We start from the raw sequence: 115,343 nt of genomic DNA, 5'->3' as shown, positions 1-115,343 counted from the left end.
AGGGCGCCGTAAGGGTCCTGAAAGATCATCTGGATGGCAGGACGGATCTTCTTTTGTATGGCGCGGGAAGCTGTTGCGAGATCCTGTCCCTGATACAGGATCTGTCCTTCATGGGGGAGGGTGAGGCCGCTGAGGAGGCGACAGAGCGTTGATTTTCCGCTGCCGGACGCGCCGATGATTCCGAGCGTCTGGCCCGGCAGGACATCGAGGCTGACAGTATGCAGGATTTGCCTTCCGGACACTCTGAACGTCACATTCCGGGCCTGAAGGATCGGGGTCATGCCGGTACCGTATAAACGGGCAGGCGGCTCAGGGGCGTATGGGCCGCGCCATGCAGGGACATGGCGAGCAGGGCCTGTGTATAGGGATGGGCGGGTGCGTCGAATATGGAGGCAGTCGGCCCCTGTTCCACGCAGATCCCATCTTTCAGGACCAGAACGTGATCCGCATGATGGCGGACCAGACCGAGATCGTGGGAAATCATCAGGACGGCCATACGGTGCGTTTTTGTGTGTTGATGGACGAGTGCCATCATGTCTGCACGGGTGCGAGCATCGAGAGCTGTGGTGAATTCATCAGCGATCAGAAGGGCGGGTTTGCAGGCCAATGCCATGGCCAGAAGCGCGCGCTGTCGCTGTCCTCCCGAAAGCTGATGGGGATAGGCGCGTTCGCTCACGCCCGCTTTCAAAAGGCCGACCTGCTTCATGAGAACAAGGGTTTGATCGCGGATCTCAGAACGGGTGAGTGTTGTATGAAGCCGAAGCGTGTCGGCGATCTGTGCGCCAATCCTTCGCGTGGGGTTGAGCGCTGACATGGGTTCCTGAAAGACCATGCCGAGCGTTTTTCCACGGATCTGACACCATTGAGGTTCCGTAAGCGTCAGAAGGTTTTCATCGTTCAGACGGATTTCTCCGTGAGGCTGGAATCCGGCTGGCAGTAGCCCCATGAGGCTCAGGGCCAGTGTGGATTTCCCCGAACCTGACTCGCCGATGACGGCAAGGATTTGTCCTGCTTCAAGGGTAAAAGAGAGAGAGTGAAGGATGGGACGGGCTAGGCTGTGAACACTCAGATCCCGGACCTGAAGAAGGGGAGTCATGGCGCGCGCTCCTGTAGCGGGGCATCCAGAGCATCGCGCAAGCCGTCACCGGCCATGTTGAACCCCAGTACGAGCAGCATGATTGTCAGGCCCGGCACGGCGACCAGAAGTGGATGATCGAAAATATGGATCTGGTAAGCAGCTAGCGCCCGGCCCAGATCCGGTCGGGGTGGCGGCGCGCCCAGCTCCAGATAGGACAGTCCCGCATCAGAAAGGACAGCGAGGGCGAGCGAGGATGTTGCCTGAACCGTCAGAAGCGGGAGGATGTTTGGAAGGACGTGCCGTCGTAAAATGGAAACGGTGCTGCGTCCGGCTAGACGGGAGGCCGCGATATAGTCCTGAATCAGAATGGCGCTTGCAGCCTGCCGGGTGATGCGGATCTGGGCGGGAAGGCCGAACAGGGCGATGGCGAGGATTTCACCCGTGGCCGAAGCTCCGAGCGCCGTGACTAGAAGAGCGGCGGTCAGAACGGGCGGAAACGCCAGCCCCAGATCGGCCAGCCCCATGATGACTTTGGGTGGTCTCCCAGCTGCCATCAGCCCCAGCGCCGTCCCCGCAACTGTCGAGAGGCACACGGCCATCGCCGCGATTAGGACGCTGTTGAACGCTCCGGAAAGCACGAAGGTCAGAAGATCCCGGCCAAAAGGATCGGTTCCAAGCGGGTGTGATAGGGAGAGAGGGGCGTAGCGATGCATGACGTCGATTGCCGGAGCACGGGCGCCCGTGAGCAGGGCCGTGACGAATGCAGGAAGCAGAACGATGCCGAGCAACGCGCTGCCGGTCCAGAGTGTCGGGTTGGCGCGCGTGTTCATGGGCGTTCTTCCCCAAGGCGCGGGTCTAGAAAGCGCACCAGTGTGGCGAGCAGAAAACCGAGGATCATGACGGCGGTGACGATCAGCATGACGAGGTTTTGCACGACGGGCAGGTCGCGCTGGTTGACGGCCTCCAGCAGAAGTTTTCCGCAGCCGGGCAGGCTGAACACGCTTTCGACGATGATGCTCCCTGTGATGAGAACAGGAAGCTGAATCCCGGCCAGCGTCAGAACCGGAAGCAGGGCATTGGGCAACGCAACGCTCCACAGGACGCCAGAGCGGCTGTAGCCTTGGGCGCGGGCCGTGCGGATGAAATCCCGGGACAGGGTTTCGATCAGGGAAGAGCGCATGAAGCGTGCGGTGATGGCGGCCTGCGGGACGGCGAGTGCGACGGCCGGAAGAATGAGCGCTCTCAGGCCGGTGAAAAATCCATGACCCCAACCCGGAAAACCGCTGGCTGGCAGCCAGTGAAGGGTCAGGGAAAACAGGAACGTCATCATCATCGCCAGCCAGAAATCAGGAATGGACTTCAAAAGCTGAAGCATCGCCATAAGGCCCATATCGGGCATTTTCCCCCGGTTTGCAGCGGCGGTCATGCCAAGCGGGATGCCTGCGCCGAGCGAGAGCATCATGGCCAGCAGGATCAGGGGCAGAGTGCTTTGCAGGCGCTCACCGATCAGGTTGCCGACGGGGACATCGTAAATATAGCTGCGGCCCAGATTGCCGCGCATCAAATTGCCGACCCAGTGTGCGTATCGTGCGGGCAGGGCGGTATCCAGCCCGAGCTGATGATGCAGGGCGGCGAGGCTTTCAGGACTTGCGTCCAGTCCGAGCATGACGGAGGCGGGGTCGCCGGGAAGGAGGTTCATGGCCGCGAAAATTACAAGACTTGCAACGATCAGCAGCAGAAGCCGCTGAAAGGCCAGAGACAGGACGTTCATTCCCGTCATGGCTCCCAGAAGACGCCACCCAGCGGGCAGCCTGCGATGGGTTGGTTGGTCCACAGACCCTTGAGGTGGCGGTTCAGGACGGTCTCACGGGGGATCGAGAACAGGAAGACGTTCGGCTCGTCGAGCGCGAGCTGAGCCTGCATCCGGGTGGAAAGCTCATGCCGCAAAGCAGAGTCTGCCGTGGCCTCGTACCGTTGAAGAAGGTCGTGAAAGACGGGGCTGTGATAGTGAAAATAGACCGGTGTGCGGTCATAGATTGTGATGTCGTGTGGCTCCGTATGGGCGATGACGGTCATGTCGAAGGCGCCCTGTCCGTAAATCTGGCTGAGCCATGCGGGCCATTCCACAGGCTGCAGCGTGACGTTCAGTCCGATCTGTTCCAGATAGGCGGCGATGAGTTCGCTGCTGTCGCGTGCATAGCCGATGGGCGGAAACGCCAGCGTCAGATGCAGGCCGGGCGCAATGCCTGCGTCCTTCAGAAGCGCGCGGGCGTGGTCGGGGTCGTAAGGATAACGGTCGGGCAGGGCGACGTAATCGGGATCATCCGGCGCCATGTGTGATTGCAGGAGCGTCGCGTCACCCTCCGCCACAGCCTGAATCAGCGCCCTGCGGTCAATGGCCTGCGCGATGGCCTGTCGGACGCGCAGGTCGTTGAACGGGCGGCGGGCATTGTTGAGGGCGAGAATGGCCTTGAAGGGAAAACTTCCCCGGACGACTTCAAGCTGCGGGTTGCTGGCAAAACGGCTCAGGATTTCACGGGATGGGAAGGACGGATAGGCATCCAGTTCCCCGGCCAGAAGCGCGTTGCTGGCCGAAAGCGGGTCGGGCATGAAGCGGAAGGTGACGGAACGCAGAGCGGGTCTGACACCCCAATATTCCGGATTGCGGTTCAGCGTCAGGTGATCACCGCGTTGCCATTCGCCAAAGATGAAAGGCCCGGTGCCGACGGGGTGACTGATGTTCTGCGCTACGGAGGCTGGCGAAAGGATGGCGGCGTCGTTCCATGCCAACTGGTACAGGAAACTGCCATAGGGGCGCTGAAGACGAACCTGGACGTGCAGGCTGTCGGGGCACGAAATATCGGCAATCTGGCTGAAAGTGCTTCTGTCCGGGTTGGTACTGCCTGAGGCTCCGGCGCGGAGAAGTGAAAATTTTACAGCCTCACAGGTCAAAAGCGTTCCGTCATGAAAATGCACATTTTCATGGAGTGCGAAATCGTAGGTCAAGCCGTCCGGCGAAACGCTCCAGTCCCGAGCGAGGAGGGGTTTGATGGTTCCCTGTTCATCCAGACGAACTAGTCCTTCATAGATATTGTTGTAGGTCACCATTCCGATGGCTTCGCTGGAACCGCGTGTAGGGTCGAGACCCGGTGGTTCAATGGCCAGACCGATTGAGAGCGTATCCCGCTCCTCGGCAGCCTTGGCACCTCCCGTAAGGCTCATTGCCAGAAGTGGCAGAATGGTCAGCAGGGTCTTTTTCAATCAGGCGCTCCGCGAACTTGCAGCCTCAGGGCGCAGGGACACGGAAAATAGGGCGTTCGCCGTCTGAGTGAAAGGGGGGCTTTCAGGGATGAGGAATTGTGCTGTCGATCCGGGAGGCAAGCTGCTCCACGAGCTCACGCGTCAGGGCGACTTTGCCTGCATCTGTCGTTACGGAGCCCTGTGCCGTGAAAGAGCCCCGGTTGCGCAGGATGGCGCGATGAGTGTCCGAGGGGACCAGCGCCCAATCGGCCTGTAGGGCTCCTTGGCCGCTGCTGTCGAGATCAAGCCGGTTGATGTTAACGGCAAGCCGGAGTGCTGGGGTTTCGGTCAATGGTTGTGTGGTCACGATATAATGGGGCCAGTCCTGCCCCAGACGGGCCGCCAGAAGGTCCGTCACGCCTTGCGACAGGCGGCTTCCCCAGCGTCCGTTAGGGCTGCGGTCAAGCTGATCCCCATGGCGGGTCATGATGTCCTGATTGTCCAGATAATCCGGCAGGGCAACGCGCGCGACGTTCAGGACCGGGGCTGTGGCAGGAAGGGCCGTGTTGCCGGTCTGAGCAATGGCTGGGGCGCCAAGCGTATAGAACTGCACCGGCGGAGCGGCACAGCCCGACAACAGAGCCAGCGTCAAAAGGGCGAACGGTGCCGCAGATCGTGTCATGAGCCGTATCACGGGGGTGTTCTCCGGAAAAATCGGGGGAAGGCGGGTGGTGCGGCTCACTGCCGACGTCCCGTGAGCAGGAGTTGCGGGTTATGTTCGACGTCTGTCGCGAACCCGCGCAGGGCCGAGGCGGCCGCTGCGATATCGCGCAGACTGGCTTCGAGATTGGTCCGGTCTGCGGAGCGCGGGGAGGTCATATTTTCCAGATTGGCGAGACTTTTTGTGGCCTGCTGCACTGCTTCATTGCTGCTCTGGAGGACCGCGCGCAGTTCACGTCCGCGCGCATCAAGCTGCGTCGTTCCCTCATTGGCCAGACGATCCACGCTCAGAAGGGTGCGTGTTATGGCAGGCTCGAACTCTGTTATGGCCTTGCGGGTCGCATCGACCATGTCGCGGCTGTGGTCCGAGGTTTCGTGGATGCTCTGGATCAGGGCAGGCAGATCCTTGTCGAGCTTGTCCGAAAGCTGACGGACCGAGGCCAGAGTGGCGTCGGCATTCTCGCCGATCTGTTTCAGGGGCAGGTCCTGAAGGCTCTGTGTCATGGCAGCGATGGTGGACTGTTTGGTCGGGATTTCCGTGATGCGGGCGATGTCGGGATGAAAAACCGCAGGCGTTGACGGAGAGAAATCCAGATCGATTTCGGATGTGCCCGTCACGAAGCTCTTGAGGTTCATCTCGCCGCGCAGCCCCTGCTTGATCAGCTCTTGCAGGTTGGGAAGATGGCGGGTGCTGTTGGTCAGGATGATGTCGTCTGGTCGCATCGTGACATAGACCGGGATGTAGGCGTCTTTCGTGGCGGGGTTGTATTCAATGACGACGCGGTCCACTGCGCCCACCTGAACGCCACGGAACGTGACGGGAGAGCCTACGGCCAGACCCGACGAGGCGCCGTGGAACACCAGAACGGCTTTCGTCGTTCGGGCGAAAGGATGGAAATTGCCGAACAGGACGAACGCTGCAACAAGCAGACCTGTCCCGCCAAGGACGAAAGCACCGACAAGAGCCTGCCTGTTCATCACGTATTTCCTTCTTCGTCGTCGCGTTCGCGGTGCATGAAGGCATGCACCTGTGGGTCCGTACAGGTGTCGCGCAGATCTCTTGGGGAGCCGTGTGCGATGGGAATTTTGGTTTTGGCATCGAGAAAGATGCCGTCATCGGCGATATGGAACAGGCTCGACAGCTCATGACTGACGATGACGATCGTAGCACCGAGGCCGTCCCGCAGGTTCAGGATCAGGTCGTCGAGGCGGGCAGATGTGATCGGATCGAGACCGGCGGAGGGTTCGTCGAAAAACAGGATGTCCGGATCGAGGGCGAGGGCACGGGCCAGACCGGCGCGCTTGCGCATGCCGCCGCTGATTTCCGACGGATAAAGATCAATCGCCTGCAACATGCCGACAAAACCCAGCTTGAGTTCCACGAGGCGACGGATGACGGGGGGCTTGAGGTCCGTGAACATCTGTAAAGGCAATGCGATGTTCTCGCCGATGGTCATGGAGCTCCACAATGCGCCGCTTTGGAACAGGACGCCGAAACGATGGTTCAGATCGGTGCGATGAGCGTCGGTGCCCGCCCAGTAGTTCTCGTTGCCGACATGGTATTCGCCGACAGAAGGGCGCAGAAGGCCGATCATGCTTTTGAGCAGCGTGCTTTTGCCACAACCTGAACCGCCCATGACCGCGAAGATGCTGCCTTTGCGCACATCAAGTGAGATGTTCTTCTGAATGATCTTCGGACCAAAGGAGAGTGTGACGTCACGCAGGGACAGGACGGTCTGGTCAGGCATGTCGGTCAGATCCCCAGAACATCTGCAATGACGGCGAAGATTGCATCAATGGCGATGACGCCGACAATGCCGACGACAACCGCGCGTGTGGCAGCAATACCGACATCCGCAGCCGAACGCCCGGCTTTGAGGCCGATGCGGCAGCTGGTCAGGCCGATGAAGGCACCGAAAACGATGCTTTTGACGAAACCGAAAATGAACTGGCCGATTCCGAAAGATGTGACTGTTTGATGGAAGTAGCCTGCTGCCGTGATGTCGAGCATCGAAATGGAGACGACGAAGCCCCCTAGCATTCCGATGAGACATCCGTATAGATAGAGGAAAGGCATCGTGATGATGAGGGACAGGACAGCGGGCAGAATGAGGTAGGTCGAGGGTTGAATGCCAAAGACATTCAACGCGTCGATTTCTTCGTTACCCTGCATGGTGGAAATGCGCGCGGCATAGGCGCCGCCCGTGCGCCCGGCCATGATGATAGCGGTCATGACTGCGGCCATTTCACGCACCATCGCAATTCCGACCAGACTGGCTACGTAAACTCCGGCCGCGAATTTCTGCAGTTCGACAGCTCCAACAAATGCCAGAATTGCGCCAATCAGGAAATTGACGATACCGACGATCAGCAGGGCATAGGGGCCGGCATCGCTGGTGTTGGCCAGAAGATCGCTCAGGCGCATCCGGCTTCGGCCGAGAATGGTCTGAACGGCACCTTTGGCTGTCAGTGCCGCGAGTTCGGAGACAACACCCACTTCCGTCATCGAGGCGATGGCATGGCCACCAACGGCTTCCAGAAGGGGCGTGTGGGGTTGCTTGTGGTGGACAGGCTCGTCCGGGGCTTCGGGCAGAAGTTCCAGAAGCTGACGCATCGGGCCCGGCAGTGTCTGCATGTCCAGACTGATGCCAGCATTATGGGCAACGCGTTTAAGATCCCATAGGAACGCGATCAGTCCCGTGTCCCACGCCTGAATGTCAGAGGTCTGGAAAGACAGATATCCATCGGGAGTTTTGGGGAGGCCATCTTTTGGAAAGACCGGAATCGCGCCGGTTCTGGCCTGCCACGTTCCGCTCAGCACCATGAGGAGGGTGTTCTGTTCGTTTTCAAGACGCCATTGCGGGGCATTGTCCTGTGCGTGGGAACGCGGCCCTGTATCGGTGTTGTCTGTCATGGACTTTGCATTTCCGGTCCTGACATTCCCTAGCTTTGCATAAAGAATGGAAAATCTGGTGAGAGATAAACTTGAACGATGTGGACGGATCAAAATTTGCGATGTGGCAGAGAACGATCTCGGGTAAGACCTTATCGATTGCAGGAGAAAGATCAATGCTCCTGTTAAGCGACAATGGGTAAGTGTTTTTTTCTGGTTATTTCTGTGGTTTGACTGGAATGAAACCTGCGTGTTGTCAGGGTATTTCTGATAGAATCACCTGCTAGCGACTTGGAATTTGAAGACCTGTATGGCCAGCCAGCTTTCCCTGATTGTTCCTTTCTACAATGAAGAGGCCGCGATCGGTCACTTTGTTAAGAGTATCCTGCCGGTTATCGACGGCATTGCCGAAACGGACTGGGAGATCGTCTGTGTGGATGACGGCAGTAGTGACGCGACCTTGCGGGAACTGGTTCGTCTTTCGGAAACCGACCGGCGTTTTCGGGTGCTTGAACTCTCCCGTAATTTCGGCAAGGAAGCCGCGCTGACGGCTGGCCTTGATGCGGCGACAGGGGATGCTGTCATTATCATCGATGCGGATCTTCAGGATCCGCCTGACGTCATTCCCCGGATGGTGCAGGCCTGGCGGGAAGGGGCGGAAGTCGTGCTGGGCAAGCGGGTTGATCGGTCCAGCGACAGCATGCTCAAACGCAAAACCGCCGCATGGTTTTATTCGTTGCACAATCGGCTTGCTCACATCCGGATTCCGGAAAATGTGGGTGATTTTCGTCTGATGGACCGGTGTGTGGTTGAAGCCTTGGGGCGGCTTCCCGAGCGCCAGCGGTTCATGAAAGGACTGTTTGCGTGGGTTGGCTTTCGGACAGTCACTCTTGATTATGTCCGCGCACCCCGAGCCGCGGGAACGACGAAATTTTCAGGTTATTCGCTTTGGAATTTTGCCCTTGAAGGCTTCACCAGCTTTTCTTCCGCTCCAATTCGACTATGGACGTATCTGGGAACAATCGGTGCTTTTCTGGCCATTCTTTATGCAATTTTCATTGTGTTTCGCACGATATTCTGGGGAAATTCCGTGCCGGGTTATGCGTCCCTGTTCGTAGCCATCATTTTTTTCAGCAGCGTTCAGATCATCAGTATCGGTATGTTGGGAGAATATATCGGCCGCATCTATATGGAGACGAAGCAGCGGCCGATTTACGTTCTGCGCCGGAAATACTAAGCAGGCAGGCCGGGCATGATGATGCCCGGTTTTTGAGAGGTTCAATTCAGTCTGTTGAGTTTGAGGCTGAGGAGAGCAAGCCCGAGATGACGGGGGTCCTGTCCGATCTGCACCGGATTACTGATCTGTAATTGCAGGCTTGCGGAATGTTTTTCAGGAGGGAGCGCGAAGTCGGCTGTATAGTCGGCATCGTGAGGTTGTACGTCCCATTCAGCAATCTGCGTCCCGTTCAGGAGTACCCGGACGTGCTGCGGTGTACCGGGCGAGGAGTGCATTCGTAATACAAGATTTGCTGTATGGACATCTGCAGGCAGATTAAAATGAAGGCGGGCTTCAGGCGCCTCACTCCACACGCCCCAGTCTTCAGGATTGGACCATCCATTCTCAAGAATTTCTTCATGCTTAAATTGCCGACCTGCCGTGACGATCTCCTGATCGATTGGCAAAACAGGGGGCAGCGGCGGAGGGGACAGACCTGCTGGAAGCGGCACATCCGCTGCAACGCAGAACGTGGCCTTGTCCCAGACGCCACATTTTGCGTGTTGCAGGCTGCTCCAGCGTAGCGCGTGCAGACGCTGTGAGGCGCCGGTCAGGATCACCAGTGTCCGCGGATCCAGAGGATGAGGCTGTTCGGCTGAAGGGTGGCAGGCAGATTGCGGCGTTGTTCTGGCTGTGTACATGGTGTTGACCGACGCATTTTTTAGCGCTGCGGCATACAGAAACTGCATGACATAAATTGCATCAATGCCGTCACATTCCAGGCGAGGATGAATCTCGATCCTGTCAAAAGGCTGCATTATCGAAGAAAGCTGACTGTCTTTGGCGGAGGGAGGCTCAAGGAATGAGAGTTCAATCTGATGAACATCAGAACGGATATTGCGAGTGTCCTGCCATTGAAGTGCAATTCCTGCCAGCAGGACGAAAGGCCACACTCTCGGCCAGGCCCGGCGGAGGCCGTAAATTGCTCCGAGCATGATCAGATAACCAACCGGCCAGAACATCCGTCCTGACGATCGCATCTGTTCTGCGCCCGGAACCCTGAAATGTGTGAGTAGAACCGGAATATGTAAAAAGTAGATGCGATTTGAAAGAGCAATGAGCGTTAGCGCCAGACATGCCAGAAGCAGACCGGCATGCTGTTTTGGAAGTTGTGCAAGAAGCTTAATGCCTCGACGACTCAGAAGGGCAAGCCCAAGGGTCAGCAAGACACCGGCGCCAAGATATTGATATCCTTCGTACTGACCACCGGTTGCTTCTACGAGGCTGGAGGAGACAGACGGAAAAAGACTGGAATGAACCGGCCAGAAAGGGGAGGCGAGGTTCATGGAATAGAGCCCGTAACCACCGCCACTCGCGCTGCCCCAGTATCCCAAAACCGATCCGATGCCGATGATCCCCAGTCCGGATGCGGCTGTAGCCATTACCGCGGGTGCACAGGCTTTCCAGTTTCTCTTTCGTAGCAGAAGAGTCAGGGGTACGGCGCCAAGAATGGCACCGGCCATGACCATCAGATAGGGATGAATCAGAAGCGTCAGAACTGTTATGAGAGCCAGCAGCCAAACCGGTCTGGAACCTGCACCAGTTCGTGTGGCCCTGAAATAAAGACCGATCGCCAGCAGCAGGATCCATTGCCCGCACAGAGCCGCATGGCCAATTCTGAAGATGAAAGTCGGAAAACAGGAGGCAAAAACCGCGGCTGCAAACGCAGGAAGAAGGCGCTTTTCTCCTAGAGACCGCAATGCGAAAACTGCGCAGACCGGTTGCAGTGTCCAGCACAGGGCAAGATAGAGAATGATCCCCTGAAGCATGTCCGGAAAGAGCGGATGAATGACTTTCAGAAGGAGAGCTTCCAGCGGAATACTGTCCGTCAAACCGATATTGGTACCAGCAGGTGCTCCCAGTCGCTGATCCAGTAGAAGCGGCCAGTGCCATCCCTGCCGCAGGAAATAAATCTGGCCAATGATGTGTTGGACGAGATCACCTGAAGCATGACCGGGCAGTTTTCCGCGGATCAAGGCAAGCGGAAAGCATTGCAGCGCCTGAAAGAGACCGAATACCAGCGAGAGCGTGTAAACCGCAAACCTGTTTGTGGATGGCTTCAGAACTGGGCGTTTTTCAGACAAATGACAACACTCGTATTGAACTGTTATTTCAAGGTTGAGTGGCGTCATACAGGAGAATTGTGGCCAAAACCACGCCTGATGGTGTCTAACGGGCCACTCTGTTGCGCATTCGAAAAAAACGGCTAGTCTTTTGGCTCGGGATCAGGAACGGGGGAAACAGGGATATGTCAGACGGACGTGCCGAAATGAAATATGCTTCTCTGAAACGACGGCACGTTCTGCTGGGTGGTGCGGCTGTCTGTGTCAGTCAGATGGTGGCCTGTGCACGTCCGACATCGTCTTTCGACGCGGTGGATGTTCTGGTTCGTAATACCGTCAGACAAGGGGAAACGCCGGGCGCTGTTGTTGTCATCGGACATGACGGAAAAATCGTACACCGTTTCACATACGGGAAGCGGGCAATTGTTCCAGCCTCTGAACCGCTGAGCTGGGACACGCATTTCGATATGGCGTCCCTGACCAAACCGACCATGACGGCACTGTCGGTGATGCAGCTTGTCGAGCAGGGCAGGGTGGGTCTCGATGACCGGGTCAGCCAGTATTTTCCGGACTTTGCATCTAACGGCAAACGCGACATCACGATCCGGTTGCTGCTGACCCATTATTCCGGTCTGCCGCCTGATGTCCCTCTGAATGATCCGTGGACTGGCAAGGCCGAAGGCGTCAGGCGGGCCATGACGTCACCGTTGATCAATCCGCCCGGCGAAAAATTTGTTTACAGTGACATCAACTACATCATGCTGGGGCTGCTGGTGGAAAAGCTGAGCGGGATGCCGCTCAATCAGTATGTAAAGGTCAATATTCTTGATCCGTTGGGGATGAAGGAATCCGGCTATCTTCCATCCTCCAGTCTGAGGCCGATCATTGCTCCGACCCAGTATGACGATCAGGGTGTCATGTTGCGGGGGGTGGTTCATGATCCGACAGCACGCAGGATGGGCGGTGTGGCAGGCCATGCCGGCTTGTTCTCAGATGCGCAGGATATGTCGCTATACGCGCAGGCGCTTCTGGATCGGCTGAAAGGACGGCCGAGCAGTTTCCCGCTGAAACAGGAAACGCTCGTCCTCATGACCACGCCGCAGCAGCCAGCCGGGAAAACGGATCTGCGGGGGCTGGGATGGGATATCGACACCCATTATTCATCTCCGCGTGGAGATGTGTTTTCCCGGAGTTCCTTTGGTCATACCGGTTTTGCCGGTACATCCTTATGGATTGATCCCGACAGTGACAGCTATGTGCTGATCCTGACGAACCGGGTTCATCCTTCAGGAGGTCATAGTGTTGTAAAACTGCGGCACGATGTGGCCACAGCTGCGGGAAAGGCGCTTGGCCTCTCCGCACCCGTTTGAAAATATCCGCAAGATCGAATTGCTCTTTATACGCCTCGCGCTTCTGCCAGAAGCGCGTCGAACGTTTCCCCGTTTGGCGATGTGCCGGGAATGGAGAGCCAGTTCTGGCGCGACAACAGACCGTAGGCTTCGTCGGCGATCTTTGTGAACGTGTCCCACGGCATGAAGGTCCGTGTCCCCCATGTGTTGAAGAAAAGCCCTTCAGGGTCGTAGCCAACAAGCGCAATGGCATGCCCCCCCACTGGCGTTCTGTCTGAAATGGCGTTCCAGTCCCATGTTGCTCCCAAGGGCAGATCCATAAAGCCCTGAGGAACCTGAACCCCTGCCAGCACACCACCCAGATAGCAGATGGCGCGACGGATACCGTCACAGTCTTGCGGGTTGATCGTGCCATAGGCCGTCAGATAGTCCAGTGTCTGACCAGGGCGGTGGAGGCCCTCGCGGAGCCAGAAATTCAGCTCGTCCAGCAGTACTGTTCCGTTGTCCCGGGCGCCTGTCTGCGGATCAAAACCGGTGACGGCTGCGTAATTGTTCAGCACCATGCTTGTTGGCAGTAAGACCAACGCCTGTGCGGCATGGGTCCATGTCGCTGTCAGCGCCGCCTGCGCTGCGAAGGCGCAGCAGCCATACCGGTCATTGCCCCACATCTGGTAGGGAACCCCGGCGGACCAGTCCTTCTGCGCGGGAATGTCCGGGAGGCGTGAGGCCAGCATGGGGGCCAGACGATAGGTGCGGGGATCATGTCTGGGCGCACGTTTGCCAAGGCATCGGGGCATGGGGAAACTCCGGCAAGGGAAACTGGAATATCGGAGCGGTTCAGGCAAACCGCTCCAATGTTGAGGTTGTTGGATTGCGGCTCAGACGCCCTGATAGATCCGGGCGCGGATTAGTTCCGGCGTTTCTACAGGCGCCGCGAGGGGAGCAGCCGTCACGCCGGCAAGGGCTTCGACCAGCGGGATCATGGCGGCGACCGTGGACATGTAGCCAGCGGTCGACGGCGAGTAAGCCTTCACGATCGGCGTTGCGATGGCCAGCAGGGTTTGAAGATCCGTTCCAAGGCTTTTGGCCCAGTCTTTGCCGGTGGCAATCGTGATCGTGCCGTTTGAATTGGCCGCGACCTGAGCCGAGACGCTCTTGATCTGGGCGATCAGGTTGTCGAACTGCGCTTTGTCTTTCTCGGACAGATGGCTTTCGAGTTCGGGAATGCTTTCGATCGCCTGAACCGCGTAGGCAATGGCCGCCGCATCATTGCTCAGGGCGGTTGTGTTGAACGAGGCCGTGTTGGCGGTCGTGGTGCAGGCGCTCATGGAAACGAGAAGAATGGTGCCAAGGCTCAGGGCGAGAATACGATTACGCATTAAATGCTCCACACATAAAAAAAAGCCACCCGAAAGGCGGCTGAGATCAATGAAAATAGCTGACGGAAAAATTCGGTTATTATTCGACGCGTCTGGGAACTTCACCGGCCTTCGGATGCGTCGAGGCCATGTCCAATCCCAGTTTTGCAGCGTCATCCACCCGCGAGGAGCCCACGGGCACCATGATGGCTTTTGCGCCCGGCTGATACGCGCTTGTGTTCCAGCCTTTTGCCTGCGCTACGGCGCTGACGATCTGAAAAAGCGGCAACAGTTTTGACGTGCTGGCAGGGGGTTTCCAGAAGCGAAGAGCCAGAGCGGCCGAAGCGATCAGGAAAGTTATGATTGAAACGATATCGCCAGCATATTTAGCGGGCAGATAGGGCAGGATTGTCTGGAACAGCGATGTCCAGTCCATTGTTGTCTCCGGCTATAAAAATACCGCCCCGAAGGCGGCTGTGCCAACACACCCTCCCGGTCTAGGGAGGGGCGTTCGCGCGCACCAAGGAGAAAATGACGTCAAGTGCCAACTGACTGGTTTTGCGCCCTTTCCAGAAGCAGCAGCTTGTGTTTGACGATCCATCGTGAAGGCCATACGGTTCGCCATCATCACGACTGTCACAGGCGATTTCATGGCTTTCAATTTCAGGCTTGCCGCAGTTGCTGCGGTTTCGGCTTTCTCTCTTTCTGCTGAAGCCCATGCGGCTGCGACAAACCCGTTTTTCTCGGCAAGTACGCTGCCTTTTCAGGCGCCCCGTTTCGATCAGATCAAGGACAGCGACTACGCCCCGGCTTTCGAGCGCGGCATGGCCGAGCACCTGCGTGAGATCAATGCGATTGCCAATAATCGCGCGGCCCCGACTTTCGACAACACGATTGTTGCAATGGAGCGGGCCGGGCAGACGCTCAACCGCGTGCAGATGACGTTCTATGGCGTCTATCAGGCCAATACGAACGACGCGCTGGACAAGGTGCAAAGCGCGGAAGCCCCGCGCCTGACGGCTCATGAAGATGAAGTCTATCTGAACGCAAAGCTCTTTGCGCGCGTGAAATCGCTTTATGATCGTCGGGAGAAGCTGGCACTGACGCCTGAACAGGCGCAGCTCCTCGATATTTATTATCAGCAGTTCGTCCATGCTGGAGCGCAGCTTTCTGCGGCAGACAAAACAAAGCTGCGGGCAATCAACACGCGGCTGTCCAATCTCGAAACTCAGTATGAGCAGAAGCTGATTGCGAGCGCCAAGGCCGGTGCGCTTGTCGTGGATAACGAGAAAGCGCTGGCGGGTATGGACGCGAATGCGATCGCCTCCGCCGCCAAGGCTGCGCAGGAGCGTAAACTGACTGGCAAGTGGGTGATCCCGCTCCAGAACACGACACAGCAGCCTGATCTCTCATCCCTGACCGACCGCGATACCCGAAAGGCCCTGTTCGACCAGAGCTGGACGCGCGCGGAAAAAGGAGATGAGAACGACACCCGCGCCACGATTGCTGAACTGGCACAACTGCGCGCGCAGAAAGCCGCACTTTTCGGTTATCCGAACTTCGCCGCCTATACCCTGTATGACCAGATGGCCAAGACGCCGGAGGCTGCTGAGAACTTCATGCAGCAGCTTGTCCCGGCCACGGCTGCGGAACAGAAGCGTGAAGCTGCGGTTCTTCAGGAGACTATTCGCAAAGACGGTGGCAAGTTCGAGTTGAAGCCATGGGACTGGGAATATTATTCCGGTCAGGTGCGTCGTGCGAAATACAATCTCGATCAGGATGAAATCAAACCGTATTTCGAACTCAAGACGGTCCTGACGGATGGGGTGTTCTTCGCGGCCAATCAGCTCTACGGCATTACGTTCAAGCAGCGGACAGACATTCCTGTCTATCAGCCGGATGTCATGGTGTTCGAAGTCCATGACAAGGATGGATCTCCGCTTGGTCTGATGTATTTCGATTACTTCAAGCGCGACAACAAATCTGGCGGCGCATGGATGTCGAACTTTGTTGGGCAGTCGAAGCTGCTGGGAACGAAGCCGGTCATTTATAACGTTGCCAATTTCACCAAGGCCGCTCCGGGTCAGCCACAACTCATCACGTCCGACGATGTGACGACCATGTTCCACGAATTCGGCCACGCCCTGCATGGACTGTTTGCGGACCAGGCATATCCCTCGCTTTCCGGCACCAGCGTGGCACGGGATTTCGTGGAGTTTCCGTCCCAGTTCAACGAGAACTGGGCGCTGGACCCGAAAGTGCTTTCCCATTACGCCCGTCACTACAAAACTGGCGCTCCGATGCCGGCAGCGCTGGTCGAGAAAATCCGCAAGGCCGCGCATTTCAATCAGGGTTATGCACTGGGCGAGATTGTCGCGGCCGCTGAACTGGACATGAAGTGGCACAGCCTGCCTGCTTCAGCTCCGCGTCAGGACGTGGACAAATTTGAAGGCGCAGCGCTGGACGGTATGGGGCTGGATGTTGCAGTTGTTCCGCCGCGGTATCGTTCCAGTGATTTCCTGCATATCTGGTCCAATGGCTATTCTGCAGGTTACTATGCCTATTTGTGGACGGAAATGCTGGATCAGGACGCATTTGCCTGGTTCCAGGACCATGGAGGATTGACGCGTGAAAACGGACAGCGCTTCCGCGATATGATCCTTTCGAAGGGGCATACGATGGATTACGGTCCGATGTTCAAGGCGTTCTATGGTAAAGATCCTGACATTACGCCAATGCTTGTCCATCGCGGTCTTGTTTCTGATCCGGGCAAGTAATTGTAGTCGGGAAGAAAATCATGGTTTTCTTCCCGATTTTCCACCCATGACGTAGGAACAGGCGATCTTACATGCGCAGAATGAACGCCCTGTCGTCTTGCGGCCCGTTTCTCGCGCTGCTGGGTGTGCTGTATTTTGGCCTGAAGGCTTTCTATGGTTTTGGAACCCCTTCTTTTGGAGATGAATCCGGGCATATTCTGGGTGGTCTGGCCATAGCGAAAGGTGATGTCCTGTATCGGGACTATATTGACGCTCATGGTCCTTTGATCTTCATTCTGTCCTGGAGTGTCAGCCTCTTTTCCGACTTCCATCATGCTTATCTGATGCGTCTTGTTCCTATCGTATGCACGATAGGAACTTCCGTTTCAGTATTCTGCTCTCCGGCACTTCAGAAAAATTCTACGAGGTTTCTTGCTATTGGCATGTGGCTTGCCGCGATGGGCGCTCAGTGGTCAGTTCAGGCCTTCAACATGGACAGTTACTGGACTGTTGGCGGAGATCTGCTTGGGGGCGTGATAGCGCTGGTGATCCTTCCGCTGTTGCTGGGAGCAGATATCGGACGGTGGCAGGCGCGATGCGGAGGCGCCTGTCTCGCGCTTCTGCCTCTGACAGCCTATTCCTTTGCTCCAACTGCTGTTCTGCTGGCTCTGTCTGTGTTGATCGGTCGTCGCCCCGGATCAGGAAGTGCCACTCCCAATCTTCTGGCCGGGGCTGGAGGAGTGCTTGCAGTCTGTCTGGTATGGATGGTGTTCTATGGCGATCTGGGAGGAATGATCGCCTATCATTTCGTTGCAAACCAGTTCTATTACGCGCCCTATATCGATGTTGGTCTGAGGGCGTTGGCGCAAAGCCTCATACCTTCGCTTCGGCCTGATGCCCTCGTTCAGTCTTTGGCTACGATCTGCTTTTATGGCGGTAGCGTTCTTCTGCTTGTAGCCTCCCGGCAGAGGTTGGCCGTTCTGTTGTTGCTGGGGGCCATACTCATGACGCAGGTGCGTGGTGCGCTCGGCTTTCAGGATGGCACATTCGCCATAGGGGCTCTTACGCTTTGTGTGCTGATGCTGATGCGGATGACGCAGCCGCGCGAGATCGTGGCAATTCTGGTTGCTGGGTTGTTCTGCACCCTGTCCGTTCTCGGTCTGCGACAGGCGACGTCCTCGCCGTATGATATGAGTCGTGCGCAGCAAAGACAGGCTGGATTCCACCCCATTCATGAGAATGCGGATGTCGGATTTGTTAAAGTCATTCAGAAATACTCTGAACCGCAGGAACGTATTCTGGTTATTCCTTATAATCCGGACGTTTACATTTACGCCGGTCGTCTTTCCATGAAGAAGTATCATGAATATCTTCCGTGGGAAGCAGACTATGCCCGCCATCCCTGGTTTGGATATGAGCGTGATTTGTGTGTGGATCTCCCTGCTAATCTTCCTCCCGTTATATATTTCGATGATTACCGCGTCTGGGGACGGTGGAGCGCAGCGGATTACATGCCCTGCGTTCTGAAAATTCTCGCACGCGACTATCAGCGCGACCCGGTTGAAAAGAGCGTCTATATCCGTCGTGACCGGCTGGATCGCGACACCACCAAGGCCGGAAATCCGGCCTTAGAGCCTCAAAATACCCACTGAAAGTAATGCCTGTCATGAAGCAGAAAACCTTTTCCCGCCGCATTCTCTTTCTTGCCACAGCGCTGACGGCTGGTCTGCTGAACCCCGTCGCGGGATACGCTGATCCTTCAGCAGATATCAGTCCGTCGCGGATGTCGGAAGCAATGAAGGTTCTGTCTTCGGACCGGTTTGAAGGCCGTGCTCCGGGAACGGAAGGGGAGAAGGTTACGGTTCCCTGGCTGATCGAACAATACAAGGCTCTGGGGCTTGAGCCTGCGGGAGAAAACGGTGGATGGACGCAGGATGTTCCCATGCTTCGGACCAGAACCGGTGCTACGGGATCTGTTGTGGCCCGGACTGGCGGCAAAACGCTTCCGCTGGTTCAGCTGAAGGACATCTATCTCTCAACGCTGCTGCCCGAAGAGCGGCTCAAGGTTAAAAATGCTCCAGTGGTCTTCGTCGGCTATGGTGTCCATGCACCGGAGCGCCACTGGGATGATTTCAAGGGTGTGGATCTTAAGGGCAAGGTCGCGATTTTCCTCGTGAACGACCCTGATTTCGATGCGGCTCCCGGCGAGCCCGTTGCGGGACGTTTCGGCGGAAAAACCATGACGTATTATGGGCGCTGGACCTATAAATACGAGGAAGCCGCCCGTCGTGGCGCCGTTGCGGCCCTGATCGTTCATGATACGGCTGGGGCTTCCTATCCGTGGAGCACCGTGGTCGCGCCGGGCGGTGAAGCCTATGACGTGGAGCATTCGGCGAGCGAAAGCCGCCCCGTACCCGTTCAGGGCTGGCTTGAGGGGAAAGCCGCAGATGCACTCTTCCGGCAGGCGGGGCTGGATCTTGCAGCGCTCCGCATCAAAGCACGCTCGGAGGATTTCCGGCCGGTCACTCTGAAGCACACGACATTCTCGGCCAATCTTCCGGTTACGGTCGACCGCCTCAAGAGTCAGAACGTGCTCGCGAAGATCACGGGTGCGAAATATCCGGATGAGACGGTCATGTTCGGCGCGCACTGGGATGCTTACGGCAAGAGCACGGATGCCCAAGGCAACACGGTCATTCGGCGTGGTGCGATTGACGATGGCTCCGGCATTGCGGCGCTTTTTGAAATTGCCCGGGCTTTCAAGGCAGGTCCGAAACCCGATCGGACGGTCCGTTTTGCAGCCTGGACGGGCGAGGAGCGGGGTCTTCTGGGATCAGGCTGGTATGTGGCGCATCCGCTGGCCCCTCTGGACAAGACGGCAGCCAACCTGACGATGGATGTGCTGCAGATGGCCGGCCCTGCACATAATGCCTTCATTATCGGGGCAGGGCAGAACACGTTGCAGGATCAGTTCGCGGCTGCTGCGGCTCTTCAGGGGCGCACGACACAGCCGGAAGCGATGCCAGAGCGTGGGGCGTTCTATCGCGCCGATCATCTGCCGTTCGCGCGCGCGGGGGTGCCGGTTCTCGCGGTGATGGACATGGCCGGAAAGTTCGATCTTCTAAAAGGCGGGACGGAAGCAGGTGGCAAATGGCTGACGGCTTATATGGCCTGCTACCATCAGGCCTGCGACGCCTGGAGCCCGGACTGGGATGTCAGGGGCGCTGCGCAGGACGTCTGGGCCGTCTGGAAAGTCGGACATGACGTGGCGTTTTCGCATGACTGGCCGCAGTGGAATGCCGGTTCGGAATTCGCTGCGATCCGTCAGAAAACCGCGCCTTCGACCGTTCACTAACCCGTCTTTGCCGGTTCCGTCAGAGTGTCCAGGGCGGAACCGGCCCATACTGTTCCACCAGAAAGTCAATCATCGCCCGGATTTTGAGCGGGACATGGGGTGTGGGGGCATACACTGCGTGTAGTTCCGGCCCTGTCATCGTGGGCACGTCCAGTGACAGGGGCACCAGCCTGCCGGATTTCAGTTCTTCCGAAACGATGAAGAGCGGCTGATAGATGATCCCCTGTCCCGCAACGGCGGCTTCTCGCAGGATATCGCCATTATTGGCGCTCATCGGCCCGCTGACCATGACAGTCCGTTCGCCTTCGGGGCCAAAGCTCCAGCGGGTCGCGCCAATCTCCTGGCCGAGTGTGTAGCCCAGACACTGATGCTCCTGAAGTTCGGCGACGGTATGAGGTGTGCCATGCCGTTCGAGATAAGATGGGGAGGCACAGACCACGAAATCTATCTGAGCCAGCGGACGCGAGCGTAATGCGCTTAACGGCATTCGCCCGATACGGAGGGTCAGGTCCCACCCTTCCGTGATCGGATCAATCCTGCGGTCATCAAGTCCGAGTTCAACCGTAACGAGGGGGTGACGCTGGCTGAATTGCGGCATGATCGGGCCGACATGCCGGATGGCGAAGGAGACCGGGGCATTCAGACGTAGAATGCCCCGCGGCTCCTGATTTTCGGCCGAGACTTCCTGCTCCATCTCTTCAAGATCCGTGAGGATCTTCTGCGCGCGGATCAGCAGCAGACGTCCCGGTTCTGTCAGAGAAAGTCTGCGGGTGCTGCGATGAAACAGCGAGACGCCAAGCCGACTTTCCAGAGCAGCGATGTGTTTCGTGACCATCGTCTGGGACAGACCGAGCGCACGTGCAGCTCCAGAAAAGCTTCCCAGAGCCACAACCTTTGCAAACACCTGCATGCTGGTGAAACGATCGAGCATTTATCTCACACTCCTAGTGTCAGATCATTTTCCAAAACAGGGAATTATTCTTTCCCGGAGAGGGTGGCAACATCCGTTTTGTCGAATGATGAGGAAGGTCGTGAAGATGCCGCAGGAAAATCAGGAGAACCGACAGCCCGTTCTCTTTCTGCCGCATGGCGGCGGCCCATGCTTCTTCATGGAATGGGGAAACACCTGGGACCGCATGGCAGCCTATCTTCGCTCTGTCAGTGGAACGCTTCCCCGTCGGCCAGATGCGATTGTCGTCATGTCCGGGCACTGGGAAACGGATGAAATGCGTGTCGCCTCGGCACCTCATTCGTCACTCATCTACGACTATTACGGTTTTCCTCCTCACACCTATCAGCTTAAGTATCCCGTGCCGGGTGCGCCTGATGTCGCAGCGAAGGTGCTCGGTCTTCTGAGCGCTGCGGGTGTTTCCTGCGCCGCCGATCCAGAGCGCGGATTGGATCATGGGGTGTTCATTCCGTTCATGCTGGCCTTTCCGGATGCCAGTATCCCGGTTGTAGAAATTTCTCTTCCCAGAACGATGAACGCGGCAGATGTCTTGCAGCTTGGGCAGAGTCTGGAGCCTTTGCGGGGCGAAAACATCCTGCTGGTGGGCACGGGCATGACGTATCACAACATGCGTTATCTGATGCGGCCGGATGCTGTGTCAGATGCCCGGTCCGTCGCGTTTGATGCTTGGCTTCAGAGCGCGGTTGAAGCGTCTTCCGACCTTCGCAGAAGTCGTCTTATGGACTGGGAGCGTGCCCCCTTCGCACGGGACTGCCATCCTCAGCCGGAGCACCTCCTGCCGCTGATGTTTGCCGCCGGGGCCGCGGGAACTGATGCAGGGCATCGTGATTATAGCGACGTCATCATGGGAAAAGCCCTGTCCGGTTTCCGTTTCGGCTGACGCCTTTCACCTTCACACATATGAAAGACTGTAAACTCATGAACACATATTTTCTCAAAAGCGTCGGCGCAGTATTCGCCGCGGCACTTCTGTCTTCCAGCGCTTTCGCCGCCACACCAGCAAGCGTGCCGTCGGGCGTCTATTCGGTCGAGACCAGCCATACGCAGATCGGGTTTTCCGTCCTGCATTTTGGTTTCACCTATTATTCCGGCCAGTTCTCCGGCGTTACGGGAACGCTCCAGCTTGATTCGACCCATCCCGATGCCTCGCATCTGAGCGTGACCATTCCGGTTTCAAGCGTCTCGACCACCAGCACGGTTCTGACGGACGAACTCAAAAACAGCGAATGGTTCGATGTTGCAAAATATCCGGAGGCAACGTTCGTCTCGACGCAGGTTCGCCAAACAGCTGCGGATGAAGCGCTGGTTACCGGGAATCTGACGCTGCATGGCGTGACGCACCCGGAAGTTCTGCACGTCCATTTCGTGGGAGCAGGCGTCAATCCGATGGACAAGGCCTATACGGTTGGTTTTCAGGCTCAGGCAACGATTCATCGGAGCGATTTCGGGGTGAAGAAATATGTCCCCTATGTTGGTGATGACGTGACCTTGACCATTGCCGGAGCGTTTGAAAAGACGGCAGCGAAGTAACGCGCAAAAAAAAACGGTCCATTTCCATGGGCCGTTTTTTGTTTCGTCTGTTCGGAATTCTCAGGAAGCCTTGCGGACTTTCCAGCCAGTTTCCTTGAGACAGAACCCCAGAACAATGGCAATTCCGATCCCGATGACCAGCGGCAGGAAAGCCGTATGGAACTGCTCCATCGTCTCCGGTGCAGTCTTGCCCATCAGGGCGGATACGAGCGGGGACATGATCCCGGTCGTCCCGAAAACAAGGAAGTTCATGACGCCTGCGGCCGTTCCCTTGACCTCTGGCGGATTGACTTCCTTCATCGAAGAGAACGGGATCATGGCGGCGCCCGATGCGATCCCCATGATCAGCGCCACAGAATAGTGCGGCAGAATCCCGACCGGGACGTAAAGCGCACAAAGCGACGCTGCCAGCAGGACCATCGCGCCCCCGATCAGAACGGGCTTGCGACGACCGATCTTGTCCGAAATCCATCCCAGCAGCGGGCAGCCGATAACCCATCCGATGGGAACCATTGAGACGTCCGTGGCTGCGAAACCCATCGTTGTGTGTTCGCCCTTACTGAGCATCAGAGCGCCCCAGCCCAGTGCGCCGATCGTCGTGGGTACGAACAGCAGACCGCCAGCAAGTCCTGCAATCCAGCTCTGCGGGTTGGAGAAGATAATTTTGAACGGATGCAGCAAGTTCGCAACGGACATGTCGCCGTGATGGTGGTCGCTGTCTCCGGTATCACGCGGCATGACAAAAAAGACGGCGACAGCCAGCAGTAGACCGATAACGCCGAAACCCAGCCAGACGGACTGCCAGGGGATATGGAAAGAACCGTGCGGATCAATCAGGATACGGGTTGGCTTGGAACCGAAAGCGGCGCCGGCCATGCCCATGCACTGCGTCAGTCCGACGAACAATGCCAGTGTCCGCGCTGGAAGATACCGCGCGGCAACGTAAGAAGCCCCCACGAAAGCACAGATCGCGCCAATGCCCTGAATGATGTAACCGCCAATCCCGGCGACCAGACTGCCCTGACCGAAAATCAGGCACCCGACGCCGGTTACGGCAATGAACATTGGCATGATCGCATGTGCGCCGTACCGGTCCAGAAGCACGCCCACGGCGAGTGCCATCAGCGCATAGACGATGTAATAGGATGCGATCATGAGGCCGAGATGGCTGTTGCCCCAAGCCTGTGTCAGTTCATCCTGCATGATCCCGGGAGCGGAGCGGATGGCATACTGATAGAAATAGAACAGCGCGCATAGAAACCATGAGAGCACATAGAGTGGCTGAAGTTTCTGTGGTTGCGCCGGTGACGGGTTGAGGGGCTTGGAGGCCGCCTGAGGTGATGTGCCAGACATGAAATTCTCCAGTATGTCATGGATGGTCAGTCAGACCGGACAGCATGATCGTGATAGGAATATTCGCCAGATATTATTGCTGGAACGGGTAGTAGCGGAATGTCACATACACCGTATGACCATAGGTCGTGGGATCGACAGCATGACCTGCGCCATCATTGCCTTTGAACGCGAACTTCCGGATATAGGTATACTGGAGCCCTCCCATGACGCTGCCATAATGGCCGTCCAGAAAATGCCACCAACCGCCTGTCGTGAAAGCGGCAAGCGTTTTTGTCTGAGCGGAGCATGTTCCGAATTCGTATTCACACCCGGACAGGTTCAAATCCGTTGCGCCATAGCCGTGCTGAAGCCCGTCTGCGCCCAGATAAGTACGGCGTCCGGCGGTTTCTACACCTCCATAGGTGTAGAGCAGAACAGAACGCGCCGGATGGCCTACAAGGCCAAGCGAACCCATGATTTCCGGAACAGGACTGGGATTTCCGTTTTTATCGAATGTCGTGTCGGGGAGAAGGGTTGGTCCGTAACGTCCCACGCCCTGACCGGCCAAGACGTTGCCGGTCAGCTGTAGTTTATCCGTTCCGAGCGGTACAGTCATGCCAGCTCCCACACCACCGCCGAACTGGGTGCTTTTATGGGTATGATTCTCGCCCGCGGGCTGGATTAGTCCACGGAACCATCGGCCCAGGCCGAAAACTTCGTAATGTCCGAAAGACGTATCAACAGCTGCTTTGAGAACGATGTCAGGCGCAGGATTGTAGCTGTACTGCGTATTGGGATTCAGCAGTACGCCACCTGCATTGGAGTAAAAGACACGCGGTCCGGCCAGACGACCATAGCTTGCGGGAAGCGTGCCACCTGAACTAAGGGAGTCTGAAAAAGCTACCGTTGCTTGAGGGTCCTCAACGGACAGTGCCAGCCAGTATTTCTGAGCCCAGTCTTTGGCGATCCGGACCTGCGGGACACGAGTGAAAGTAATCCCAGGGATCTGGTTATTATCCGTCACGGCAGGGAGCTGTTCCTGGCGGGGAATGACACCCTTGGCGTAATTGGTCGTCAGACTCCATGCCTGTCCCATGAGGACATGCAGCCCCCAGTCCTTCTCAGTGAAGGTGAAGTAACCCTGACGCAGACGAGGTGTGTAACCATTGATCTGCACGCTGTTGGTCGTGCCACCAGACCCACCAAAGTCAGCTTCGACATAGGCCTGAAGACGTACGGCTTTGGTCGGATTTGCTTCCAGAAGGGTGGAGAAACGTGTGAGCTGGGCCGAGAAACGCTCTTCGCTCAATCCGTGATTGGGGCTGTTGGCATAGGGGAAACCGTTCCATGCCGTCGCAGGCCCACTGGTCAGATTTGAGCTTCTCCAGATATTGGAGAAATCAATGAACCCACCGAGGCGCACGGTCAGATTACCGATCTGGAAAACAGGCGGAAGATGATCCACTTCGGTCTGCGTAATCGCGAGAGGGCTGGAGGAGGTTAGGTCGATGGATGTCCTATGGGCTTCATTATGCTGGGTTCCCAACCACTGGAACAACGGCGGCGGTGTCTGGTGAGTGGCTGGGGGAACAGGATTATAAAGAGCAGGGGTATTGGTTGCACTGGTTGGGGCAAAGCCTGTCGTTGAAACGGGCATAGCTCCGGTTGAGTGCGATGAAGGCGACATCCCTATATGATTTGTTTCAAGCCCCACTATTGTCTTATGGGACGCAAAAGCTGCTTTCGTGGCGCGGGAATGCGTTGTTTGTGAAGAGGTTTTGGTGTGTCGACGTTCCTCGATAGCCTGCAACCGGCCTTCTAGCATACGCATTTCGGCTTTGATGGCGGCTAGTTCCTGATCGTCAGCGCTTTGCGCGAATGCTGTCGGGGAACCTCCGATGAAAATGGCGGCACTCAATAGCAGTCTGCACCGTCTGGGCAGATGTTGCCCTACGATCTTCAGGCCACCAAAAGGAGACACACTTTATCCTTTCTGTAAATTCCAACGCGCGTAAATGTCCGTCTTTCGTAAAGATATCAGCTAAGACATTCACAGAAGATACTTACGCGGTCGCGGAAGTTTAAATATTGATTCACATCAAAAAACTTATATTTTTTAAGAGATGAAAGTTATTTCCCAATTTTGTCTTTAATGACCGACGCAGAAGATGGTCGCGGAAACCTGAAATCGGGATGATATACGGCCAAATGATGCGTTCGCGTGGATTGGTGGAGGATCACGAGAAGTGTATCGACGGTGCAAAGGTCATAATCCACATCGTGTGGCAGGCCTCATGCTCCGTCGAAGCACTCACAGGAAGGACTTTAAAAAGCCCCGCAAAACAATAATTTATTTTTTGACAACGGGCTGCCGTGTAGTCCTGAGATGACTGATAAATTGATCATCAACTTGAAGGTGCCCCTTGACCAGATGGGCAGGCGTGAGGGCCAGCCAGTTGTTGAACGAGATATCTTTATACTGGCCAGTATGAAAAACATTAATGACCCGGACAGGCTCATCGCCGATGTTTTCGATGTAATGTGCCAAGGTTCTTGGGACATACCCGACATCTCCAGGAACAAAATCAAATGTTCTGGCATTGTCGACGGCATCAAATACTGTCATCCGGGCTTTCCCGGAAATATAATATTGCAATTCATCAGCATCCGGATGCCAGTGGATTTCCCGCATTCCGCCGGGTTCCAGATCGATAATTAAGGCAGCCAATGTCGTGACGCTAAAATTGCGCGAGTCAATAACCTGTGTAGCTCCGCCCGGATAAGCCGTAGGCGGCGTTGCGGAGGCGCGGAAAACATATTTGTCGGTAAAGTTTACAGCTCCCAGATCATGACGCACCTGCTCAAGCGGAGGGGGAACTGGCTGACGGAAAATATATTTTTCATGCGCCGGAATATTGGCAAATGCAGCTTCGGGAACGCCAAAATTTTTCGCCAGAACTTCGCGAGGAATATGAGCAAATAATTCGGTGACCAAGAGTGTTTGATTTTCCGAAAAATTACCATCGTTGAAGACGAGAACAAACTCAGTGCCTTCCTCCAAGCCTTGAATGGCATGTGGAAAGCCTGCGGGAGCAAACCACAAATCACCCGGCTCCAGATCTTCAATCAGTGTCTGGCGCTGATCATCCATGAGGTAGAAGCGAACTTTCCCTTTAAGAACGTAAGCCCATTCTGCCTCTTTGTGCCAATGCATTTCACGCACGACACCGGGGGGAAGGCGCATATTAACGATGGCAAGTTCCTTGAGTGCTCCCATCTCGCGACAGGTGACTTCTCGTGCCCATCCACCGTCTTCAAGACGGTTATGCGCCATCGCGAAAGGAAATTTCAGATTGGGAATGCCGCCCTTATCTGTTGCCGGAGGCAGAAAAATATCCGGGTTTTGCTGTTCAATTTCCGGATTACGGGGGCCCACGATATCGGCACCCTTAGAGCCCATAATTGGCTGGTTCAAATTTTCCATTTGTAAGCACCTTGGTTTGAAGAAGAATTGAGAAAACTTTAACGCAATGTTCGCTTAAACGAATGTGGCACCAGTTCTTGGGTCTGGGCTTGATTTATCTTTTCTTGAAAAAAGAGTAATCAACAGAAGCGAAATGATCGTAATTATTAAAGATGTATTATTTCCAATGTATTTATCGCAGAAAAATCCAAGAGCTCCGCCGATGGCAAAACCAAACAGAACGAAGAAGAATATCCCTGCCCACATCAGGTTGGACTCTCCATTAATTCCATCTTTCTTAAAAAAGCTCTGAGCCATAAAGTTAAAAGCCATTTGCACTACAAAGGTAACGGCCACGTTTCCATAAAGCATTCCATGATCTTTATGAAATGCATTCCCCTGCATTCCTGCGACAAAACTGATGGCTACAGCCAGAAAAGCTAAGGGGATTGTGTTTGTGAATGCTAATAATGTGATTATGGACAGTAAAATACATTCAGACCATAGAACAATATTTGAAAAATTACGACCTTCTTTGATTAGGGTTGTCATCAAGACACCGCACACAGCAGATCCCAAACCAAAAGCAATAACGGAACTGAATGCAAACCAGAATGCAATCCAGTCCCCTTCTACCAAGCGGTAACCAACCTGTATGACATTACCTGATTGAACTGTGGCGAAGGTTTGTGCATGGAAGAAAGTCCATGCGTTCATCAGTCCTGCACAAAATGCGAGACTAAAGCCTACTCTCCTCTCTTCCATGAGAGGGAAAACATTTGTTTGAGTGGAGTTCTTTGCAGCTAACTCTACCATTTCACCTCCTCTTTTAATCAAGGGATATAGGGAAATATCAATGGATATTTTTTAAATTAAGAAAGTATTAATAAATAAAAATATCATGCATATTCCTTTTGTATCTTGTGAATAACGCCTGCAATATTGATAAGTTTCCATCAGCATATTTGAGATTATGATCTCGGGCGATTGATTATGTTTTGATTTTATGGCTGCCTCCGCGATGAGGACTTTTCCGTTGATAATGCTGTTCAGAAATGCTCAAAAGCTCGACGATCCGACTATAAGCTAATTTATTACCATTTCTTGATTTGAGGTATTGTTTTTATAGTGGAAAGATTATTTATCTCTCCACTATGGATGTCTTGGGAAATACCATATAATTTTTAAATAAAATAAATAGAATATTTATTTATTCTTGTTTTTCTTATTCTTTGACCGTTTTTCCTTGGCCGCGTTCTGAGATGGAGCAGATGTTCCCCCCTTTGCGCGCTCGATTACGAATTTAGCGTAGTCGTCCATATCACCATCGAAAGGCACGATCTGATTGTCTGCCGCAAGCCAGAGACGGTCCGCGACCAGCTCCATAAGAGAACGGTCATGGGTGATGAGAATGACTGCGCCCTCGTAGCTGTTCAGTGCATCCAGGAGGGCGCGTCGGCTGTCGATGTCCAGATGGTTGGTTGGTTCATCAAGGATCAGCAGGTGCGGAGCAGCCATGGCCACCATGTTCAGCAGCAGGCGGGCACGCTCGCCGCCAGACAGGGCTTCAACCTTGGTACCCTGTTTTTCGAAGTGGATGCCGAATTGGGCCAGACGGGAGCGGTGAGACTGATCGCTGTCTGTCGGGCGGGCCTCACGCATGATGTCGAGTGGGGTCTGTTCGGGGTCGAGCGCCTCGATCTGGTGCTGATGGAACCAGCCCACCTCAATGCGGGGAGAGCGCGAGACTTCACCAGAGCGGACTTCAAGGGCACCTGCGATCATCTTCGCGAAAGTGGATTTGCCGGCACCGTTAACGCCTAACAGACCGATGCGATCATCCACGTCCAGTCTGAGGTTCAGGTCACGCAGGATGGCGGGGTCGTCTCCGTAGCCGACCTCGACGTTTTCTAGCCGGATCAAAGGCGGTGCGAGTGGGCGGGCAGGAGATGGGAGAAGAAATGGTGAGACGGAGGCTTCGATCGTGGTTTCGATAGGAGCCAGTTTGGCGAGGCGCTTGACGCGACTCTGGGCCTGCGCGGCCTTTGCGGCCGACGCTTTGAAGCGGTCCACGAAGGATTGAAGATGCGCGCGTTCTGCTTCCTGTTTGGCGCGTGTGGCACTCTGCAGGCGGATCTTCTCGGCACGCTGACGCTCGAAATCGTCGTAGCCGCCGGTATAGAGTTCCAGCTTGCCTTCCGTGACGTGCAGCGTGAAGTCTACGGAATTGTTCAGGAGTTCGCGGTCATGGCTGATGATGAGCGCGGAATGGGGATAGCGGGCGAGGCGCGCTTCCAGCCATAAGGCGCCTTCGAGATCGAGATAGTTCGTCGGCTCATCGAGCAGCAGCAGATCGGGTTCGGCAAAGAGGGCAGCGGCGAGGGCCACGCGCATTCGCCAGCCACCCGAGAATTCGGCCATCGGACGGTCGAGGTCTGCCGTGGAGAAGCCCAGACCATTCAGGATTTCTGCCGCGCGGGAGGGCGCACTGTCCGCATCGATTTCGATCAGGCGCATCCAGATATCGCCCATCCGCTCAGGATCGGCTGTTTCCAGCTCTGCCATGAGGGTCGCGCGTTCCGTATCGGCTGCGAGGATCGTATCGATCAGGCTGATGGGGGTGGCGGGATGTTCCTGATCCACTGTTGCGACACGGGCAGCACGTGGGATGACGATTTCGCCAGAATCCGGCTGAAGCTCGCCTTTGATGAGTTTGAAAAGCGTGGATTTTCCGACGCCATTCCGGCCAACCAGCGAAACCTTGGATGGGTTGGGAAGGTTCGCGCTTGCACGATTGAAGAACTGTCGTCCCCAGGCGTTGAAGACAAGGCTTTCGATCTGAAGCATGGGGCAGGATGGTCCGGTGGCGGGTAAAACAAGAGAGTCACGTCTATAGCAGTTTTACCGCCCCGGACAGGGACGAGGCGGATCTTTTCCGCCTCGTTGGAGTGTTAGTGAGTGTGAGTGGCAAGCCAGTCGTGGATCTGGCTCTGGGCTGCCTGAACGGCTTCCTTGCGGGCTGAAACGGCATTGACTGCATGGGCCGTGGCGATTTTTGCACCGGTTGTCATACTGGAAGACGGGTCTTTCTGCAGTTCGGCGAGAATATCCGGATTGTTGGAATGGGCTGCGATGGCTGGCAGGAACCCGTCCTGTGACCAAGGGGCGAGATGTGTACGGATTTCGGCTTCATGCTGGCGAACGAGCTTCCAGACGAGATCCGGGTTTTCGCTGGCAGAGGCGATCGATGACAGGGCCATTGAAATACGACCGTTCGGGATAGCGCCGCTATAGGCCAGTTCAACGTTGCGACGGATCAGATCGGGGTCCGTGGCGTTGGCAAGAGCTTGGAACAGACGCAGTTTGACTTCCGTGGCCTGCGTATCGCGGACCTTCTTTGCCATGATGTCATAGGTTGCAGCATCGGCATGCTTCATCGCCAGAGCCGAGACCGTACCGACCAGATCGGGGCGCAGGGAGGCCGGGTTTTTGAGCCATGCCGCGAAACGGCGCTTGGCTTCTGCAAGGACTGCGGGATCGTTGAAGTTCCCAAGAGCCGAAATCACGGACGGACGGAGCATGGTGTCCAGCACGCTTTCATGTGGCTTCTGGTCCCAGCCCAAACGCTTCAGCACGGGAGCGAGGCGGCTGCGAGCGTAGGCCTGGAATGCCGCGCGGTCCGGGCTGTTGATTTCATAGGTATCAAGCGTTTCCAGCTTGCCGATGATCTCCTCAAGCGTGGCGATGTCGCTCTCATGCGCAGCCGTCAGTCGGTCCACGAGATCGAAATAGGAGGACAGGTTGCCATGACCGGCCCGGAACTGGGCGAATTGATCACCAAGAATATTGGCGCGATCCACCGGCGCAAATTTTGAAATCGAGGCGGCGATCGGTGCGAAAGCAACATCGTCGTAATGCACGCGGTAATAGCCGCTCTCGCCCAGATCGAGCTTGAGGGGGGCGTTGCAGTGGGGCAGGGTGAAGGTTACGGGCTCAGCACCGAGGACCAGCTTTTTGGTCTCAAGTCCCGGACCGCCTGCAACAACCGGAATGTTCCAGGTCAGGGCTTTCGCATTGGGATCGTGGATCGTGAAACGGCTCTGCGTCAGAGTGTAGGTTGTCTGGCCGTTCTGGCAGACCGCCGCGACATTGACCTGCGGGATGCCAGGCTGTTCAGTGAAGCTGCGGGCCACCTTGCCGACATCCTGACCTGAGGCCTGTGACAGGGCGTTCCAGAGGTCCTGACTGGTGGCATTTCCGTAAGCATGGGCCTTCATGTAGGCGCGCATTCCGTCGCGGAAATGGTCTTCGCCAAGCCAGCCTTCCATCATGCGGATGACAAGCTCGCCCTTGCCATAGCTGATGCCGTCAAAGGCGGAATTGGCTTCGCTCACATTGTGGATGGTCTGCTGGATCGGATGGGTGGTGGACAGGGCGTCCGTTGCCATCGTGCTTTCGCGGGTTTCGTGCTGGCGCGGCCAGATGTCCCATTCCGGGTTCATCTTGTCCGTCGCCTTGATTTCCATCCACGACGCAAAACCTTCGTTCAGCCAGATATTGTCCCACCAGCCCATAGTCACCAGATCGCCGGACCACTGATGCGCCATTTCGTGTGCGACGACTTCATAGATCAGTTCGCGGGTGCGGGGCGTGCTGTTCTTCGGGTCGAACAGTAGGACGTTGTCGATATAGGTCAGCGCGCCCCAGTTCTCCATCGCACCGGCCTGATAGTTGCCGGGGATGGCCAGCATATCCATTTTCGGCAGTGGGTATTTGATGCCGAAATAATCGTTGTAATAAGGCAGGATCTTTTCGGCAGCACCCAGAGCGTAGGTGCCCTGATTTTCAAGGCCGGTCGGTGCAAAGACGCGCAGAGGTGTGCCGTCTGCCTTACCATCGACGGAGGCCATGTCGCCCGCTACCAGTGCCAGCAGATAGCTCGACATGCGCGGGGTCGCGGTGAAGGAGACGCGCTTTGTCTTTTCATCCTGCTGTGTCGTGCCGATGATCGGCATGTTGCTCACGGCGGCATATTCAAACGGGAGCGTCACGTTCAGCTGATATGTGGCCTTGAAGGCCGGTTCGTCCCATCCGGGGAACATGCGGCGGGCATCAGCGACTTCGAACTGTGTGACAAGCATCCGCTGAGGCTTGCCCTTGGGGTCTGTATAGTCGTCAACGTAAATGCCGTTGGGCGTCTTCAGGATCGGACCGGAATACTTGATGGCCAGTGTATGAACGCCAGCCGGAACGGGGGCCGGGAAGTGCAATGTGACCGTTTCTGCGGCGTCATCCTGATGTATGACGGCTTTCTCGGAGTTGTCGAGCAGGGCGCTCGCCAGTTTGAGACCCGCCTGATTGAGCGTGATATCCGCAGTCGGGGTCTGGACTTCGATCCGGATGATTTCGTCACCCTGAAGGGTCAGATGATCCATGTCGGTCGTCAGATCAATGACGTAATCCGTCGGCACAACGGTTTTGGGAAGCTGCCCCGGTGTTGTGGCGAAGGAGAAGGTTCCTTCGGCATGCGCTGCAACCGTGAAGGGCAGCCCTGCGAGAAGGGTGGTAAGAACCAGAAGGCGACGCATGATATGCAGCTCCTTAAAATCAGTCGGACAGAAGAACGGATCAGGCCGTTCGTTTTTGTTACAGTTACGGTGGCATACCCCTGTCATGCTGGAAAGTGGCGTCCCCTTAAAACCTTGTCATCTGCCAGCCGAACGGAGCTCTTGACAGATTAGGGGCGGAAGGGCTATTTTCCTGCCTGAAGGCAATGGATTCTGCCTGACCATTCATGGTCGAACCGCTTCGTCCGGAAGCTGATGATTCCTGTCCAGCGCCCTCTGGGGCACAAGGCAGGAGACATGCGTCCGTCATGAACGACGTTCAGAACCAATTCCGTTTTTCCAGTATTCTCGATTATTGCCGGATGGGTGCTGTCCTCATCATGCTGTCGGTGTGTATCGGCAGCGTCTGCGCGCTATTTCTGTGGCTTCTGGACGTCGTAACTGCTTGCAGGATCGCTCATCCGGTTCTGCTGTTCGGCCTTCCTCTGGCTGGGGTGGCGGTCGGCTTGTGGTATTTCTGGTTCGGACGGGATGTGGAAGGCGGGGCGAACCTGATCGTGGACGAAATCCACGAGCCGGGGGCCGGAGTTCAACTCCGTATGGCGCCCTTCGTGCTGATCGCGACAGTTGTGAGCCATCTTTTCGGCGCGTCTGTCGGGCGGGAAGGGACCGCCATACAGGTTGGAGGCAGTCTGGCGAGTGCGACAGCGCGGCTGTTCAGACTTCGCTCTTCAGAACGCTGCGCCCTGCTGGTTTGTGGCATTGCCGCCGGATTTGGTTCCGTCTTCGGAACCCCCGTTGCAGGAGCGGTTTTCGCTCTGGAAGTTTTGACTTTGGGCAGGCTCAACTATCGGTTTCTTTTGCCCGCAGCCATGTCTTCCATCATTGCGGACTGGTCCTGTCGCGCCTGGGGAGTGCATCACGTTTTCTACCCTCTGATGTTTCAGGGAACACTGAGTGCCGACGGTATGCTCTGGCACGTCAATCCTGTGCTGGCTGCGAAGGTTGCCGGTGCGGCTGTTGTTTTTGGTCTCCTGAGTTGGATATTCGCGGAGAGCGTGCATCGTCTGGCGGCAGTTATGAAAACAGTCTGTCCGAGATCATGGCTGCGTCCGGCCATTGGCGGGATTGCGACCATTCTTCTGGTGATGGTCGTTGGGAATAGGGATTATCTTGGGCTGGGCGTTCTTCCCGCAGAACCCGGTGGAGCGTCCATTGTCAGCTTTTTCGGGCCTGCATTCTATCCCTGGTCCTGGTTCTGGAAACTCGTTTTTACGGTCACCGTTCTGGCGAGTGGGTTCAAGGGCGGGGAAGTCACGCCACTGTTTTTTCTGGGTGCCGCCTCGGGCAATGCTCTGGCCCATGCGCTGCACATGCCGGTGGACCTGCTCGCCGCTGTGGGGTTCGTGTCGGTCTTTGCCGGGGCTGCGAACACGCCTCTGGCCTGTACCCTAATGGGGGTGGAGCTGTTTGGTGCCGCGGATATCGCCTATTTCGCGATCGGATGTTTCGTGGCCTGCGCTTTTTCGGGAAAGACCGGCATTTACCTCTCACAGCGTGTCGGAACCATGACGCTGCGAGAGGCTCGGAGCAGAAACTGATCGTTTGTCTATGCCTTACGTGACTGCAGCGTGAGGGCCATGAAAAGAGCTGCGACCCAACCGATGATCGTCCAGCCCAGCAGGACCGCCACCATCGCGATTTTTCGCTGATCGACAGTGTCGCGTTTGTACGCGATCAGGATCGGGAGAAGATAAAGAACCAGCCCGAGACCTAAGAGGATAGGAAATAGGGAGCCGGATTTGGTTGATTTGTCAGAAACGGCGGTATCGGAATCCGTTGTCGTGGGCTGGGCAACAGCGGATGACGAAGACACCGGCTTCTGGGGGGCGGATTCCGTTGGTGAAGGAGGCACGTTCGTCGAACCCTGATCTCCTCGAACCGAAGCAGCCTGTTCCGGCGTTATGTAACCGGTTTGGACAAGAAAGGCCGAGAGGGCCTCGGGAAATGGAAGCAGTTCTTTTTCTTTGGCAGAACAGCCATGACCATTCTGTTTTTCTGCGGCGGGTTTGAGATCACATAAAGACAGGCCAGATCCGGCCTCTTTTGTGGATTGCGCATGAGCCAGCATATCGCGCCACCCTTCGGAGAATTTGCCCAGATTGGCCATAGTCGCGACCTCATAGGCCAGAAAACCATTCGGCTCGAAACGACCGGATCGTGTCCAGCTGCGGCGTCTGTCAGCCAGATCTTTGGCAAGATAGTCCCGATAGACCGGATCGCGTGTCACATTTTCCAGAACACCATCATGATAACGCGAAATTACAACAGGTGATTCAGAACCGGCATGGGAGGCGAAAGTATAGAGGAAGGACTGATCGAAGGTCAGGATTTCCTGCTGTCCATTTCCGACGATATCCACGATCTGCGGCTCACCATCACCGTCCATCGCTCCCAGTTCGAGGTGCTGCCATTGCCCTTTGGAACGCAGATCGAAAATGGACGTAAGGGAGCAGCAATGCGCACCCCCCGTATAAGCCGAGACCATGACTTGTGGGAAAGGGGTCGACGCGTCCAGCTGTCTAAAAGACATTCTGAGCTGCGCCATGCCGTCATCTTCCGTCCCATAGGGTGTCAGGGGAAAAGAAGACGCCTGTGCCAGCGTATCTCCGGGCGTGCGGAGTGTCAGGAAAGCCATGCTGCAAGGGGACGCCGGGCTGGAATCCATATCGCCCCAGACGATCGGCACATTGCATTTTGTCGTGTGTCTGACGTCCAGCGACGCGACAACGCCCCGTGCAGAAAGCGTGACATGAGACCCCTTTTCCAACTCGGCATGAGCGAGCGGGAGGATTTCTGGCGACGCCGCTTTCGCGGAAGGTAAAGTTCCGGTTAACGCGGCACTTACCAAGGCGCTTGCGAGAAGTCGGAAGGTCGTGACCGCGGATCGTTTTCTTTTCGTATCATGCAATGTTTTGTCATCTCCGCAGTCGGGTAGTTCTGAAGTATCGCTAATAACGCTCTCAAACATTGGCAGTTTTTACCAGGCGTTTCCTTAACAGCAAGGAAACGTGATCAGTCATAAAAGAAATAACAAGAACCTGTTGCTGAAGACAGCTTTCTCAATCCGGTTTCAGGCGTCTGGATGAGTCTCCTTTTCCGGAGATGGGGATGGTAAAGATGTCGATCAGAACACAAATGTTTAGACTTCGGGCATCACTCGCATCGGTGTCCTCTTATCTCCCCGGCGCGCTGAAAGCCAACGCGCATTCGCGTAGCTGCTGGGCGAACGAAAACCCCATTCGGGCAGACCTGTTCGGTCTGGAACGGATGCGCACGCATGCTTACAGTCTGGCAGTCTCCCATGCCCGGATCGGGTCTGGTACTCATGGCAGCCCGCTCATTGCTCGTCTGAACGACAATGCGCGGGTGTTGCAGGACGCCAATATTGTCCTGTCCCACGCATCGGAGCAGGGAAAGCAGCTGACGCCTGCCGCTGAATGGCTGATCGACAACTATTATCTCATGGATATGCAGATCCAGACCATCAAGATTGAGCTGCCTGTCGGATATTACCGTGACCTCCCCAAACTTGTGGATGGCGCGTTTGCCGGACTACCCCGCGTTTTCGAAATCGCATGGGCGCTGGTGGCGCATACGGACAGTCATATCAGCTCAGAAACGATCCGCGAGTTTCTGGAAACCTACCAGAAGACCCAGCCTCTGCTGATCCGGGAACTCTGGGCCGTTCCGATCAATATTCGTATCGTTTTGATTGAAAACCTGCGGCGTATTTCACAAAAAATCAGCGCTGACCTGAAGGCGCGGGAGAGGGCCGATACTCTTGTCGATGCGCTGACGGAAAACAGGGGCGTCAATGGTCCGCAGATTATGCAGCTTCTCGCTGGGGTTGAGATCCACACGCTCTCGCGCGCTTTTCTTGTTCAGTTCGCCCATCGTCTACGGGGGCATGATCCGCAGAAAGACCCTGCTTTTCTTTGGCTTGATGGCGTGCTCCAGGAAAAAGGAACGGATCTGGAGACGCTCGTTCATGAGGAAATGCAGGAACAGGGCGGCCTGAACGCGACAATTCGTAACATTATCAACAGTATCCGGTTGATGACGACGACCGACTGGAACGATCTGGTCGAGGATGTCAGTCTTGTCAGTAGAATATTGGCGGCTCATGGCGAATTTGCCGGGATGGATCTGACGACGCGCCACCTCTACTGCCGGGCTGTTGAAAAACTCGCTAAAGGATCGCGGTTTACAGAGTGCGATATTGCCAGTCTGGCAGTTGCAAAAGCGCAGAATGCCCGTGTCGAGCAATCTGCGGAGCCACGGCGTGCTGATCCCGGATATTACCTGATTGCGGAGGGGCGTTCCGCTCTTGAGCAGGAACTGGGATTTCGCGCGCCGCTGCGGGTTCAGGTCGGGAAGATCAGCCGTCAGCTTGGGATTACCGGCTACAGTATTGCCGTTACGCTTCTGACACTTCTGCTGCTGGCTGCGTTTCTGTCGCTCATGAACGACTATCTACCGGGACGGGCATTCCTGCTTCTGCTCATTTTGGGATTCATCCCGGCATCCGATGCCGTGGTTTCCGGAATGAACCGTTTTCTGATGTGGGCTATTACGGTTTCAGAACTTCCGGCGCTTGAACTCAAACAGGGTATCCCGGCGGAACTGAGGACGATGGTCGTGGTGCCGACCCTTCTGACGCACCGGCAGGCTGTCGGGGAAATGGTTGATCGGCTTGAAAAACATTATCTCGCCAGCCGTGACGGAGATATCTTTTTTGCGCTTTTGACGGACTGGACGGATTGGTCTTCCGAACACCGCGCAGGGGATGAAGACCTGCTGGAGCAGGCCGTACAGGGCATTGAGCGACTGAACCGGATCTATGGACGGACCGACGGGGCCGTTGATGGTGCTCCGAACCGTTTCCTGCTGCTCCATCGTCGTAGAAAATGGTCTGAAGGCGAAGGGAAATGGATTGGCTGGGAACGTAAGCGTGGCAAGCTGCATGAACTGAACCGTCTTCTGCGTGGGGCGCAGGATACGAGTTTCATGCCGCTTTCGGGGCAGCGGATTCCAGAAGGCGTGCGATATGTCGTAACGCTCGATAGCGACACGCGCCTGCCTTACGAGGTGGTCCGGCGTCTGGTCGGCAAACTGGGGCATCCTCTGAACAGGGCGAGTTTCGACCCGGAACGCGGGGCTGTCGTGGAGGGCTACGGCATCCTTCAACCACGTGTCACACCTTCGCTGCCTAAGGCGCGAAGCAGCACACTGTTTCAGAGGGTTTTTTCCAGCCCGAACGGAATCGAGCCCTACACCGCCGCTGTGTCGGATCTGTATCAGGACATGTTTTCAGAAGGGTCGTTTGCCGGGAAAGGAATCTACGACATCGATGCCTTCGAGGCTGCGTTGGACGGACGGGTGCCTGAGGGAACGCTGCTGAGTCACGATCTGTTTGAAGGCGTCTTCGCCCGCGCCGGGCTTGTGACCGATATAGAGGTCATTGAAGAATTTCCGACGGACTATCTGGTTTCGGCATCCCGTCTGCACCGGTGGGCACGGGGGGACTGGCAGCTACTGCCATGGATTTTTTCATGGATGGGGTGGCTTCCGACGATCGGTAGACGCTCAACGCCCATGACGGGTATCGCGCGCTGGAAAATGCTGGATAACCTGAGGCGTAGTCTGTCCGCACCCATGGCCGTCGCAGCCCTGTTCGCAGGATGGATGCTGGGAGGACATGATGCCTTCGTCTGGACGATGTGCATTGTCGCAACCGTTGCCATTCCAGCCACTCTGCCGCTGGTGATTGACGCGTTTCGCGTCCGGCAGGGAGAGACGCTTGACAGTTATCTGGCCTTGCTCGGCACAGACCTGAAGCGGACTGTCCTGACCACCGCGCTCTGTCTGGTGTTTCTGGCCGATCAGGCCTGCCTGATGGGCGATGCGATCGTCCGAACGCTTGCAAGGGTGTTCGTCACGCGCAGGCATCTTCTGCAATGGGTAACGGCGGCGCAGGCTGCCGAGGCGCCGCGGGAAAGCCTGATGGGATATGTGCGCCAGATGGGAGGAGCCATCCTTCTCGGCGCTTTTGCCTTTGTTCTGATGCCTCTGATGGCGCCCCTTGTGTGGCTTGTGATGCTGCCATTTGCCTGTGTCTGGATGCTGTCGCCGGTCTTCGCGTGGAAGGCGAGCCAGTACAGTGTTTCTGCCCGCAGGCTTGAGGCAACAGCGGACGAGACGGCTGTTTTGCGCCTTCAAGGACGGAGGACATGGAAGTATTTCGAAACCTTCGTCACAGAATCGGATCATTTCCTCCCGCCTGACAATTTTCAGGAAGAGCCCGCCGCCCTGCTCGCACGCAGAACGTCGCCCACGAATATGGGACTGTATCTCCTGTGCGTTGTTGCCGCGCATGATTTTGGCTGGATCGGCATGGCGGAAGCCGTGGAGCGGGTGCAAGAAACGCTTGCGACGATGGCACGCCTGCCAAAGTATCGCGGCCATTTCTATAACTGGTACAGCACGGAAGACCTTTCCGTTCTTGCGCCAGTGTATGTCTCGACCGTGGATAGCGGCAATCTGGCGGGCCATCTGATCACGCTGGGCCGGACCTTTATGGAATGGGAGCATAAGGGCCGTTCGCCTGACGGCTGGAGGCAGGGTGTTCAGGACGCTCTGGCTCTGGCGCAGGAGGAACTGGCGGCTAGTGGCAATGCCTTGCGCACGAGCGGCATCGCGCAGGATATCCGGTCGTTGCTGCATGAGTTGCTGGAAAATGCTGCCGGTCAGATTTTCGTCGAACAAAAACTGATGGCTCTTGTCGCGCGTGCGGGAGAAGCAGTGCAGTCCCTGAACGGAACAAGGGGACAGAAAACGGCTGACAGGGATATCATTCTGGCAGGAGGGGCCGAGAGTGTCCTGTTTTGGTTGCAGGCTGCCCAGAACGCTATTCGCAGCGATCAGAGAGACGGCACTACTGGACTTCAGACAGCTAGATTGTTGCGGGAACTGGCGGAGCAGGCCCGGACCATGGCGCTTGATATGGAGTTCGGCTTCCTTCGCAACCGCGAGCGCGGGTTGCTGTCGATCGGGTATGTCGTCAATGACGGCGTTCTCGACGACAACTGCTACGATCTGCTTGCGTCTGAGGCGCGGCTCGCTTCGTTCTTTGCGATTGCGAAAGGCGATGTTCCTGCCCGGGACTGGTTCCGGCTCGGGCGGCCTGTTGCCGCCGTCGCGCGGGGCGAGGCGCTTGTGTCGTGGTCAGGCTCCATGTTCGAATATCTTATGCCGTCTCTGGTTATGGCGGCACCGTTCGACAGTCTTCTGGAAGGGACCAGCCGACAGATCGTCAGGCGTCAGATCGAATATGGACAGGCGCGCGAAACGCCCTGGGGCATCTCGGAATCCGCTTATAACGCACGGGATCTGGACTATAATTACCAGTATTCCAATTTCGGCGTGCCGGGTCTTGGGATGAAGCGGGGGCTTGCCCAGAACCTCGTGATCGCCCCTTATGCGACGGCGCTGGCCACTATGGTGAATGCCCGCAAGGCCGTGGCGAATTTCACCCGTCTGGAGGCCCTCGGAGCACAAGGAGCGTTCGGGTTCTACGAGGCTCTGGACTATACGAAAGAGCGTCTGCGGCCCGGAGAAAATCCTGCGATCATCCGCTCTTACATGGCGCATCATCAGGGCATGTCCATTCTGGCGTTTGCCGATACGATTCTGGATGGAATCATGCGCAGGCGGTTTCATGCGGAGCCTATGATGGGGGCCGCCGAACTTCTGCTTCAGGAACGCGCGCCGATCGGCGGGGCCATAACGCGTCCGCTGAAGGAAGAGAAACTGCTCCCACCACCGGCCTCTACGGGACAGGCTCCCGGTGGGCGTCAGATCACGCTGGATGTGGAGGCGCCTCCCGTCACGCATCTTCTCTCCAATGGCCACTACAGCGTCATGCTGACCGCTGCAGGCTCCGGCTACAGTCGCTGGAACGGGCAGGCGGTGACGCGCTGGCGTGAAGATGGGACGCTCGATAACTGGGGATCGTATGTCTATCTCCGCGACATCGGACGTGGCCGTGTGTGGTCCGCCGGTTTCCAGCCCTGTGGGGTTCCGGCGGACCAGTGCAGCGTCGAGTTCCGTGAGGACCGTGCCACCTATCTGCGGCAAGATGGCGAACTGACGACGACGATGGATGTGCTGGTCTCTGCGGAAGATGATGCGGAACTGCGTCGGGTTTCCGTCCGAAATACAGGTCTGGCGACTGTTGAGATCGAAGTGACGTCTTATGTCGAACTGGCGCTGTGCCCGCCTGAGACGGACCTTGCCCATCCCGCTTTCGCTCGAATGTTCGTGCAGACGGAATATCTTCCCTCGCAGCGCGCTATTATCGCCACGCGCCGTCGTCGCAGTCCGGGGGAGCAGGAAATCTGGGCTGCCTGTCTGGTGGTCGGAGGTGGAACCCTCTCCATCGAGACGGACCGCGCACGGTTTGTGGGCCGGGGTCGCGATCTTCGGGCACCTCTTGCGTTGCAGGGAGCTTCGGAACTTTCCGGTAGTACCGGTACGGTGCTGGATGCGGCCTTCGCTGTGCGGTGCAGGCTGGCGCTCCCGCCGCGGACCACCCGTCGGGTGTCGTTCTGGACGATCGTGGCCTCGACGCGGGCGGCGCTGATGGACAGCATTGAGCGGCATCAGGATGCAGCAGATCTCGACCGTGCTCTGACGCTGGCCTGGACACATGCACAGGTTCAGTTGCGGCATCTGGACATTCGCCCCACTCAAGCGGATCTGTTCCAGAAGCTGGCAGGGTTCCTGCTCTATGCAGGCCCGACATTACGGGCCTCTCCTGAGCGGATCAAACGAGGAGCAGGGCGGCAAACCGATCTGTGGGGTCAGGGTCTGTCGGGCGATCTGCCGATCCTGCTGCTTGTCGTGAGTGAAAGCGAGGACTTCGAGCTTGCCCGCACGGTGCTCAGGGCGCAGGAATATTTCCGGATCAAGGCGCTGGCCGTGGATGTGGTCATCCTGAACGAACATCCGACATCTTATGCACAGGATCTTCAGCAGGCGCTCGAAACGCTCGTCAGATCGTCCTCGGTGGGCGGCGGGGCTGGGGGCGTCCATCTGCTGCGGGGCAGCCTGATGTCCGGTGTGGTGAAGGAGCTTCTGTTCTCCGCTGCGCGTGTGGTCCTCCCCGGAAAGGGAGGGAGCCTACAATACCAGATCACCCGTGCGGAAACGATCCGGCAGGACAGGGCGGGTTTGGGGAAGGAAACGTTCTTCCGGCCTTACAGGGCTACGGGCGAGGCTCCAGCCCTCCCGGAACTTGAACTTTCAAATGGATATGGAGGATTTACGGCGGAGGGGACGGAATATGCCGTGATTCTGCAGGGACGTCGCACCACGCCGGCGCCGTGGATCAACGTGATCTCAAATCCACATTTCGGGTTTCAGGTCTCAGCGGAAGGCAGCAGCTATACATGGTCTGAAAATAGCCGTGAGAACCAGCTGACGCCCTGGAGCAACGACCCGGTCAGCAATCCGCCGGGAGAGGCTTTTTATCTGTGCGATGAGGAGAGCCGGGTTTTCTGGTCGCCTGTGGCGGCAGTCTGCCCTGATGAAACGGCGGTTCATGTTGCGTATCACGGTCGCGGTTACAGTCGGTTCGAGCGTGTCGCGGACGGCATTGCTAGTACGATGGTGCAGTATGTGCCACGGGAAGACCCGATCAGGATTTCAAGGTTGCGTCTGGTGAATCAGACCTCCCGGACGCGGACTCTGCGCGCAACGGCCTATGTGGAATGGGTTCTCGGGCGCTCACGGATGTCTGCGGCACCCTTTGTATTCTCGGAAACCGATGCAGAAACCGGTGCCATATTCGCCAGGAATGTATGGGGAGATACGTTCGGCGATCGTGTGGCATTTGCAGATTTCGGTGGGCGTCAGACCTCCTTCATGGATGATCGGACAGCATTTCTTGGACGTTACGGAAGTCTGTCCGCCCCTCGTGCGATTGTCCGGGGAGCCGATCTTCCGGGTCTTGTTGGCGCGGGCGTCGATCCTTGCGTTGCCTTGCAGACGGTCATCACTCTAGCGCCGGGGGAGGAGACGGACATCGTCTTCCTTCTGGGGCAGGGACAGAATATCGAGCACGCCCGCAAACTGATTGCGCAATACCGGCCTGCGGATCTCGATAGTGTTCTGGAGGACATGAAACAGAGTTGGCGTTCTGTTACGGACGCTATTCAGGTCCGCACTCCGGATCGGGCGATGGACATCATGCTCAACGGGTGGTTGCTGTATCAGTCCCTGTCGAGCCGCATCTGGTCGCGGGCCGGGTTCTATCAGGCGAGCGGTGCGTACGGGTTCCGTGATCAGCTTCAGGACGGGATGTCGCTTGTAACCTCCGCGCCTGAACTGGTCCGGGAGCATCTGCTGCGCGCGGCATCGCGTCAGTTTTTGGAGGGCGATGTTCAGCACTGGTGGCTGCCCCAGAAAGGCAATGGCGTGCGGACGCGCATTTCCGACGACTGCGCATGGCTGGCTTTTACGGTGGCACAGTATGTGCGGGTTAGCGGCGATCGGAGCGTTCTGGATGAGGAGTTGTCCTTCCTCGACGCTCCTGTTCTGGCCAATGACGAGCACGAACGCTTCCTTCAGCCGTCAATGACGGAACAGCGGGCTTCGCTTTACGAACATTGTGCTTTAGCGCTCGACCACAGTCTGACATGGGGCGCTCATGGCCTGCCTCTCATGGGCACCGGCGACTGGAATGACGGGATGAATCGTGTCGGCGAAGCCGGTCGGGGAGAAAGCGTGTGGCTTGGTTGGTTCCTGTCCTCGGCGCTGAAAGCGTTTATCCCCCATGCGGAAGCGCGGGGCGATCAGAGCCGTCTGGAGAAATGGAACCGAGCGCTTGAGGAACTCAAGACCGGGCTGGAGAACGCCTGGGACGGGGAGTGGTACTGCCGGGCCTATTTTGATGACGGGTCGCCGCTGGGCAGTCATCTCAACCGGGAAGGGCGGATTGATGCGATCGCACAGTCCTGGGCCGTGATTTCCGGGATCGGAGACCCTGAGCGCGCCCGTGTAGCCATGCAGGCGGTGCGGGAGCAGCTTGTGCGGCTGGACGACGGCATCATCATGGTCCTGACCCCGCCCTTCGATAAATCCGAACCTGACCCGGGTTATATACGTGGTTATCCGCCCGGTGTTCGGGAAAATGGCGGTCAGTATACCCATGCGGCGCTCTGGACCGTCATGGCAACGGCCCTGCTGGGAGACGGCGCTACGGCCCATGCGATGTTTGCCACCATCAATCCGGTCCATCACGCCCGGAACGAGGCGGCAGCCGGGCGTTACAGGCTGGAGCCGTATGTCGTGGCGGCTGATGTTTATTCCGCAGCACCGCATGTCGGGCGTGGCGGGTGGTCGTGGTATACGGGCTCGGCAGGATGGATGCAGCGCGTGGGAATGGAAGTTCTGCTCGGTGTGCGGATCGAAGACGGCAAAATGTTTCTTTCGCCCTGCATTCCGCCGGAATGGCCGGGCTTTGAAGTAATGCTGCGCTGGAAGACAGCCACCTATCGGATTGAGGTGAGCAATCCGGATCGGATCAGCCGAGGCGTGTTGGAGATTCGAGAGAACGGGAAACTGTTTGGAGGTGAAGAGCCGGTTGTTCTGGAGGATGATGGAGCAATCCATCTGATTGAGTGTGTCATGAAAAGAAATTGAAAAATCAGTCAGTTGCGCGGAGCGTCCTGATTCATTAACACCGGCCGCTCCCGGAACTGACGTCATGAGACCGGCCGCTTTTGAAATATTTTCTGTCTCTTCCCATTCTCTCCCTGATGTTTTCCATGTCGGCCAGAGCGGAGACATGTCCGGACCTGTTCGCAGAAGGGCAGCCTCCGGCCATCCTGCGGGAAACGGCGCGGATCGGCACCGTTCAGCTCTGTAACTCCGGGTATGCCGTTCTTGTTTCGGAAGCGACCAAAGGGCCGCTCTGGTCAGCCGAGGATTTGACGGAAGAAAATCTGGAAATTGCGGATCGCACGCGGCGGCAGGGCAATTTTTTTGCTGATGAGCGTCTTCCCCTCAGTATGCGCGCTACTCTGAGCGATTACCGGGCGTCAGGCTATGACCGGGGGCATATGACTCCCAGTGGCGATGAAGCAGGCCTGACGGCGCAGCAGGAATCATTCCTGCTGTCCAATATCGTCCCGCAGACAGCAGAGCTGAATCGTGGCCCGTGGGAAGGCGTTGAAAGTGCTGTCAGGGGCTGGGCGCGACAGGAAGGCGAAATCTTCGTTGTGACAGGGCCGGGTTACGATCCGGATGAGATGCAGACGATCGGAAAGGGCCGTATTCCGGTTCCTGCCGTGACGTGGAAGGCGATTTACGATCCCGCAGTTAATGGCACGGGGGCGTATGTGTGTCTGAACACCCATCGTCCGACCTGCCGTATTACGAGCGTGGCGCTGCTGACGCAGTTAGTGAATATTGATCCTTTCCCGGCACTTCCGCCCGACATCAAGGATCATGTCAGCGCCATGCCGCCGATCCGGGAAACGCCTGAAGCACTCTCGAAGCAGCCACAGGCGCGTGAATTGTTGCGGGAATGGGGGTCGAAGGCCGCACAGAAAGCCCTCAAGGCGCTGGTGAAAGCCCTTGTGCCCTGACTTGGAACTCTGCTGCTGAAAGTAGGGCCGTATATTGTTGTGTTTCAGATTATGACTGTGAAGGTTTTGTGAAAAGCAGAAACGTCATAACTAAAAATTTATTAAATGGATTAAGGCAGGAGGCAGAATAACGGAATCCGGGATTTATGCTTCACTTTGACCCTTCCTCGGCAGTATCGCTTGTTGCGCTATGCCTCTGCTTTGTTCTGGTCTGCGTCTTTGAATTTGCCAATGGCTTTCATGACACGGCCAATGCTGTTGCAACTGTCATCTATACCAATTCGCTCAAACCGACTGTCGCAGTGGTCTGGTCTGGGTTGATGAACCTCTTGGGCGTGATTCTGGGTGGCATTTCAGTTGCTTACGCGCTGGTAGAGCTTCTCCCGCCGGATGTGCTTTCGCCTCCAAGCGGCAATCCGGCTGTTCCGATGCTGGTGGCTCTTTTCGGCACGGCTCTGGCCTGGAACCTGATGACATGGTGGTTCGGGATCCCGAACTCCTCCTCCCATTGCGTGATCGGTTCGCTGGTCGGCATTGCGATTGGTGACTCCTTCGTTCACGCCCGCGAACTGGGGCACAGCGTGGATTGGAGCCAGATTTGGAAAGTTCTTCGTGCCTTGGCCGTGTCGCCTTTGCTGGGTTTTGTGGGCGCGCTTCTGCTGTATTTCCTCATCCGTTCGCTCGTGAAGATGCCGGAAATGTACAAGGCGCCGACGCCTGAGCAGAAGCCGAACCCGATCGTACGCGGCGTTCTGGTTCTGACATGCACGCTCGTCAGCTTTTCGCATGGCAGCAATGATGGTCAGAAGAGCATCGGCCTGATCATGCTGACGATCATTGGCATCATGCCCGCAACTTTCGCCCTGAACCCGGCTGCTCCTGTCAGCATCCAGCAGATCCGTCAGGACGCACAGCAGGCCCTGCCGCTTGTGACGCAGTATGACCGGTATTCTTTCAAGGAAGATGCCATCGCGTCGATCAATCGCCTGTCCCAGACGGATGGCCCTTCAGAGGTGCCGGCTGAACTGCGTGGCGATGTGTATCAGGTTCTGTCGGGTCTGCGGTCCGTTGCCGCCAATCCGGCTGCGTCCGATGCCGAGAAGAAGCAGGCTTCCCGCCTCGCATCCGAACTGCGTCCGACTGTTGAATACGCTCCGGGCTGGGTCCGTCTTCTGAGCGCGCTCTGCCTCGGGATCGGAACGATGGTCGGCTACAAGCGCATCGTCCGGACGCTGGGTGAAGGCATTGGAACGACGCATCTGACGCCTGCACAGGGCGCAGCTTCGGAGGTCGTGGGTGCAGGCCTGATCATGACGGCGGGTTATACCGGCCTTCCGGTGTCCACGACGCATATCATCACATCCGGCGTGGCCGGAACGATGGTGGCTGCGGGATCGGGCATCAACAAAAAGATGCTGAGCAAGATCGTGATGGCTTGGTTGCTGACACTGCCTGTGACGGTCTGTGTCGCGGCGACGGTGTTCTACCTTCTCGCCTGAGACCTCTTCATCAGAGGCCGGAGCGTTTCTGCTCCGGCCATGACGACAAATGGACGCGGTCTGATCGCGTCCCTTTGTCGTTTCAGGGTTGCGATTTCACAGTGCCCGTTCCTGCATCAAGAAACAGAGGATTCAGTCTGGGCTTGCGACTGAAATCGAACAGGTCCTCGAGAGAATTCGCGTCCGCATCGAAAGAGCCTTTGCCCAGTCTTTCGCCCTGAAGCCAGTTATCTTCAATGAAACGGGGAATGGAAGACTGGGTCAGGAAGGTATGGCTGACATAATTCGTCCGTGCCCAGGGCGACAATACCAGCAGGGGAATCCGTGTCCCCGGTCCGCACCGGCCATTCACCTCAGCCCCGCCGACACCTTGAGGGCGCGATGCTGTGCCGCAATGTCCCGGTCCGTCCAGCTGATCGACTTCGGAATCGGCGGATCCATGACGGGGAGGGACGAAGGCGTGGTCGTACCACCCGTCTGAATCGTCGTAAGCGATGAAAATAGCGGTATCGCGCCATTCCGGACGGGTCTGGATAAAATTGACGAGTTCAACCACGCCCTTCTGTTCATCCAGCGGGTCCGAATAGCCCGCATGGGCGTCCTGCCAAGCTGGCATTTTTACAAAAGAAACGGCGGGGAGGTTTCCTGCTTTTGTCGCAGCAAAGAAGTCCTGAAGATCGTACTCGTGGTTGGTGGGGTCCGGCTGGCCGTTGTCCGGGCGCATGCTGTGTCCGATCGCGGCTGTGGAAGATGGCCGTGCATGTGTCGGATTGGCCGTGCTGGCGTAATACTGGAACCAGTTATGGTGCGGGATGTAGTCCGCCACGATCTGGCTCACGGTTGGGGAAAGCGTTTGGCGCTGGCACCCTGTCGAGCCATCGGGATTGTGGAGTGAAAGGTTGAAGCCTCCCATGAAGCCACCCCAGGTGATTCCATGTTTGTTGAGCAGATCCCCGATATTCGGCCCGGTCATCCGCACCTGATTGTTGGGCGTGGAGCACACGTCGTCTGCGGGATCGATGTCGTTGATCATGGTCCAGCCGCCTTGTCCGTCTCCGACATAAGGCGATGCGGCATGCAGTGTTGACGGCTTCTGGGTCGTGGTTTTGATCTGCAGACCATTGGTCTGGCCGGAGACGACTTCCAACGCGCCGGGCGTGGAGGGGCCGTATGTGTCGGTATAGGTCGCATCGCTCATGGCGAAACGCTGTGCGTAGCGCCACATTGCTGTGACGGTATTGCCGTCGAAATACCCCATGACCTCACCTCTGGTGCCAAACGCACCGACCCCACCGGGCAGTCCGCGACCGGTATAGCGTGGGAACAGGTCGGATCGTCCGTGATCGTAGGCCCGCTGTTCGGCCGTGTAGCCATGGTTCTGGTCAGCAGTGGCGGCCTGTGTGCGATCCAGCCGGAAGGGCAGGGAGGCGTCCCGACCGTTGGCCAGGATCGTGTTGGGATTATGCCTGAGCAGGTCTGCCGTAGCGAGCGTATCGACGCGTGGTGTGTCTGCTGAGGGATGGAATTCGGGCTCGCCAGCAAGGTTGGCCGCCTTCGGGTATGTTCCGAAGTAGTGATCGAACGAGACGTTTTCCTGATAGATCACGACCAGATGTTTGATCGGCGTCTTGGTCGGAGGGGCCGTGTCGGCTGCGTGAGCGGCGATCGGCCAGGTCAGGCACAGGCCAATCGCCGCAATAGGAAGACGCAAAGGAAAGTTCGTCATCAAAATAGTGGTCCGCCGCTGAAAAATCCGGAATTCGGAGCTTTCCTAGCGGCAACACCGACTTCCGATGAAGAAATTTATTTGAAGATCAATCCTATGATCTGAGACGTTTTCGTCTCAGACGCCAGCGATTTGCAGAGACAGTTGAGCCATGCGGAGGGCGCCCTCGCGGCTTGTCGCGCCGCAGATGAAGCGGGCAGGATGGGCAAACACGGCGTCAGAAACACCAGAAACGACGGCCAGCTTGTCCCGCTCCAGACCGCCCCAGGCTTCCGGCAGGGAAACGCGCTGTCCGAAATCGCCACGCACGGGCGGCACGGCCTTGACGTTCCACTGCTCCGGCCCTGCCGGAGAGACGACATACACCACCGGCAGATCACGCTCGAAAATGACCTTCTCCGTCGGCATTCCCGTTTCCATGACCAGAATGCGCTTGTCTTCAGCGCTTTCGTAAGCCGCGATGACACGGTCCGTCGCCTTGAGGCTGGCACGGATGCGGTCCACGACATTGACCAGATGCGCGGCGACAGCTGTGGCGGCATTGGCGAAACCGAGGGATTCCCGTGCGCGGGCCTCCTGCTTTCCGTAAAGTTCAGCCGTATCCCAAGGCGGGCTGCATGCCGAGACGATGTCTGCCAGCGAGAGCTTGCCCATCTTGACCACACCATTGTCATCCTGATCGATCGGCAGGATCAGGGATTTGTCGAGGCTCTGCCAGATCAGGTCCACGGCGGCGTCATCGGCCGGAGTGTTCAGGATATTGCGAATGGCCGGGCGACCATAATCCTTCCACAGGAGGCCAGCCGCGCTATAGGGCGTGCCGTCTTCACGAAGGGGCTTGTCCTTCATGTGATGGTCGTACCGGCCATGCGGCGGATCGTAGAGGCCGCCGACGTCGAAAACGATATCGGCTGATTTGATAACGTCCGGATTGCGCGTCCGGATGAAGGTCAGGCGATCGGCGGATTTTTCTTCCAAAACACGCGCACGAAGATCCCCCTGCGGCGCAAGGGCATAATGCAGGATGACATAACCCATGGTCTCGTCGACATGAAAATTGCCAGAATGGGTCAGTGCCGTGACAGGCGCCGAGCCGTTTTCGAGACCAATGGGGGTATGGTTAGACATCTTGGGAACCTGCCGACAGGAAGAAAGGGACATGTTGGCCCCTTTCATGCCGCAGGGCAGCCCGGCAGACAACCTCGCTGCCGGCATTGGTTTCTCAGCCGACCCGATGCACGGCGCAGAGCTTGTTGCCATCCGGATCGCGCAGATAGGCCAAGTACAGGTCGCCCATTCCAGTGTGGCGGATGCCGGGCGGGTTTTCGATGGCCTTGCCACCGTTTTCGACGCCAGCCTTGTGCCAGGCGTCCACCTGTTCGGGGCTGCTCATGGCAAACCCAACCGTTCCGCCATTCGCGCCTGTGGCCGGTTCACCGTTCAGGGGCTTCGTGATGATCAGACGCCCACCGGAATGGGCATAGACAAGCCGACCCTTTGCATCGGGTTCGGCGGGCGTACAGCCGATGACACCAAGCGTTGCATTATAGAATGCTTTGGAACGAGCAATGTCGTTGCTACCCAGCATGATGTGGCTGAACATGAAAAGACTCTCCTTGGTGAAAGGGGGTAAGACGAAACTGCCTGTCCGCAGGATCAGTCGATATTGATGTTACGGATTCCGCCGGGAATGCGCGTTTTGAAATCGCGCGGGACGAATGAAAGCCCGGTCGTATTGTAATCCGGGTTCTCCGCCATAGCCTGAAGTGTCATGTCGTCACGCACGTCCAGCGGGCGGGCATGTCCCTTGTTTTCTTTGCGGATGGTAGCAGCACAGAATTCTGCGGCAGTGGCGAAGAGGCGGGCATTGCCGTTGGCCCCGCTCACCATCTGCTCCCGGATGCACTTGCTATCAGTATGTCCTGTGACCCACGGAGCAGAAGAACAGGACGCAAGCAGAAGAACGCTGGAAAGAAGAACGTAACGCATGAAGCAGAGCCTACTCGTGGCAGGGAACGGGATAAAGCATAGGCCCGGTAGAACCTGAGTGCTTATTGGATCGCTCCCTGCGAAAAGGTCAATGCCCTGTTTGGTCCTGACCGTAATGACATCGGTCAGGACCAAATATTTATTTAGCGTGTTGCTGGCAGACCGGTCGTCAGGTTCTCGAACTGCTCCGGATGCTGGGACGTCGTGACGTCCCCGACAGGTTTCGGGTGATGCAGATTATCATACTGCAATGGCGTAATGGACAGGGTCTGGTCCATTGTGGGCAGGTCACGGACAGTCCAGCCGCCGCCGAGGCTGCGGATCAGGTCCACGTCCGCGTGGTACAGGCGGGTTGCGATCTCGACCTGATGGATGCGGCTTTCCAGCGTGTTTTCCTGGCTGAAAATGGCCTCAAGATAGGTTCCGACGCCGCCCTGATAGAGCGTCATGGTCATGTTCTGCGTGGCAAGATTGGCTTTGACAGCCTGTTCCAGCGCCGCGTTTTCCTTGGTCAGACGTTCGGTCAGGGACAGCCCGTCTTCCACTTCGCGGAAGGCCGACAGAACTTTCATACGATAGTCGTCACGCGTTTCCCGATAGGCCGACCATGTTCTCTGAAGCTCCGCGCGGCGCAGGCCGCCATCGAAGAGCGGCATGTCGAGCGTCGCGCCATAGGTCCACAACGAGTTGGCAAGATTGGCCAGATCGAAGCCATTGGCGGAGAAACCACCATTCAGGCGCAGGGCGATATGCGGATAGAAAGCCGCGCGTGCAATGCCGATTTCACGATTGGCCTGTGCCATTTCGCGCTCGGAGGAAGCGATATCCGGACGACGCTGGAGCAGGGTGGAGGGAACGTCCGTGGGGATCGTCGGCTGGACGAAATGGAACTGCGGGCTGGCCGGGATGTGGAAGCTCGACGGTGAACTGTTCGTCAGCACCGCGATGGCGTGTTCCGTAACCTGCCTTGCGGCCTGAATGTCCAGACGCGCTGCCTGTGTGGTGTAGAGCTGGGCCTGTGCGCGTGCCAGATCGAGGCGGGGAGCGGCCTGGTTCTGGACCTGATTTTCAGTGATATGAACGGCCCGCTCATAATAGCCGATGGACTGCGCATAGATCGCATCCTGCGCATCATAGCCGCGAAGCTGGATGTAATCGCGGGCAAGCTCGGCTTGCGTGCTCAGGCGCGCCATGGCGAAATCGGCCGCACGCTGCTGAGCGAACTGTTTCTGCTCGCGGACGCGGTTGCGGATGGATGACCAGAAATCAGGTTCCCATGAGGCCAGACCGCCATATTCCTCTTCGGTCTGGGTCAGGGTTGCACCGTTGCGGAACAGGCGGTCAGCGGACTGTTTGTTGTCCGACGCACCAGCTTCGAGACTGACATGCGGGAGCAGTTCCGAACGCGCGGCCACGACGAGGGCGCGGGCCTGAATGAAGCGTTCGGCGGCGGCCTGAATGTCGCCGTTATCCGAAGTGGCGCGGGCTTCAAGATCGTTCAGCAGCGGGTCCTGAAACATGGTCCACCAGTTGGTGGGCAATGCTGTATCCGCGGGTGTGGCCACGGCAAACGGTGCCTGCCCCTGCCATGAGGCAGGGACGACAAGGTTCGGAGCCTTGTAGGTGGGCGCCAGATCGCACGCGGACAAACCGAGCAGCGACAGGGCGGTGCCGCAGACCAGACCGGTGCGGCGGAGGCGGGAGAAGGATGGGATCATCTTACTCGTTCTCTTTTCCGAAGCCGGACTGGTTGTAGCCGCGCTGTGGCACGGTCACGTTGACCTTGTCGCCTTCGAGCACATCTGCGGGCGGATTGGCGATTACGCGGTCGTTCGGGCCGATGCCAGCCTGAATTTCCGTTGCCGTATCGGCCATGCGTCCAACTGTCACGTTCTGGAAATGGACGGTGTTGTCGTCGCGGACCACGGCGAGCTGCATGCCCTTTTCCTGAAAGACCAGAGCACTCGTGGGAACTTCGTAGAGATGCGAGTTTTCGTTGTTCGCCTTGAGCTCCACCGAAGCGAAGGTCCCCGGCCACAGGACTTCGTTCGGATTGTCCATCTCGAACTCCGTGGTGGAAGTGCGGGTGTTCGGATCATAGCCGCGCGCGGTCGTCAGGAAGTTCGCTGTGAACTTGCGATCCTTGAACTGCGGGACGGTAACTTCGGCTGTGATGTCCGGCTGAAGGACATACTGAAAGACTTCCGGCACGGAGACGAACAGACGCAGCTTGTGGACGTCAGCCACGGTGAAAAGCTCGGAGGCCGCGCCTGCGGCGTTGAGGTTACCGCCGCCGTCATGGACGTAGTCGCCGACATTGATGTCACGTGAGGTCACGATACCATCAAATGGTGCGACGATCGTTTTGAAGCGTTCGAGCGCCTCGAAGTGTGCAACATTGCGTTCGGCAGCTTCGACCTGCGCCTTGGCGGACTGCTGGTCGGCCTGCGCGACGGAGACGGACTGTCCCGAGACGGACTGTGAGCGCCCCATGGCCTGCCAGCGCTGGAGCGTGACATTGGACAGGTTGTACTTTGCCATGATCGATGCGAGATCGGCCTTCGCCTGTGCATATTGTGCGTCCAGTGCCGGGGCGTTGATCTCGGCCAGAACGTCACCCTGCTTCACGCGGGCGCCGTAGTCCTTGTACCACATCTTCACATAGCCCGAGACCTGCGGATAGATCGGCGCCTGATACCAGGCATCGATGTTGCCGGGCAGCGTCAGGGCGACCTTCTTGGGGGACCGGATCGGCTTGACGACGGCAACGTCGGGCAGAGCGTTTTCCTTCGTCTCCGCTGCGAGGGCCGCAGAGACATGGATACGGTCAACGACGATATAGCCGACATAGAGCGCGAGGAGGCACCCTCCCGCAGCGGCGATGAGTTTGGGGGAGGTAGCCATCAGGCGATTTCCTTCTGACGCGATGTGCGGTTGTGGAGGATTGCGTAGACGCAGGGAACAAAGAGAAGGGTCGAGATTGTTGCGACGATCAGGCCGCCGATCACGGCGCGGCCGAGGGGCGCATTGGTCGAGTTCGATGTCGCCATCGGGATCATGCCCACGACCATGGCCAGCGCTGTCATGATGACCGGGCGGATACGGCCATAACCGGCTTCAATAGCGGCTTTAAGCGCATCGCCATGGATTTCGAGGCGTTCACGGGCAAAGGACACTACGAGGATCGAGTTCGCAGTTGCGGTTCCCATGCACATGATGGCGCCCGTCAGGGCCGGGACGGACAGGCGTGTCTGCGTGAGGAACAACGCCCAGGCGATGCCGCCAAGTGCGCCCGGAAGGGCCGTAATGATGATGAACGGGTCCAGCCAGGACTGGAAGTTCACCACGATCAGCAGATAGATCAGGACGATCGAGATCGCGAGACCGATGATGAGCTGCTTGTAGGCGCTTGCCATCGTTGTGGCCTGACCGTGGATATCGACTTCGGCGGAGGTCGGTTTGTTATGATCGTCGTGGGCGACGACCTGACGCACCTTGTCCAGCACGGAACCCATATCGGTGCCTTCGATGTTCACATAGATGTCGATTTCGGACATCGAGTTGTAGTGCGAGACTTCGCCCGGGGTGCCGGCTGCCACGACATTGGCAAGGGCGCCCAGAAGCTGGGTCTTGTCGTTGGGATCGCCGTCTCCCTTGTCGACCGGGATGGTCAGCAGGTCATTGAGATGGGTGAGCTGATCCTGCGACGTGTAGACGTTGAGCGGGAAGGTGACATTGTCGACCGGATCAAGCCAGAACTGCGGATCGACGACGCCGGAACCGGCAAGCGTCAGCAGTTCGTTGGTTGCAAGATCGGCTTCCGTCACGCCAGTTGCCTGACTGAAGGTTCGGTTGCCATTCACCATCAGTGTTGGCGTGGACATCGTCTGCTGGATGTTCACGTCTGCCGTGCCCGGGATCTGGCGGATCAGTCCGATCAGGTGCTTGGCGTAGTTGTAGTTCTCCATGGCATCCGGGCCGGAAAGCTGGATGTCGATGGGAGCGGCGGAGCCGAAGTTCAGGATCTTGTTCGTCAGATCCGCAGGCTGGAAGGTGAAGACCGTTCCCGGGAAGCGCTTGGAGAGATCCTTGCGCAGGAGGGCACGGTAATCCCAGACCGGAGATTCAGCGTTTTTCAGGGCGATCGTCAGATCGCAATCCTGTGTCCCAATGGACGGGGTCGGGATGAAGGCCTGGTTATGCGGTCCTTCGGGAAGACCGCAGTTCGAGATGATGTTCTCGACCTTGCCCGGCAGAAGCTGGTTGATGCGATCGTCCACGAGGGCGGCGATGCGGCCTGCGACTTCAATACGCGTTCCGAGCGGTGCGCGCATGTGCATCTGAAGGGCATCGGATTTTACTTCGGGGAAGAAGTCCCGTCCTGCGACGAAATACAGCCCCATGGATGCGATGGAGAGCACCATGAACACGCTGACAAAGGCGCCACGGCGTTCCACGCAGCGTGTGAGGATTGTGTTGTATCCTTCACGAAAGCTGGTGAAGCGCGCCTCGAAGCCCTTCTGGAAGCGGCTGAAGAAGCCCGATGGCGGACGCTGGGTTGCGTGCGGGTTGGGGATGTCGATCGCAGAGTCATGGATACCGTGCGGGTCTTCATCCGGGCCGGGTGCGCCGACTGGGTGATGCACATGACCGGCGAGAAGGTACTTCGCCATGGTCGGAACGAGGGTTCGCGACAGGATGAAGGACGCGATCATCGCGAACATGATGGCAAGGGCCATCGGCATGAAGAGATAGCCTGCGACGCCATCGAGTTCGAACAGCGGCAGCCAGACGATGCAGATGCAGGTCGTGGAGACGAAGGTCGCGATGACGATCTGGTTGGCCGCATCAATAATGGCGGTTTCGAGATCCTTGCCCATTTCAAGGTGAACGTCGATGTTCTCGATCATCACCGTAGCATCGTCGACGAGAATACCGACGGCGAGGGCCAGACCACCGAGCGTCATGACGTTGATCGACTGACCTGCCCATCCAAGGGCGATGATCGAGCATAGAATGGCTAGCGGAATTGACGTCGCAATAATGACTGTCGAGCGCCAGGAGCCGAGGAAGAGCAGAACCACGATCCCGGTCAGGAACGACGCGGTGATCATTTCCTGAACCACATCCTTGATCTGATCCTTCACCATGATGGAGGCGTCGGACAAGATGGAGATATGGACGTCAGGCGGCAGGATTGCTTTCAGGCGCGGAAGCAGGGCCTTGGTCGCCGCGACCACATCGAGTGTGGAGGCCGTGCCACCCTTCTGCGTGATCATCTCGACGCCCTGGCGGCCTTTGACCAGCACGAGGTTCGTCTGGGGATGTCCGCCGCGATAGACCGACGCCACATCGCGCACATAGATGACCGCATTTCCAACGCGCTTGACCGGAATATTGGCGATATCGTCCATGGATTCCGGGGCGGCGTTGGTCTGGACCATCCAGTCCGTTGCATCGATCTTCTGGTCACCTGCCGGCAGAACGATGTTCTGGGCGGTCAGGGCAGCCTGAACGTCTGCGGCGGAGAGGTGGTGAGCCTGAAGCTGCTTCTGGTCCAAGGAGACCATGACGAAGCTGTCCATGCCGCCATAAGGATGGGCGACGATGGCGCCGGGAACCGTAGCAAGAAGCGGACGAACGCGAATGACACCGAGCTTGAAGAGATCGGATGGCGTCTGTTTGTCAGACGTCATCTGAAGCGCAATGACCGGAACCTGAGAGGGATTCAGGGCCACGATCATCGGTGCCGGCACTTTGGGCGGGAGCCCGAGCAGCACGGTCTGCGCGATGGCCGACACTTCGGCTTCGGCAGTGCCGACCGATGTTCCGGGCTGGAAATAGATATTGACGATCGAGCGACCGTAATAGGAGCTGGACTCCATGTGCTCGATGTTCTGAACGGTCGTGGTAACGGCCAGTTCGAAGTTATAGGTGATACGGCCTGCAAATTCCTGAGGCAGAAGCCCCGGATAGGTCCAGATTGCCGCGACTACCGGAACCTTGATGTTTGGAAAAACATCGGTCGGCGTCTTGAAGATCGACATCACGCCAAGCAGCACGATCATGATCGACAGGACGACAAAGGTGAGCGGTCGCCTTAGCGCGGTGACGACGATGGCATTCATTCAGCTCGGTTCCCAACAGATTTTGAGCAAGGAAGGGAAACCGGGACAATAGGTGGGATGAAATACAACGTCTTTTAAATCGTGGTTTATGGAGTTTTTTTTACTTTTCAAAATCCATTAAAATTTTTTTATGATTTGAAGAGAGGAATCAGTATTTACGAAAGACGGTACAGATCTCGTTACGTTTCGAAAACTCACGAGATGGTGATTTTTTCAAGGAATGCTATGTCTTTTTCGTGATGGAAGACCTTGCTGAAAGTCCTGTCGGAGACCGAATGATGACGCTGAATCCTTTTCCTGCGCTGAATGATCCTCATGTTCTTGCGGACGTGACTGCGATGTCCGACCGCTATGAAAAGGCGCTGGGCGAGAATATCCTGCATGAACTGGATGCTCTTTTTTACGATGGCGCGGAAACGGTTCGTTACGGTGTAGGCGAGAACCTCTACGGGTTTGAGGAGATTCAGGCTTTTCGTCGGGCACGGACGGGAGGGTCACCGCCGCGGGAGGTGCTGCGACGTGTCATTACGGCTGTGGGGCAGGATGTCGCGACGGTGGATCTGGAGTTCCGGCGCATCGGGGCCGAAAAGATCGGGCGTCAGAGCCAGACCTGGTTCCGCACGCCCGATGGATGGAAGATTATTGCCGCGCATGTGTCGCTGATGGGGACTGGGTCTTAAACCCGGCCGTCAGCTTCCGCTGGAAACATATCCTGCAACCGCCCGGTGCCAGATCAGGACCATGACGCCCAGAAAGGCAAAGCCTGCAATCGGAGACAAGGCGCCGATCCATGTCGGCACCCCCAGCGGGTCGGGATGGTTGAGGCTGAACAGGGCGGGATAGTAGCAGACGGCAGCGAGCGGCAGGACGAAGGTGATAAACCGCCGGAGCCAGCGTCCGAACATGGTCAGCGGATACTGTCCGGCCTCGACGCCGCCGTAAGTCAGGACGTTCACGACTTCCAGCCCCTCGACCGTGATGAAGCACAGTGCGGCCTGTCCGATCAGGACGCCGAGGAACATGGCCGCTCCCCCTGCGATGGCGAGCGGCAAAACTAGAACGGCGCTCCACTGGACGTGCGGGGCAAGCCATAATCCCGCGATGAGAACGAACGCGCCCTGAAGGAAACGCCCTATGGGGCGCAGGCGCAGTTCGTGGCCCAGAAGCAGAATCAGGGTTGAGCGTGGCCGCAGGAGCAGGCGATCAAAGCTGCCGGTGCGGACGTACTCGCCGCCAAAAACCTCGAAGCCGCGTCCCAGCGTTTCAGCCACGGCAAACGCCACGTTCACAAGGCCATAAAGAACAGCAACGGTGCCGATATCCCATCCTGCGATACTGCCGAAACGGCGGAAGAGGCTCCAGATGCCGAAGAAGCCGAGCAGGGTCGTGATGAAATTCCCGATGGCCTGAATGGCAAACGTGCCGGGGTAGCGGAGTTGTGCGACGATCGAAGCGCCCGCCATGCGGCGGTAGAGACCAAGGGCGCTGAGCGTGCGGGAGTGTGTCATGTCAGGCACCCTGCACCTCCAGTCGGTTGACCGTCTGGCGCATCCACAGACGCCCGAGCAGGGTGAGTGTTGTCAGCCAGAAAAGCTGAAGGCCCAGCCCTGTGGCGACACCGCCCGGAATGGGCGTGCCCAGATAGATGCGGATGGGAATGTCGGTAATTCCGGCGAAGGGCTGTGCGAGCAGGAAGGGACGGATCCAGTCAGGATAGAGCGGCAGCGGCAGGAGCATTCCAGAAAGCAGTACGGCCAGTGGCGTTCCAACGGCGTAACTGCCGAGTGGTGAGAGCGTGCGGGCCGTCAGGATATTCCACCACATGACGATGGTGGCCGAGAGCAGTGCGCCGAGCGTGATGGAGAGCAGCGACAGAACTGCTGCCGTCAGATCCGCGGGTGGTGCGAGGCTCCATGCGCCGAGGCCCACCAGTATGGCCAGCGGACCCGCTACGCAGGCCAGCAGGACTGCACGGGGAACAGCATTGCCCAGCAGACGCGCGAGACTGGCCGACAGCCACCAGTTCCACATATCGACCGGACGCAGCAGATCATAGACGATCGCGCCTGTTTTGGCGGCGTCTCCGATGGCGGGCAGGCAGCCCAGCGGCAGAAGCGTGAAGAGGGACTGCTGGATCCAGGTGTAGGTCATGGCCTGTCGCAGCGAGAGCGGTGCCTGAACGTCCGGGGCTGCGTGATAGACGGAGGCATAGGCCATTAATGTCACGGCACCGAACCACATCTGCGCCACTAATCCGGCCACGACCGCGATACGGTAGCGCAGGCCGATCTTCCATTGCAGCCCGAAGGCCGTGAAATAAGGGCGGAGCGTCATGCGGCGTGGTCCGCATAAAAGCGTGTGATGATCTCGTCGATTGAGGGGCGGCTGATCCTCAGATCGTCCAGCCCGGACAGATGTCCGACATGGGCGACGAGGGCAGGGGCCGGGATCTGGCGCGGATCGAACGTGATGGTGAGGCTGTGTGGCGCGCGGGCGGTTTCGACTGCGCCTGCCGGGAGCGCCAGTTCGGGCGGTGTGCCGTGGAAATCCAGTTCGAGAATGCGTTCGGACAGGGTTGTCATGCGTAGGTCCTCGAACGGGCTGTCTGCGAGGATGCGCCCATGCCCGATGACGATCACGCGTTCGGCCAGCGCTTCAATATCATGCATATCGTGGGTGGTGAGCAGGACGGTCGTGCCCCGGTCCCGGCAGAGTTCATGGACAAATGCCCGGACGGCGAGTTTTGACGGGGCGTCCAGACCGATGGTGGGTTCATCAAGGATCAGGATTTCGGGGTCGTGGATCAGGGAAGCGGCGATTTCAGCGCGCATTCTCTGTCCAAGCGAAAGCTGGCGGACGGACTGGTCCATGATCGCTCCCAGATCGAGCGCCTCGGCCAGCCGGGCGTGGTTGCGGGCGAAGCGTTCGGGCTCGACGCCGTAAATATCCCGCAGGAGCGCCAGACCTTCACCGACCGACAGATCCCACCAGAGTTGGGTCCGCTGGCCGAAGACGACCCCGATCCGCGCGACATGGGCCACACGGTTTGTCCATGGCACCAACCCGTTCACCTGCACTTCGCCGGAGGTGGGACGCAGGATTCCGGACAGGATTTTGATGGCCGTCGATTTTCCTGCGCCGTTCGGGCCGATGAAACCGGCGATCTGGCCCTTGGGGACGGAAAAGGAAATTCCGTCCAGCGCCACGATCTCGCGCGTCTTCCCGCGCCAGCTTCCACCTTCGCGGACTGTATAGATTTTCCGCAGATTTTTGACGGTAATGGCATCTGGAGCGGGGACGGGAGGCTGCATGAGGATTCCGGGATGGGAGGGGTAACGAAAACAAACGTGATCTTATTTTAGAAAATAAAGTCTTATTGTTTCAATTGTCTCACTGTTTTGTGCCTTCCTGCAACAAAGCTCTTTCTGTAAAGTGAATTTTACTTAAGGGTGCCGATCATGGCATCCCTGTCTTTCGCATTTTTTGGCTCTGTAAGGGGATGTCGGTTTGAGGCATGTGAGTAAATTCCTGACGTTGGTTTCTGCTGGTACGGCTTATCGTCGGTCCGGTTCCGCTCTGTCGTTCGCTTTCGCCTGCGGGTTGGGGGTGCTCACGATGGGGACCGGTACTGCTGAGGCGCAGAGCAGCAAGAGCAAGGCCAGTTCGGAAGATCTGACGAATCCTGCCCCCATGGGGTCGGAGACGCAGCCGGTTCCTCCGCTGTCCACGACCATTCCGGGTTTCCTCCAGTCTCCATACGGACCGCCGTCCTTTGGTGCGCCTTACGGCACGACCCATATGTTCGGGACCTGGGGAGGGGTGCAGCCCTGGCTTCAGAAGCATGGCATCTATGTTGCGGTGGATGTGTATGAAAGTCTTATGGGCAATGTGACGGGCGGCCGTCACCAGACCGAGACCAATGCCGGGCAGGTCGGCGTGACGGTTGATCTGGACTGGCACAAGATTCTGGGTGGCGACTGGTCGAAGGATCTGTGGCTGCATACGCTCATGGTGAACGGACATGGCCGGAATCTGAGCGGTGATATCGGCGATAACGTCACGCAGGCTCAGCAGATCTATGGCGCGCGTGGCAATGTCGTGGCGCATCTCGTCTGGGCATACGGAGAAAAAGCGTGGTTCAACCGGAAGGTGGATCTGGCAGCGGGCTGGATCCCGACGGGCACGTTCTTCAACAACTCTCCCTGGCTTTGCAGCTTTACGAACGTCTCCATGTGCGGAAACGTGACGCCCACCAAGTATCTCAATGGCGGCCGTGACTGGCCGTCAGGCAATATGGGAACGGTTCTGCGTCTGATGCCGAACCCGCATCTCTATCTGATGGGCGGTCTGTTTGCCGTGTCTCCCCATTCCTATAATGGCGGTATTTCCGGCTGGTCCTGGGCGCAGAGCGGGCTTGGAAAGCTCTCCACCGAGGTTGAACTGGGCTGGATTCCGGAGTTTGGTAAGGACAAGCTGATCGGCCATTACAAGGTCGGCGCCATGTACGACAATTCGCGCTATCACGATCTGTATGATGACGGTTCTGGACAGGCCTGGGTGCTGAGCGGACGTAGCCCGCGCTATCAGAGCGGTCAGACGTCTGTCTGGGTGCTGATGGATCAGATGCTGATCCGGCATGGCGATGGCCCGATGAACGGCCTCATGCTGGCGGGATATTATTCCTATGCCTCAGGCCAAACCTCGGCGATGAACCACCATCTGGTTGGCTCTCTGCTTGATACCGGAAAGCTGTGGGGGCGTCCGCTGGATACGTGGGGTATTGCGTATCAGTGGATGAACTTCAGCCGAGCTGCGACCCTACAGCAAGAAGCATCGTTCGATAATGGTCTGCCGTTCCAGTCCACCAATTTCGGGGTCCCGCATGGCATTCAGTCCCATGAGAACATTTACGAGTTTTTCTACAGCTATCACATCATGACGGGTCTGACGCTTCAGCCGGACTTCCAGTATTTCAACCGCCTTGGCGGAACGACCCGCTACAAGGATGCCGCGGTTCTGGGGCTGGTATTCAACGCCGCCCTCTGAGGAATTAACTCCCTCTACGGAAGCGTGTGGAGAGGATGATGGCGGACACCGTTCTTTCTACGCCCTCCATCTGGCCGATGTCGTCAATGGCACGGTTGATGGCCTCGGTGGTTGCTGCGCCCAGCAGGGCGATCAGGTCCGAGGCACCGCTGACTGCGTGTAATTCGCGGAGTTCGGGAAGCGTTTTCAGGTCCCGCTCCACTTTCTGGCTATGGCGCGGCGTGATGACGATTGAGACATGTGCACGCAGCAGGTCGTCGTCAGTATTTTCCACAAGTGTGTAGCCGCGAATATGGCCCTGTCGCTCCAGACGTTCCATACGTCCCTGAAGGGTTGTGCGTGAAATCCCCAGTCTGCGCGCTAGCGCGGCGGTAGGTGTGCGCGCATTGCGACGCAGGATGTCGAGCAGAGCCTGATCTAGTGAATCCGTCATTCTGCCAGTTATAACCGGCAATCTGCCGATGGAAACTGTATTTCATCGTCGGGATGCCGCTTGAGATCCGTCTGCCCTGATCGTGATGCTGTCATAACACTTCCGGAACAGGATATGATCATGAAGCAGGTTACGGTTGCAGGTGCGGGAAAGATCGGTTCAGCCATTGCGGAGCTGCTCCATCATGGAGGCTATGGCGTTACGCTGCTGGACTGCCATGCAGATCATCTTCAAGCGCTCGTCCTGCCGGAAGGCATCAAACGCAGGACGGTGGATATTGCGAAAGGGCTGGATGCTGAACTGCTAAATGGGCAGTTTGCGGTGCTCTCGGCACTCCCCTTTCATCTGACGCGGAATATCGCGAAAGCAGCCGCTGCAGCAGGAACGCATTATCTCGACCTGACGGAAGACGTTGCCTCCACCAAAGATGTGAGGGCGCTGGCAGAAGGGGCGTCCAGCGCATTTATTCCGCAATGTGGTCTGGCGCCGGGCTTTGTTTCCATTGCTGCACATGATCTGGCGCAGCATTTCGATGAGGTCGAGACAATCCGGCTTCGGGTCGGGGCGCTGCCGCGCTTTCCGTCCAACGCGCTGGGTTATAACCTGACCTGGAGCACCGAAGGTCTGATCAACGAATATATCGAGCCGTGCGAAGCGATCGTAGACGGGCGGCGCGTTTTGGTGCCTGCTCTGGACGGGGTGGAGACGTTGGGTGTTGATGGCGTGACCTATGAAGCCTTCAACACGTCAGGCGGGCTTGGGTCTCTGTGCGAGACCTATGAAGGCAAGGTCCGGGAACTCAATTATCGCACCATGCGCTATCCGGGCCATCGGGATATCATGAAGGTTCTGCTGTCGGATCTGCGTCTGTCGGAGCGGCGGCATATTCTTCAGGATATTTTCACGCATGCCATTCCGGGGACTGCACAGGATCTGGTTGTGCTTTCCGTCATCGTGACAGGTCTGAAGAACGGGAAGCTGCAGCAGGAAACCGTGGCGCGTTCCATTGAGGCGCAGGATTTCATGGGAGGGTTCCGCACGGCGATCCAGCTCACAACGGCTGGGTCCATCTGTGCGGTTCTGGATCTGCTGGCGGAAGGAAAAATTCCGACGCAGGGTTTTGTGCGGCAGGAAGACATTCCGCTGGCCGATTATTTGGCCAACCGGTACGGGAAAATTTATCAGTAAGACTGTGTCAGGCTAGGATCTTCATCAGCGCCAGACTGGCGCTGACGAGGCTGGCCAGAGACAAGGCGACCGTGAGCATCAACGATCCGCTGGCCTTAAAGACGGAGCGGACATCAATGCTGAGTCCCAATGCGGCCATCGCCATAACGGTCAGGGTCGTGGCGAGGGTGTTGAGGACGGGAAGAAACGCTTCAGGGATTATATTGAAAGACCGGCAGGTTATCATCAGCAGAAATCCCGTGATGTACCACGGGATAAGCTGACGTGACGTCTGATGCGTTCCTGTCTGACGGTTTTTGCGGGTGTACAGAAGCGACAGGACAATGCACACGGGTCCCAGTGTCAGGACACGCATGAGCTTGACCAGTGTTCCGGTATGCAGGGCAGCAGCCCCGAATGGTGACGCTGCCGCCATGACCTGTGGGACGGCATAGACGGTCAGTCCGGCAACGCTGCCTTCCGCGATGTCGGACAGATGCAGGAATGGCAGAAGAAGTGGCAGACCCAGAACAATGGCAAGGCCACCCGCAGCAGTGAAGGCCAGAGTGGCACCAATATCTTCGTCACGAGCATGAATGACGGGTGCGACGGCCATGATGGCGGAGTTTCCGCAGATCGAATTGCCGCAGGCCACGAGGAGGGTCTGTGAACGGGGCAGGCCGGTGAGGCGTCCGATCAGGATTGTCAGGGCAAGGCTGAAAGCGACCATTCCGAAAACACAGACGAGAATCCTGGGGCCTGCCGAGACAATTCCCCTCAGGCTGAATCCGGCTCCAAGAAGAACGATTGCCACATCCAGAAGGGATTTTGAACAGAACCTGATCCCTGGATCGAAAACGCGGCTTCGACTGGAGACCAGTCGGAGGCAGACCCCGATGACAAGGGCCAGATTGAGCATTTCAAGCCATGATTTCTGAAGGAATGCGCGTTCGATTTTCTCTGCTTCAAAAGCCAGCAGGGCCGTGACCGCACAAAGAGCAATGCCGGGAAATCTCGTGACCAAAATTTCGGGCAACCTGAAAGCGGGCCGGTTTCTGAAACAGGATATGTGCATGATGATCTCCCTTGCCGGAGACATCTAGGCTGAGGCTGATATATCATTCCAACGAATAACTTTTCTGATTCCAATCGGAAAATCAGATGATTTCTGTTAGAAAGACGGCATGACACTCGACCAGCTTCGTCTTTTCATCGCTGTCGCAGAACGCGAGCACGTTACGGCCGCAAGTCAGGCGATGAACGTGACCCAGTCCGCCGTTTCGGCTGCCATTGCGGCGCTGGAAGTGCGGTATGGGGTCAAGCTTTTCCATCGGGTTGGGCGGGGGATTGCTCTGACGGATGCAGGACGTTTGTTTCTGCCAGAGGCACGGGCGGTAGTGGCGCAGGCAACGGTCGCTGAGAATATTCTGAAGGATATCAGCGGTTTGAGACGGGGTACGCTGAAGGTTGTCGCCAGCCAGACCATTGCTGCGTATTGGCTGCCCGCGATCCTTGTCGCCTTCCAGAAGAGATATCCAGACATCAAGATCGAACTGGCGATCAGCAATTCGGAAGAAGCATCCCGAATGGTTCGGGAGGGTGAGGCCGAGGTCGGAATTGTGGAAGCCGTTGTCGATGATCCCGCATTGGCGCAATGGCCGGTCGGTGAGGACCATATGATTCTCGTGCAGGCAAGTTCTCTGCTTCCCCCCCTGATCGACGCCGCTTGGTTACGTCAACAAAATTGGGTCATGCGAGAGGCGGGCTCCGGAACACGTGCAGCGCTGGAGCACTATCTAGGAAGATATGATATTGGCATCGAAGATCTGAATATCAGTCTTGTTCTGCCTTCAAATGAGGGTGTGCAGACGGCCATAGAAGCGGAGGCCGGGATCGGCGCCTTGTCGTCTCTGGTTGTTGGTCCGGCGTTGCGCGCAGGCACGTTGCATGCCGTACTTCAGGTCCCTGAAAGTCGTTTTTTCTATGGTCTGCGTCACAAGGAGCGTTATCAGAGCCCGGCTGCCACGGCCCTGCTTGGTATGAGCGAATTTATCGCAGTTTCACGGGGTGTGCAGACATGAAAAAAGCCGCCCGTAAAGGCGGCTTTCTGCACATCAGAATGTCCATCTGGGCAATCAGATTGCCTTGATGCTAACTGCTGAGGTCTTGCCGTTACGACCAGCTTCGAGTTCGTAAGAGACGTGCTGACCTTCGTTAAGGGTGTGCATTCCGGCGCGCTCGAGTTCAGAGATATGAACGAACGCGTCCTGTCCACCGTTGTCAGGCTGGATGAAGCCAAAGCCCTTGGTGGAGTTAAACCATTTTACGGTGCCTGTTGCCATAACGAGGCTCCTTTTTAACAATAGCAGTCGTGTACAAGATACACACGAAATCATAACACTTAAGGAGAAAGAATGGCGCAACACGCACCGAAAAACTCACTCAAGAGCACCTGCTGTATTGAGATAGGCGCCATATTTTTCAAAAATGCAAGAGAAAAAACTTTTTGAAGAAATTTAATTTGTAACGTCGTTAAATATTAAATGGAGCATTTTTGCAGATTTATTTCTACGAAATTATGATTTTTGTTTTGGAATAAAATATCACTCCTCTGCAAGATTTCAGAATAGGGAAAAATAATTTATGAAAAATCAGAATTTAATTTCGACCGTAAGATGCTCAACATCGTTTCTGTAAAATGGGAGAATATGAATAGACAATGGCTTTTTAATGCCCTGTCTTTCGGGCAGAATTTTTTAAGCGTGCTTGCTTCGCGCCAGCTTTTGAAGCCTCTGGACATGGCTCGACGGTAAGGAAGAGATCGGCTGCCTTGTGCGGATATATAATCCGCACAAGGCACTACGATTTGATCAGAAAATCTGACGGAACAGAACATAGAGGATGCCTGCAATCGCCATTGCGGCCGGTAGGGTGGTGACCCATGCCAGAGCCATAGATCGCAGGGTGGCGACCTGAATGCCAGAGCCGTTGGCGGCCATTGTTCCTGCTACGCCGCTCGACAGGATATGCGTCGTCGAGACGGGGAGGCCGTATCTTTCAGCCAGACCGATAGTTGTCATTGCCACGAGTTCAGCCGAAGCTCCCTCGGCATAGGTCATATGGGTTTTGCCAATCTTTTCGCCGACAGTCACCACAATCCGCTTCCATCCGACCATCGTTCCAAGACCCAGCGCAATGGCGACGGAGATCTTGACCCAGAGCGGAATAAAGCGCGTGCCGTGATAGAGTTCGGACTGGAAGGATTTCAGCGCATTCTTTTCCGTTGGCGTAAAATCCTTTGCTTCTCCCATGACGCGGATGGCGTCTGCGACCAGATACATGTCCGTACGGACGTTCGGCACGGCTGCAGCAGGGACGGCTTTCATGGAGCCATAAGTTTTGACCGAGGTGGAGATGTCGTTGCTGAGAACGGCCAGCGCGTCATAGGTCTGTGGAGAGGCAACGGACTTGGCGCGCAGGCCAGCGCCTACGATCTCACGGGCATTTGCTGCTGTGAGCGTGGTGGACGGGGATGGGGAGTGGCTCAGGAAGATTTTTTCGGCTTCTGCGGAAGACTGAAAGAACGCAGGCATGGCACTTTCCGGCATAGCCCGGTTCAGGGCATAGGCGGTGGGTGCTGCGCCAATCAGGATCAGCATGATCAGACCCATGCCTTTCTGCCCGTCATTGCCGCCATGCGAAAATGAGACACCTGTGCAGGTAAAGATCAGGAGCGCGCGGATCCACAGAGGTGGCGGAGTATCGCCTTTAGGGGCCTGATACAGGGCCTTGTTGCGGATTAGCAGCTTCATGACGAGCAGCAGTAGTCCGGCCATGACGAACCCGCAGATGGGGCTGAACAGCAGGGCGGAGAAAACTTTTTCGACTTGGCCCCAGTCGACACCCTGCGTCGCCGCCCCGGTCGGCGACATCAGTTGGTTGGCCAGGCCGACCCCCATGATTGACCCTACGAGGGCATGGGACGAACTATTGGGGATGCCGAATGCCCATGTCACGAGATTCCAGACGATAGCAGCGATCAGAAGGGCGAAAATCATGGCATAGCCCGCACCGCTTCCGGCCTGAAGGATCAACTCCACCGGAAGAAGTGTGACGATGCTGTAGGCGACTGCGCCGGTGGAGAGTGCAACACCGAGAAAATTCCAGAAGCCGGACCAGATGACGGCCACGAGAGGGGGCAGGCTTCGGGTGTAGATGACGGTTGCCACGGCGTTGGCTGTGTCATGAAAGCCGTTAACGAACTCGAACGCCAGAGCGATGATCAGCGCGATGCCGAGCATCACGAAAGTTCCGGTTGCCAGGGCTCCTTCGCCGACCGAATGCATATCTCTGAGAATACTGAATGCGGCAAAGCCTAACGCCCCGATCAGCACCGCAAAAAAGAGGACAACATGCAGAGGCTTGTTCCCTCCACTCATGTTGGGGCGCGAAGAAGACTGGATTTCCGCGCGGGAACCTATCGTCGTTTCAGACATCACCAATCCATGGGTTGTTTACCTTTTTGCAATCTATTGCACGCCCTATGAAGATGCGACCATTGAAACATGACTGTTTTGCGACAGTCTGGGTAAATCAAAATTCTTCATGACTGTTATTGATTTTGAATTTTATTTTGTAAGGATTTGGGTTTTATTTCATAGTTAAGGGTGGAATATATTGAATAAAATTGAATGCTGAATAAGAAATCGTTTCGGATATCCGAAAGAAACCATGCGAGAGCTTCGACGTTTTCTATGCCGAAACGTATTTTCGAAGGGACGCTCACATGCGAAAATCAATCCTGCTTCTTCTGGCTCTTTCAGTCTCCTGCGTCACGCTGACGGCCTGCGAACATCATCGGACGTTTGGCGAGAAGGTGCGTGATACCGTTGATCCGCCCAAGGGACCGATCGAGCGGGCAGGGCGCTCTGTTGACCGCTCACTGGGCAACTGATCTTCACAACACCGCCGGGTGGTGAAACCTTTATTAAATTATAAAAGCAGGGGGTGAACTGATTCTGCGAAATGTTTAGGACTGGCCTGATATACCTTATTTATGGCGCGCAAACGCCTTCTGGTTTCAGGCAAAGATCTATATGTCCTCTCGCAGAACCTTTCTCAAATATGCCCTGTTCGGTGGGGCGGCCGCAGCGACCGAAGGGCTGCCGGCCGCCATCCGTCGCGCTTACGCCATCGCGCCTGATGCGGGAACGACATATCTGAATGCCGAACATGTGGTGATCCTCATGCAGGAAAACCGCTCTTTCGATCATATGTTTGGCACGCTCGCTGGGGTTCGCGGGTTCAATGACAGGCGGGCCATTCGGCAGAAGAACGGCAATTCCGTTTTCGTGCAGTCGGGGAAGGGTGGCGAGACTTATGCGCCCTGGCGTCTCAATATTCATGACACCAAAGTTACATGGATGGGCTCAATCCCGCATTCCCGGGACAGTCAGGTCGATGCTTGGAATGAGGGACATCATGATGACTGGATTGATGCCAAACTTCCCTACAAAAAAGACTATAAACAATATCCTCTGACGATGGGTTATTATACCCGCGAGGATCTGCCGTTCTATTATGCGCTGGCCGATGCCTTTACGGTATGTGACCAGAATTATTGTGGGGCAATGACGAGCACGACCCCCAATCGCCTGATCTTCTGGACAGGAACCGTGCGTGACCAGCAGACTACGAACTCCAACGTGTATATGCGGAACCCGGAAATCCTTGAAGGCGGCATGACCTGGACGACTTTTCCGGAGCGTCTGGAAAAGATTGGGGTTTCCTGGAAGTTCTATCAGAACGAGCTCAGTCAGACGGGAGGGATGTCAGCGGCAGAGCGCTCCTGGCTGTCAAATTTCGGATGTAATGTTCTGGAGTGCTTCGACAACTTCAATGTCAGCTCCAATGCGGGATTTGGAGACTGGATTGACGAGCGGATTCAGGAATGTTCCGACCATATCAATCGGCTTGAAAAACTCGAGATGCTGGTTTCGGGTGAGCGTGGCGAGCAGCTTATCGAAGCTAAGGCGCTGATGGAAGTTCTGCGCCGGCGTCAGCAATCCGCTAAGGGATATGAGGCTCTGACACCTGCGGAACGCGCGCTTTTCAACAAGGCGTTTGTGACGAACAAGGCTGATCCGGACTATCATTCCTTGGAGACTCTGGCTTTTGCAGATGATCCCGATTCAAAGGGGATGAAGGCGCCAAAGGGCGATGTGCTGCATCAGTTCCGCACAGATACGCGGACAGGGAATCTTCCCGCCATTTCGTGGCTTGCCGCACCGGAGCACTTCTCGGACCATCCGACATCGGCCTGGTACGGGGCCTGGTATGTGTCGGAGGTCATGAACATTCTGACCGAAAATCCCGATGTCTGGAAAAAGACCATTTTCATCCTGACCTATGATGAAAATGACGGGTATTTCGACCACTGCTGCTCTTACGCTGCTCCCGATCCCCAGCGCCCGGAAACGGGACGCTCTTCGGAGGGGATCGGACCGGACGGGCTGGAATATACAACGGCGGATGATGAAATGCGTCTTGGCGTTCCCGAGCGACTGGCCCGTAGTGGCCCGATCGGACTGGGGTTCCGGGTGCCGATGGTTGTTGCCTCTCCGTGGAGCCGTGGTGGCCGCGTCAATTCGCAGTTGTTTGACCACAGTTCGACATTGCAGTTTCTCGAACATTTTGTTGAACGGAAATTCGGAAAGCCTGTTCGGGAAACGAATATTTCTCTCTGGCGTCGTGCGATCTGCGGCGATCTGACGTCCTGCTTTCAGTCCTCCGAAGAGGCTGCACCGTCCCTGAATTATCTGGACCGGAACACGCATCTGCGAGCGATTGAAGATGCGAAAAACCGTCCTTTGCCGGGTGGCTTTCGCTCTCTGTCCGCTTCCGAGACGGCAACGCTGAGGACACAGCCGGATCTGTTGCGGGAAACCGTTCGGCAGGAAGCAGGAACACGTCCAGCCTGCGCGCTGCCGTATGAACTCTATTGCGACGGCGGTGTGGTGGCAGGAGAGGGGCGTATCGGCCTGAAATTCCGGGCAGGTCGAGGCGTTCATGGAAAGCGGTCTGTGGGCGCGCCGTTCAATGTTTATGATTATCGCAATGACGGTCGGGACATGCAGGTGGGAACCTATGCTGTTGCGGCCGGTGACGACATGGACGTGACACTTCGCGCCATAGACGGGCTGTATGATGTGGCGGTTCATGCGCCCAATGGATTCTATCGGGCCTATCGGGGGCATGTGGATCGTGTTCTGCTGCGCTCGGCATGTCGCTATGAAAGCGGCGTAAAGGGGAAAGGGGCAGCACTTCTTCTCTCGCTCAGTAATGGCGGCAAGGTTCCTGTGACGATCCAATACCGGACGGGAGATGCTGCGCCGTTGCAAAAGGTTATTCTGAAATCCGGGGGGCATAAGGACATCAGGCTGGATCTATCAGCCACGCATCAATGGTATGACGTGACGCTGACCTCTCCGGATGACGCCGATTTCAGGCAAGTTCTGGGCGGTCGGATGGAGACGGGACAACCTACGATCACGGACCCTGCTGCGGCGTTTTCCGGCTAAGCGCGTTCGGGCGTCATGGTCGTGAACGCTGTTCTCGCCAAGAGCAGAACAGTATTGCGACCATGATTTCCGGACCTGTGAACAGGATCCATTCAATGATATTCAGGATGATAAAATCGCTGGACGTGGCCTGAAGAACGAGGCTGGCGCTCAGAACAGCAGCGGCGCAGGATTTCAGAATATTCCGTTGCAGGTCTGTCAGGCTGTTGCGACACAGGGTGCGATTTCCGCGCACTGAGGCCGTAACGAGCACCAGCATCGCGGCTTGTCCGAGGAGCAGCGACATGATCCCGTTCATGCCGGGAGGACCGTTTTTTGCAGCGTGCGAAAGGCTGCGAAAGCGAATGACGCAGACAGGAGCGCGGCTGTTACACTGACGCCAGCCAGAACAGATGTGTGCCAGGGCAGGCTAAGCAGTGAGATCAGAAGGCACGCAACAGCGCTGCCACCCAAAAGCTCTGGCCATGTCCGTTCCGGACGGCGGGCCAGTGCGTACAGCAGGGTAAAGCCCCAGACGACGAAGAGAGTTGTCACTTCATATCCGGACCGATGCGGCATCGTGGGGCCGATAAGGCGGTTCGCGATGAAAAAGGATGCGAAAGCGAGAGGCGTACCGGCCAGGACACCCACATTCAGTCGGGCAACGATCCGGTGCCCGCGATGATGGGGACGACGCAGGCGTTTGATCGTCCACAGGTGCATGCCGCTGCCGATCAGGGCTGCAAGCGCAAGGCCGGACAGGAAGTAGAGCCAGCGTGTGAGGCCGGGGGCAAAGCGGGCGACATGCAGCCCGTACAGGAAGGTGTAGGCTTTGAGAACGGGGCGGTGTTCGATGTGCTGTTTGATAATGCGCCCCGAAGGCCCATCGAATGTGATGATCTGTGAGGACGTGCTGACGGTGTGATCGTTGCCAGCAATCATAGTGACGAGAGAGGCTTGATCGGACGGATTGAACACATAGATCTGTTCCAGCCCGGCACCACCAAATTTGCTTTCGGCCTCGCGTAGCATTGGCAGAAAGGGCGCGAGATGGGCGGGATGGCCCGTAGCGGGACGGGAATAAAGAGCCGGATTCAACTCTGTATAAGAAGCGGTCAGATCGTTGCGGTAGAGCGCCTGTGTGCTCCATGGGAGGAGCAGAGTGCCGAGCGTGACGGCACCGGTGAAGGAAATCATCAGGTGAAAGGGTAGGGCTGCGACACCGAGCAGGTTGTGCATGTCCAGCCAGCTTCTTTGTCCACGTGAGGGCCGGAAAGTGAAAAAATCCGCGAAAATGCGCCGGTGGATGATGACGCCGGTCATCAGCCCGACAACCAGCGCAAGTGCCGCGAGGGCGGCAATCAGTCGGCCCAGAGGATAGGGAAGTTGAAGCTCGAAATGGAAGCGGTAGAAGAATTCTCCGCCGAGCGTATCCCTGATACCGTCCGGGCTGCCAGTAATAGGGTCAAGGACGCGCTGGATGTAGTCTCCTTTCGCATCCGGCCATAAGGCCGTTGCAAAAGGCTGAAGCGTGGTCGCGCTGGCAACATACCATGCGCTGGCGGCGGGGGCATTATGGCTCAACCAGTCTAGCGAGTGGGCGTTCACCACCATCGGATCGGGGGCAGTAACCGGTAACTCCGGTCTGGCCCAGAGATTGATATCCTGTCGGAACACGCTCAGGGCACCGGACAGGGCAATGGCGAACAGAACCCAGCCGGTAATAAGGCCCAGTGTGGTATGGACGAGGGCCATGGAGGCACGGAAGGTGTTTTTCATGGATACCAGCCGCGGCTGAAGACGAAAGCGGCCAAGACAACAGTCAGAACACCTGCCACTGCTGCCAGCCGTCTAATATTTGCGACACCGAAGGATGCGATGAAGACGACTGGCCATAACAACAGGCCAAGCAGGATCCCGGCCATGGCGTTATCGGCCTTGGAAAGCGGCAGCCCGAATGCGAGGCACACGCCGCCCAGCGCGGATATGATGTATCCGCCCGGAAGCGCTACGACAAAACGCAGGATCGTCTCGTAGCGCTGGGTGTGCCCGCTCAGCGGTTTACCAGCTAAAACCAATATTGGCCTGCGCGTTGCGGCGCTCTCCGTAGTAGCAGAATTCCTGACCGTAAGAGGCATAGCTCAGGCAGTTAGCGATGAAGTTCTTGTCAAAGAGGTTGCGAACGCTCGCGCCGACATTCCAGCCATGAAGGCTGTGCGACAGGTTGGAGAGGTCATAGCGCACTGACGCATCGAATACCGCATATTGTGGCACCCAGACACTCCCGTAAGACGCTTCACCACCATAGGATTTGTTGGAATAGCGCATGCCGCCGCCAAAGCCGAGACCCTTCGCGGGGCCAGAGGGCATCGTATAGAAGGCGAACAGCGAGGCATTGCCTTTTCCGGACTGGATCAGGGGCTTTCCGGTTGAGTCATCGTGGACTTTCTGGATGCTGACAGCTGCGGTCAGCACGAGGTTGTGGAACGGTTCGGCATGGGCTTCGAACTCGAAACCATCCGAATGGACCAGTCCACTTTGGGCGCTGTAGCCCGTGCTGCCGATCCCAACGAGAACATTTGTCTGTTCAATATGGAAACCTGCGGCGGTAAGAAGCAGCGATGTGCCCGGAAGCTGGTATTTCAGACCGCCTTCAAGCTGCTTACCGACAGACGGACTGGCCTGATGTACGGTCTTTCCACCATCCGTTGATACATTCCCGGACTGGGGCTGAAAGGATGTCGAGTAGCTGATGTAAGGCGACAGGCCGAAATCGAAGTGATACAGGCCAGAAGCGCGCCATGTGATCTGGCTTGGGCTCTGGTTGGTGGTGGTATGGGACATGTTGTCGGTCTGGTGGGAACGGTACCAGTCGTTACGCAGGCTCCCCGTCAGGATCAGGCGTTTCCAGTGGATTTCATCCTGACCATAGATACCGGCCTGATGAGAGTCGGTGTTGTAGTTCACCCAGGGGTTCAGGGGAGCGATGGCCACCTGATAGTTCGGATGGAAAACATTCATGGACGGAGCGTCGCCATAGAAGCCGACTTCGGAAGCGCTCTGTTGCATGTAGTCGAATCCGAACATCATCGTGTGGCGCAACGGTCCGGTCCGGACTTTGCCTTTGAACGCGCTGTCAAAAGTCAGATTATGCGTGTGTTCGTTTGTGGCAATGGCTGAGCGAGCCAGCGTGTCGTCCTGCCCCGTAACGTAATAGCCGCTGTCATAGACGCTGCGATACTGGGTTTTGATATCGTCGTAGCGGCCGCGGGTGCTGAAGCTCCAGTCATCGTTGAAACGATGATTGAAGATATAGGTGATGGCGCCGTGGCGGCGGTTGTATTTTTCGAACGATGTATCGCCGTCATAGAAATTGCGCGGCAGATAGCCGAAAGGCGCGCGTTTAAGCGAGCCGACCAGCGGAACGCCGCCATAGGTGCCGTTTTCAGGGTCGTACTGATAATTGCCGAGGATCGTCAGCGTGGTCGGGCCATCGCCGCCGAATGTAAAGGACGGGCTGATGGAAAAGCGGCGGCTGCCGGTTCGGGCAAGCTGGCTGTGCTGGCCGTTGATGGTGCCGTCGAGGCGGTAGCGAACGAAACCGTTTTTCGTCACGAAACCGCCGACATCAGCATCCACGCGATACAGATCAAACATGCCGCCGGTTGCATTGACGCTGCCATAGGAGCGTTGGTCCGTGGGCAGTTTGCTGGAGAGTGCGACGAGACCACCGGGACTGGACTGGCCGTAAAGGGCAGAGGCCGGGCCTTTGAGAATTTCGATACGATCCAAACGCGACGTGTCGGTCTGGGCGGTGGCGTAACCGGTCGGGCTGCTCTGAAGTTTCAGGCCATCGAGGAATGTCGGGGCCGAAAATCCGCGCAGGGCGAACTGGTCATAGCGCGTTCCGACACCACCGCCGCGGAGATCCGCCGTAATGCCCGCGGTGTAACGGACGGCCTGATTGAGGTTCAGGACATTACGGATATCCATTTCGTTGCGGGTGATAACCGTGACCGACTGGGCGGTTTCGACGAGCGGTGTGTCCGACTTGGTCGCGGAAGACGCGATCGTCGAGGCGCGGCGGGCGCGGACTTTGAGCGTTTCAACCGTTTTGGCTTGTGTTCCGGCGGTATCGGTTTTTTTTGGTCCGGAACGCTGGGACTGTTCAGGCGTGACATTCTGGTCGGCTGCGAAGACTTCTCCACTCATGACGAGGGAGAGGGGTATCGCGTAAAAAATCCTGTTGCGGTGCATACCCGACCTCAAATGACTGTTCATGCTGGTGCGTGATCAGAGGCTGGTATCGCTATTGCGAGTTAGTTGCAAGTAGAGGTTTATAAAATAAGACCCTGAAAGATTTTATCATGGAAACGAAGTGTTACGGCCCTTGTGCAGAGGGGAAATCCGGGCAGTTTTTTGCTGCCCGGGCCAGAGGATTCACCAGACAGTAAATCCTGCATCCACGTTCACGATTGCGCCCGTCATGAGGCTTGCGGCGTCCGAGGCGAGGAATTGTACAACCGAGGCGACCTCGTCGGGCTGGCCCACGCGCCCCATCGGCGTTCCGGCAATCCAGGCGTCGTAAAGTTCTGGCTTTTCCATACCGAAGCGCGTGAGGGTGGTTTCAATATAGGTGGGGGCAACGGCATTGGCCCGGATGCCGTGGGGCGCCCATTCGGCGGCCAGCGAGCGGATATACTGGTGAACACCCGCCTTGGATGCGTTGTAAGCAGCCTGCTGCTGCGGGCGGTTGACGATCAGGCCGGACATGGAGCCGATGGCGACGATCACACCTTTTTTCTGTTCAAGCATGATGCGGCCAGCGGCCTGACAGGAGCGGAACATGCCGTTGAGGTTGATATCCACCTGTTTGAGCCACTGCCCATCCGTCATGTCCTCGGCCTTGACCTCGGAAATGCAGATCCCCGCGCAGGCGACCAGAATGTCCAGACGGCCTTCTTTTTCATGTACACTGTTGACGGCGTTCTGCACGCTTTCCGTCTTTGTGACGTCCATCGGGACGCTACTGACATCATAGCCCTGATCACGCAGGTCCTTGACGGCCTGCGCTGCGAGAGTTTCGTCGAGGTCCGCGATGACGACGCGGGCGCCAGCTTCTGCAAGGGCCGTGACGCAGGCCAGACCAATGTTCTGCGCGCCGCCGGTGACGATGGCGACGCGGTTATCGAGGCGGAGTTTTTCCATGTACATTGTGGATGATCCAGAAAATCAGGCTGCGAGGGGGTGACGGTGACAGGCTTCGAAAGCCAGACCGTCGGGGGCAAAAAGGTGACAGTTCCGTGGCGGCAGCGTCAGGCTGACGCGGGTGTCCACATCCGTGAGGACGGCACCATCCGTCTGGACGACGATGATTTCCCCGTCTGGCATGCGGACATGAACGAGGGTGATGGCGCCGAGGCGTTCGATGACCTCCACGACGCCGCTATTGGGGCCAGAAGACGCTAGTTCGACATGTTCTGGGCGGATGCCGACCGTCACCTTTGTTCCGGGCAGGAGGCCCGGAGACGTGACGGGAACGTAGAGGCTCGATCCATCCCGGAGTTGCACGCTCGATCCTGCGGCATCTCCGCCCTGGAAAATGGCCGAGAAGAAGTTCATGGGCGGTGAGCCGATGAAGCGGGCCACGAACAGGTTACGGGGGTGATGGTACAGTTCGAGCGGGGAACCGATCTGTTCGACAATGCCTTTCTGCAGGACGACGATCTTGTCGGCCATGGTCATGGCTTCGACCTGATCATGCGTCACATAGATCGTAGTGGCGCCGAGCTTGCGATGCAGGGCTGAGAGTTCTACGCGCATCTGGCCGCGCAGGGCGGCGTCGAGGTTGGAGAGCGGTTCGTCGAACAGGAACACTTTCGGGTTACGGACAATGGCGCGTCCGATGGCGACGCGCTGGCGCTGACCGCCGGAGAGTTGTCCCGGCTTGTGGTTCAGATAGGGTTCAAGCTGAAGCGTACGGGCGACATGCTCGATTTTTGCGCGGCGCTCCGCTTCCGGCATGCCGGACAGCTTCAGACCGAATTCCATGTTTTTATAGACGTTCATATGCGGATAGAGCGCGTAGGACTGAAAGACCATCGCCAGACCGCGCTTGCCGGGCTCCACGTCGTTGACGCGCTGGCCGTCAATCAGCAGATCGCCGGAGGTGATGTCTTCCAGTCCTGCAATCATGCGCAGGAGCGTGGATTTTCCGCAGCCTGACGGGCCGACGAAGACCACGAATTCGCGTTCTTCGATCGACAGGGAAATGCCCTTGATGATTTCTTCCGTAAGATACGTCTTGCGGAGGTTTTTGAGTTCGACAGTCGCCATGGGTCAGGCCCCGTTCGTGCAGAAAAAGTGAAGGGAGTGAGCCGGGATCAGAGTCATTTGACGGCTCCGAAGGTCAGGCCGCGGACGAGCTGTTTCTGGCTGATCCAGCCGAAAACGAGGATCGGGGCGACGGCAAGAGTGGAGGCTGCGGACAGTTTTCCGAAGAACAGCCCTTCCGGCGACGAAAAAGACGCGATGAAGGCTGTCAGCGGAGCGGCATGGGAGGATGTCAGGTTCAGGGACCAGAACGCCTCGTTCCAGCACAGGATGAGCGACAGGAGTGCTGTGGACGCAATGCCGGGCAGGGCGAGGGGCAGCAGCACCATCGTCATTTCCTGCCAGCGTGTGGCGCCGTCCATCCGGCCTGCTTCCAGAATAGGAGCCGGGACTTCGCGGAAGAACGTGTAGAGCATCCACACGATGATCGGCAGGTTTGTGAGCATGTCCACGATCGCAAGGCCGGTGCAGGTGTCGAGCAGATGCGTGTTGCGGGCCAGAATATAGATCGGCACCAGAACGCCCACGGGGGGCAACATCCGGGTCGAGAGCACCCAGAGCAGGGTCCCGCGGGTGCGCTTTGAAGGCATGAACGCCATCGAATAGGCGGCAGGAACAGCCAGTGCGATGGCGATGGCTGTCGCTCCGACCGAGACGATCACGGTATTCAGCGCGAAGTGCCAGTAATTGGCGCGTTCGAACACCTCGGCATAGCTGCTGAGCGTGGGCATAAAGAACAGCTTCGGCGGCGTGGAGATGGCCTGCACCTCGCTTTTAAAGCTTGTGAGGATCATCCAGAAAATCGGGAAGAACAGCCAGAGCGCTATTCCCCATCCAAGAATGGTCACGCCGATCCGGGTGCTGGTTTTTGTCTTGAGCGCCATGTCAGGCCTCCAGATTGCGGGCTACGGCGCGCACCAGAAAAATTGCGACGATATTGGCGATGACGATTGCGACCACGCCGCCCGCTGAAGCACCGCCCACATCGAACTGAAGCAGGGCGCGGGAATAGATCAGGTAGGCGAGATTTGTGGAGGCCACGCCGGGTCCGCCCGCCGTAGTGACGGAGATTTCGGCGAAGATCGTCAGCAGATAGATCGTCTCGATCATGACCACGACGCTGATGGCGCGGCCCAGATGCGGCAGAATGATGTAGCGGAAACGCGCGATCGGCCCTGCAGCGTCCATTCGGGCGGCTTCACGCTGCTCGCCGTCCAGAGACTGCACGGCGGTGAGCAGGATCAGAACCGCGAATGGCAGCCATTCCCAGGCGACGATCATCATGACCGTCATGAGTGGAAAGCGCGCCAACCAGTCGATGGGCGTGAGGCCGACGGCCCGCATCATGGCGGAATAGACGCCATAGATCGGGTGCAGCATTAGGTTCTTCCACAACAATGCGGAGACCGTGGGCATGATAAAGAACGGCGAAATGACCATGATGCGGGCAATGCCCCGGCCGAAGAACTCCTGATCATACAGAACGGCCAACAGCGTTCCGCCGCCGATGCTGATCACCAGAACGCCCGCGACGAGCACGAGTGTGTTCAGCAAAGCGTGCAGGAAATCGGGGTCGGTCAGCAGGTACCAGTAATTGTCGATGCCCGCGAAGCCATGCAGCGTGGGGTCGACGAGGTTATAGTTCTGTAGCGAGTACCACAGCGTCATGACAAGTGGGACGATCGACCAGACCAGAAGGATCAGGACGGACGGAGAAAGGAGCAGGAAGCCTGTCCGTTTCGCGGTCTGTACGGTCGCCCCTGCGGGCGGGCTGTGTTCGAGAACGGCCTGCATGGTATCTTGACCTTGATCGGGCGGTGTTATCGCGCGCGGCCGGACTGGCGGAGTGCGCGGGTGATCGAAGCCTGAGCAGATGTCAGCGCCTGATCTACCGTCATCTGGTCGGACAGGGTTGCTGCGACCGTCTGGCCGACCTGAGTGCCGATGGACTGGAACTCGGGGATCGCGACGAACTGGGCACCCGTATAGGGGCGGGGCTGTGCGGTCGGGCCGTTGGGATCAGCAGTCTTGATGGCGTTCAGGACGAAAGACGCAAAGGGAGCGGCCTTGAGATATTCGGGGGCAGCATAGGTTGAGGCGCGTGTTCCCGGAGGGGCTGCAACCCAGCCTTTCCGTTCAGCCACCAGCTTCACATAATCCTTGGATGTGGCCCATGCGATGAAGGCTTGTGCGTCTGCGCTCTGATGGGAACTGACGGGCACAGCTAGGCTCCAGCTCCACAACCATGTCGGGCCTTTGCCGTAAGGGCCTTTGGGGGCAGGAGCGAAGCCGACCGTGTTTGCAACCTGTGACTGTTTGGGGTCGAACAGCAGACCGCCCGCGACCGTGGAATCAATCCAGATTCCGCAATGACCGCTGGCGAACAGGGCGAGGTTTTCGTTGAAACCATTGGACGTCGCACCCGGAGGACCATCCGCCTTGAGGGCGGAGACGTACCAGTTCAGAGTTGCTTTCCAGGCGTCGGATGTCAGGGTTGGCTTCCATGACATATCGAACCACTGCGCCCCGAACGTGTTGGCGAGCGAGGAGATATACGCCATGTTTTCGCCCCAGCCGGGCTTGCCACGCAGACAGATGCCATAGACCTGATTGGGCTTGTCCGTGATCTTGTCCGCAAACTGGCGAATCTGGTCGTAAGTGGGCTGTTCAGGCATTGTCAGGCCCGCTTTCTGGAACAGATCCTTGCGGTAATAGGTTATGACGCTCTCGGCATAGAACGGCAGGGCGTAGAGCTTGCCTTCCGCGCTGAGGCTTTCGCGCACGGACGGCAGGATGTCGTTCATGTCGTAGGCGTCATCGGGCTTAATTTCTGTGAGCCAACCCTGTTTGGCCCAGATCGGCACCTCGTAATTGCCGATGGTCACGACATCGAACTGGCCGGTTTTCATGGCGATGTCGGTCGTGACGCGCTGACGCAGGACGTTTTCTTCAAGCGTGACCCAGTTCAGGTGAATGTCTGGATGGGCTTTTTCGAATTCCGTCGAAAGCTGACGCATAACGATCATGTCGCCGTTGTTCACGGTGGCAATCGTGAGCGTTCCAGCGGCTTGTGCGCTGGAGAGAACAGAGCCTGCGAGCAGTGCGCCAAGGGCGCAAAGGGCTGTACGGGTGTATTTCAAACGAAGCATGGACGTTGGCCTCTGGAAAAGGGGTTCTGGCAGATTGCGAACAAGGGACTGAAGAAAAACGGCGGGGCCTGTTCTCAGGCGGCGGCCTCCTTTTCCAGAACGTCGCGCATCTGCTGACGCCAGGTGATCTGGTTCGTGAGCATGTCGTGCGCGATGCTGCGTTTGGCGGCGTGATATGTGGCGGTGCGGTCGTCCGGGACGATCTCGTCTCCTGCATGGCTCATCCGTGCCATAGCCTGCCGCAGGTCAGGGTAGGCCCCGCTTGCGACAGCTCCAAGAATAGCGGCTCCCAAAAGAACGGAATCCGGTTCTGCGGGGAGCAGAATACGGCACCCGGTTGCATTGGCGTGCTCACGCAGGAAAACGGGGTTCTTGGTGCTGCCGCCGGTCGCAAGGATCGTGTCAATCCGGTAGCCCTTGGCATTCAGAGCGTCGATGATGTCCTTCGTGCCGTAAGCGAGACCCTGCACTGTGGCGAGATAGAGCCGCGCCAGATCATCGAGCGTATCAGAGAGCGTCAGACCGCTGATCATGCCCTTTAGAGCCGGATCGGCATGGGGCGATCGGTTTCCGTGAAAATCCGGAAAAACATGCAGGTCGGACGTAATCGTTCCGGGCAGTGCCTCGGCTTCAAGCGCCTCGATCCGTGCATTCAGCAGCGCATATACGCTTGTTCCGGCTTTTTCGGCTTCCTGCCTGAGGGAAGCGCCAAGGCGATGGCTGGAAATAATGAAGTCGATCAACGAGCCTGTAGATGACTGACCCGCCTCATTGAGCCACATTTCGGGGATCATGGCGTTCCAGTAAGGCCCCCAGACACCAGATACGAAACGTGCTTCTTTAGAGACCGCCATATGGCAGCTCGAAGTCCCGCAGATCAGGGAGATTGAGCGCTCAAGTTGTTCATCTGATAAAGACCCTTCCGTATTGAGTCCGAACAGACCGATGCCACCAGCATGGGCATCAATGGCAGAGACGCCCACGGGGATGCCGGGTGTCAGTCCCATTTCAGAAGCAGCTTGAGCGCTCAAGCCGGAATCCAGAGTGCCGCCCAACGGACGCACATCATTTCCAATCCGGCTGAAATTGTCAGAGGCAAGATCTCCCAGGCCGACAGATTGAAAATATCCTTCGTCCCAGCGGTTTTCGTGAGCGAGATAGGTCCATTTGCAGGCCGTCGAACAGGCAGAGCGGGAGAGGGTCCCTGTTGCGCGCCATGTCAGAAAGTCTGGCAGATCAAAGAAATGGGCTGCCTGATCGTAGATATGGGGAAGGTGCCGCTTCAGCCAGAGCAGCTTTGGCGTTTCCATCTCAAGAGAAATCGTACCGCCGACATAGCGAAGCACATCATGACCCCCACGATTGATGTCCTGCGCTTCCTCAAGGGCACGGTGATCCGCCCAGAGGATGATGTTCTGATCGGGTGCTCCGTCCGGATCTATCGACAGGGCATGGCCGTCCTTATCAAGGACGACAAGAGAGCAGGTTGCGTCGAAACCAATTCCGGTAATGCGATAAGGCCCCTCAAGCATTGCCAGCGCGTTACGGGTCGCTTGGCAAATGGCGCACCAGATGTCAGCGGAAGATTGCTGCGCGTAGCCTGCGCGTGGTGTCCATGTCTGGATCTTCTGGACGAAAGACGCTTTCTTCTGCCCCTCGAGGGTGAAGAGGCCTGCCCGGGCGCTCCCTGTTCCGACATCAATTCCAAGAACCAGATCCATAAACGACACCCAGACCCTATGAAGCAGAAAGCGTGCATGACGGGTTAGTCATGCCCAAGGTTTCATACGATCTATTTTGTGATTGAATGTCACACTATGACCGCAATAACTATCTCCAATTATGTTACATATAACGGTATGGGTGTCCATAAGGGTATGAGATATTTTTCTCTCCTCCTGTAAGATGTGATTTTTCGGCCTCAAGGCTTGTTCCTGCGAACGGAGGCAGTTTGCGGTTTTGGTAAGACCAGATCTGTTTTTGTTGAGAGCGCTAAATTCTGAGCTGGTTATTGTTGGAAATTATAATTGTACACAGCGTATATTTTGAAAATAATCATATATATTATGGAACAATAATATATCGGTAGATTATAGAAATTGAGATCTGATTGTATTTCTTGATGAGCTATAATTTGGTTCGTCGGGATGATCCGACGAACCTGTTTGAGATGGTGAGTATCTCTTTATTCGGAGAGGTTGCGCCAGAGGTCGATATGTCCTTCGCGGGCATACTGGTCGATCAACTTCAGTTCATCCGTGTTGAAAGACTGATTTTTCAGGGCATCCAGTGAGTCGTCAAGCTGCTGAACGTTGCGTGCGCCAATAAGGGCGGAGGTGACCCGGGGATCGCGCAGGATCCAGGCAATAGCCATCTGTGCGAGGGACTGTCCGCGTTTTTGTGCAATGTCATTCAGGGCCCGGACATGTGCGATATTGTCCTCTGAGAGCATCGCCTGGACAAATGAGTCTCCGATGGCGGCGCGCGAGTTTTCCGGAACGCCATTGAGATATTTGTTGGTCAGAAGCCCCTGAGCCAGCGGAGAAAAAGCGATACATCCAACGCCAAGGTTTTCGAGCGTATCGAGCAGTTCCACCTCGACCCAGCGATTGAGCATCGAATAGGACGGCTGATGGATGAGGAGCGGTACGCCTTCAGCCTTCAGGATGGCAGCGGCCTGTTTTGTTCGCTCTGGGCCATAGGACGAAATACCGACATAGAGTGCTTTGCCCTGGCGGTGCATCTGCACCAGAGCGCTCATTGTCTCTTCAAGTGGGACATCCGGCGTTGGGCGATGCGAGTAAAAAATATCGACGTAATCGAGCCCCATTCTCTGGAGGCTTTGGTCGAGAGAGGCGAGAAGGTATTTGCGGGACCCGCCGTTACCATAAGGGCCGGGCCACATATCCCATCCAGCTTTTGAAGAAATAATCATCTCGTCGCGGTGGGCCGCAAAATCCTTTTTGAGGATCGTGCCGAAATTCTCTTCGGCAGAGCCGTAGGGCGGTCCATAGTTATTGGCCAGATCGAAGTGCGTTACGCCACGATCAAAGGCGCGCCTGATGACTGCACGACCTGTCTCGAATACGTCAGTGCCTCCGAAATTGTGCCACAAACCAAGAGAAATGGGCGGCAGGTCAAGGCCGGAGCGGCCACAGCGACGAAAGGTCGCTGTTTCATAACGGGAGGGGTTTGGTGTCCAGGTCATGCGGCTTTCCTTTTTGTACGTATCGTGATGCTGGCTTCAGTCAAACCGGGAGAGTGAAGCATGGTTCAGATGTGGCAAGACGTGTCGGGCGAACAGGTCGCATTCGCTTTGATGAGGGTAGCCTGACAGAATGAAGGCTTCCATCCCGAGTTCCTGATACACGCGCAGCTTGGCCAGAATCTGGTCGGGAGTGCCGACCAGGGCAGCACCACAGCCAGACCTTGCCCGGCCAATGCCGGTCCACAGAATGTCTTCGACATAACCCTCGCTATCGGCGCGATCCCTGAGTTCACCTTGCCGCAGCACTCCGGCAGTCGCAGCATCAAGTGAACGGTTGCGAATGCTGGCACCGGTGGAGGCGTCCAATTTGGAAAGCAGTCGGGAGGCGGCGGCGCGAGCTTCTATTTCGGTATCCCGAACGATGACATGCACGCGATAGCCGAATTTCAGGGTGCGGCCGTGTCGGGCAGCACGGGCCCGCATGTCAGTGACGACATCCCGAACGCCTTCGAGGGTATCGGGCCACATCAGATAGACATCGGCCGCTGCCGCTGCCGTTTCACGGGCGGCTTCGGAAAGACCGCCAAAATAAAACAGAGGAGACTTGCCACCGTAACCCTGCAAGCGAGGCGGGGCGATGGACAGCTTGTAAAACTCTCCCTGAGTTTCGACAGGCTGACCGTTCAGGAGGGCTCGCAGGATATGCATATATTCGAGGGTACGCCTGTAGCGCGGGGCACTTTCCAGCGTTTCACCCGGAAGATCTGACGAGATGATATTGATGTCGAGCCGACCTTCGGTCATCTGGTCGAGCGTGGCAATCTGCCTTGCTTGCTGAGGAGCCCAGACCTCGCCGCAACGAATGGCTGTCAGCAGTTTCAGGCGACGCAGCAGAGGAGCCATCCCACCGGCAAAAGCGATTGTATCCAGTCCCAGACTGTATCCTGAAGGCAGAAGGATACGGTCAAAGCCTCCTTTTTCCGCACCCAGAACGATATTTCTGCAATGCTCCCAAGACGACTGGAGTGCCTTGTCCGGGACACCGAGAAATTCGTAGTCATCATCACACAGCGCAGAGAACCAACTGACTTCACAGGATGGAGTTGAGGCGGAGGGAACTGGCATCTGAAGACCTAATCACTAAATAATAATGTTTAATACTTATTTACCACTTTGATGAATTGATGTATAGCGCGCTTCACGATATTAACAACAACACGTGGCGGACAATGCGTTTCATTCTCGTTGGTACCGGCCTTATGGCTCAGGAACATATCCGTAATCTGGCGCTTGTGCCCGGAACACGCGTCGTTGCACTTGTCGATCCCGAACTCTCTTCCATCGTATGGGCAAAAGAGAGTCTGAGAACCAGTTTCGGTGAGGATGCCCCAGAGATCCCGGCTTATGCCGACGTCTCGTCCGCACTTGCGGTGACTGAGGCTGATGCGGTGATTGTTGCGTCGCCGAATTACACGCATCACGATGTGCTTTTGCCGCTGCTCGATACGGATCTTCATATTCTTTGCGAAAAACCGCTTTGCACAACGGTGGCGGATGCCGCAGATATTGTTGCGCGGACAGACGGTCGGAAGGGTATTTTCTGGGTCGGGATGGAATACCGGTTTATGCCCCCTGTCTCACGCTTTATTGCTGATGTGCACGAGGGCAGGATCGGTGTTTTGAAGCGGCTGGCTCTCCATGAGCATCGCTTTCCGTTTCTGGCCAAGGTTGGAGACTGGAATCGCTTCAACCGCAATACGGGCGGTACGATGGTCGAAAAATGCTGTCACTTTTTCGATCTCATGACCTGTATCGTACGGGCCAATCCTGTCAGCGTTTTCTGTTCGGGAGCGGCAGACGTCAATCATCTTGATGAGCGTTATGACGGTCAGACGCCTGATATCATCGATAACAGTTATACCATTGTCGATTTCGACAACGGCGTACGCGCCATGCTGGATCTGTGCATGTTCGCAGAAGGGGCGGAAGAACAGGAGCAGCTTGTGGCGATTGGGGATCGCGCAAAGCTTGAGGTGGGTATCCCGTCCGGGATCAAGGTTTTCTCCCCCCGCGTTCCTGTAGGTGAGCCCAAAGCCGTTGTGCGGGAGACGATCGAAGTCTGCGATGACGTGCTTGCTGCCGGACATCATCATGGGGCGACTTACTTCCAGCTACTGGCGTTTCTGGATGCTGGCGCTGGGCGCGCACCTGTTCAGGTAACGGCCGCAGACGGTCTTCTGGCCGTAAAAATCGGGACGGCAGCCGAGATCAGTGCCCGCGAAAAACGGATGGTCAGACTGTCGGAACTGGACGGTTAAGGTCGGGATCGGCAGTTTGGGAAAGAAGTTTCCTAACTGGCGCGAAAAGCGCCAGTGCGAGCCACCCCAGAATATAGGCGACAGCACAGTAAGCGAAAACAGGCTTCATTGACTGACCTGGAGCCGCAAACTGCCCCAGAAGGTGCAGCATGAGCGCGCCGCCGATATTTCCCGCAAAAGCGCCCACACCCGTTGCACGCCCAGTCATTCGCGTAGGAACCCACTCGGTAATGAACCCGAACAGATTGGTAGCAAAGGCCTGATGAGCAGCCAGAGTCAGCCCGCAGACTGCAATGCCAAGAGTCAGGCTGGACGTTGTGAGCAGAAGAGGGAGCGGCAGGGCGCACAAGGCGGCGAAAGCCATAATGGCGCGTCGTGCTGTTTCATGTCTGTACCCGGCCCGCGTCAGGAGAAAAGGCGCGTACCCTCCCAGGATGGAGCCAATCCCTGCCATGCCATACGCTACGGCGAGAGGAAAACCCATGGAAGAGGGCTCAAGTGCAAAGCGCCGATGGAGCAGGTCGGGTAGCCAGAATAGTAGGAACCACCAGACCGGGTCTGTAAGAAATTTTCCCAATGCAAAACCTGTGACACAGCGCCATGCGGGAAAGGCGCTGGGCTCCGCATGACCTGTTGCCGAGGTCTGTGTTTCGCTGTCGTTCATGCGGGCGAAACGGAACCAGAGCAATGCGCAAAGCAGTCCTGAAGCCCCAACCGCGATAATTGTGCCGCGCCATCCCAGTACGGGGAATAGAAGAGCCACAATCAGAGGTGTGCTCATTGCGGCCAGATTTGGGGCTGCATTGAGCAGGCCGATCATGCGCCCCTGAGCATCACGAGGGAATGTCGTTCTAATGGCCTTCATGCTGGCGGGTGTGCCCACACCCTCAAACAGTCCCAGAGCGACCCGGACGGCCAAAAAGCCGCTGACACTCCGCACCGCAGCATGCAGGATGGTTGCAAGGCTCCATCCTGTCAGGCCAAAACCCAACGTCTTTTTTATTCCCAGACGATCAACAACCCACCCGCTGACCAGCAGACTGACAGCGATGGTCGCTTGTGACCATGAGGAAATTGACGCGTAGTCTGCAGCAGTCCAGCCGAAAATACGGTCCAGTTCAGGCTTGAGCAAAGCGAGAATCTGTCGGTCTGCGTAGGCGATGATACCAATCAGAAACAGCAGAGAGGGCATTAGGACGGACAGTCTTTCTGTTGTGTCCGGTTGTGCTGTTTCTGATTCCTGTGATGGACTGAAGAGCCGTCTGATCATTGGCTCAGAAGTCCTTGTGCAGGGTAAAGCCACCATAACGGCCGTAATCGCGCGGAAGCCAGTTTACGACACCTCCCAAACTCCCATAGCCCATATAAGAGGCGTAATGTGTATTGATGGCGTTACGCATGATGAGCGTAAGACGCAACCGATGCTTCCTGTCCTCGATCGTCGTGCTCATGTTCCAAATTCCATAAGCTTTCTGGATGGTGTCGGGCGTTTCCGTCAGCGAATACTGGGTACGGCTTTGCCATGTGTAATCGCTGTCGAGAGAGAGCGTGAAACGATCATTCAGTGGTCGCGTGTAGTCTGCATTCAGGACAAGTTTCCAGCGCGGTGCAAAAGGTAGCGGCTGGCCGTTTACATTGCAGGAGAGAGGCGCACCAGCAGGGCAATTGAAATGATCGACCGTGGCATAGGTATAGGCAAAATTGCCTCCAACGGTCAGATAGCGGAAGGGGCGTGCGGTAATGTCCCCCTCTACGCCTTTGCTGGAAACTGTTCCTGCATTGATAAGGCGCGTAACGGTCGCACCCGCAACGGTATCCAGAAAATTGGCCTGATAGTTTGAAAAATCTTCAATGAAAGCTGCGAAATTCGCTGTAATCCTACGATGCAGGAACTGTGATTTCAGGCCAATTTCAAAGCTGTTATTTTGTTCTGGCCGTAGAGATTTTGCATCGGTGTTCTGCATATTGAAGAACACGTTATAAGCTGGTCCCTTATAGCCATGGGAGTAAGTGAAATAGGTATGGATATCGTGGCTGATGTCGTATTGCAGGCCGATCCGGTCTACATATCCGTTGTGAGCTGTTGAGCCATTGGAAGAATAGTCTGGACGGATGCCCGTTACCGCCGCGGCGGATGTCGATGTGCGGTTGAAGCGGTAATTCAGATCGTCTCTCAAAAGTCGAAGCCCCAGAATGGCCCTAAAATTCTTTGTGAAGTTCAGATTGCCTTCTGCAAAGACCGCGTAATTGTTTCCGGTGGTTCCGAAATTTGCATGTCCGGAAGTGGATGTTCCTCCATAAGGCTGTAAAGATCGATCATATGTCTCTGAATCAGAGGTATGAAGATAATACAGACCACCGACGTAATCGAAAAAATGGCCTTTCGGGGAGGCAATACGCACCTCTTGTGACGCCTGCCAGAAGTCCAGCCACCCATGATCAGCGAGTTGCGGCAGGGAAGGGTACGGCTGAGACAGTTGATCGTAATCTTGATCCTGTGTGTTCTGCCAGCGCCGGTAGGCGGAAATGGAAGTCAGAGTATAAGCGCCAAACTTCCGATCAAGCGTGATTGAAGCTCCCCCATTGTGATCAATGGATTTGCTGAGGGTATTGTTGCTGACGCGTGTATTGTTCGATGAAGGACTAATGCCTTCGGCACTTAGAGCCTGCGCCAGAGCGGCATTGTTCGTCACTGTTCCTGTAGGGTAGGCAACATGTGAGGTCGATGAAAAGACTCCATTGGGAACGGCATCGTTGGAATACATATAATCCAGTCCAAGGGTAACCCGTGTCTGGTCGTCTGGCGTCCATGCCAGTTTCGTTCTCACCCCTCGATGCTGATATCCATTAACGGTTTCGCTGTTGTACACATTACGAACATTCCCAGTATAGCCGCCTACCAGAAAAGATCCATTGGCAGTTAGCTTTGAGGGAATAAGTGTGCCCGAGGCTCCAGCACTCAGACGATATTCGTCGCCCGAAAAATAGGACGCATCAGCATGGGCATGAAAGGCTTCTGTGGGCGCTGCAGTGACGATATTCACCGCGCCTGCCGAAGCATTTTTACCAAACAAAGTGCCTTGGGGCCCCCTTAATACTTCAATATGCTCAAGATCGAGAAGATCCGCAGTGGCCTGACCCGAGCGGGCCAAGACAACGCCGTCCAGAACGGTGGAGACAGAGGGTTCTACGCCTGGAGAGGTGGAAATGGTGCCTATTCCACGCACAAAAACTGTTCTATCTTTTGAGGAAGCGCTTGTTCGGAAATTGGCTGACGGGATGAACTGGAAAATGCCCTGAAGATCATGAACATTGTTCCGTGCAGCATCTTTTGCAGTGAAAACAGACGTGGCAACCGGGACTTTCTGCAGAGGCTCGCTCCGACGACGGACAGTGACAGTAATTTGTTCTTCACCACCTGAAAGCGTTGTTGAAGGACCTGTATTTTGTGGTTTTTCCTGCTTTTTCTTTATCCGAGAAGATGCAAATTCTGACGCATCTGCCTGACCCGTGGTTAATCCCATGCCCGCGATAACCATCAGGGGAACGATGCATTTCGCATATGGAATTTGCCGTAGAGTGAGGAGAGGCAAAGAACGATGTGAGTATTTCACTATTCTATCTCGGATTTAAGATTTTATATCTTTATCCAACTATCATAGCGAGAGATAAAAAAATACACGCGAACGTAATGTTTTATAAAAAATAACATTATATAATGGTTATTAACGTCTTTTGGCAATATCCCACTATGGATTGATATTTTTATAGAACTTGAAAGGATTGTTACGGGACGTTCCGGTATAGGCACGCATGTCGTGCGAGTGACAGTCCAGATTACGTTGACAAAAGACCTGACCCAAAGCCTTACGGCGGCAAAGGTGATGAAACTTCTCGGGACAAGGCGGTCTCGTCGGAACGGATCGCAAAATGTGGCTGTGGTCGGTAAAGCCGCCAGTCTGTTTTCTATGGACCACCGCAGCTTTTGCGTGATGGAATGACCGGCAGGATTTCGTGCATCAGCAGATATTGGAGGAAACGATTATTTGTTATCGCTCTGGTCGGCCAGCATGGCGTTGGGGTTCTATAGCGGCAGAGTCATTAGGGCACCTCACAGGTCCTGTTCAGCCCAACGTCCGCGCTTAGACGGCAGAAGCGTATCAATCAGAGCTCCCTGTTTGAGGAGGGCATTTCTGTTCAATCCAGCCCTCTGTCGTGTGCTCAAAAAGGGGGGAGGAGAAGCAGCTTAGAACAGGAAAAGAAAAGCGGTTCTTCCAACGATCACTTTGCGTCATGACACAAAGGCCTCCGATTGGTGAGACGCCTGCTGCCGCAAGAATATTGACACCGGCAGCCAATGATTGCCCCGTACTGACTACGTCATCAACGATGATGATTTTCTTGGCTGCGTGGAGCAACGGAAGCAAGTTGGGGTCAAGGTAGAGGTTTTTAGCATTGTCTGGACTGGTAATGGACGAAAGGGGCGCAGAAAGCGTGTCTTCATACCAGAATTTTCGCGATGTGCTCAGTGGCACATATCGTGGCAGTCCACACCCACGGGCGACAGCCGCAGCCAGCCCTAGACCCAAAGTCGGCATACCGACAACCAGATCCGGCTTCAGTGATTGGGCCAGATTGACCAATTCTTCACACAACACATCCATCACTTCAAAGGATGTCTGATTGACCAGAAGGGATGAGACCGCCTGCTTTCCATTCGGTAGAGTACGCAGAGGGAGGTCAAGATTCCGATTTCCTGCACGAACCCTGTAACGATCGGTATAGGGGCTGCTCAATGCAACATCCGGTGCGAAAACCTGCCAGAAAGGAAGAGTGCTCATGCTGGCAGTTCCACAAATTTTGAAAGAACCGATACGGCTCTGTGCAATACAGTCTCGTCAAAATCAAACAGACTGGCATGATGAGGGGCGGTAATATCTGCCCCAAACAGGCAATAACCAGCTTTGCCCCCGCGCTCCTGCACGCGCTGCATCATGAAGGTTGCGTCATCACCGCCACCTATCGGCCAGCTCTGAATAACGGCGGCACTTTCTGTGCCAAGAATCGCATCTCTCAAACGCTCCATAATCTCCGGGTCGGACTGAGCGCTGATGGCTGTTCCGTAAATGTCGATTTTGACTTCAATGCCCTGAGTCAGAGCCGCGCCTTGCAGGGTGCGCGTTGCGCCGTCTGTCAGGCGACTGAGGCCTTCGCGGGTTGAAGCACGCAGTTCAAGTTCGAGATAGGCCTGATCTGCAATGACGTTTCGGGCACGGCCCGCTTGTAACAAACCCACGTTGATCCTCGTGTCAGACTGTCCATCGCGAGGTAGCGCATAAAGACCAGGAACGGCGATAGCCGCAGCGAGCAGGGCGTTCCGGCCTTCTTCAGGGCACATTGCTGCGTGAGCCGCTTTGCCTGTGAAGGTGACATTCCACTTTTCCGCCCAAAGAAAGCCATCAGCCGTCAGGGCAATCTGCCCGCTTGGAAGCTGACAGCCAAGATGACTGGCCAGAAAACGGTCGACATCATCCAGAAGTCCACTCGAAACGATCGGCTGGGCTCCGCGCCCTCCTTCTTCCGCAGGCTGGAAAATAAACCGGAGTGTTCCCTTCCATTCTGCTTCTGGACGCGACAGTTTTTCTGCGACAGCCAGCCCTATAGCCGTATGACCATCATGGCCGCACGCATGCATCCGCCCTTCGTGTCGAGACCTGAAATTGCCCAGAGCCGGAGAATGATGTGATGATGAACTTTCGTGGACGGGGAGGGCGTCCATATCAAAGCGAAGAGCAACAACCGGGCCTTCACCACGCCGAATTTCTCCGCAAACAGCCGTCTGGCCACCGGGCATTCTTTTTAGCCAAAAAGGGTCTGCTCCATTTGCGAGGGCATCCTCTTGGGCAGCCTGAATGTCTTCTTCTGTAGGCAATCCACGAACATCGTTCATGGACATGATCTCCGGCCCAACCCTGACAGAATAACCCAATTCTGTCAGGCGTTGAGCGACAAGTGATGCCGTTCGGTATTCAAGAAAGGCTGTTTCGGGAAAGCTGTGGAGATCGCGACGCATGGCCGTTACGTCGTGGGGAAACGTCATCAGGCAGTCTCCATGACCATGTTGGTGATGATTTCACCTGTCATACCATCCGTAATCCCCAGATCTGTGACGTGTGGCCCGGGATTGCAGGCGAGAGAGGCGCCCGTCACCAGCTTGATCATGGCGGTCGGACCGTCCCATGTTGTCGCCGCTGCTGCGGCATTCCGAACGGCTGTAAACTGATGACTGACAACCTCCAGATTTTCCGGAGAAAGCAGCCCGCACACAGGAAGTGGAACATGGGCGATAATTTTGCCGTTCCGTGCGACTGCCATGCCCCCATCACTCGCAATGAGAGTGTTGGCTACAAGCGCCATATCTTCCGGATTTTGACCGAAAATCGCAAGATTATGGCTATCATGAAGGATCGTTGTGCCGATTGTGGCTGACCAGTCTCCCCATCCCTCAAGAATGCCGAGCCCAGGTGGCCCGTTTTTCCCATAGCGGTTGAAAACAGCCATGAGCGCAGCGTCAGGTGGCAGAACGAGATGGCCCGCTTCAACGCTCATTTCCCGTTCTCCCCACTGAGTGGTGCGGGGTGTACGGACAGTTCGAACACGGACTTTCGTGGCATCGGCCACCGCAATCTGAAAATCTTCAGGGGTGACAGGCGCGTGGTTTATGGTTTTGAGCGGAAGTCCTGGCAGCTCAGTCGGGAGGCCGATCAGAAGCGTTCCGTGTGACGCAGCATGGATGCCGGATGTGAAAACCTCCAGAGGCGTAAAATCTGAAAGGTTGTTGAAAACTACCAGATCCGCCCGGCGGCCAGCTGCAACAAGGCCAAGATCTCGCCGTTCAAGACGCATCGCTGCATTCAACGTTGCGCAACGCAGGGCATCCAGAGGCTGCATTCCCAAAGAAACGAGGCATCTGAGATGATGAATCATTCCTCCACGGCGCAACAGATCATCTGGAAAAACATCATCCGTACAGAGCGTGACGGTTTGTGGAACGCAGCCCAATTCTTCAAAGGCGGCAATCGCTTCAGGCAGGATATTTTCATGGGAAACTCGCAACTCCAGGGTCATACCGGATCGGAGTTTTTCCAGAATATCAGCTTTAGACGTCAGTTCATGGTCTGACTCTATGCCAGCAGCCATAAACGCCTGAAGGTCTCTGCCTTTGAGGTTTCGTGCATGGCCACATACCAGTTTTCCGCTTGTAAGGCCGGCGTTGACAATACTCTTCATGCGAGGTGAGCCCGTGATGACGCCTCGCATATCCATCACTTCAGCAACACCGATCACTTCAGGCCAGGATAGCATATCTGCCATGGCCGTTTCGTCAAAGACGGCACCAGAGCGTTCCAGCCCCGGTGCGGACGGTACACAGGACGGGGCTTCGACCAGAATGCGGAGAGGAAGGCCTTTGGTGGCTTCAATGGCCCATTTCACGCCATCCAGACCGCTGGCATTTCCGATTTCGTGTGGGTCCCAGCACACGGTCGTCGTTCCTTGCGGTACTACGGTTTTTGCGTAGATCCGGGGGGTAATCATGGAACTCTCAATATGCATATGAGAGTCAATAAGTCCTGGTGCGATCACTGCACCTGCGAGATCGAAAATCTTGAGGGCATCCTGACGCTGACCCGTTGGGTGTGTGCTGGCAATCAGCGGCCCAATCAACCCGACATCAGCGTTACGCAGTTCTCCCGTCGCAACATCAGCAATCTTTCCATTCACAAGCAGAATATCGAACGGCGCCCGCCCGGTTGCTGCATCCACGGCGCGTGTGCGCAGTTCAGGCGAGGTCAGAGAAGAGCTGACATCAATCATGCGTACTGATCCGATTGGCTGCGTCTACAAACGTCTGGATGAAACGAGGCGTATCGACTGCTGTGACAATTCGGACGGGGCGCTCGCCAATGTGAGGGCGGGTGCTATCAGGCCATACATGAGCGTATCCGTAATTCGGACCATGCGTCAGATCGACTGTCATGTATGCCGTTACGCTATGTGTCATCAAAGTCGGATCCAAGGCGATAGCCGCGGCCAGTTCATCCCACATGGGTTGTGGGCGGAAATAGCGCTTCAGATAATCTGAAACAGGCCCAGGATGGAGGGTGGCCTGGTCGCGGATTTCAGGTGTCATGCGAATGGGATTGGCGACTGCCCCAATCGAAATCACCTCTGGAAATGGCGCTTCCAACGCAATGGCTGCGGCTTCCGGATCAAACATGAAGTTGAAATCGGTATAATAATCCGCACTATCCGTCACTTGGGAAAGGTTGCCATCAACGATGGCCCCCATGAAAACGAGCCTGCGACAGAGTGAGGCGAATTCTGGATCCAGCTTGATGGCAAGAGCGACGTTCGTCATGGGGCCGGCTGCGAGAAGAGTGACCTCATGAGGATGTTCATGAACCTGGCGGATAAGAAACAATGCTGCCTTCTCCGGAGAGACAGGGCGGCTTGGCATTCCTTCTTTAAGTGTTTTGATCTGAGGCTGAAGATCAGGAGCATCTCCACGCCATGCGCCCTTCCATGGCATCTTACCATTGGATTTTTCCCAGGCTAGAAGACGTGGGCGTGAGTTGACCAATGGCTGCGTTGCACCTGGCACGACAGGCAATTTCGCCGGCGCAGAGGCTATTTCCAGAAAGCGTGACAGGTGGGCAACCGCTTCGTTTTCCCAGCCATCTCCAACCACGACTGTAAAGCCAAGGAGGGTTGCTTTGTCTGGTTGCCCCAGCAAGGGAATGACGGATTGGATGTTCGTTCCGCCCGGACCCGCGAAATCGTTGTCGATGATGACATAATTGCGTGTCGGCGTTGTCTGGGCCTGAGCGAAAGTCAGAGAAGAAAAGCCGAGCAGAAGAACTGAAAGGCGAAGTCTGAAAAACATGGAAAAATCCCCTCAGCCGTGATGGCCATGCATCTGGGCTGAAACAGCAAAAAACATAATAAAAATCACGCATAGACCCCACACGACTGGCGATACTGCTCGGCCACGGCCTGTTGCGAGAGCCATGGTTGCGTATGAGAATGTTCCGATGGCCATGCCGTTGATGAGATTGCCGGTCAGAAGAGCGATAATGAATGTCAGGGCGGCAGGAGCACTTTCCTTGAGGTCGGACAGATCCAGATGGCGGACTCCCTGAAACATCATCATTCCCACCATGAGGAGAGAAGGCGCTGTTGCCTGAGGTGGAATGATCATGAACAAAGGCCACAGGAAAAGTGCTGTAACGAACCCTCCCGCTATGACCAGAGCCGTCAGGCCGGTTCGACCGCCGGCATGAACGCCCGTGATGGATTCAGAATAGACCGTTACAATCGAGGTTCCTAATACTGGAGCCAGAATACTTCCGGCAGCATCTGTTATGAAAGCTTCTCGGGCTCTAGGAATGCGACCACTTTCCGACACCATTCCTGTCGCGGTTACAACGCCCAGCAGGTTTGCGAGCGTGCCGAACAGTTCAGTGCAGAGGAAAAAGAACAACATCGGCAGGACGTAGAAGATGTGATGCACGAGATAGAGTGGTTCGAGCTGGAAAGCCGTCTCATGGGGCATGCGGGGAAGCGCAAAGATATGTGTGGGCCAGGGCGTGATGCTTCCACCTTTGCCGTCGGGAAGAAAAAGCCCGACAAAGGTTAGAGCAATAATAGAAATGATCAGGGCACCTGGGACCCGTCTGGCGACAAGAACTGGTGTGAGAATAAAACCAGCCAGCGTCATGAGCACTTTGGGATTGGTAATGGGCCCCATGGACACAAAGGTAGAGGGACTGGGGACAACAAAGCCGGAATTGCGCATTCCGATGAACATGATGACCAGACCGACCGCAACCTGAATACCGATCCGGAGTGTATCAGGGATCTCCTGGGCAATGCGCTCGCGAATGCGTGTCAGGCTCATGACCATGAAAATCAGCCCTGTCAGGCAGACCAATGCAAGAGCTGCCTGCCAGGGAACGCCCATCTGTTTGACCAGAATGATCGCAAAGACCACATTCGATCCCATGGCCGGAGCGACGCCAAGGGGAAGGTTTGCCAGAAGCCCCATCAGAGTCGTGCTGAAAATTGCAATCAGGCATGTGGCGCTCAGGACGCTTGCGCGGTCCATGCCGGCTTCCGCCATGATCATGGGATTGACTGCAACGCAGTAGACCATTGCGGCGAAGGTTGTCAGGCCAGCAATAACCTCACGGCCAGCGGTTGTTCCGCTGGCCGTGAGGTTGAAAAAACGATCAAGACGGGCGTAAAACATCCGATCAAAGGTCAATTTTGGCTGTGACAAGAGCCGCGAAACTTCCGGCAACATAGTATGTCGGCGACCCTTGGGACGCGATGGTGCTGCCATAGATCCCTCGTGCTGCGCGTGAGGACGCTGCGACACCAGCCACACCGGAGAGATACTTGTTATCGCCGACATTCATAAGATTCAGCCTGATTTCGGGATGTGTGTGGAAGATCTTCGGTGCACGATAACCGAAGTTCATATCCGCGTTGACATATCCTGGCATGGCCTGGTCATTCATGAAAGTTGAGAACTGCCGTCCGACATACTTGACGGAAAAGCCTGCAAAATATGTTCCATCATCATAGTCGAGCCCGACGGACGCTTGCACATTCGGGCTGCGCACAGCAGTTTTACCAGCTGTTGGAAGATAGTCTGCCCCAACCTTGTAGTTGTTATCGATTGTTGCGTGCAGATATTCTGCCGAGATGTAGGGGCGCAAATGATGCCACGGACGCAGACCAATCTCGATGTCTACGCCGCGCGACGTCTGGCCGCCAGCATTGATGTTCTGGGTAATCTGCGCGTTGTTGATCGTAACCTGTGTAGAAACCTGACGGTTCGTGAAGTTATAGTTGAAGAATGTGATGGAGCCGTCCAGGATGTCGCCCTGATAGCGGTAACCAAGTTCTTCAGAGATCGAATACTCAGTTTTCTGGGCAGTATTGGCCTGCGTCGCCACCTTTCCGGTTGATGCGCTGTAGGTGTTGTAGAGCGCATTCAGCGTTGGTGTGCGGAAATTGGTCGCAACGTCTGCAAAGATCTGGCTATGACTGTCAATACGATAACGTGCACCCAGATTAGGCGTCGCAACGGCCGCATTCATGGTGGTGCGGTATTGTGCGCCAGGCAGGTAGTTGTACCCGATGCGGGTTACCATAGACTCCTTGATTCCTGCTTCCACTCGCAAACGATTATGCAGTGCGTTGAATGTGTCACCGAAGAACAGAGTATTGACGCGTGTGATGGTCAGGTTGTCATAACTTGCAAGGCGTGTGCCATCAGCCAGTTTTACGTTTCCCAGATATCCCCACACATTTGCCGGTCCGCCATTTTCTCCAATCGCGCTGTACGGATTGACCATGCGCTGCCTGGACCAGTCGAACCAGTATCCAAATACCAGCGTATGCTTGCCAATAGTATAATGAACTTTTGAGACAAGACCGGGGCGATAAACGTAAGGTGTACCAAACGGCGTATACATCATCACCTTATCGGTGGTCGTGCCATTACCGTTCAGGTCGATGCTGTATTTTTGTGTCCCGGAATAGATGGCGTTCTCAGACAGAAGGGACGCCGAGGCGATCGTGCCAGAATTCCAGTAAAAATACGGCGTGAAATCAAACCCGAGTTTGTCATTGACGACGATATTCTGCGGCGCGCTCAGGATCAGAACGCGATAAGGGCTTTGGTGCAGTTTCCAGTATTTGGTGTCTGTCGGCGAAAAATCTCTGCTATAATTCGCGCCTCGACCATATTCCTGCCAGGCAGACAGGGAGGGGTTCAGGTAAGCCACCTTCATGGAATCATCAAAGGTCAGTGCAACGGTGCTTCGGCTTCCGTTCATCCAGTCTTTGACCATTTTGGCGTCAATATGCTGCTTGTGATCGTCTCCAGCACCACGGAAATGCGGCTCTTCCAGATGTGACCATGCGACGAAAGCCCGCATTCCGGTGTTACCGATATCGCCGCTCTGAAGACGAACATATTCGCGATGTGTGTTGTAAGACCCGAAAGACCCTGCAATCGTGGCGCCCATTTTGTGAGACGGATCAAGCAGGTTCATCGACACAATTCCGCCTGATGCTCCAATGACGGGAGAGTCCAGATTAGCGGACCCCTGCTGCATCGTCACTTCACGCAGGTTCTCGGAATCCACCCATTCGGTTGGAAAAGCCATGTAGGAACCGATATCGTTCAGAGGCGCACCCTCAACGGTGAAGCCGATCTGATCGCTGTTCATGCCACGGATCGTCATGTTGCCGCTCACCATCCCGAAGGGGTCAGCACTGGCGACATTGGCGCCGGGAAGATTGCCGAGCAGCTTGAAGACGTTAGGTGTCGGTGCCTGTTTGGCGATATAGGCCTGAGTAATCTCGCTGCGTGATTTCGTGCCATTCTGGGGAGCCATGCGACCGCCTGCCACGGATTCCGCGGACACCCGGATGACTTCTGGCCGGGAAGGGGAGGGCTTCACGCTTTTGCCGGTGGCGGAAGAGTGGCGCTTCTCCCCGACGTGCTTTGTATCCGCAACAGGAGCAGCGTAGGCTGCCATACAGAACATGTTGCCGATAACGGCGGTACTCAGGAAGGTTGAAGCACGCATGGAAGAAGCTCTCAAACACTGCGGAGACGCCAGAAAGGCCCGAATCTCTCCCGACGCTGGCACAAAACAGTGACTGAATCGGCAAAGACGTATTAGGTTGTTATAGGACGTCTTGGTACCGGGTTTTGGTGTGCTCTTCAATCCAAAAGTGAAACGTTTTCTGGAATTTTTTCTTTATGCCTAACGCCATGTTCTCGTCAGCGCTCGATACGAATGGCCCGACGCCGCTTTACCTTCAGGTTGGGCATCATATTTCCGGGTTGATTGGCAAGGACAGCCGTTTCATGGAGCGGCTCCCATCCGAGGCTGAACTGTGCCTGATGTATGGTGTTAGTCGCATTACCATCCGTCAGGCGTTGTCCTATCTCGCTGAAAGGGATGTCGTCGTCCGGCAGCATGGACGTGGGACATTCGTAGGGGCCCTGCATCGGCCAGGGCGGCAGAAAACGATTCATTCGTTTTTTGAAATTCTGGCCGGAAAAGGTTTGAGCCCAGAAATGGCGTTGCTGGATTACCAGATGCGTCGTCCTCCTGAAGAAGTCGCTCTGGCTTTATCATCAGATGACGAGACATTGTTCATTCGTCGTGGTTATCGGTCCGAAGAAGGACCTTTGGGAGTGACAGAAGTTTTTTATCCCGCCCGGCTTGCCCCTCTTGTGTCACCTGACCTTGCTGCTTCCCTGACATCAACAGCGATCCTTCGGGATATTTTCAAGTTTCAGGTTGCCCATGCAGATATTTCCATCGGCCTGTCCAAGGCTTCGGCTGATGTCGCTCAGTGGCTCAGTGTTTCCGAGCAGTCTGCTTTGATGCGTATCAAGCGCGTAACGACGTGCCTCGGAGAAGGTGTCTGTGAGTACAGCCGGCTGCTGGTGACGGAGGGTAGCGCAGATTTTCGTATTGGCGCCGATGGTGAGATGTTGACCGACGGAGTGCTGTGACCTTTCTTTTCCGGGAGAGGGGTGGCGTCCGGATAGTCGCAACTTCAAAGACTTTTGACGCGGATATTCCTGTCATCCGACCGGTTTTCGGATACTCAGACCCGAACGGATCGGGCCGCTTTTCATGGCAAGGATGCAGAGCCTGCCTGACCAGCGTGAATGCCGGCAGTCAACGTATTTCTGTTTCGGATGAGACGGCATTGGCGTCCCACAACATTAGGAGAGAGGTGATTGCTGCATCCAGATCTCCTGATGTTGCTCCATCCCGGGCTTCGCATGTCATGCCGTGGAAAAATGTCGCGAGAATATTGGGCAGGGCCTCAGTTACGGGGCAATCCCGAAGATCGCCGTTGGCAACGGCGCGCTTTACGCACGCCCGGAGGCCAGCCCGCGTCTGCTGCCGCTGTTCACTAAGAAGAGCCTGAACAGACTGGTTCTCGGGCGAACAATTACTGGCACCTGAAACGATCAGGCATCCGCAAGGATGTGTCCGAGCCGCCTGCATGTCCGCTGAACAGCGTAACGTTCGCTCAATCGCATCGCGTGGTGACAGACTCTCGTCCCATAAGGGCGCCATGACCTGTCCGTAGGTCGCCAGATAATGCTGCACGACTTCGTGGAAGAGGGCTTCCTTTGAGCCGAACGCAGCGTAGAAGCTTGCTGGCGAAATGTTGCCCATGCAGGTCTTGAGCTGCGTCAGGGACGTTGGCTCATATCCTTGTGCCCAGAAAAGTGTGGTGGCCGCATCAATTGCCTTGTCCCTGTCAAACTCACGAGGACGCCCGGTCCGCGCCATGCTGCCACTCCTTCTGAAAGACTTTTATATTAAGTGATCCAGAAATAATTGCCAAGATTTTGCACCTCTCATATATAGATCGAACGATCCATATATGAGAGCCATATGACCCTCGATACGACAGCTTCCCGCAAGGAGCTCAATGGCGGACTGCCCGTAGCCGGTTTGCTCGCACTGGCGATGACTGGCTTTATCTGCATCATGACCGAAACTCTCCCGGCGGGCCTGTTGCCTCAGATTGGAGCCGACCTGCATATTTCCCCGGCGCTGGCAGGACAGATGGTGACGGCCTACGCTTTGGGTTCCCTGAGCGCTGCGATCCCGCTGACACTTGCTACCCAGCGATGGCGGCGGAGACGGGTTCTTCTGCTGGCGATCATTGGTTTTGTGGTCTTTAATTCCGTCACGGCATTTTCAAGGCATTATGGAGTGACCCTTGTTGCCCGCTATGGCGCGGGTGCAGCGGCAGGACTCGCCTGGGCCCTGCTGGCGGGTTATGCGCGCAAGATGGTGACTCGCTCTCAGCAGGGGCGCGCTCTAGCCATTGCCATGGTGGGTACACCGATCGCACTTTCTCTGGGTGTTCCGGCTGGAACATGGCTGGGCGCTGCTGTGGGCTGGAGACTGGCCTTCGCGATCATGTCAGGATCAACTCTGCTGCTGATCCTCTGGGTTCTGACGAGCGTTCCTGATTTTCCGGGGCTTGCGCACCACGAACGTCAGCCGTTCGGGCATGTTCTGCGAACTCCGGGCGTACGGTCTGTGCTGGGCGTTGTGATAACCTGGATGCTCGCGCATAATGTGCTCTACACCTATATCGTGCCGTTCATCACACCTGCCGGGTTGGCGCCCAACGCAGATGGTATTCTTCTGCTGTTTGGTATTGCTGCGTTGGCTGGCATCTGGCTGACCAGTCGCACGGTCGATCACGCCCTGCGGCTTTCCGTTCTGGTCAGTCTGGCAATATTCGCTGCTGTTGCGGTTATTTTTGCAGTCGGATCATCGTCGCCACTAGTGATCATAATGGGGGTCGCGATATGGGGCCTGACATTCGGCGGTGCTGCAACGTTACTTCAGACAGCACTGGCAGATGCGGCCGGTGAGGGGGCGGACGTCGCATTGTCGATGAATGTCGTCGCCTGGAATAGCGCCATCGCGGGAGGTGGAATTCTGGGCGGTGTGTTGCTTGAGACCTGGGGAGTTGTATCGTTCCCTTGGGCTGTAATGGGGCTTGCGGTTGCTGGGTTCCTGATCGCCTGGCAAGCCCGGTTCCACGGATTTCCACCTGGCCACCGCCTCGGGCATGGGGGCTAAGAATGCGATTTGGACAGGTGTGCCGTTTCAGTAGGAAGATAAGGTATTTATGCCAACGACGGTTCGCGGCATTTTATCTAAGCCTGCATTGTGGCCAGCGTGAAAGCGTTATCACCCGTCTGCTGCCCTGCTCTCCCTGATTGTCAAAAATAGCCATGACCGGTTTCGCAAAGCAGACCCTTCCGGTTTTTCTTGACGCAGGAAGCGGGAGAAGCCAGCGATGAGGATATGGACACCACCAGCCTCCTCGCCCTGCTGCTGACTCTCTCGGCAGCGTTCAGTATTCTCAATCATCACACGCTTCGTTTTCCTGTGACGATTGGCGTGCTGGTCTTTTCATTGCTGGCGTCTCTGCTGATCATGATCCTGAATCCGTTGATTCCGGCTTATGACCTTCAGGCTCTTCCACGATCCGTGTTGGGTGCCATCAATCTGCCGACGGCTCTTCTGAATGGCGCATTGTCTCTCCTTCTGTTTGCCGGGGCCATGCAGGTAAATGTCGGGCATCTCCGCGCAAAGCTTGCCTCCGTGGCTGCCCTCTCTGTTCTCGGCACCGTTCTGGCGGTTGCCTTTCTGGCGATCGCGGCGTGGTGTGTCTTCCCTCTGTTGGGTCATGCCATTCCTTTCACGTGGTGTATCGTCCTTGGGGCCATTCTCGCGCCAACCGACCCGGTTTCGGTTGTCGGCATGCTGAAACGTCTCGGATTGCCGGGGCCGATTCAGGCCGTTTTCGCAGGGGAGAGCCTGTTCAATGACGGCGTAGGCGTGGTGATTTTTGGCGTCACGATCGGACTAGCGACCGGGAACAGTCAAGGCGTGACTGCCTCCGAGATCGCTCTGAGTTTTTGCCGCGAGGCGATTGGTGGCGGCCTGCTGGGCGCGCTGACCGGATGGGTTGCACTCCGTGTGCTTAAAGGACAGCGCGACCCGCACATTGACCTGTTGACGTCATTGGCTCTGGCGACTGGAACCTTCAGTATCGCTAACCAGCTTGGCATGTCGGGGGCGATTGCCGTCGTGGTGGCGGGGCTGTGCTTTGGAACAAGCTATAGCCATTCCGTTTTCGATGAGGCATCCCGAAAGGAACTCGACGTCGCATGGACACTTATTGACGAGGTTCTGAACGTCCTTCTGTTCATGCTCATCGGCTTCGAAATTCTCGAAATTACGCCGAATGTCTTTGCGATACTGGCGACACTTGCCATAATCCCGCTGTCCATTGCCGTACGGGCTTTGAGTGTGCTGCTTTCAACGCTTCCGGTTTACCTCAGGCAATGGGAGCGGAGCCGTGTTCTTGGGATCCTGACCTGGGGCGGTCTGCGTGGCGGCATTTCGGTTTCGCTGGCGCTTGGGCTCCCGCCCGGAAACTTGCGCGATCTGCTGCTGCCAGTCTGTTACGGGGTCGTCGTATTTACCATTATCGTGCAGGGACTGACCATGGAACGGGTTGCCCGCAGGTTTTACCCGTCCTCTGATCTGGAGTGAGAAGGTAGGCTGGGCCTTCTCTCCTTGAAGGCCAGTCCCATCAGCAAAAATGTAGATTTGCGGTTTTACAAACAGATCCTGTTCTATTTTTAATAATGACCGCGGATTGTGAAACTGAAGGTTCTGGGCTCTCCGAAGATCATCCCGTCATAAAATCCGGCCTGTCTGACATAGGTCTTGTCCGTCAGATTGGTGATGTTGCCAGCAACGTCGATCCACTTGGCCAAACGGTAGCGCGCCATAAGATTGATGAGCGTGTAACCACCCACACGCAGGTTGGAACTGTCATATTTCCCGTTGCCGAGCGGACGGCCAGGATTGGTGGTCCATTCTGTGCTCGTCTGGCTGGAAATGCCGCCGCCTATGGTCAGACGATGCAGCACACCAGGAAATGTATAGCTTGTGGTCAGACGCACGAGATGATGTGGGTCCTGCCGATAGCTCAGACCTTTTTCGTAAAGATAGCTATAGCCGAAGAAAACATTCCAGCCCGGCAGAAGCTCGCCTGAAGCGTCAAGATCAATGCCTTCGGTTTTGACGCCATTGACGGATCGGTAAATGGACTCACCCGTCGTTGTGTTGGTGGCACCTGTTGCTTCCGCCACATTGCTCTGTCTGTTTAGATAAAAGGCAAGAGAGGTATTCAGGCGTTGTTTGAAGAAGGACCCCTTCAAACCCGTTTCATAACTTTTCCCCATCACAGGGCTGAGAGGCTGATTGTTGGCATCTCTCAGATTGGATTGGGGAGTGAAGATATTGGTGTAACTGCCATAAACGGACATCGTCTTTGTAAAATCATACACCATGCCTGCATAAGGCGTCAGAACGGCATTCTGGCGTCCTGTTCCTGTCGCGCCCGAATACTGGTTCTGCACATTATATGTACCACTATAAGCTTCGTAGGTACTTACCCGACCACCAAGGATCAGCGAAAGACCTTTGGCAAGAATGAAGCGACCTGACGTATAGGCCCCGTAATTGCGCGTCACATCGACTTCGCGTGCTTTTGTTCGATGCGTCATAAAATCCGGATATGAACCATCCCAAGTCTGCCAGTTGGCAATGGGCAGTCCTGCCGCACGATACTGACAGCCCGAATAGGGCGTAATACCTGCAATGCTGCAATTCCCGAGCGCTTTGCTGAATGTGTATTGTGTCAGCTCGTCATTGTACCCGTTGAAACCGAAAACGATCTGATGCTCGTGTCCAAGAAAATGGATCGGGCCCGAGATATGAACATCCGCATTATCACGCGCATCGGCATATTCTGCGTGAAGCGCGTTGAGGTAACCACCTGTGCCATCCTGATTCCAGAAACCGGCATAGCCTCCGACATTTTTGGCGGCATTGTTGATTTTGGCAACGCCCAGATTGCTGTAGGAACTGCCCTGCGTCCGCATATAGCCGACCTTGAGGTGCCAGCCTGCTGAAAAATCATGATCGTAATTGATGAAAGCCGTATACTGGTCGCGGGTAGCCTGGCTCCAGTCCGCTGCCGGGTTGGTGCTGCGGGGCAGGTGCGTACGTGTACCGTCAGCATACCAAATCGGAACGTTGGTTCCCCATGAGGCGCCGTCATTACGGGTTCGTTCATACTGGAAACCAAAACTCAGTGTATCCCGCACGGAGAGGTCCGCAGCGAAATTGGCAAGCGCGCCCAAACGATTGACGTGCTCCCGGACGCGGAATGTATCCGTGTCATCCCATGTGAAGACATATCGGCTGCGGATCGTGCCGGAATGATTCAGCGGAGTGTTAATATCCGCCATGACACGATGCTCATTCCAGTTTCCCAGTCGAAGCAGGCCATTGGCTGAGAATTCTTTGGTTGGCGTTTTGCGCTGCAGATAAATGGTTGCGGACGGATCACCTGTCCCGCCCAGAAGACCGTTGGCGCCACGGACGATCTGGACATTCTCATACAGGTCCATGTTCATGGAGGACCCAACACCACCGAAGCTTGTAGTGGCATCAATCTGCATGCCATCGATCTTGTAGTTGGTGATGTTGAAACCACGCGCACGATAAGTCGTACGACCGGCATTATCGTTGGCGTAGGATGTGACACCAGGTGTGGTGTTCAGGACGTCATCCAGACTGTTGATCTGCTGATCGTCCATGACCTGTCGTGTCATGACCGTTACGGTCTGGGGCGTTTCGCGAAGACTGAGAGGAAGTCCCGTGGATGCGCTGGTGGAAGGGGCGGTATAGCTTCCACGATCCCATCTCTGGGAACGGACGATGATATTTTCAGCTGTGGGAGCAGTTTTGTCACGCGACGCCGGTGGCCCCGCATCCTGATCTTTTCCTGAATGCGTCTTCAATGACGCTTTTTTCTTTTTGGAATCGACACGTTTTTCGGGTTTTTCGAGAGCAGCGGGTTTCTCTTGCATGTCTTCGGCCTGTACCGCGGCAGGAGCCACGGTAGCCAGGAATGTGGAGGCCAGAAGGCTGGTTATGGCGTAACGCGTTACAGGGCGCAGATTCACGTCAGCAGGTCCCAATCGGAAATTCACATGATAATAATTATCATTTGCACATCGATAGCAGCGTGATTTTGAAATGAAAAGAAACGAATTTATTACAAATTATACCAAAATATATCTTTTCAAATCGGGACGGAACCAAGCGCCTGCGACCAACAGGTCGTCAGTCCCTGGCGCCGAGACAGGCGATTTTTTGATTACGAGAGGTATCTTTGCACAGTATGCAGGTGTTTCTTGAGCGCGTTTGGAATTGGTTCGAGGTCGCAGGAACCAAAATCTGGTCCCTACGATTTCTACTCGTTCAGAAACATTGGTAATCAGGCGGTTTTTCTAACTGCCTTCGTCGTTATTCTTGGTCACTAGACAAGAAGACAACGATTCTTCATGCATTCTCTTTTTTCGCGAGCACTGTTTTCACGGCCGCAAGGCCCGGATAGAGCGTGCGATAGCCCGCATAGGCAGCCTCATACGCATGACGCAGCGCTTCATTGGGGGTAATCGTCTCCGCGCGCTCAGGCGACAGACATACGGTTTCCACGTCCTCGCCTGTGACTGCCAGACGTGCCAGTCGCGCGGCTCCAAATGCTCCGCCTGTTTCGCCATTGGCCAAACGATGCAGCGGAATTCCCAGCACTGAGGCCAAGATCGCTACCCACAGTGCACTGCGCGACCCGCCACCGATGACCGCCGCCTCCTTAACTTCAGATCCGGACGCCCTTAACCCCTCCAATGCATCGCGAAACGAAAATGCAACTCCTTCAAGCACAGCCTGAGTCATCTGCGCGCGTGTCGTATCCTGTGAAAGGAGAGCAAAGCCACCCCGTACCGCTCCGTCATTGTGCGGTGTGCGTTCACCTGAAAGATAAGGTGCAAACAGCACAGGAGAGGGGGCCTCGGGCGACTCAGGCAATTCAGCCAGAAGCTCTGCTTCTTTCATTCCCGTCACGCGCGACCACCATGCCAGTGATGCCGCAGCCGAGAGCGTCACGCCCATCTGGTGCCATACACCCGGCACCGCATGACAGAATGTATGAATGGCGTCCCGGGCACCGCCGCGATAGGAATCTGTCGTCACCCAGACTACTCCGGAAGTGCCAAGCGAAAGAAAGGCGTCCCCCGGCTTTGTCGCACCCAACCCGACTGCACCGGCTGCATTGTCTCCCGCACTTCCCGCAAAGACTGGCGCTTTGCGCATGCCCCAACGCTGCACGAGATCGGGTTTGAGAACGCCAGCGGCCTCGCTTCCCTCTCTTAACTCCGGCATGTGGGAGAGTGAAAGCCCTGTTGCAGACAGCGCTTCCTCCGACCAGCGGCGCTGTCCGACATCAAGCCATAAAGTGCCCGATGCGTCGGACATGTCTTCGATCGCCTCGCCCGTCATGGCAAAGCGAAGCCATGCTTTGGGTAGAAGCACGAGACGCGTCTTCGCGAAAATGTCCTTTTCATGTTCTGCGACCCAGATCAGCTTCGGCGCAGTGAAGCCCGGCATGGCGATGTTGCCGGTCACCGCGCGGCTCTCAGGGAAACGACGCTCAAATATTGCGCACTCGGCCTCGGCCCGCGTATCGTTCCACAATATGCAGGGACGAAGCACCTTACCGTCGCCATCGAGCAGGACCGCGCCATGCTGCTGCCCCGAGAGCCCGATGCCCGTGACCTGCGAGACTTCGGATGGATAGGCTTTTGCCAGCGCGTCGATGGCTGCGAGCGTGGCCGCGAGCCAGTCATCCGGGTTTTGCTCGCTCCATCCTTCATGGGGACGCGAGACCTTCAGTGCCACCGTTTCCGAAGCCAGCACATGCTGCGCTCCGTCCACCAGAACCACCTTGACTCCTGACGTTCCCAGATCAATCCCGATATACATCCCACGTCACCTGCCATTTCAATGGGTTGTAAGTCTGGACCTGTTCGCGCGTCATGGCGCGCCACGTTTATGTGAAGGGTCTCCATTCTCCCAGCCTCCTCCAAGAGAGCGGTACAGATGGGCGACGGAGATCGAGACATTTGCGCTTGATTCAGCCAGAGCGCTCCGGCTGGCCAGAAGGGCATTCTGCGTGGTCAGGACATTGAGGAAGTCTCCTGCTCCCTGACTATACTGAAGCTGCGCGATATGGACGGCGGTCTCATCTTCCGAGACAGTTTCTTCCAGTCGGTTTCGACGCTCCTGCGCGGCACTCAGATCCGCCATGGAATCATCGACGTCTTCCCATGCTTTCAGAAGCGTACGCTGCAACGCAATCGCCGCTTCCTTCTGCTGGGCGCGGCGCAGATGAAGCTGTCCCGTCAAACGGCCCCCTTCGAACAGAGGAAGGGTCATGGTCGGACCGAACCCGTACTGACGCGACGCCCATGAACCCAATCCGCTGAACTGCAACGCCTGAATATCCAGACTGCCAGACAGTGTTACGCGCGGGAAAAAATCTGCCACGGCAACACCGATACTCGCTGTCGCGGCATGGAGATGGTCTTCTGCCGCCTGTACATCAGGACGGCGCTCGGCCAGTTCGGAGGGCAAACCGACCGGAATGTCAGCAGGGACGGACGGGATAGCTTGAACAGACCCGAGCGTGTTTTTCAAAGCGCCCGGTTGCTGTGCCGTCAGGAAGCTCAGGGCATTCACGAGGTGCACTTCCTGACTTTTCAGCACAGGAAGGCGCGCCTCAAAACCATGCATCTGACCGCGGGAATAAGCGACATCGAGCTTCGTTGCCGTGCCCTGTGCAAAGCGGAGCTCCGTGAGTTTCACACTGTGCGCTGCAATGGCGATGCTCTGCTGCGTGATGCCGATCTGTGTCTGGATATTGCGCAGGCTCAGATAATCCTGCGCGGTTTCCGCCATGAGGGAGATCAGCACGTCGCGACGCAATTCGTCCGTCTCATGCATAGCCGCGGTAGCTGCCTCAACCTGACGGCGCACATGCCCCCAGAAATCGACCTCCCATGACGCACTCAGTCCGTATTGTGGCAGATTGAAAGACGGGTTGCCCTTCGCGCCATCCATAGCCGCCGGTCCAAAACCCTGCTGGCCGCTGGCAATTTCGCCGGGCCCGGCCTGTTGCATGGTTCCCAGAAGGCCGAGAATACCGTTCGTGCTGGCGCGTTCACGGGCATAGGACGCAGCACCTTCCATATGCGGCATCTGCGCCGCACTGGCGATCCGGCGTTCTGCCTGACTTTCCGTGAAATGCAGGGCGGCTTCACGCAGATCGAGATTGTTACGCGCCACATCTTCTTCCAGCGCCGTCAGCGTGGGGTCATGATAGATCCGCCACCATTGTGCATCGACAATGGATGTTTCCTGCGGATGGCTGGCAGCGGGGGCTAGACTCTGATGCCAGTGCGCGGGTGCCTGCGGGTCAGGCCGATGATAGTCTGGTCCGACCGTACAGGCAGACAGCGCGGTGAGCCCCAGAAGAAAGCAGCGTGAGAGGGTGGACATGGAAGCTCTCATTTCCAGAGATACCGTGCGTCATGGGAATGGGTGCCCTCAGGCGTCGAAGACGTGTCGATCCGTGCTTCGACCGACATGCCGACACGAACCTTCTCCGCCAGAGGCTGGCCGGGATCGAAGGTCAGCTTGACCGGGACGCGCTGGACCACTTTCGTGAAGTTTCCGGTCGCGTTATCAGGCTGGATAGCAGCGAAAGCCACACCTGTGGCTGGGGCCAGACTGTCCACATGCGCTTTAAGGGGATGGCCGGGGAAGGTATCAACCCAGACCGTCGCACTCTGCCCGGTCTGGACGTTCGTCAGCTGGGTTTCCTGAAAATTCGCCAGCACATAGGCCTTGCGGACCGGCACGACCGCCAGCAGCCCCGTGCCCGGATGGACATAGGCACCGACACGCACGCCGCGCTCTCCCACCACGCCGTCCACCGGCGCGGGAATGGTGCAGTAGGACAGGTTCAGTTCGGCCTGATGCTCGGCACTTTTCGCCTTCAGCAACGCACCCTGAGCCTTTTCAAGCTGCGCTTTCAGCACCGCGATCTGTTGTTCAGCCGTACTGGTTCCGGCCTTGTCGCGGGCAAGGGCTGCAACCGCTTCAAGCTGTCGGGCTTCCGCGCCCTGCTGCTGTTCGATCGTACTGGCCCCACCTGCGGACAGATTGCGATACCGGGCCGCATTCTGCCGTGCAAAAACCAGCGCCGCCTCGTCGGACTGCACGGTATATTTCGCCGCATTGACGATAGAACCCTGACGGTCCAGCAGGGCCTGAAGATTGTTTACATCGCCCTGAGCCGCAGCCGTATCGCCACGCGCGGCATCCAAAGCCGCGCGGTAATCGTCGTCCTCGATATGGGCAAGTTCTTCCCCGGCATGGACGTATTCATTGTCCTCGGCCAGCACGCGGTCGATGCGGCCCGAGACTTTCGGCGCTACGGTCGTGAAATCGGCCGTGACATAGGCATCGTTGGTCTCCTGACGGATACCGTCGCCCACGAAGAAACGATCTGCCGTCCAGGCGAGGCCGGTCAGCAGTATGACCGCACATCCGGCCAGAAGAAGAGGTTTTCCGTAAATCATATCAAGGCAGGTCCGTCAGTGCGCGGTGGCGGGAAGGGAGGAAGGAGCGGGTTCGCGGGCAGCAGCAGGCATGGCCGGAGCAGGCCCTTTGCCAGGCGGATAGACCCGTTTCGGCAGCACGGCGGTCAGCGCGACGTAAACAATGCACAGGCACATCACGACGAAGTAAATGTCCACCAGTGCCAGCGTGATCGACTGCTCGTGCAGATAGGTATGGAAGATCTGAAGCGTATTGCGCGCCACATGAGCGCCGTCAGGCGAGCTGTTGCTGATCGCCGCATGGATCGGATCGCCCATGCCCGACAGGGACGTGGCGTTATTGCCCGCCCGGTCCAGCAGCATCGTGGAATGATACTGTTCCCGACGGCGGAGCAGGATTTCAAAAATGGCGGCAGCAAACGCATTGGCCATGCCCTTGAGCATGTTGACCATGCCCGAGATGAACGGTCCGTCCGCTGGCCCCAGAGACATGGTGGCTAGCATCAGCACCGGGATCACGACCATTGGCTGACCGAGGATCTGAAGCGCCTGCAGGAGATAGAAATTGTCCCGTACCCAGTCCGGCGTCAGCCAGGTTCCGAGGAACGCTGCCAGCGCCAGACACGACATGCCGAACGCCAGCACATATCGGCAGTCCACCCGCGCGGAATTGCAGAGCGCAGCCGTCAGCGGCAGCATGATGAGTTGGGGCAGGGCAACTGTCAGCGCGACCGGAGCCGCCTGAATGGGCCGGTATCCCCGCATGGCTTCCAGATATGTCATCGGGACTTCCATCATCAGCCCGCAGATGATGAGCACACCCACAAGGGTCAGCAGAGACATCGTGATATTGCGGTTCTTCCAGTACTGAAGCCGGAAGAACGGGCTGTGATGGTGCCATTCATGGAACAGAAACCCCACGAATAGCGCACCGCCCCAGAATGTCAGATGGGAGATGATCGGCGAGCGGAACCAGTCCAGCCGGTCCCCCTGATAGAGCACTGTCACCACACACAGGATGGATGGCACACCAATGAAGAAGCCACGCCAGTTGAAGTTCCGGAACCGTTCGAGATGCACCGGATCGCGCGGCAGTCCGTAGGCCATCATGGCAATGGCGATGATGCTAAAGGGAATGACCTCCCAGTACAGCCAGCGCCAGCCCATATGCTCGAACCACATTGCCTCAAGCGGCCCACCGAGATTGGGCCCGAAGGTGGCGCTCATCGCATAGCCGCCAATGCCGAACACCTTTATGGGCGGCGGCAGGTATTTCAACATGACCGTCATCAGAACGGGCGGCAGACAGCCCGCACTCAGCCCCTGCGCTGCGCGAAGGAAACACAGCGAGATCATGTCCGGCATGAAGGGCAGGGGGATCGACAGCATTGCGAGCACAGCCGTCATGAAGATCGAAAACCGGTAGATCGAGAATGTCATGTAGAACCAGGGCGTGAACGCCATGGCCGCGATGTTGAACGCCTCGTAGATCGAGGTGAACCACGTCCCCTCATCATGCCCGATATGCATCGCGCCCCGGATATCTGCGAGGCCGATTTCCGTGATGTGTTCGTTGAATCCGGCGACATGCACGGCCAGCAGCATCCCGAGACAGCCGACAATGGTCCGCGTGCCGAAAGGTGGAATGTAAGACGGCTGCGCGGGCGGCGCACCCGCCAAGGGCGAGGCTGCTGGTTGCATTATGGGGTCTCTTTCGTTGCCCCTCAGCCATTATCCAGAGCGGACAGGCCCGAAAACCCACGTTTGCAGCAGGTGACGTTTCCATTTTTCGGAAGGGTTATCAAAAACCCTTCCATTTCAGGCTAAAAACACGAAAATATACTGGAAAGCCTTAGGAAACGAAGAGAGCGATGGCCAAACGAACTGACAGTCACAGACGCTATGATCTCGACCTGCTGCGCTATCTTCAGGTTCTTGTGGAGGAAGAAAGCGTCTCGCAGGCAGCGCGCCGGCTGAAGGTGAGCGATGCCGCCATGAGCCGCCATCTCGCAACGCTACGCACCGTATTTGGAGATCCTATTCTAGTTCTTTCCGGGCGCCGGATGATGGCCACAGCCTTCGCCAGCCGCATTCGTGACCGGGTCCAGAACATCGTGCGCGAGGCCGATGCACTGGTGAATGACAGCGAAACGCTCAATCTGCGCCATCTCTCGCCGCGCTTTACGATCCGCGCCAATGACCTTGTCGTCAGTGCGTTCGGGCATGTCATTCTGATGGCTCTCAAGCAGGAATGCCCAAATTGCAGCGTCGTGTTCGCTCCCGAAACGGAGGAGCCCGCCAGTGAGGCTCTGCGCAACAGCCAGATTGATCTTTATGTTGGTGCTACGGACGATCTGCGCCCTGAAATCATGCGTCAGACCCTTTTCCTGACGTCGTTTCGTGCCATGGTGCGCGAAGGGCACCCCATTTTCGCGCAAGGCATTACACCACAAACGCTGGTGGAATATGATCACATCAGCGTATCGCGAAAAGGTCGCCTTTACGGCCCGATAGATACTGTTCTTCAAGAACATTACGGCCTGACCCGACCCATCGCCATGGTCGTGCCGACTTACCATTCCATGATCGAGACCATGCGGGAGACGGACATGATCCTTCCGTTGCCCGATATCGTGATCGACCGTCTTCCACTTTCGCAGATCCAGCTTGAGGCTTTCGACTTCCCGTTCGATCTTCCTCCCGTCACGTCTTTTCAGGCTTGGCATCCGCGCGTAGACTCAGATGGCGTTCATCGCTGGCTGCGCGACACGGTTCTCCAAGTCATCCGGCGCGAACTCGTCCGTCTCAGGCGACCGACGAGGCAGTGAATCATGCATAAAGCAGTGAGGTTCACGTGCTATGTCAAGGTAATGTCGGATGCTTATCGCGCTGAGATTGTTGAATAACTCGGGGCGAGCGACTAAGCTATCACTTGCCAATTCCCATAGGCACGAAAGATGCGGTGAAGAGTGCCCGGATTTTTCCGGTATTCAGCTACTAAAGCGGGTCATATGCACCAAATTTGCACATTGTGACACGGTGAACGCTCGTTTAGGAAGCGGGAAACTCAGGCCGGGATCAACGGGATTGAAGCGGACATTGTCACTTTCATGACTGTTTTCTCTACCCGTTATCCCACAGCCAGAAAATGATTCAGATCTTGCGCCAGACCAATAGGTCTTTTGTTACCGTGACCCAGAAAGTACAAGACGTTAACGATATCGGAACGTTTTATACCGTATTAACCCTGAAAAGGGATAGACAATGAACCGGCATTTCAAAATTGGTGAAACGACGATTTCCGTGTTGCCTTATTTCCAACCAATTGTATCAATGAAATCTGATAAAATCATTGGTTATGAAGTTTTGAGTAGATTTTTTGATTGTGGAAAACTGCTCGATACCAAGAAAAGTATCGAGCAGTTCGAAAATAAAAAACTCCTTGATGGACTCCTTATTTTTCTTTTGGAATATACTTTCCGTCACCGAATTAAATTCAATCCAAACCTGTTTTTCTCGTTTAATCTTTCACCATCGCAGATATCGGACGCCTGTATTCTTGATGACATCCTGTCCCTCATCAGCCTCTATGAGTTCCCGCACGAGCGCATCAAAATCGAAATTACTGAAAGCGTGATTATTTCTGATCTCGCGCTTTGTACTGAATTTATGACAAAACTGAATACAACCGGAATTTCCTTCGTCATGGACGATTTCGGCACCGGCTATTCAAGTCTCACGATCCTGAGTTCTTTGCCATTTTCAGGTGTAAAAATTGACCAGAAATTCGTGCATTCCTGTGTCAGTCGTAAGGAGGATAGAAAAATAATATCTGCGATTGTTGGTCTGGCAAACAGCCTCGATATTGACGTGATCGCAGAAGGAATAGAGACGGTCGAGCAGGCAGATCTGCTACGGAAAATCGGGTGTACGAAAGGGCAGGGGTATCTGTTCAGTCCTCCTCGGCCATTAAAAATAATTGAAAACCCGAATTCCAATCCGGCGGTACATACGGAAAAAGAATATCAAAGATTATCTATTGAAGAGAGGGCATTTCAAATCTCATCTCTCTATAACTCGAAAGAAGTTTCGATTTGTTTTATAGATCGAGACTATATCATCCGGGATGCCAGTATGACATTCTGTCGTCGAATTGGTTTTGACAAAAAAGAGGTTATTGGTGCCGATATCCATGTGCTTCTGCCTGATACGCGTACGATGCTTGAATGGTTGAAATCTTTTAGAGAACGCGGTCTACCTTATCCTCCCTACAGATTTACGCGGGAGAGTGGTGACATCGACCTTGTTATGCTGACCCAGGTCAGGGACGAATCAGAGGAAATTCTAGGTTATTCAATTATTTCACTCGAAATCTTTAGCAAGACAGTTAGTGGGATAATGGCGCAGAAACGGGTGAATGTCTGGTAACCTGCGTATTCTTGGACTTGTGACGGTTTTGTGCCGGTATGTGATCTTGTTAGGCGGCTTTAGCCTCGAAACGAGTGGGCTGATGCTGCCGAGATATGAATAGCGTCGTCGCGGGTTATAGAAGCCGTTGACGTACTGGAAGATGGCGTCAGTTGCCTGCCGCCAGAGCATTTCGGCCTTCAGGCTCTTGAAGAAGGTCTCCACAGCTGCATTGTCGAAGCAGTTTCCCTTGTCGGACATGGATGGAATCATCCTGTATTCCGTCTGTTTCTTCTGGAAATCATGTGAGCAATATTGGCTGCAACACCAAGGGAATGACGGCTGGCGCTTGTGACTTTGTGACGACGGATGTGCACTGATCGGACCCCATTGAGTTTCATCAGAGGTCCTAGTTGTTTAGTCCCGGGATTTGATGGGGTATTATTTTCACGAGAGTGGAAGGAAGCCTTATGGGCCAGATACGTCATGGGAGCGCCACGACCACGCACGCCGTGCGAGCGGCAA

84 protein-coding genes, 1 pseudogene and 1 riboswitch (1 of these 86 running past the window's edge) are annotated in these 115,343 nt (G+C 56.4%); of the genes and pseudogenes, 23 read left to right on the top strand and 62 right to left on the bottom strand.

Going from position 1 to position 115,343, the window contains the following annotated elements; genetic code table 11:
* From HKD28_RS13820 to HKD28_RS13780, 9 genes are all read right to left on the bottom strand, one after another.
* A protein-coding gene (locus HKD28_RS13820; RefSeq protein ID WP_194268810.1) for an ATP-binding cassette domain-containing protein crosses the window boundary here: on the bottom strand, positions 1–281 show its beginning. The gene continues 451 nt to the left of window position 1, outside the view; the window shows 281 of its 732 coding nt (coding positions 1–281); it begins with the start codon at positions 279–281; the stop codon falls past the left edge of the window.
* Positions 278–1,096, bottom strand: a complete 819-nt coding sequence (locus HKD28_RS13815) for an ATP-binding cassette domain-containing protein (protein ID WP_194268809.1) — start codon at positions 1,094–1,096, stop codon at positions 278–280. The genes HKD28_RS13820 and HKD28_RS13815 overlap by 4 nt, the downstream gene beginning before the upstream one ends.
* Positions 1,093–1,908, bottom strand: a complete 816-nt coding sequence (locus HKD28_RS13810; RefSeq protein ID WP_194268808.1) for an ABC transporter permease — start codon at positions 1,906–1,908, stop codon at positions 1,093–1,095. Before HKD28_RS13810 ends, HKD28_RS13815 begins: the two co-directional genes overlap by 4 nt.
* Positions 1,905–2,858, bottom strand: coding sequence for an ABC transporter permease (locus HKD28_RS13805; protein ID WP_194268807.1), 954 nt, complete (start codon positions 2,856–2,858; stop codon positions 1,905–1,907). Before HKD28_RS13805 ends, HKD28_RS13810 begins: the two co-directional genes overlap by 4 nt.
* Positions 2,855–4,339 (bottom strand): ABC transporter substrate-binding protein, encoded by a 1,485-nt coding sequence (locus HKD28_RS13800; RefSeq protein ID WP_235993489.1) that lies wholly within the window; start codon positions 4,337–4,339, stop codon positions 2,855–2,857. The genes HKD28_RS13805 and HKD28_RS13800 overlap by 4 nt, the downstream gene beginning before the upstream one ends.
* 82 nt (positions 4,340–4,421) lie before the next feature.
* On the bottom strand, positions 4,422–5,000 hold the full coding sequence (locus HKD28_RS13795) for a PqiC family protein (RefSeq protein WP_194268806.1): 579 nt from the start codon (positions 4,998–5,000) through the stop codon (positions 4,422–4,424).
* Between the two features lie 56 nt (positions 5,001–5,056).
* Positions 5,057–6,016, bottom strand: a complete 960-nt coding sequence (locus tag HKD28_RS13790; protein ID WP_194262907.1) for an MlaD family protein — start codon at positions 6,014–6,016, stop codon at positions 5,057–5,059.
* The gene (locus HKD28_RS13785; RefSeq protein WP_099287469.1) at positions 6,016–6,786 is read right to left on the bottom strand and encodes an ABC transporter ATP-binding protein; all 771 of its coding nucleotides are present in this window, start codon (positions 6,784–6,786) and stop codon (positions 6,016–6,018) included. Before HKD28_RS13785 ends, HKD28_RS13790 begins: the two co-directional genes overlap by 1 nt.
* A 5-nt stretch (positions 6,787–6,791) precedes the next feature.
* A complete protein-coding gene (locus HKD28_RS13780; RefSeq protein ID WP_194268805.1) occupies positions 6,792–7,952 on the bottom strand; it encodes an MlaE family ABC transporter permease in 1,161 nt (386 codons plus the stop codon).
* A gap of 289 nt (positions 7,953–8,241) precedes the next feature.
* On the opposite strand from HKD28_RS13780, the gene HKD28_RS13775 reads away from it, so the two are divergent.
* Positions 8,242–9,168, top strand: coding sequence for a glycosyltransferase family 2 protein (locus tag HKD28_RS13775; protein WP_194268804.1), 927 nt, complete (start codon positions 8,242–8,244; stop codon positions 9,166–9,168).
* Between the two features lie 41 nt (positions 9,169–9,209).
* On the opposite strand, the gene HKD28_RS13770 is transcribed toward HKD28_RS13775, so the two are convergent.
* A complete protein-coding gene (locus tag HKD28_RS13770; RefSeq protein WP_194268803.1) occupies positions 9,210–11,291 on the bottom strand; it encodes a DUF6311 domain-containing protein in 2,082 nt (693 codons plus the stop codon).
* Positions 11,292–11,455: 164 nt separating this feature from the next.
* On the opposite strand from HKD28_RS13770, the gene HKD28_RS13765 reads away from it, so the two are divergent.
* Positions 11,456–12,640, top strand: a complete 1,185-nt coding sequence (locus HKD28_RS13765) for a serine hydrolase domain-containing protein (RefSeq protein WP_194268802.1) — start codon at positions 11,456–11,458, stop codon at positions 12,638–12,640.
* Positions 12,641–12,666: 26 nt separating this feature from the next.
* Here the strand turns inward: HKD28_RS13765 and HKD28_RS13760 are convergent, their stop codons facing one another.
* The 3 genes from HKD28_RS13760 to HKD28_RS13750 all read right to left on the bottom strand — a co-directional run bounded on the left by HKD28_RS13760 (position 12,667) and on the right by HKD28_RS13750 (position 14,413).
* Positions 12,667–13,416, bottom strand: a complete 750-nt coding sequence (locus HKD28_RS13760; protein ID WP_194268801.1) for a C1 family peptidase — start codon at positions 13,414–13,416, stop codon at positions 12,667–12,669.
* 81 nt (positions 13,417–13,497) lie between these two features.
* The gene (locus tag HKD28_RS13755) at positions 13,498–13,998 is read right to left on the bottom strand and encodes a hypothetical protein (RefSeq protein WP_194268800.1); all 501 of its coding nucleotides are present in this window, start codon (positions 13,996–13,998) and stop codon (positions 13,498–13,500) included.
* A gap of 79 nt (positions 13,999–14,077) precedes the next feature.
* The gene (locus HKD28_RS13750) at positions 14,078–14,413 is read right to left on the bottom strand and encodes a hypothetical protein (protein WP_194262899.1); all 336 of its coding nucleotides are present in this window, start codon (positions 14,411–14,413) and stop codon (positions 14,078–14,080) included.
* A gap of 214 nt (positions 14,414–14,627) precedes the next feature.
* On the opposite strand from HKD28_RS13750, the gene HKD28_RS13745 reads away from it, so the two are divergent.
* From HKD28_RS13745 to HKD28_RS13735, 3 genes are all read left to right on the top strand, one after another.
* Complete coding sequence (locus tag HKD28_RS13745) at positions 14,628–16,754, top strand: M3 family metallopeptidase (RefSeq protein WP_194268824.1); 2,127 nt, start codon at positions 14,628–14,630, stop codon at positions 16,752–16,754.
* 71 nt (positions 16,755–16,825) lie between these two features.
* A complete protein-coding gene (locus tag HKD28_RS15790) occupies positions 16,826–18,385 on the top strand; it encodes a hypothetical protein (RefSeq protein WP_235993487.1) in 1,560 nt (519 codons plus the stop codon).
* Between the two features lie 14 nt (positions 18,386–18,399).
* Entirely contained in the window at positions 18,400–20,088 is a 1,689-nt protein-coding gene (locus HKD28_RS13735) for a M28 family metallopeptidase (RefSeq protein WP_194268799.1), read from the top strand.
* Between the two features lie 19 nt (positions 20,089–20,107).
* Here HKD28_RS13735 and HKD28_RS13730 read toward each other — a convergent pair whose 3' ends face one another.
* Positions 20,108–21,019 carry a LysR family transcriptional regulator gene (locus tag HKD28_RS13730; RefSeq protein ID WP_194268798.1) on the bottom strand — a complete coding sequence of 304 codons (912 nt, stop codon included), beginning with the start codon at positions 21,017–21,019 and terminating at the stop codon, positions 20,108–20,110.
* Positions 21,020–21,125: 106 nt separating this feature from the next.
* Between HKD28_RS13730 and HKD28_RS13725 the strand changes: the two genes are divergently transcribed.
* Together HKD28_RS13725 and HKD28_RS13720 are read left to right on the top strand one after the other, a co-directional pair.
* On the top strand, positions 21,126–21,938 hold the full coding sequence (locus HKD28_RS13725) for a DODA-type extradiol aromatic ring-opening family dioxygenase (RefSeq protein ID WP_194268797.1): 813 nt from the start codon (positions 21,126–21,128) through the stop codon (positions 21,936–21,938).
* Positions 21,939–21,976: 38 nt separating this feature from the next.
* Positions 21,977–22,588 carry a YceI family protein gene (locus tag HKD28_RS13720; RefSeq protein WP_194268796.1) on the top strand — a complete coding sequence of 204 codons (612 nt, stop codon included), beginning with the start codon at positions 21,977–21,979 and terminating at the stop codon, positions 22,586–22,588.
* A 60-nt stretch (positions 22,589–22,648) separates the two neighbouring features.
* Here the strand turns inward: HKD28_RS13720 and HKD28_RS13715 are convergent, their stop codons facing one another.
* The 6 genes from HKD28_RS13715 to HKD28_RS13690 all read right to left on the bottom strand — a co-directional run bounded on the left by HKD28_RS13715 (position 22,649) and on the right by HKD28_RS13690 (position 32,974).
* The gene (locus HKD28_RS13715) at positions 22,649–23,941 is read right to left on the bottom strand and encodes an MFS transporter (RefSeq protein ID WP_194268795.1); all 1,293 of its coding nucleotides are present in this window, start codon (positions 23,939–23,941) and stop codon (positions 22,649–22,651) included.
* Between the two features lie 73 nt (positions 23,942–24,014).
* Positions 24,015–25,847, bottom strand: coding sequence for a hypothetical protein (locus tag HKD28_RS13710; RefSeq protein ID WP_207729007.1), 1,833 nt, complete (start codon positions 25,845–25,847; stop codon positions 24,015–24,017).
* Between the two features lie 426 nt (positions 25,848–26,273).
* Positions 26,274–27,407, bottom strand: a complete 1,134-nt coding sequence (locus tag HKD28_RS13705; protein ID WP_194268793.1) for a cupin domain-containing protein — start codon at positions 27,405–27,407, stop codon at positions 26,274–26,276.
* Positions 27,408–27,461: 54 nt separating this feature from the next.
* A complete protein-coding gene (locus HKD28_RS13700; RefSeq protein WP_194268792.1) occupies positions 27,462–28,202 on the bottom strand; it encodes a YoaK family protein in 741 nt (246 codons plus the stop codon).
* Between the two features lie 390 nt (positions 28,203–28,592).
* Positions 28,593–30,233: an ABC-F family ATP-binding cassette domain-containing protein gene (locus HKD28_RS13695; RefSeq protein WP_194268791.1), complete on the bottom strand. Its 1,641-nt coding sequence runs from the start codon at positions 30,231–30,233 to the stop codon at positions 28,593–28,595.
* Positions 30,234–30,337: 104 nt separating this feature from the next.
* On the bottom strand, positions 30,338–32,974 hold the full coding sequence (locus tag HKD28_RS13690; RefSeq protein WP_207729006.1) for a M1 family metallopeptidase: 2,637 nt from the start codon (positions 32,972–32,974) through the stop codon (positions 30,338–30,340).
* Between the two features lie 172 nt (positions 32,975–33,146).
* Positions 33,147–33,225, top strand: a riboswitch (Fluoride riboswitch).
* Between the two features lie 36 nt (positions 33,226–33,261).
* Between HKD28_RS13690 and HKD28_RS13685 the strand changes: the two genes are divergently transcribed.
* Positions 33,262–34,554 carry a voltage-gated chloride channel family protein gene (locus tag HKD28_RS13685; RefSeq protein WP_194268790.1) on the top strand — a complete coding sequence of 431 codons (1,293 nt, stop codon included), beginning with the start codon at positions 33,262–33,264 and terminating at the stop codon, positions 34,552–34,554.
* 8 nt (positions 34,555–34,562) lie between these two features.
* On the opposite strand, the gene HKD28_RS13680 is transcribed toward HKD28_RS13685, so the two are convergent.
* Positions 34,563–35,924, bottom strand: coding sequence for a superinfection immunity protein (locus tag HKD28_RS13680; protein ID WP_194268789.1), 1,362 nt, complete (start codon positions 35,922–35,924; stop codon positions 34,563–34,565).
* Between the two features lie 257 nt (positions 35,925–36,181).
* On the opposite strand from HKD28_RS13680, the gene HKD28_RS13675 reads away from it, so the two are divergent.
* The 3 genes from HKD28_RS13675 to HKD28_RS13665 all read left to right on the top strand — a co-directional run bounded on the left by HKD28_RS13675 (position 36,182) and on the right by HKD28_RS13665 (position 47,165).
* Positions 36,182–44,719 carry a GH36-type glycosyl hydrolase domain-containing protein gene (locus tag HKD28_RS13675; RefSeq protein WP_328750632.1) on the top strand — a complete coding sequence of 2,846 codons (8,538 nt, stop codon included), beginning with the start codon at positions 36,182–36,184 and terminating at the stop codon, positions 44,717–44,719.
* A 125-nt stretch (positions 44,720–44,844) separates the two neighbouring features.
* Entirely contained in the window at positions 44,845–45,666 is an 822-nt protein-coding gene (locus HKD28_RS13670; protein WP_235993485.1) for a DNA/RNA non-specific endonuclease, read from the top strand.
* A 146-nt stretch (positions 45,667–45,812) separates the two neighbouring features.
* The gene (locus tag HKD28_RS13665; RefSeq protein WP_194268787.1) at positions 45,813–47,165 is read left to right on the top strand and encodes an inorganic phosphate transporter; all 1,353 of its coding nucleotides are present in this window, start codon (positions 45,813–45,815) and stop codon (positions 47,163–47,165) included.
* An 82-nt stretch (positions 47,166–47,247) separates the two neighbouring features.
* On the opposite strand, the gene HKD28_RS13660 is transcribed toward HKD28_RS13665, so the two are convergent.
* From HKD28_RS13660 to HKD28_RS13630, 7 genes are all read right to left on the bottom strand, one after another.
* Complete coding sequence (locus HKD28_RS13660) at positions 47,248–48,891, bottom strand: phospholipase C (RefSeq protein ID WP_194268786.1); 1,644 nt, start codon at positions 48,889–48,891, stop codon at positions 47,248–47,250.
* A 117-nt stretch (positions 48,892–49,008) separates the two neighbouring features.
* Positions 49,009–50,019 carry an MYG1 family protein gene (locus tag HKD28_RS13655; protein WP_194268820.1) on the bottom strand — a complete coding sequence of 337 codons (1,011 nt, stop codon included), beginning with the start codon at positions 50,017–50,019 and terminating at the stop codon, positions 49,009–49,011.
* 94 nt (positions 50,020–50,113) lie between these two features.
* Positions 50,114–50,494, bottom strand: a complete 381-nt coding sequence (locus tag HKD28_RS13650) for a VOC family protein (RefSeq protein WP_194268785.1) — start codon at positions 50,492–50,494, stop codon at positions 50,114–50,116.
* Between the two features lie 53 nt (positions 50,495–50,547).
* Positions 50,548–50,880: a hypothetical protein gene (locus tag HKD28_RS13645; RefSeq protein ID WP_194268784.1), complete on the bottom strand. Its 333-nt coding sequence runs from the start codon at positions 50,878–50,880 to the stop codon at positions 50,548–50,550.
* Between the two features lie 143 nt (positions 50,881–51,023).
* Positions 51,024–52,598 (bottom strand): efflux transporter outer membrane subunit, encoded by a 1,575-nt coding sequence (locus tag HKD28_RS13640; protein ID WP_194268783.1) that lies wholly within the window; start codon positions 52,596–52,598, stop codon positions 51,024–51,026.
* 1 nt (position 52,599) lies between these two features.
* Positions 52,600–53,784, bottom strand: coding sequence for an efflux RND transporter periplasmic adaptor subunit (locus HKD28_RS13635; protein WP_194268782.1), 1,185 nt, complete (start codon positions 53,782–53,784; stop codon positions 52,600–52,602).
* A complete protein-coding gene (locus HKD28_RS13630; RefSeq protein ID WP_194268781.1) occupies positions 53,784–57,008 on the bottom strand; it encodes an efflux RND transporter permease subunit in 3,225 nt (1,074 codons plus the stop codon). The genes HKD28_RS13635 and HKD28_RS13630 overlap by 1 nt, the downstream gene beginning before the upstream one ends.
* Positions 57,009–57,286: 278 nt before the next feature.
* Here HKD28_RS13630 and hpxZ point away from each other — a divergent pair, with 278 nt between their 5' ends.
* Positions 57,287–57,688 (top strand): oxalurate catabolism protein HpxZ, encoded by a 402-nt coding sequence (gene hpxZ, locus HKD28_RS13625; RefSeq protein WP_194268819.1) that lies wholly within the window; start codon positions 57,287–57,289, stop codon positions 57,686–57,688.
* A gap of 9 nt (positions 57,689–57,697) precedes the next feature.
* On the opposite strand, the gene HKD28_RS13620 is transcribed toward hpxZ, so the two are convergent.
* From HKD28_RS13620 to HKD28_RS13610, 3 genes are read right to left on the bottom strand one after another with little or no spacing between them, the layout of a single operon-like run.
* Positions 57,698–58,516: an ABC transporter permease gene (locus HKD28_RS13620; protein ID WP_194262879.1), complete on the bottom strand. Its 819-nt coding sequence runs from the start codon at positions 58,514–58,516 to the stop codon at positions 57,698–57,700.
* Position 58,517: 1 nt separating this feature from the next.
* Positions 58,518–59,342, bottom strand: a complete 825-nt coding sequence (locus HKD28_RS13615) for an ABC transporter permease (RefSeq protein ID WP_194268780.1) — start codon at positions 59,340–59,342, stop codon at positions 58,518–58,520.
* On the bottom strand, positions 59,339–60,319 hold the full coding sequence (locus HKD28_RS13610; RefSeq protein WP_194268779.1) for an ABC transporter ATP-binding protein: 981 nt from the start codon (positions 60,317–60,319) through the stop codon (positions 59,339–59,341). Before HKD28_RS13610 ends, HKD28_RS13615 begins: the two co-directional genes overlap by 4 nt.
* Before the next feature lie 205 nt (positions 60,320–60,524).
* Between HKD28_RS13610 and HKD28_RS13605 the strand changes: the two genes are divergently transcribed.
* Positions 60,525–62,054, top strand: a complete 1,530-nt coding sequence (locus tag HKD28_RS13605) for a carbohydrate porin (protein ID WP_328750625.1) — start codon at positions 60,525–60,527, stop codon at positions 62,052–62,054.
* A gap of 4 nt (positions 62,055–62,058) precedes the next feature.
* Here the strand turns inward: HKD28_RS13605 and HKD28_RS13600 are convergent, their stop codons facing one another.
* Complete coding sequence (locus HKD28_RS13600) at positions 62,059–62,487, bottom strand: Lrp/AsnC family transcriptional regulator (RefSeq protein ID WP_194268778.1); 429 nt, start codon at positions 62,485–62,487, stop codon at positions 62,059–62,061.
* A 120-nt stretch (positions 62,488–62,607) separates the two neighbouring features.
* On the opposite strand from HKD28_RS13600, the gene HKD28_RS13595 reads away from it, so the two are divergent.
* Positions 62,608–63,675 (top strand): saccharopine dehydrogenase family protein, encoded by a 1,068-nt coding sequence (locus tag HKD28_RS13595; protein ID WP_194268777.1) that lies wholly within the window; start codon positions 62,608–62,610, stop codon positions 63,673–63,675.
* A gap of 7 nt (positions 63,676–63,682) precedes the next feature.
* Here the strand turns inward: HKD28_RS13595 and HKD28_RS13590 are convergent, their stop codons facing one another.
* Complete coding sequence (locus tag HKD28_RS13590; protein WP_235993483.1) at positions 63,683–64,678, bottom strand: YeiH family protein; 996 nt, start codon at positions 64,676–64,678, stop codon at positions 63,683–63,685.
* A 160-nt stretch (positions 64,679–64,838) separates the two neighbouring features.
* Between HKD28_RS13590 and HKD28_RS13585 the strand changes: the two genes are divergently transcribed.
* Positions 64,839–65,735, top strand: coding sequence for a LysR substrate-binding domain-containing protein (locus HKD28_RS13585; protein ID WP_194268775.1), 897 nt, complete (start codon positions 64,839–64,841; stop codon positions 65,733–65,735).
* A gap of 54 nt (positions 65,736–65,789) precedes the next feature.
* Here HKD28_RS13585 and HKD28_RS13580 read toward each other — a convergent pair whose 3' ends face one another.
* The gene (locus HKD28_RS13580) at positions 65,790–65,996 is read right to left on the bottom strand and encodes a cold-shock protein (RefSeq protein ID WP_062027513.1); all 207 of its coding nucleotides are present in this window, start codon (positions 65,994–65,996) and stop codon (positions 65,790–65,792) included.
* Positions 65,997–66,524: 528 nt separating this feature from the next.
* Positions 66,525–68,150 (bottom strand): inorganic phosphate transporter, encoded by a 1,626-nt coding sequence (locus tag HKD28_RS13575; RefSeq protein ID WP_194262872.1) that lies wholly within the window; start codon positions 68,148–68,150, stop codon positions 66,525–66,527.
* A 290-nt stretch (positions 68,151–68,440) separates the two neighbouring features.
* Here HKD28_RS13575 and HKD28_RS13570 point away from each other — a divergent pair, with 290 nt between their 5' ends.
* Positions 68,441–68,608, top strand: coding sequence for a hypothetical protein (locus HKD28_RS13570; RefSeq protein ID WP_167386170.1), 168 nt, complete (start codon positions 68,441–68,443; stop codon positions 68,606–68,608).
* Positions 68,609–68,750: 142 nt separating this feature from the next.
* The gene (locus HKD28_RS13565) at positions 68,751–71,234 is read left to right on the top strand and encodes a phosphocholine-specific phospholipase C (RefSeq protein ID WP_194268774.1); all 2,484 of its coding nucleotides are present in this window, start codon (positions 68,751–68,753) and stop codon (positions 71,232–71,234) included.
* Between the two features lie 13 nt (positions 71,235–71,247).
* Here the strand turns inward: HKD28_RS13565 and HKD28_RS13560 are convergent, their stop codons facing one another.
* The 12 genes from HKD28_RS13560 to HKD28_RS13505 form a co-directional block, all read right to left on the bottom strand.
* A complete protein-coding gene (locus tag HKD28_RS13560; RefSeq protein WP_194268773.1) occupies positions 71,248–71,520 on the bottom strand; it encodes a hypothetical protein in 273 nt (90 codons plus the stop codon).
* Positions 71,521–71,528: 8 nt separating this feature from the next.
* Positions 71,529–72,992 carry a PepSY-associated TM helix domain-containing protein gene (locus HKD28_RS13555; protein WP_194268772.1) on the bottom strand — a complete coding sequence of 488 codons (1,464 nt, stop codon included), beginning with the start codon at positions 72,990–72,992 and terminating at the stop codon, positions 71,529–71,531.
* Positions 72,989–73,291 (bottom strand): hypothetical protein, encoded by a 303-nt coding sequence (locus tag HKD28_RS13550; RefSeq protein ID WP_194268771.1) that lies wholly within the window; start codon positions 73,289–73,291, stop codon positions 72,989–72,991. The genes HKD28_RS13555 and HKD28_RS13550 overlap by 4 nt, the downstream gene beginning before the upstream one ends.
* Complete coding sequence (locus HKD28_RS13545) at positions 73,275–75,470, bottom strand: TonB-dependent siderophore receptor (protein WP_194268770.1); 2,196 nt, start codon at positions 75,468–75,470, stop codon at positions 73,275–73,277. Before HKD28_RS13545 ends, HKD28_RS13550 begins: the two co-directional genes overlap by 17 nt.
* Positions 75,471–75,653: 183 nt before the next feature.
* Positions 75,654–76,427 (bottom strand): SDR family NAD(P)-dependent oxidoreductase, encoded by a 774-nt coding sequence (locus HKD28_RS13540; RefSeq protein WP_194268769.1) that lies wholly within the window; start codon positions 76,425–76,427, stop codon positions 75,654–75,656.
* A gap of 18 nt (positions 76,428–76,445) precedes the next feature.
* Positions 76,446–77,549 (bottom strand): ABC transporter ATP-binding protein, encoded by a 1,104-nt coding sequence (locus tag HKD28_RS13535; RefSeq protein WP_194268768.1) that lies wholly within the window; start codon positions 77,547–77,549, stop codon positions 76,446–76,448.
* A gap of 53 nt (positions 77,550–77,602) precedes the next feature.
* The gene (locus HKD28_RS13530) at positions 77,603–78,430 is read right to left on the bottom strand and encodes a carbohydrate ABC transporter permease (protein WP_194268767.1); all 828 of its coding nucleotides are present in this window, start codon (positions 78,428–78,430) and stop codon (positions 77,603–77,605) included.
* A gap of 1 nt (position 78,431) precedes the next feature.
* Positions 78,432–79,340, bottom strand: coding sequence for a carbohydrate ABC transporter permease (locus tag HKD28_RS13525; RefSeq protein WP_194268766.1), 909 nt, complete (start codon positions 79,338–79,340; stop codon positions 78,432–78,434).
* A 26-nt stretch (positions 79,341–79,366) separates the two neighbouring features.
* Complete coding sequence (locus HKD28_RS13520) at positions 79,367–80,695, bottom strand: ABC transporter substrate-binding protein (protein ID WP_194268765.1); 1,329 nt, start codon at positions 80,693–80,695, stop codon at positions 79,367–79,369.
* A 74-nt stretch (positions 80,696–80,769) separates the two neighbouring features.
* Entirely contained in the window at positions 80,770–82,416 is a 1,647-nt protein-coding gene (locus HKD28_RS13515; protein WP_194268764.1) for an FGGY-family carbohydrate kinase, read from the bottom strand.
* Between the two features lie 464 nt (positions 82,417–82,880).
* Entirely contained in the window at positions 82,881–83,903 is a 1,023-nt protein-coding gene (gene mgrA / locus HKD28_RS13510) for an L-glyceraldehyde 3-phosphate reductase (protein ID WP_194268763.1), read from the bottom strand.
* Between the two features lie 36 nt (positions 83,904–83,939).
* Positions 83,940–85,028, bottom strand: a complete 1,089-nt coding sequence (locus HKD28_RS13505; RefSeq protein ID WP_194268762.1) for an LLM class flavin-dependent oxidoreductase — start codon at positions 85,026–85,028, stop codon at positions 83,940–83,942.
* Positions 85,029–85,132: 104 nt separating this feature from the next.
* Here HKD28_RS13505 and HKD28_RS13500 point away from each other — a divergent pair, with 104 nt between their 5' ends.
* Entirely contained in the window at positions 85,133–86,221 is a 1,089-nt protein-coding gene (locus tag HKD28_RS13500; RefSeq protein ID WP_194268761.1) for a Gfo/Idh/MocA family protein, read from the top strand.
* Here HKD28_RS13500 and HKD28_RS13495 read toward each other — a convergent pair.
* The 8 genes from HKD28_RS13495 to HKD28_RS13460 all read right to left on the bottom strand — a co-directional run bounded on the left by HKD28_RS13495 (position 86,196) and on the right by HKD28_RS13460 (position 98,886).
* On the bottom strand, positions 86,196–87,413 hold the full coding sequence (locus HKD28_RS13495; RefSeq protein WP_235993481.1) for an MFS transporter: 1,218 nt from the start codon (positions 87,411–87,413) through the stop codon (positions 86,196–86,198). The two genes, HKD28_RS13500 and HKD28_RS13495, sit on opposite strands and share 26 nt — an antisense overlap.
* A gap of 82 nt (positions 87,414–87,495) precedes the next feature.
* On the bottom strand, positions 87,496–89,760 hold the full coding sequence (locus tag HKD28_RS13490) for a TonB-dependent receptor (protein ID WP_194268759.1): 2,265 nt from the start codon (positions 89,758–89,760) through the stop codon (positions 87,496–87,498).
* Positions 89,761–90,381: 621 nt separating this feature from the next.
* A complete protein-coding gene (locus HKD28_RS13485; protein WP_194268758.1) occupies positions 90,382–91,062 on the bottom strand; it encodes a phosphoribosyltransferase in 681 nt (226 codons plus the stop codon).
* Positions 91,059–92,321 carry an amidohydrolase gene (locus HKD28_RS13480; protein WP_194268757.1) on the bottom strand — a complete coding sequence of 421 codons (1,263 nt, stop codon included), beginning with the start codon at positions 92,319–92,321 and terminating at the stop codon, positions 91,059–91,061. The genes HKD28_RS13485 and HKD28_RS13480 overlap by 4 nt, the downstream gene beginning before the upstream one ends.
* A complete protein-coding gene (locus HKD28_RS13475) occupies positions 92,321–94,096 on the bottom strand; it encodes an adenine deaminase (protein ID WP_194268756.1) in 1,776 nt (591 codons plus the stop codon). Before HKD28_RS13475 ends, HKD28_RS13480 begins: the two co-directional genes overlap by 1 nt.
* Positions 94,089–95,165 (bottom strand): nucleoside hydrolase, encoded by a 1,077-nt coding sequence (locus HKD28_RS13470; RefSeq protein WP_194268755.1) that lies wholly within the window; start codon positions 95,163–95,165, stop codon positions 94,089–94,091. The genes HKD28_RS13475 and HKD28_RS13470 overlap by 8 nt, the downstream gene beginning before the upstream one ends.
* 12 nt (positions 95,166–95,177) lie before the next feature.
* Positions 95,178–96,530 carry an NCS2 family permease gene (locus HKD28_RS13465; RefSeq protein ID WP_194268754.1) on the bottom strand — a complete coding sequence of 451 codons (1,353 nt, stop codon included), beginning with the start codon at positions 96,528–96,530 and terminating at the stop codon, positions 95,178–95,180.
* Positions 96,531–96,534: 4 nt separating this feature from the next.
* A complete protein-coding gene (locus tag HKD28_RS13460) occupies positions 96,535–98,886 on the bottom strand; it encodes a TonB-dependent receptor (protein WP_194268753.1) in 2,352 nt (783 codons plus the stop codon).
* A 176-nt stretch (positions 98,887–99,062) separates the two neighbouring features.
* Between HKD28_RS13460 and HKD28_RS13455 the strand changes: the two genes are divergently transcribed.
* Positions 99,063–99,827 (top strand): GntR family transcriptional regulator, encoded by a 765-nt coding sequence (locus tag HKD28_RS13455; RefSeq protein ID WP_194268752.1) that lies wholly within the window; start codon positions 99,063–99,065, stop codon positions 99,825–99,827.
* Between the two features lie 169 nt (positions 99,828–99,996).
* Here HKD28_RS13455 and HKD28_RS13450 read toward each other — a convergent pair whose 3' ends face one another.
* On the bottom strand, positions 99,997–100,623 hold the full coding sequence (locus tag HKD28_RS13450; RefSeq protein ID WP_194268751.1) for a TetR/AcrR family transcriptional regulator: 627 nt from the start codon (positions 100,621–100,623) through the stop codon (positions 99,997–99,999).
* A 105-nt stretch (positions 100,624–100,728) separates the two neighbouring features.
* On the opposite strand from HKD28_RS13450, the gene HKD28_RS13445 reads away from it, so the two are divergent.
* A complete protein-coding gene (locus tag HKD28_RS13445; RefSeq protein WP_194268750.1) occupies positions 100,729–101,937 on the top strand; it encodes an MFS transporter in 1,209 nt (402 codons plus the stop codon).
* A 228-nt stretch (positions 101,938–102,165) separates the two neighbouring features.
* Positions 102,166–103,422: a cation:proton antiporter gene (locus HKD28_RS13440; RefSeq protein ID WP_194268817.1), complete on the top strand. Its 1,257-nt coding sequence runs from the start codon at positions 102,166–102,168 to the stop codon at positions 103,420–103,422.
* An 89-nt stretch (positions 103,423–103,511) separates the two neighbouring features.
* On the opposite strand, the gene HKD28_RS13435 is transcribed toward HKD28_RS13440, so the two are convergent.
* The 5 genes from HKD28_RS13435 to HKD28_RS13415 all read right to left on the bottom strand — a co-directional run bounded on the left by HKD28_RS13435 (position 103,512) and on the right by HKD28_RS13415 (position 112,112).
* Positions 103,512–105,911, bottom strand: a complete 2,400-nt coding sequence (locus HKD28_RS13435; protein ID WP_328750603.1) for a TonB-dependent siderophore receptor — start codon at positions 105,909–105,911, stop codon at positions 103,512–103,514.
* 379 nt (positions 105,912–106,290) lie between these two features.
* Positions 106,291–107,772: a xylulokinase gene (xylB, locus tag HKD28_RS13430; protein WP_194268749.1), complete on the bottom strand. Its 1,482-nt coding sequence runs from the start codon at positions 107,770–107,772 to the stop codon at positions 106,291–106,293.
* A 51-nt stretch (positions 107,773–107,823) separates the two neighbouring features.
* Positions 107,824–109,347: an efflux transporter outer membrane subunit gene (locus HKD28_RS13425; protein WP_407925774.1), complete on the bottom strand. Its 1,524-nt coding sequence runs from the start codon at positions 109,345–109,347 to the stop codon at positions 107,824–107,826.
* Between the two features lie 8 nt (positions 109,348–109,355).
* Positions 109,356–110,432, bottom strand: a complete 1,077-nt coding sequence (locus HKD28_RS13420; RefSeq protein WP_194268747.1) for an HlyD family secretion protein — start codon at positions 110,430–110,432, stop codon at positions 109,356–109,358.
* Positions 110,433–110,447: 15 nt separating this feature from the next.
* Positions 110,448–112,112, bottom strand: a complete 1,665-nt coding sequence (locus HKD28_RS13415) for an MFS transporter (protein ID WP_194268746.1) — start codon at positions 112,110–112,112, stop codon at positions 110,448–110,450.
* Between the two features lie 170 nt (positions 112,113–112,282).
* Here HKD28_RS13415 and HKD28_RS13410 point away from each other — a divergent pair, with 170 nt between their 5' ends.
* Entirely contained in the window at positions 112,283–113,239 is a 957-nt protein-coding gene (locus tag HKD28_RS13410; protein WP_194268745.1) for a LysR family transcriptional regulator, read from the top strand.
* A gap of 436 nt (positions 113,240–113,675) precedes the next feature.
* Positions 113,676–114,839: a sensor domain-containing phosphodiesterase gene (locus HKD28_RS13405; RefSeq protein ID WP_194268744.1), complete on the top strand. Its 1,164-nt coding sequence runs from the start codon at positions 113,676–113,678 to the stop codon at positions 114,837–114,839.
* Between the two features lie 57 nt (positions 114,840–114,896).
* Here HKD28_RS13405 and HKD28_RS15785 read toward each other — a convergent pair.
* Positions 114,897–115,139 (bottom strand): annotated as a pseudogene (locus HKD28_RS15785) (IS3 family transposase); the annotation flags it as partial.
* Positions 115,140–115,343: the final 204 nt, after the last annotated feature.

It is taken from the genome of Gluconobacter cadivus, assembly GCF_015244745.1.
Classification (GTDB): domain Bacteria; phylum Pseudomonadota; class Alphaproteobacteria; order Acetobacterales; family Acetobacteraceae; genus Gluconobacter; species Gluconobacter cadivus.
The sequence above is the reverse complement of the archived record's forward strand: the minus strand, read 5'-3'. Positions and strand labels throughout refer to the sequence as shown.

Coding starts and splice junctions, on each gene's coding strand:
- HKD28_RS13815 (WP_194268809.1), bottom strand. CDS start 1,096: ATGACTCCCCTTCTTCAGGTCCGGGATCTGAGTGTTCACAGCCTAGCC.
- HKD28_RS13810 (WP_194268808.1), bottom strand. CDS start 1,908: ATGAACACGCGCGCCAACCCGACACTCTGGACCGGCAGCGCGTTGCTC.
- HKD28_RS13805 (WP_194268807.1), bottom strand. CDS start 2,858: ATGACGGGAATGAACGTCCTGTCTCTGGCCTTTCAGCGGCTTCTGCTG.
- HKD28_RS13795 (WP_194268806.1), bottom strand. CDS start 5,000: ATGACACGATCTGCGGCACCGTTCGCCCTTTTGACGCTGGCTCTGTTG.
- HKD28_RS13790 (WP_194262907.1), bottom strand. CDS start 6,016: ATGAACAGGCAGGCTCTTGTCGGTGCTTTCGTCCTTGGCGGGACAGGT.
- HKD28_RS13785 (WP_099287469.1), bottom strand. CDS start 6,786: ATGCCTGACCAGACCGTCCTGTCCCTGCGTGACGTCACACTCTCCTTT.
- HKD28_RS13780 (WP_194268805.1), bottom strand. CDS start 7,952: ATGACAGACAACACCGATACAGGGCCGCGTTCCCACGCACAGGACAAT.
- HKD28_RS13775 (WP_194268804.1), top strand. CDS start 8,242: ATGGCCAGCCAGCTTTCCCTGATTGTTCCTTTCTACAATGAAGAGGCC.
- HKD28_RS13765 (WP_194268802.1), top strand. CDS start 11,456: ATGTCAGACGGACGTGCCGAAATGAAATATGCTTCTCTGAAACGACGG.
- HKD28_RS13760 (WP_194268801.1), bottom strand. CDS start 13,416: ATGCCCCGATGCCTTGGCAAACGTGCGCCCAGACATGATCCCCGCACC.
- HKD28_RS13755 (WP_194268800.1), bottom strand. CDS start 13,998: ATGCGTAATCGTATTCTCGCCCTGAGCCTTGGCACCATTCTTCTCGTT.
- HKD28_RS13750 (WP_194262899.1), bottom strand. CDS start 14,413: ATGGACTGGACATCGCTGTTCCAGACAATCCTGCCCTATCTGCCCGCT.
- HKD28_RS13745 (WP_194268824.1), top strand. CDS start 14,628: ATGGCTTTCAATTTCAGGCTTGCCGCAGTTGCTGCGGTTTCGGCTTTC.
- HKD28_RS15790 (WP_235993487.1), top strand. CDS start 16,826: ATGCGCAGAATGAACGCCCTGTCGTCTTGCGGCCCGTTTCTCGCGCTG.
- HKD28_RS13735 (WP_194268799.1), top strand. CDS start 18,400: ATGAAGCAGAAAACCTTTTCCCGCCGCATTCTCTTTCTTGCCACAGCG.
- HKD28_RS13730 (WP_194268798.1), bottom strand. CDS start 21,019: ATGCTCGATCGTTTCACCAGCATGCAGGTGTTTGCAAAGGTTGTGGCT.
- HKD28_RS13725 (WP_194268797.1), top strand. CDS start 21,126: ATGCCGCAGGAAAATCAGGAGAACCGACAGCCCGTTCTCTTTCTGCCG.
- HKD28_RS13720 (WP_194268796.1), top strand. CDS start 21,977: ATGAACACATATTTTCTCAAAAGCGTCGGCGCAGTATTCGCCGCGGCA.
- HKD28_RS13715 (WP_194268795.1), bottom strand. CDS start 23,941: ATGTCTGGCACATCACCTCAGGCGGCCTCCAAGCCCCTCAACCCGTCA.
- HKD28_RS13705 (WP_194268793.1), bottom strand. CDS start 27,407: ATGGAAAATTTGAACCAGCCAATTATGGGCTCTAAGGGTGCCGATATC.
- HKD28_RS13700 (WP_194268792.1), bottom strand. CDS start 28,202: ATGGTAGAGTTAGCTGCAAAGAACTCCACTCAAACAAATGTTTTCCCT.
- HKD28_RS13695 (WP_194268791.1), bottom strand. CDS start 30,233: ATGCTTCAGATCGAAAGCCTTGTCTTCAACGCCTGGGGACGACAGTTC.
- HKD28_RS13690 (WP_207729006.1), bottom strand. CDS start 32,974: ATGCGTCGCCTTCTGGTTCTTACCACCCTTCTCGCAGGGCTGCCCTTC.
- HKD28_RS13685 (WP_194268790.1), top strand. CDS start 33,262: ATGAACGACGTTCAGAACCAATTCCGTTTTTCCAGTATTCTCGATTAT.
- HKD28_RS13670 (WP_235993485.1), top strand. CDS start 44,845: ATGTCGGCCAGAGCGGAGACATGTCCGGACCTGTTCGCAGAAGGGCAG.
- HKD28_RS13665 (WP_194268787.1), top strand. CDS start 45,813: ATGCTTCACTTTGACCCTTCCTCGGCAGTATCGCTTGTTGCGCTATGC.
- HKD28_RS13660 (WP_194268786.1), bottom strand. CDS start 48,891: ATGACGAACTTTCCTTTGCGTCTTCCTATTGCGGCGATTGGCCTGTGC.
- HKD28_RS13655 (WP_194268820.1), bottom strand. CDS start 50,019: ATGTCTAACCATACCCCCATTGGTCTCGAAAACGGCTCGGCGCCTGTC.
- HKD28_RS13650 (WP_194268785.1), bottom strand. CDS start 50,494: ATGTTCAGCCACATCATGCTGGGTAGCAACGACATTGCTCGTTCCAAA.
- HKD28_RS13645 (WP_194268784.1), bottom strand. CDS start 50,880: ATGCGTTACGTTCTTCTTTCCAGCGTTCTTCTGCTTGCGTCCTGTTCT.
- HKD28_RS13640 (WP_194268783.1), bottom strand. CDS start 52,598: ATGATCCCATCCTTCTCCCGCCTCCGCCGCACCGGTCTGGTCTGCGGC.
- HKD28_RS13635 (WP_194268782.1), bottom strand. CDS start 53,784: ATGGCTACCTCCCCCAAACTCATCGCCGCTGCGGGAGGGTGCCTCCTC.
- HKD28_RS13630 (WP_194268781.1), bottom strand. CDS start 57,008: ATGAATGCCATCGTCGTCACCGCGCTAAGGCGACCGCTCACCTTTGTC.
- hpxZ (WP_194268819.1), top strand. CDS start 57,287: ATGACGCTGAATCCTTTTCCTGCGCTGAATGATCCTCATGTTCTTGCG.
- HKD28_RS13620 (WP_194262879.1), bottom strand. CDS start 58,516: ATGACACACTCCCGCACGCTCAGCGCCCTTGGTCTCTACCGCCGCATG.
- HKD28_RS13615 (WP_194268780.1), bottom strand. CDS start 59,342: ATGACGCTCCGCCCTTATTTCACGGCCTTCGGGCTGCAATGGAAGATC.
- HKD28_RS13610 (WP_194268779.1), bottom strand. CDS start 60,319: ATGCAGCCTCCCGTCCCCGCTCCAGATGCCATTACCGTCAAAAATCTG.
- HKD28_RS13600 (WP_194268778.1), bottom strand. CDS start 62,487: ATGACGGATTCACTAGATCAGGCTCTGCTCGACATCCTGCGTCGCAAT.
- HKD28_RS13595 (WP_194268777.1), top strand. CDS start 62,608: ATGAAGCAGGTTACGGTTGCAGGTGCGGGAAAGATCGGTTCAGCCATT.
- HKD28_RS13585 (WP_194268775.1), top strand. CDS start 64,839: ATGACACTCGACCAGCTTCGTCTTTTCATCGCTGTCGCAGAACGCGAG.
- HKD28_RS13580 (WP_062027513.1), bottom strand. CDS start 65,996: ATGGCAACAGGCACCGTAAAATGGTTTAACTCCACCAAGGGCTTTGGC.
- HKD28_RS13575 (WP_194262872.1), bottom strand. CDS start 68,150: ATGTCTGAAACGACGATAGGTTCCCGCGCGGAAATCCAGTCTTCTTCG.
- HKD28_RS13570 (WP_167386170.1), top strand. CDS start 68,441: ATGCGAAAATCAATCCTGCTTCTTCTGGCTCTTTCAGTCTCCTGCGTC.
- HKD28_RS13565 (WP_194268774.1), top strand. CDS start 68,751: ATGTCCTCTCGCAGAACCTTTCTCAAATATGCCCTGTTCGGTGGGGCG.
- HKD28_RS13560 (WP_194268773.1), bottom strand. CDS start 71,520: ATGTCGCTGCTCCTCGGACAAGCCGCGATGCTGGTGCTCGTTACGGCC.
- HKD28_RS13555 (WP_194268772.1), bottom strand. CDS start 72,992: ATGAAAAACACCTTCCGTGCCTCCATGGCCCTCGTCCATACCACACTG.
- HKD28_RS13545 (WP_194268770.1), bottom strand. CDS start 75,470: ATGCACCGCAACAGGATTTTTTACGCGATACCCCTCTCCCTCGTCATG.
- HKD28_RS13540 (WP_194268769.1), bottom strand. CDS start 76,427: ATGTACATGGAAAAACTCCGCCTCGATAACCGCGTCGCCATCGTCACC.
- HKD28_RS13535 (WP_194268768.1), bottom strand. CDS start 77,549: ATGGCGACTGTCGAACTCAAAAACCTCCGCAAGACGTATCTTACGGAA.
- HKD28_RS13530 (WP_194268767.1), bottom strand. CDS start 78,430: ATGGCGCTCAAGACAAAAACCAGCACCCGGATCGGCGTGACCATTCTT.
- HKD28_RS13525 (WP_194268766.1), bottom strand. CDS start 79,340: ATGCAGGCCGTTCTCGAACACAGCCCGCCCGCAGGGGCGACCGTACAG.
- HKD28_RS13520 (WP_194268765.1), bottom strand. CDS start 80,695: ATGCTTCGTTTGAAATACACCCGTACAGCCCTTTGCGCCCTTGGCGCA.
- HKD28_RS13515 (WP_194268764.1), bottom strand. CDS start 82,416: ATGGATCTGGTTCTTGGAATTGATGTCGGAACAGGGAGCGCCCGGGCA.
- mgrA (WP_194268763.1), bottom strand. CDS start 83,903: ATGACCTGGACACCAAACCCCTCCCGTTATGAAACAGCGACCTTTCGT.
- HKD28_RS13505 (WP_194268762.1), bottom strand. CDS start 85,028: ATGCCAGTTCCCTCCGCCTCAACTCCATCCTGTGAAGTCAGTTGGTTC.
- HKD28_RS13500 (WP_194268761.1), top strand. CDS start 85,133: ATGCGTTTCATTCTCGTTGGTACCGGCCTTATGGCTCAGGAACATATC.
- HKD28_RS13495 (WP_235993481.1), bottom strand. CDS start 87,413: ATGCCCTCTCTGCTGTTTCTGATTGGTATCATCGCCTACGCAGACCGA.
- HKD28_RS13490 (WP_194268759.1), bottom strand. CDS start 89,760: ATGGTTATCGCGGGCATGGGATTAACCACGGGTCAGGCAGATGCGTCA.
- HKD28_RS13485 (WP_194268758.1), bottom strand. CDS start 91,062: ATGAGCACTCTTCCTTTCTGGCAGGTTTTCGCACCGGATGTTGCATTG.
- HKD28_RS13480 (WP_194268757.1), bottom strand. CDS start 92,321: ATGACGTTTCCCCACGACGTAACGGCCATGCGTCGCGATCTCCACAGC.
- HKD28_RS13475 (WP_194268756.1), bottom strand. CDS start 94,096: ATGATTGATGTCAGCTCTTCTCTGACCTCGCCTGAACTGCGCACACGC.
- HKD28_RS13470 (WP_194268755.1), bottom strand. CDS start 95,165: ATGTTTTTCAGACTTCGCCTTTCAGTTCTTCTGCTCGGCTTTTCTTCT.
- HKD28_RS13465 (WP_194268754.1), bottom strand. CDS start 96,530: ATGTTTTACGCCCGTCTTGATCGTTTTTTCAACCTCACGGCCAGCGGA.
- HKD28_RS13460 (WP_194268753.1), bottom strand. CDS start 98,886: ATGCGTGCTTCAACCTTCCTGAGTACCGCCGTTATCGGCAACATGTTC.
- HKD28_RS13455 (WP_194268752.1), top strand. CDS start 99,063: ATGCCTAACGCCATGTTCTCGTCAGCGCTCGATACGAATGGCCCGACG.
- HKD28_RS13450 (WP_194268751.1), bottom strand. CDS start 100,623: ATGGCGCGGACCGGGCGTCCTCGTGAGTTTGACAGGGACAAGGCAATT.
- HKD28_RS13445 (WP_194268750.1), top strand. CDS start 100,729: ATGACCCTCGATACGACAGCTTCCCGCAAGGAGCTCAATGGCGGACTG.
- HKD28_RS13440 (WP_194268817.1), top strand. CDS start 102,166: ATGGACACCACCAGCCTCCTCGCCCTGCTGCTGACTCTCTCGGCAGCG.
- xylB (WP_194268749.1), bottom strand. CDS start 107,772: ATGTATATCGGGATTGATCTGGGAACGTCAGGAGTCAAGGTGGTTCTG.
- HKD28_RS13425 (WP_407925774.1), bottom strand. CDS start 109,347: ATGTCCACCCTCTCACGCTGCTTTCTTCTGGGGCTCACCGCGCTGTCT.
- HKD28_RS13420 (WP_194268747.1), bottom strand. CDS start 110,432: ATGATTTACGGAAAACCTCTTCTTCTGGCCGGATGTGCGGTCATACTG.
- HKD28_RS13415 (WP_194268746.1), bottom strand. CDS start 112,112: ATGCAACCAGCAGCCTCGCCCTTGGCGGGTGCGCCGCCCGCGCAGCCG.
- HKD28_RS13410 (WP_194268745.1), top strand. CDS start 112,283: ATGGCCAAACGAACTGACAGTCACAGACGCTATGATCTCGACCTGCTG.
- HKD28_RS13405 (WP_194268744.1), top strand. CDS start 113,676: ATGAACCGGCATTTCAAAATTGGTGAAACGACGATTTCCGTGTTGCCT.